A 115,343-nucleotide genomic window follows, 5' to 3' on the forward strand; every position below is an offset into this window, starting at 1 on the left:
AATAGAGAGCATACTGTTTACATTCTAGTTGAACAATATGTAATCGGGGAGTGGCGCAGCCCGGTAGCGCATCTGGTTTGGGACCAGAGGGTCGCAGGTTCGAATCCTGTCTCCCCGACAATAAAAAGAGTCAGAATGTAGATTATCTACCGTCTGACTCTTTTCTGCTTTAAGACGCTCTATAATAACTTATAGCAACCTTAATTTCTAAATCTACAGAATCGTTGCGATTTCGGAAATTATCTCTTCATGCACCGTATCTATAATTCCTTTAATATCTAAGCGGCATTCCCGATACAAATCCGCCGGTTCACCATGTTCAATAATACCATCAGGTATTCCTAATCTTTTAACACGGGCTCTGTAATGATGGTCAGCCATAAACTCGATTACAGCGCTTCCAAATCCTCCTTGTAGGCATCCATCTTCAACTGTGATTACTTTGTCAAATCTGGCGAATATTTCATGCAGCAAAGCTTCATCCAAAGGTTTAACGAATCGCATGTCATACAGTGCAGCATGAATACCTTGTCTTTCCAGGGAATCGCAGGCTTGACTGGCGAAATTACCAATGGGCCCTAAGGTCAAAATAGCAATGTCTGAGCCATCTTTTAGCATTCTGCCACTACCTATGCGAATTTCCTGTAAAGAAGTCCGCCAATTAGGCATAACCCCATTTCCTCGCGGGTATCTTATTGTAAAAGCATTTCCTCCTTTTTGGAATTTTTCTCCCTGTGCAGTAAACATTAGATTACGGAGTTCTTCTTCATTCATGGGCGATGCCACTACCATATTCGGGATACAGCGCATATAAGCTACATCGTAGGCTCCATGGTGCGTAGGTCCGTCAGCTCCTACCAATCCTGCTCTGTCAAGACAGAATATAACCGGAAGGTTCTGAATACACACATCATGAATCACCTGGTCATAGGCTCTCTGCATGAAAGTAGAATAGATATTGCAGAATACAACCTTTCCACGCGTAGCCATACCCGCAGAGAAAGTAACCGCATGCTGTTCAGCAATACCTACATCAAACGCTCTGTCGGGCATCGCTTCCATCATAATATTAAGCGAAGAACCGGAAGGCATAGCAGGAGTAACTCCGATTATGTCTTTATTTGCAGTTGCCAGCTCAACAATCGTATGTCCGAATACATCCTGATATTTGGGTGGCTGCGGGCTATCAAAAACTTTCTTTTCGATAACTCCGGAAATCTTGTCGAAGATCCCGGGAGCGTGCCACTTTGTCTGGTCTTTTTCTGCGGGTCCATAACCTTTACCTTTCACGGTAAGACAGTGAAGAAGCTTCGGACCGGGGATATTTTTAAGATCATTCAATACTTCCGTGAGATGGCCGATATCATTGCCATCTATAGGGCCAAAGTATCTTAGACCTAATGATTCAAAAAGATTACTCTGGCGTAATATAGCAGTTTTCATCACAGTCTCCACTTTGGAAACTACTTCCTGTGCGCTCTTTCCGAAATTGCTCATTTTACCTAACACATTCCAGACTTCGTCCCTGAATTTGTTGTAAGTTTTTGAAGTAGTAATATCAGTCAGATATTCCTTTAAAGCACCTACATTAGGATCAATTGCCATGCAATTGTCATTCAGGATAATCAAAAGATTGGAATCAGTCGCACCTGCATGGTTCATGCCTTCAAAAGCAAGCCCGGCAGTCATAGCACCATCACCTATTACAGCGATATGCTGGCGCTCATAATGCTTATCCAAAGCCGATGCAACAGCCATTCCTAAGGCCGATGAAATGGATGTGGATGAGTGACCTACTCCGAATGCATCGTAAATACTTTCTTTGCGATTAGGGAAACCGGAAAGACCTCCATAAGTACGGTTTGTATGAAATTCGTTTTTTCTTCCCGTAAGAATCTTATGGCCGTAGGCTTGGTGACCTACATCCCATACAAGTTGATCATCGGGCGTATTAAAAACGTAATGAAGCGCAACGCTTAATTCTACAACACCTAAACTAGCTCCGAAATGGCCTCCGTAAACAGATACGTTGTCAATAATGAATTGGCGCAATTCTGCACAAACCTGCGGTAATTGAGAACGATCCAGTTTTCGTAAGTCCTCTGGTGTTTCAATTTTCGCAAGTAGTTTTCCTGGTGTTATAAGCATGTTGAAGGAAATTAGTATCAGATTGGTGAATCAAGATAAACTCAAAACACGCACGAAATTAAACAAATAGGCAATCAATCTCCGTTTTATTTTTGCTGACTCGCTTTGAAAAGCTTCTGCTTTTCTTCCTTCGTAAGACTTTCATAACCGGATTTAGATATTTTGTCCAAAATAGAATCGATCTCTGTTTGATCCGGCATTTCTATTGTACCGGAAGCTGTGGTACTGGTGTAGACGTTGCTACTTCTATAGACCTGCTTTTCTCGATAGGTAACCTGCATAGATGGTTTTTTTCGAAATAGCCCGGACCATAAACTTACTAATGCATAGACAGGTTTTCCCATATCTGTACCGTTCTGTAATAACTTAATAAAAAAGTATCCTACAAAAGCACCTCCTAAGTGAGCCAGGTTACCACCAGCATTAGGGCCTACAGTCTGTGCGAGAGATAAAATGATATAAAACAATGCAATAAACTTGATACGTATCGGGCCTAAAAAAATCAGGTTGAAAGTGTAATTAGGCAAAAGGGTAGATGCGCCCACCGCAACGGCAAAAGCAGCAGCTGAAGCCCCAAGCATTCTGGATTGTTCAAGATGTGGCTGAAAGTAAGGAAGGATGTTATAGATCACCATATAAATCACTCCTCCGAAAATACCACCTAATAAATAAAGTGCAACTACTCTTTTGGCACCCAGGTATTCATCAATAAGACGCCCGAACCAGTAAAGGAACAGCATATTAAAGAGAATATGGAAAATGTCATCGTGTGTGAAAAAATAGGTGATAAGCGTCCAGGGACGGTATAGAAATTCTGTAGTTGATGCTGGCAACTGCAGATTATTCATAATCCCTGCATAAATGCCGGAAGACTGAGATAAGGTAAAAATGATCTTAGAAATCAAAAGAACGAGGAAAACCGCGGTATTGATCAGTATTATTTTAACCAGTGAATTTTCCGACTTGGAAAACTCACGTTTTATATCATCTATAATATTGCCCATCTGTCAATAGAAGTTTGTTTTCTTGGTGCGCCAGTATCTCAACAAAATGTATGCAAATAGCATTCCTCCTATATGGGCGAAATGTGCAACGTTGTCTGACTGAGCATTTTTTATACCTGAATATAACTCAAATAGTCCATAAAATGTTACGAAGTATTTTGCTTTTATTGGAAACGGAACAAACAGCATAAACAGCTCAGTATTCGGGAATAATAGCCCAAATGCCATCAAAATACCAAATACTGCGCCGGATGCTCCCACCATAGGAATATTGATCTCCCGTTGTAGCCATCCTTTTACGAACCCTACACTATCATTAATATATGACGCATTATTTGGGTCAGATTCAAATTTATTCAGAAATCCCAGATTTGATTCGTAAAGAGCTTTCGCATGTTTGCTAAAAAAATCGGCAAGTGCATCCGGACCGGGTTGTTGGAGATACAGCTCTACTGCATTTCGAAGTTGAATATTCTCGTAGTAACTAATTCCTGAAAACAAAAGCCCTGCTCCAATGCCGGTAAAGAAATAAAAGAATAAGAATTTTTTTGAACCCCACATACGTTCCAAAAGTGGCCCAAACATGAATAAACCGAACATGTTACCGAAAAGGTGGCCCAGATTTGCATGCAAGAACATATACGTAACGAATTGATATGGCATGAAAGAGGGTGAAAGTAATGGCATTAGTGCAAATCCATTGGAGATTTTAAGCACGAAGGAGTCAATTACATAAAATAGTATATTCAGAATCAATAAATTTCTTACTGTCGGGGTAATGGCTAACATATTTTATGAGAAATCAGTGAATTGTCATTTACGGTTTTTTGAAGAAAATAATTTCATCAGACTTTAAAAATACTACTGAGCTTATCCATGGTTAGTAGTACTATAATCGCTTCCCCATTCGGTGTTCTATTTGGATCTGTGGAAGCAAATAGCTGGTCAATAAGGGTATGTATTTCCACAAGCGAGAGTTTCACAGCATAGCGAATAGAAAAGCGGCGTGCAAGAGACCTCGAAAGACTTTCGGGTTTATTCAGTTTTAGATCGGAATAACTTTGTTTTAATTGTTCAACCAGTTCTTCAAAAAGATCTTGTTCACTTTCTTCGGGTAAATCAGCCGGAATCCCCCTGATAATCAATTCATTTGGCCCAAATTCATCAAATTCAAAACCGAGGCTGCGTATCTCTTTCCGGGTTTCCTTCACCAGCTGCATGTCGGAATGAGTCAACCTTATCGTTTTGGGAAACAAAAGCTGCTGACAAGCACCATTACGATTCGTAAGCATTTTACGATATCGTTCATAAAGGATACGTTCGTAAGCTGCTTTCTGGTCAATCAGCATAATGCCATCCTTCACCTGTGAAAGTATATAGCGATTGTGTAATTGAAATATTACAGCATCACTTTCCGGAGCTGTTATAGCTTCGGATGCCATTCGGTTTACCTTACTTGCCACAGTCATTGCCGGCTCGGAATAAGGTTTTCGGACAGCAGAGGGTGAGCTCCCTGTTTCAAAAGCTGCAATTTCCCGTGTCCGATCCTCCGTGTTTTGCAAACCTTCAAATAACTTATTCCAGTTAGTCAGATTGGACTTGGACTGACCAGTGTCCACTTTCCTGGATTGCGCTGCCCAGTCGGGCATTACAGTCCGTGGAACCAAATTGTGGTTGGTTTCAGAGGGAGAAGGACTGAGGAAGTTGATATTTTCTTCAAAATCAATAGACTGGGAAAGATTATACACACCCACAGCTTTTTTTACCGCTGCCATAATGATAGCGTATACTGATTTTTCATCATCAAACTTAATCTCGGTTTTAGTAGGATGTATGTTGATGTCTATGTGTGAAGGATCTATTTCAATAAACAAAACATAAAACGGGTGGCTACCCTCAGAAATGCTGCCGTCAAATGCACTGATTACGGCATGGTGCATGTAATTGTGCTTGATAAAACGGTTATTGACGAAGAAAAACTGTTCTCCGCGTGTCTTACGTGCGAATTCTGGCTTGCCAATGTAACCCCGGACACTTATATAGGATGTATCTTCCTGGCAGAACGCAAGTTGTTCACGGTAGCTTTTGCCGTATATGTCGATAATGCGCCTGACGAGTTTACCACCCCCAAGATTAAATACCTCCGTATCATTATGATGCAGACTCAGGGATACTTCCGGGTTAGCAAGCGCGATACGCTGAAACTCATCCAGAACATGCCGCATTTCTACAGCATTCGACTTTAAGAAATTACGGCGGGCAGGTACATTAAAAAAAAGATTCTTGACAGATAGGCTTGTTCCTATGACACAGGCAACTGCTTCATGCGATTTTATTTCGGAAGCTTCTATCTTAATAAGAACACCTGTTTCGTCTTCTTCACGCCTTGTACGTAGCTCAACCTGAGCAACAGCAGCAATGGAAGCCAAAGCTTCTCCCCGAAATCCCATAGTTCTGATGCTGAACAAATCTTCGGATTTTCGGATTTTAGAAGTTGCATGACGTTCAAAGCACATTCTGGCATCCGTTTCTGACATCCCCGAGCCTTTATCAATGATCTGAATAAGGGTTCTGCCTGCCTCTTTTAAGATAACCTGAATCTGTGTCGCTCCAGCATCAATAGCATTTTCCAGCAATTCTTTCACTACCGAAGCTGGCCGTTGCACTACCTCTCCTGCGGCTATCTGATTAGCAATTGAATCTGGCAATAATTGAATGATGTCTGAAGACGCCATATATAAATCTATGTTTTACTACTATATACAAACTTAGCAAATTTTTTGTTTAGGGGGAAGGTGCTTTTATGGGTGAGCAAAAAGAGACGCGCAAGAGTGAAAAATACGATTTGCGAAAAAAATCACATTTTTTATTGAAATTTTCTATTGTGATAGAACTATTTTTCGACAGGATTTCGTTAATATTACAGAATTATAACTATTTCTAACACCCCATAATAGTCACCATTTATTATGAAAGCACCAATTTTCAAAAAATTCAATGCTACGATGGCTTTACAATGGCTGATCTTTTTGCCGGTTATATTACCATTATGTATCGTTTTCGGTGCTTTTCAGGGAGTGGTGGGTATGGTCGAAAAAATGGTTCACAGAATGTGGGTGGATCTGGAGTTATAGCTTTCGATAGAGTGGTAAATAGTTATTAGAATAATATCCAAATAGTATTAAGAATATGTGTTGGAACAATTGAAAGAGCGACCATGATAGTCGCTCTTTTATTTTAAATGGCCGATGGTATAGTGTTTGATAACAACACTGGCAAAATTAAAATCATAGATATCATGGAATCTTCAATTGACTTGATTAAGGAGAAAATAACAGGTGCCGGAACGGCCATCAGTGAAGTTCAAAACGTAAATAATATTGAACGCATCGTTTCTTTACTTGCAGGTGTTGCTGCGACCTATTATGGCTTACAGAAAAAAGAGACACTTTTAGGTAAGGGACTTACTTTTTTTGGCGGACTTCTCATTACGAGAGGAACTACTGGCTACTGTCCGGTTAATAAAGCTCTAGACAGAAGTTAGGTATTTGCTCTTAAAATAAACAAAAGCGCCTGTCAATCAAATCTGATTGACAGGCGCTTTTGTTTATTAAAAATTATTGAGGACTATTACCTCCCGGGCGGCCGGATGTCGGAGTATTTCCTCCTGGTCTTGCAGATGCCGGAGTACTGGTTCCTGGTATCGTTGAAGGCTGGGTTGTGGCTGGTCTTGTAGATGTCGCCGGAACAGTTGAACCCGGTGTTGTCACAGGATTAGCACCTGTTGCCGGAACTGTATTACCCGTTGCCGGAACTGTATTGCCGGAATTTGGAGTTACAGCGCCAGGCAATGTGCCAGGTTGTGTAATGCTACCCGGTACTGTTCCTCCCGGAGTAACTGCACCAGGAGCGGTTGATTGTGGCCTTGTCACGCTCCCGGGAACTGTAGTAGCAGTACCTGGTGGGTTAGTGGAAGGTTGGGTTGTAGTCGGTGTAGTTTGTGGATATGTTCCAACAGGTGCTGTCGTAGGCTGAGTGGTCGCAGGTAACACAGATCCCGGTTGAGTTGTATTTACGTTTCCTGGGGTTGTAGACTGTGAACTACCCGCAGGCGCTGTCGGCCTGGTAGTACTTGTTGGCGATGTAGTGGTTGGCATTACCTGGCCGAATGCAGCAAACGAAGCGAATAATGCTATAGCAGTTATATTTAATGTTACTTTTTTCATGATTTCCAGAAATTTGATGAATGATAAATTTTAATGAATTAGATACTTTGCATAATAGTCAAAAACAATCGTACCACTAACTACTTGATAATGTTACGTATATGATTCAAGAGAACAGGTGTCTTGATGATTTTTATAATTATTTTTCGACGAATATCCAGCTTTTTGAAGTGTCGTAATGATTGTATATGAATCTTTCAATAGGGGGATTTAAATCAATGGCATTACATTTTCTTCATAAAGGGTAAGTGGTTCGAAATAAAGTCGATACCTTCTGTTATGACTTGTTATGAAAATGATAAAAGACTTACCGAATCAGGAATTTAGCCTGGATACAACCCCCATGCTAGCAACACTCATCGATATGCCTTTCGATGATGATGGGTGGGAATATGAAATTAAATGGGATGGATACAGAGCGCTTGCATTTATGAACGATGGGGAGGTTCATCTACGATCACGAAATAAAAAGTCATTCAACGAAAAGTTTTATCCGGTATTTGATGAATTAGCCAAATGGAATATCAATGCAGTTATAGACGGGGAAATAGTAGTGGTAGATAAAGAAGGTATTTCAAAATTTGGCTTGCTGCAAAATTGGCAGGTTGAGCATGACGGACAATTGGTCTTTTATGTTTTCGATATACTTATGCTTACTGGTAAGGACCTGACAATGTTGCCCTTGACGGAAAGGAAAAAAATCTTATCCGAAATATTGCCATCAGAAAATGACGTTATCCGAAGCGGTTACAGTGTAGTGGCTGAAGGGAAAGCATTTTTTGATGCAGCCCAAAAAATGGGGTTGGAGGGGATCATCGCCAAGCGGTCTGACAGTATTTATATGCCTGGCACCCGCTCAAAGGATTGGCTGAAAATCAAAATAAGTAAACGACAGGAAGTAATTATTGCCGGATATACGAAAATAAAGAATTCACCAAAAGTATTCAGTTCCTTACTACTGGGTGTCTATGAAAAAAATAAATTGAAGTATGTTGGGAAAGTGGGTACCGGATTTTCCAATAAGCAGCAAAAGGAAATGTTGGTAGCATTCAAATCACTAATAAGAAAAAAGAGTCCTTTTAAAGATATTCCCGATTATAACAAGCCTAATCGCTTTCGATCCAGTACTTTAGATGTAGAGGTTACCTGGCTCAAACCAAATTTAGTCTGCGAAGTAAATTATGCAGAGATCACACAGGATGGTCTTTTCAGGCATCCATCATTTCAGGGGCTTAGGGTGGATAAAAATCCAAAAGATGTAGTCATGGAGAAGCCTGAGCCACGGAAAGGATAAAATTATTTGATAAGCCTGACAAGCTATTTTAGGGAGTATTTATAGAAACCCGAGCTAAAAAGGGTAATCAGAGGTTAAATACAATTATAAATAGCTGATAAATTTTGACTTACTGAAAATAATAATCTATCTTTGCAAGCCAAAATTAGGGGTAGAAGAGATTTTTATAGCGCAATAATTTGATAATCAGATGAAACGTACCTTTCAACCATCGAATCGCAAGAGGAGAAATAAGCACGGATTCCGTGAAAGAATGTCTACGGCTAACGGACGCAAGGTTGTTGCGGGTCGTCGCAAAAAAGGCCGTTGGAAATTAACTGTTTCTGACGAAAAACGTCATAAGCAATAATTGAGGTTTTAAAGTTTGGTAAGGAAGGAATAGCAGCTTTGTTTGGTATACCTTCTAATCTTTACAGTCTTACACCGTCTGATCCGCTAGAGAAATCTTAAGCAGATCAGACGATTTTGTCTGCAATAAACTTGAAACAAAAATTTGGAAAAAATGAGCGTCTTTGTGATCCTCGTTTAATCGGCAAGCTTTTTAAAAGGGGTAGTTCGGAAGTTCAAACGTTCTACCTCTTTCCTTTTCGTGTGCTTTTTATCCACGACAAGGAGAATGCACAAACGTATCCTCAGGTACTCTTTTCGATACCTAAAAAGCAGTTTAAAAAAGCGGTTGACAGAAATCTTGTCAGACGCAGGTGTCGTGAAGCCTATCGACTTCATAAGCAACTATTCACTGCCGGCTCTGTCGGAGCTCCCCCATCTTACATTGCTTTTTTGTATCTTGCAAAAGAAATAACAACTTACGACGTTATTGAACAGGCCATGAAGCAAACCCTGAAAAAAATGGGTAATACGCCTCCTGCTCCCTGATATTGCAAACTGATAATTCCTACGCAGATGAGAAAGTATTTTCGCTCCAAGTGGCTGGCGGTTCCCGTTGTTGCCGGATTGACGGTTTTTTCCTTTCGCCAAGACGACCGTTTATTTGAAATTGCCCGCAATCTGGATATATATGCTACGCTCTTCAAAGAGCTGAATGCCTATTACGTTGATGAAATCAATCCAAATCAGCTGATTAAAACAAGCATTGATAATATGTTGCGAACGCTGGATCCGTATACGGTTTATTATGCTGAGGATGATATTGAAGATTATATGACAATGACCACCGGTAAATATAATGGTATCGGTGCAATGGTAAGCTCTGCGGAAGGAAAGCATACGGTTATGATGGTGTATGAAGACACACCTGCGCAGAAAGCAGGACTTCAGCTGGGAGATGAGATCATCAAAATCAATGGAGTGGATGTTTCTGCCAGAGAAGATTTTGATACGGGCAAACTACTAAAAGGTCAGACACAGACGAGCGTTACGCTATCAATCAAAAGATATGGAATTGTAAAGCCACTTGAAATCAAACTGAATCGTGACATTGTAAAGGTTACTAATGTACCTTATTATGGCATGATCAGTGAGGACGTAGGTTATATCGATCTGAAAGACTTTACCGCTACTGCTTCACGTGAAGTACGTAATGCATTTCAGGAATTGAAGGGTAAGGGAATGAAGTCTGTGGTGCTGGATTTACGGGACAATCCGGGAGGATTGCTCAATATGGCCATTGAAATCTCTAATATATTTGTTCCTCAGGGTTCCGAAGTGGTTTCTACAAAAGGAAAGGTAACCGAATGGAATAAAACGTATACGGCATACAATCCGGCCATGGATATTGAAATTCCGGTTGTTGTTCTTACCAATAATCGTAGTGCATCTGCAGCCGAGATCGTATCAGGTGTTATTCAAGATTACGATCGTGGCGTTCTGATCGGACAGAGAACATATGGTAAAGGACTGGTCCAAACTACCAGAGACTTATCATACGGCACAAAAATGAAGATAACTACAGCCAAATATTATATTCCCAGCGGCAGGTGTATTCAGGCTATTAATTACAGTCAAAGAAATGATGACGGCAGTGTAGGTAAAATCTCAGACTCTCTGATGACAGCCTTCAAAACCAAAAATGGTAGAGTGGTTTATGATGGAGGAGGTATATTACCGGATATTGTTACTGAAAGAGACACTTATTCGCCGCTGGCTTCTGCGCTGGGGCGTAACAGACTCTTCTTTGAGTATGCAATTAAATATCGTTTCGAGCATCCGACAATTAAACCTGCCAAAGAATTCCATCTCACCGATTCAGAGTACAATACATTTGTAAAATGGCTTTCTGATAAGGAATATGATTACACCACCCAGGTTGAGCGGGATCTGAATGATCTGGAAGCGGCTGCAAAAAAAGAAAAATCCATTGATCTGATCAGTGAACAGCTTAAGGCGCTCCGTTCCAAACTGTCGCACACGAAAGAGAATGATTTACAGATTGGGAAAGCAGAGATAAAAAAGATATTGGAAGAGGAAATAATTAAGCACTATTACCTGGAAAAAGGAATGCGGGAAGCTTCTTTTGCAGAGGATAAAGAAGTGAAAGAAGCTCTTACTTTATTAAAAGATTCAAATCGATATAACGACATTTTGAAAGGGAAGAAGAAGTAGTCTGTTTACAGATCACATCTTTCCTCAATTTTCCTATGCTGATATTAAGTATTGACACCTCAACCCGGGGTTGTTCTGTAGCAGTGCACAATAGTGGAATGTTACTTGCCAGCTATGATTTGTTTGCCGACAAGTCCTCATCTGCTATGCTGACTTCTCTCATCGAAAGTGCCGTGAAGCACGCCGGAGCTACTTTGGCTGACTTGGACGCGGTTGCAGTTGCGAAAGGACCGGGTTCGTATACAGGATTAAGGGTTGGCGTTTCTACAGCAAAAGGCTTGTGCTATGCTTTGGACAAACCATTGCTGGCTATTAATACATTGGAAGCAATGGCATGGCAGGTTATTCCTTTTCATACATCGGAACTGTTATTCTGCCCCATGATTGATGCGCGGAGAATGGAAGTTTATGCTTCTGTATTTGATGCAGCAGGGCAAGTTGTAAATCCTACTGAGGCGATCATTATAGATGAAAATTCATTTCATCAATTTTTGAAAAACCATCACGTTGTATTCTTCGGAGACGGCGCTGCCAAATGCGAAAAGGTTTTGGGGGTAAATAAAAATGCAATATTTCTAAAAGCTGAAATTCGTCCTTCTGCCGCTTCACTGGGGGGCCTGGCAACGGCAGCTTATGCAGCGGAAAACTTTGTTGACGTTGCTCTCTTCGAGCCATATTATCTCAAAGATTTTATGTCTCCTCCTTCCAGGAAGCAGGCTATTCCATCATTGTAAACGCAAGATTTTTATTAACGGAAAACAAATCCGTAGGTTTTGATGTTCTTCATCAGAATAGAAAATACGAAGCATGGAAACTGAAGAAATTGTTAACCGCGTAGCAACAAGTGGCATTATTTCCCTTGATCTGGAAGAATTATACCACCCTGGTGAGCGGGTTTTATATGATATAAAGGATAACCTTTGGCAGGGAATGATCCTGAAGGAAAAGGATTTTCGGGACTTTCTTAAATCTCATGACTGGACTGCCTACTCTGGTAAAAATGTAGCGGTTATTTGTTCAGAGGATGCTATTGTACCCACATGGGCATATATGTTACTGGCGATTCATCTGCAACCATATGCACATCAGATTGTGTTTGGCGATTTTGAGGTATTGGAAGCTAAACTTTTTAGTGAAGCAATAGCCAAAATAAATACAGATGAATACGTGGGTAAAAGGGTAGTTGTAAAAGGGTGTAGTAAATATCCGGTGCCGATATCGGCCTACATGGAAATCACTTCATTGCTTAAACCTGTTGTTCAAAGCCTGATGTTTGGGGAACCTTGTAGTACTGTTCCGTTATATAAGAAGCCAAAAGCCTGAATTAGACCTTTAGTAGTCTGAAGCTCATTCTGTGATAGGAGCAGGTTCCGTGTTCCAAGATAGCCCGGCGGTGGTGAATAGTAGGGTAGCCGACATTACGATCCCATCCGTAATGTGGAAATTGGGCTCCAAGATCTGACATGAGCTGATCCCGGTAATTTTTGGCGAGAACAGAAGCTGCTGCAATAGAAAGATAGTGGGCATCTCCCTTGATGATACAAGTATGCGGGATCATGGGATATGGTGTAAAGCGGTTTCCGTCTACAAGCAGGTGCTCCGGCCGGGTATGCAGTTTATCCACAGCCCGGTGCATGGCCAGAAAGCTGGCTTTCAGAATATTAATCTGGTCAATTTCTACATTATCCACTTCTGCTACCGCCCATGCCACAGACTCCCTGATAATTTCCTTTTCAAGGATATCTCTTTGTAGTTTGGAAAGCTGTTTTGAGTCGTTGAGGAACACATGTGTGTAGTCTTTCGGTAAAATAACCGCCGCTGCAACCACAGGACCTGCCAGGCATCCTCTGCCTACTTCGTCAAGACCAGCTTCTATTGCCTCAAAATTATAATAGGACTTAAGCATTAATCTTCAAGTATGTTAGCCATAAATGTACTTTTTGTTGCTATCGCAACTAATAGCAGGGTTACAGCCCAGTAAAGGTAAATTCTGTAATAATCACTAACGTCACGTGAGGTGACATCTATATATTTTACTTTCTCGATTTGGTTAATTTGTTTGAAAACTTCACCCAATCCTCTGTTATCTGTAGCTCTAAAGTACTTCCCGCTGCCCAATGCCGCAATATTACGGAGTCCGCCTTCGTCGACCAGTGCGTTGGATGAAACAAGAGAATCCCTTTTTACCTGTCTGACGACATTCCCTACAGAAATTGTATATACTTTCACCCCAAAAGCTTTTGCCAGCTGAACAGCTGTTGTAGGATCGAGATTTCCGGATGTATTGTCACCATCACTGATGAGTATTGCTACTTTGCCATCACCTTTTGTTTCACGCATGCGATTCACGGCTACTGCCAGTGCACTGCCAATAGCTGTTCCGGCAGTTGGGATCATATCTGGCTTGATTTCATCCAGATATCCATAGAGCAATTCGTAGTCAGTAGTAAGCGGGCATAGTGATACGGCTTCTCCGGCAAATATGATCAGACCGATGCGATCCTGTAAACGTCCTTTGATAAATTGACGGGCCACTTGCTTTGCAGCTTCCAATCGGTTTGGATTGAGATCTTTTTCAAGCATAGAATCAGATATGTCCATGAGTAACATAATATCTATACCTTCAGAAAAGCGGTCCTTACGCTCGGAAACGACCTGAGGACGTGCCAAAGCAATAAGTAAAAGGCAAAATGCCAATCCGACACATATCGGCTGAACAAATCGCAGCAATGTCAGCCAGTCCTGCCCTTCCTTTTCTGAATGATAAGTAATTACCAGTCTTTGTTTATGCTTCCGGTGAAATGCATTGCGTAGTACGAACAAAAGCGGAACAAAGGGTAATCCGTATAAGAAATAGGGATGGACCCACTCATAAGAACGGAACATGTCATACCCAAACCATTTTAATGAAAACCACTGCTCCATAATTCTTTATTCAGGATACAGGATTATCTAATATCTGACGCCTTTTACTTCGGTATAGTTTGGTCGCACCCGTTTTAAGTACTTCCAGAAAAGTATCCATGTTATTTGACTTCACTTGTCCATAAATAATTCCATCCATTTTTTTTAAAGCCTGAGCGAGTGCATCGTCAGGCATATTGTCAATAATTTCACGTGTTGTGTAAGTGGCAAATGGTTTTTTTTCGAGTCGCTCCAAATAGTTTTTCCAAACGATGATAGCATTCTCAGCGTCTTTGATGTTATTCTTTTCTCTGGCATTACGAAGTAACCTGTTGAAAGAGCGTAGGTATTCCAAATGTCTTCTTTGTAACTTAATGAGTCTCCATTGCTTGTATATATCTTTTCCGAAGACCCAGTAAATAATAATGATTACACCGAGGATAATAGCCAGAGTTCCGAAGAGCCTGGAAAAATTGAAGTTGCTGTTCAGGGGCGCCAGTGCTACAGATGGTTGTAGACTTTCCTTTAGAAGAATTGGATTCAAATTGTTTTTTTTCAGAAATACCGAATCTCTCATACCGAAAACAGGAGTAGAATCGCCTTTTGCAAATATAAAAATGGGTACTTGCAGCGTCTGCACCGGAGAGACGTCGAACGTTACGAGCTGATAGATGGCACTGTCAATGGTGGTTGTACCTGCTGCATTTGTAACGGAAGGAAAGCTCTTTTTAGAAATGATTTCAAATGGAGTGAAGTTATATGTACTATCCGGAAAGAACACTTCCCTGTTGGGAGCGTGTGAATAGCTGAGTACATAGAATAATGGTTTTCCTACTTCTATACTATCTGTCAGGAAAGTACCCTTGGGTTTGTTCTCCTGCCCGAAAGTTGCATTTACCCCCAAAGTTAAAAGCATGCATATACAAGCTCTGATCAAATTTAGTTTGAAATCAGTGATGGTATAATTCAGGTCCGTCCTGTAAATGCTTGCGGTGATAGGAATCATTCTTTAAGATGAGGATTGGGCACTTTTACTATATTGACGTATTTTAAATAAATGAATGAGGCCGGGAACATAGTCTTCCTGTGTGTTGATAGCAATGTAATCAGCCCGGTTTTGTCTGCATATTTTTTCCAACTCAGCACTTCTTTTCTTGAAACGATCAGACATATTCTCCTGGTACTGCCGGGAAGAGGTATTTACCCAAACGATTCGCTGCTTTTCGGCATCAAAAAGAGGTATAATACCCAGGCTTGGTAAACTTGTTTCACGAGCATCGTATAAATGAATCACTATTACATCATGCTTCCGGCATAAGGCTTTCAGATTGTGGTAATAATTTTCATCGATGAAATCGGAAATAAGAAAAACAAGGCTGCGGCGCCGCAGCAAATTGAGAGCAACAAGGATTGCGTCGGCAATATTAGTCTGTATCGATTCGGGGACTAATTTATATAGCTCAGAAACAACGCTATATCCGTGTTTCATTCCGTCGGATGGCCTGATATAGCGTTCCGTTTTATCAGAAAAGCACAGTAGTCCTACACGGGTCGCTTCCTGTATAGCCGAAAGTGTAAGGACGCCACAAATTTCTTTGGCAATGTCAATCTTTAGTTTTTTTACTTCACCTACCTGCTGTGAGGCACTCACATCCAGCATAAAAAATGCCGTTTGTTCTTTATCTTCTTTAAAAATTTTTACAAAAGTACCATGCCCTTTAGCGGACGTATTCCAGTCTATCGCACGAACATCATCCCCATATTGATATAAGCGAAGGTCATCGAATTCCAGACCGGAACCTTTAAACACAGAATGAAAATTACCATGGCGTTCGCTTGTTACGGCTTTTCGCATGCGTATTTCATACTTTCTTAGCTTGCTTAAAAACTGCTGGAACATACGATTTGCAAAAAAAATTACCACCTTTGCACTCAAATGGTGCCAAACAAAGATAGGTATTTGAGGGTTATGGTAGAACGTACAGTGAATTTCTCATTCGTTTCTCTACTTTTCATACTTGGCTTGCTAGCTGCTTCTGGTTGTACGGATAGTAACAAACCACCCAAAGAAGTATTGCCGCAGGATAAAATGGCCGCTATTCTCTCGGATATTCACATTGCAGAGGCAAGAATTACAAAGCTTCAGCTCAGGTCATCAGATTCTTCTCTGATGGTTTTTGATACACTGAAAAAGCAAATCTGGAAGAAACATAAGGTGGATACGCTGGCTTACCGGAATAGTTATGATTACTATATGACTAACCCCAGGCAGATGTCGCAGATTTATGAAAAAGTGAATAAACAAATAGAGGCCCGGGAGAAGAGTAATAATATCAAACCCTGAACGCATAATCTACGTTTTGTCGGATCAGAACTTAACATTTATAAGCTGTGAACAATAGTATTGTTGTTATTCCAACATACAACGAAATCGAAAATATTGAGGCGATCATTCGTAAGGTATTTAGCCTTGGACATCCTTTTGACTTACTGATTATTGATGATGGTTCTCCTGACGGGACTGCCCTGGAAGTGAAAAAATTGATGCAGGAATTTCCATCATCTCTCCATATGGTAGAACGTAAGGGCAAACTGGGCCTGGGAACAGCTTATATTCACGGTTTTAAGTGGGCGCTTGAAAAAGGATATGACTATATCTTTGAAATGGATGCTGACTTTTCACATCCTCCTGAAGATCTTATCCGTTTGCACAATGCCTGTGCGATCGAAAAACATGACGTAGCAGTTGGTTCCAGATATATTACCGGTGTTAATGTCGTGAACTGGCCTATCAACCGCGTACTGATGTCTTATTTTGCCGGTTACTATGTACGAATGATTACAGGAATGACCATCATGGATCCTACAGCGGGTTTCATTTGTTACACCCGCCGCGTTCTAGAAACGATTAATCTGGACAATATACGCTTCATTGGTTACGCATTTCAGATTGAAATGAAATTCAACTCCTGGAAGTACGGTTTCAGCATTACTGAAGTGCCTATCATTTTTACAGACAGAACAAAAGGAGCTTCCAAAATGTCTAGAGGGATATTTAAAGAAGCCATTTTAGGCGTGATCAGCCTGAAAGTAAATAGCTTCTTTAAAAGATATATTCCTAAGAACCAAGTTCAGAAATAGCCAGCCAGCTCATCAAGCCGGTAGAAACTTCCAGTGCTGATTCATCGATGTCAAACGTTGGTGTGTGCACACCAGAAATAATGCCGCGTGCCTCATTCCGTGTTCCAAGACGATAAAAGCAGGAGTCTACCACCTGTGAGTAGAAGGCAAAATCTTCACCGGCCATCCATAGGTCAAGGTCTACTATGTTTTCCTCTCCCATGTATTGGGTAGCAGCGGTACGTGTACGCCGTGTAAGTTCAGGATGATTTTTCAGGAATGGGTAACCTTTCACGACATCAAACTGGCACGAACCACCCATAGACTCTGCAATACCTTCTGCTAGTTTCTTCATTCTTTTGAGACCATCTTCGCGCCATTCTTCGTCCATACATCTCCATGTACCCTGAATGGTCACTTCGTTCGGAATTACGTTGGTAACGCCGTCCGCAATAAACCGTCCGAAAGACAATACGGCTGGGTTTGCCGGGTTTCGGTTACGACTAATAATCTGCTGCAAAGCCACAATGATATGTGATGCCATCAGAACAGGATCCACCAATTGGTGTGGAGCGGCTGCGTGGCCACCTTTTCCTTTCACAGTAAGATATAGTTCATCCGTGCTTGCCATATACATCCCTTCACGAAAACCGATTTTTCCGACAGGTACATTTGGCGCAACGTGCTGACCGATCATACTGGCAGGTCTGGGATTTTCAAGAACGCCTTCTTTAATCATAATGGAAGCTCCGCCTGGCGCTTTTTCTTCGGCAGGTTGAAAAACAAGTTTGATACTTCCGTCAAATTCGTCTTTGAGCTGCTGTAAAATGGCTGCGGTACCCAGTAAGCTGGATGTATGTACATCGTGTCCGCATGCGTGCATCACGCCAGGAACAGTGGATTTATAAGGAACATCATTTGCTTCCAGAATTGGCAATGCATCCATATCTGCACGAAGTCCAACTATTCTTGATTCCGGATTTTTACCCTCAATGAGTGCAACGACTCCTGTTCCGGCAAAGCCTTCCTGAGGATTCAATCCTATTGCCCTTAATTGAGCTGCTACATATTCGGCGGTCTTGAATTCTTCAAATGAGAGTTCGGGATTGCTGTGCAGGTGATGACGATGGGCAATGACCCGGTCGGCCTGTTGACGGGCCAGTTGTTTTATTTTTTCCTGAAGCTGTGACATAAGTACAAAAACGGTGTAACATAGCGGTAGGAACCGACTTTGGCAAAGGTACAAATAATTAAGGTCGGGCAGGGTGCTATGGGTATAACGACTTTGAATTATACCATTTGTGAAGAAGGCACGTTTCTTTGAATGTTCTTCCAAGAAAAAAGGTAATTTTGAATCGATATATCATTAAGACAACACAAAATGGATCATAAGGAGTTTTTACAATCGCTGGTTTGTCCACTTACCGGCGGCACACTAACCATAGCAGAAGATGGCAAAACACTCACCAGCGAAGATGGTGTGGTATATGACGTTAACGAAAATGGAATTGTTAATATGCTCTATCCCAAAGAACTACTTCCGGGAGATGCAAGAGAGCAATACCTTTACGACCAAGCCTTTTTACGCTACGATAAAGGTGTTTCATGGGTTTTTGAAACACTGAATCACTCCGATGAAGCGGCTACAAGGGAGTTTATGATAGATTTGATGGAGTTGAAGCCAGGCATGAAGGCACTTGAAGTAGGAGCCGGAACTGGTAAAGATTCTGCTTTGATCCTGAATAGAGTAAGGCCGGGCGGAACCGCAGTTTTGTCTGATTTGTCTCCTAATATGTTGAAACTGGCTCAGGATAAACTTTCTGCAGAAGACATAAATGTTCATTATTTCCTTGGAAACGGATCTTATCTTCCTTTTGCTGATGATACATTTGATGCTGTATTCCATTTTGGTGGAATCAATACTTTTTCTGAGAGAAAGAGAGCATTCGATGAGTTGACCCGTGTTGTGAAACCTGGTGGAAAGGTTGTTGTTGGAGACGAAAGTGTCGCTCCGTGGTTGAGAAATACACCTACCTATGCCACGCTGTTAAAGGCTAATCCACTCTTCCGTGCTGAGGTGCCTATAGAAGATGTTCCAGCCAATGTGGAGGATTTGAAACTGCACTACATATTTGGTAATGCTTTTTATGTACTTGAATACCGTGTAACAGCAAAGGCTCCTGAAGTAGACATTGATCTGCCGATTCCGGGTAAAGACTTTGTTGATAACTGGAGACTGCGCGCTGAAAAAGCGGTTGACTAGGCTATTGTAAACTCTGATAGCTGTTAAGTACGAAATAAAAAGAAGACTACAATGTGGGTAAAAAAAGGAGTTATATACAAGCCAGACGGAACGCTGCCGCATAGCCTTTCGCATGCACAGGTGCCGTTTGCATACAAGCATAAAGATTTTTTACGAATCTATTTCTCATCCCGTGATGCGAGTGGTCAGTCAAGACCGACGTTTCTGGATGTGGATTATGATGATCCGAAAAAGATAATCAATATACATGATAAGCCAATTTTGGAATTGGGTGGACCCGGTGAGTACGATGAAACGGGGGCAATGCCGTCGTGGTTCGTGGATATGCCCAATGGAGATATCTGGCTTTATTATACGGGTTGGAACAGAACCTGGAATTCTTACAGACTCTCTATGGGTCTTGCAGTAAGTCATGATGGTGGTATCTCCTTCAAAAAGATGTTCACTGGCCCGATTATGGATCGTAGTATTCAAAATCCACTTTGGGCTGCACAACCTTCTGTAATCCGTGAAGATGACGGCACCTGGAGAATGTGGTATATCTCGGGACATAAATGCGAGTATATCCACGATTATCCTGAGCCTTATTACAGAGGTCAGTCAGCTGTTTCAAAAGATGGGATTCATTGGGAAATCAGTGATGTACCAACTCTTGACTTTGACGATTTCCTGCATGCTGTAGGAAGGCCAAGCGTGTTTAAGGAGGATGGTATCTATAAAATGTACTATTCTTACCGTCATACAAGGGATTACCGTACTGATCGTAACCAAAGTTACCGCCTGGGCTATGCTGAGTCCGCGGATGGAACAAATTGGGAGAGAAAAGACCATCTGGTTGGTATATCTAAATCTGATAATCCTGAAGATTTTGATTACCAGATGATTGATTATGCCAATTATTACGAGCATAACGGTAAAAAATATCTCTTGTATAATGGAAATGGTTTCGGAGCAGCTGGCTTTGCTTATGCTGTTTGGGAAGATTAAAATATCACCATACATACTGACTCACGTCATACCATGAACTTTTACCAGATGATAGTTTTGAATGTAAATATCTTGCAAAAAAAATTGATCATAAAATGAGTACACTTCGCGAACAGTTCAATGAAGACGGATATGTCATTCTCAGAAATTTTCTAGAGAAGGATCAGATTAATTCCATTTATACAGAAGCTCGGAAAATATTCGCAGCTCAGATAAAAAGAGTGACCGGAAAGTCGGTTGACATAGATGATAAGGATGTTTTCGAGAATGCCATGTTTGAATTCTTTGAGAAGGATTTCGATGCATTTGTAGGCACAGGAAAAACAGTACAGCACAGTTTTTCCCTTCATCGTCTCGGACTTGATCCTAAAATTGAAAACCTTCTGAAAGAAGTTGGTTTGTCAAATCCTGTGATCGGAGCTCGCGCTGCTATGCAGTTCAACAGCCGTTTTCTTTCAAAAGACGGAAGCAAACATTGGAAGCTGGATGCGCATCAGGACTGGCGTACGGGACAAGGATCTTTGGATAGCGCCGTAATATGGTTTCCGATGGTGGATGCGGGTGCTGAAATCGGGGCTTTACAGGTGATTCCGGGAAGTCATAAATTGGGTCTTCAGGCGTCGAGTTCTTCAGGTTACCAAGGGGGGATTACTTCCTCTCTGAAAGAAGAGGATTTCGTTCAGACAGAATTTAAAGTGGGAGATATGTTGATCTTCTCTTCATTTCTGATACATCAGTCGGGAAATAATGTTACCAATAATATCCGATGGTCGGTGCAGCTGAGATATAATAATCTGGATGAGCCTACTTTCATCGAAAGAGGTTATCCGATGGCCTATATTTACAAACCGGAAACAGAACTTGTCACGCCTGACTTTCCTACCAGGGAGCAACTGATTGAGGTTTATAGTTAGTTAATATGAATTTATATAAGCATCAGTCTTCAACAGACTGGTGCTTTTTCTCTTTTATGAAAGTTTCAGTTTGTGTTCCTGCTTTTAATCATGAAAAGTACATCGGCCGGATGCTGGATGGAGCACTCATGCAGCAAACCAATTTTGATTTTGAAATCGTGATCGGTGATGATGCATCTACTGATAGTACTCAGGATATTATCAGGGAATACATGATAGCAAACCCAGGCCGTATTCGTGCTTTTCTTCATGCTGAAAATCAGGGTCCTTCCGCACCAAGGGAATTTGCTGGCAGGAACAACGTACTGAGTCTTCTGAAGGCCTGTAAAGGAGAATTTGTTGCCATGTGCGAGGGGGATGACTATTGGACAGATCCATTGAAATTGCAGAAGCAGGTGGATTTTCTGGAGGCTCATCCGGATTATATGATATGTCATCATAATGCAGAAGTCATTTACGAAGATGGCTCACCTAGTCACTCTTTCAACAGTTCTGATCAAAAACAGACTTCCACCATTGTTGATATTCTCGAAGACAAATGGTTTATGGCCACGGCAAGCTGGGTGTACAGGAATTATTTTTTAGAAAATGATTTTGCTGATTGGCATGCCAGAGCAGCAGCAGGAGATTGGGCGATCATAATTCAATTAGCAGCTCAGGGTAAAATCGGATATATTCCTGAAACGATGGGAATCTATCGTAAACATAGTGCGGGGCTGAGCAATGTGCATGCAGATACCAACAGAAAGTTTTGGCAAAACAGAAAGGAGATGTTTGAAGAGGTAAATGTATGGCTGAACTATCGGTATCACAAAACCATTGAAAAAACAGTTGCTAATTACAATGCACGCCTTTCAGAGCTTGACAAAATTGGACATTAAGATTAATAATCTTTAATTTGTACTGTTTTTACTGATTAACCTATATGAAGCTAAGCGTTGTAATACCAGCATATAACGAAGAAGAATCTATATCGGACACTTTAAGGTCGCTTTATAATACCTTAAATAAGTACAATATACCTCATGAAATATGTGTCACTAATGATAATTCGAAGGATGGTACATTAAGGGTATTGGATGAGTTGTCTCTTACGATTCCCACGTTGACTTACTACACCAATCCCGGCCCAAACGGATTTGGATATGCTGTGCGTTACGGACTGGAGCGGTTTAAAGGTGACTGTGTTGCTGTTTTTATGGCTGATATGTCCGATGATCCCGAAGATCTGGTGAAATTCTACAACAAAATGCTGGAAGGGAATTATGATTGCATATTTGGGTCACGCTGGGAAAAAGGAGGTAAAGTCATTGATTATCCGGGTTTGAAAAAGGTGATCAACCGTGTTGCCAATATGATTGTGAAAATGGTAATGGGAATCAAATACAATGATACTACCAACGCTTTTAAATTATACAAGCGCGAAACTATTGAAGGGTTAAAACCATTTCTGGCACCACACTTTAACCTTACCTTAGAGCTGCCGCTCAAAGCGATGGTTCGTGGCTATAACTATGCAGTAGTTCCTAATAGCTGGACAAACCGGAAATACGGAGAGTCTAAACTCAAAATTAAAGAAATGGGCAGTCGCTATTTCTTTATCCTGATGTACTGCTTTATTGAAAAGTATTTTTCAAGAGGTGATTTTAAGAAAAAATCAGTAGCACCTGTTAAGGAGGTAAGCAGGTAGTTTTTAATTAAGAATTAAGACTGGCGTCGGTGTGACTAAGAAAGAACTGCTGATTTTATTGAGAATTAATTTTGAAGAAGCTGAGTATGAGCTTATTCTTCATTTTTAACTTTTAATTCTTAACTCCCCAGTCCCACTTCACTTAATCCATGCCTGGATAAACGTCATTTTATGGGCTATATACGAAATTGCTAACCCCCATATTATGGCACTGATCGTCATCCAGATAAATATGGATGAACGGGGCACCCTGAATGCCACAGCCAGCAAAGGCCCGAAAAGAGGGGTGAATAGTGGTGGTGTTAGAAATGCGATCCCTATTATTCCGAATTTTTTCCAGATTTTGATGGCAAGGCGGTTTGTCTTGCTGAACCTTTTGGGAGGAGATTTTCTATACTGGCTTATGAGCGATTGTACTGCTTTTCCTGCATAGGTAAGTACAACTACACTGAACATCATTCCTATAGCAGAAAATAGCGCAGTTTCGAGCCAGGACAATTGTAACAAAACACCGGTGATCGGTCCTCCAAAGAATTTAAGAGTACTTGCCAGTGCTACTGATATGTATTTAAAAATAAGGGATTTCATCAGATTTTCACTTGGATCATTTCTGAAGCATAGCGCCTTGCAGCTTCATTGGTCTGAACATAATCGTCATAACCGGGGTTGGGTATAAAATTAACTTTTTCCAGCGTTTCCAGAATTACATCAGATATTTCGAGAAATCCGACCTGATCATGCAAAAACGCTTCTACGGCGATCTCATTGGCAGCATTGATGATGCATGCAGCATTGCCACCCTTTTCCAGCACATGGTAAGCGATTGCAAGGTTACGAAATGTTTCCATGTCCGGCTTCTCGAACGTAAGTGAAGGGTAATCCATGAAATTAAATCTGGGGAAATCACTTTTTAGCCGTTGCGGATAATATAACGCATACTGAATAGGCAGCTTCATATCAGGCAAGCCAAGTTGTGCTTTAATGCTGCCATCTTCAAATTGAACCAAAGAATGGACGATGCTCTGTGGATGAACAACGACTTCAATCTGACTGGCCGTAAGATCAAAAAGCCATTTTGCTTCAATTACTTCTAAACCTTTATTCATTAAGGTGGCAGAATCAATGGTGATTTTTGCTCCCATCGACCAATTAGGATGTTTCAATGCTTGTTCCTTTGTTACAGAAGCCAGCAGTGAACGATCTTTACCACGGAAGGGGCCTCCTGAAGCGGTCAGAATAATCTTCTCAATCGGATTTTGCGCTTCCCCGGCAAGGCACTGGAATATCGCCGAATGCTCAGAATCCACCGGGTAAATATGTACGTTATGTGCCTTGGCTAATCCCATGATCAGCTCTCCGGCTACGACAAGGGTTTCTTTGTTAGCCAATGCGATATCTTTCCCGGCTTTAATAGCATGTATGGTAGGAAGAAGTCCGGCATAACCCACCATCGCTGTTAATACTATATCAACGGAATCAGACTCAACTACAGAAACAAGTGCTGAATCACCGGTATAAACCTTTATTGGTAAATCAGAGAGTTCGTTTTTAACCTTATCCAGTAAATCTTCATTTCCTATAACAACTTTTTTGGGTTGAAACTTACGTGCCTGTTTAATCAATAAATCAGCACTATTTTGTGCCGTGATGACCTCTACAGAGAAAGTTTCCGGATTTGCCTCAATCACTTCCAGCGCCTGAGTTCCGATTGACCCGGTTGACCCGAGAATCGCTATACTTTTTTTACTCATAATATCTTAAAGATCCGTTAGGAGCGGTTTATTTTAATCAGTTCGTCGGCAATTTTACGATCGTTAGACAGTCGTGGCACTTTGTTCTGGCCCCCAAGTTTACCATTTGCCCGCATATAATCTATGAAAGTATTTTTGCGAAGTGGCACCAACACCAGTTGGCGAAGAATGCTTCCTTTGATAAGATCATCATAATATACGTTAAGTTCTGTAAGTCGACGATCCACATCAGCAATAAAATCCTCCATATTTGATGGTTCTTTGGCAAATTCCACCAACCATTCATGATATGGAAGTCCACCATTGGACGTTGTTACCATGGGAGCTACTGTAAATTCTACCACTTCTACTTCCCGATGGCGCTCCATGCCGTAGCGCAGTGCTTTTTCAATTTCTTCTCCGATTACATGTTCTCCAAATGCAGAAATAAAATGTTTGATACGGCCTGAAACGACGACGCGGTAAGGATTTGTAGAAACAAAACGTACTGTATCTCCGAGTGAATACCCCCACAATCCAGCATTGTTATTAACAATCATGGCGTAATTCTTACCGATTTCCACTTCCCCGATGGAAATTCTTTTTGGGTTTTCATCAAAGAAATTTTCAGCAGGAATGAATTCATAAAAAATACCTGTGTTGAGCAGCAATAATAAACCTTCTTCCTGTTGGGAGTCCTGATAGGCAAAGAATCCCTCTGAGGCAGGATAAAGCTCAATAGAATCAATACGCTTCCCGATAGATTCAAACAATTTGGCGCGATAGGGTTCAAAATTAACTCCGCCATAAATGAACAGGGAAAATTCAGGAAATACATCTTTAATTTTTTTACCGGTTCGCGCTATGATCCGATCAAAGTACATTTGTACCCATGGAGGAATGCCTGAAATGAGAGACATTGGCTGGTCTATGGTTTCATCTATAATTTGATCCAGTTTGGTTTCCCAGTCTTCGATACAGTTAGTTTCATAGCTAGGTAACTGATTGGATCGGAGATAGGCGGGTACATGATGGTTAGAAATTCCCGATAGACGTCCTGTTAGTATACCGCCCGTCTCCGTTAGAACAGGACTTCCTGATAAAAAAATGAGCTTGTTATCAAGGAACTGCGATTTTCCGGTTTCTGCAATGTATGTCAGAATGGCATTTCTGGCAGAGTTGATATGATTGGATATGGAATCCTGTGATATGGGAATATACTTGGTGCCGGAGGTAGTGCCGGACGTTTTGGCAAAATACAGGGGTTTTCCGGGCCATAAGATGTCTTGTTTACCCTCTTTGATCCGGGCAATATAACTTTTAAGATCTTCGTAGTCACTTACAGGCACGGCTTCCTTAAAGTCCGCATAAGAACGAATGTCCCTGAAATGGTGATCTCTTCCGAACTGCGTATCGCGAGCCTTTTTGATCAGCTTACTAAGCCATTCATCCTGTGTTTCTACGCTGCGCGCAATCCATTCATGCTGCTGTGCTACGATATAGTGAGCCAAAGGCGCACTCAAAAGTGATTTGATTCCCATAGTAAAACAAATGTACGCATGATTTGTAAATTCCGTTATAAATCAGGTAGCATGCAAGAGTGCTTTTAACGCGAATTTCCCCATATACGATCATGTATTTGCATACTAGTTCTACAAGCGGCAATGTATTGAAATGCGTGCAATTAGGACAGTTTTTGAAAGATAAAATCCCCCCAATGTGAATTTTAATAAATGACTTTGTTTGTGGGTATTTATCTGTAATTTTGCAACCTTGAAATCAGAGACAAAGAAATTTTAAATATATATATGGGATTGTTTGATTTTTTAACAAGCGACATCGCGATAGATTTGGGTACAGCCAATACCCTTATCATCCATAAGGATACTGTAGTTGTCGACGAGCCGTCTATTATTGCCATGGATAAAACCACTGGTAAGGTACTTGCGATTGGCCATACGGCAATGCAAATGCATGAAAAGACGAATGAGAATATAAAGACAATCCGTCCTCTCAAAGACGGTGTGATCGCAGATTTTACAGCTGCGGAAATGATGATCAGAGGTTTGATCAAGATGATCGATACCGGAAACCGTTTTTTTTCAGCTTCCCACCGAATGGTTGTTTGTATCCCTTCCGGTATTACCGAAGTTGAAAAACGTGCAGTAAAGGATTCATGTGAACATGCTGGAGCCAAAGAAGTATACATGGTTCATGAGCCTATTGCTGCGGCAATTGGTATAGGGATAGACATTACTCAGCCCAACGGTGTAATGATTGTGGATATCGGTGGTGGTACTACCGAAATTGCTGTTATCGCGCTTTCGGGTATTGTTTGTGAGCAGTCTGTACGTATTGCAGGTGATGTATTTACCCGTGATATTGTTGATTATATGCGTCGTGAGCACAATCTGTTGATTGGTGAACGCTCAGCGGAGTTAATTAAAATGGCGATAGGTTCGGCATCACCGGAACTGGAAATTGCATTGGAAGACTATCAGGTACGTGGTCGTGATCTAATGACTGGTATACCAAAAGAAATTAAAGTAACGTATAGTGAAATTGCTTATTCGTTAGATAAATCAATATCAAAAATAGAAGAAGGTGTGATGAAAGCACTTGAGATATCTCCACCTGAACTTTCAGCTGATATTTTCAAGAATGGTATCTGGTTAACAGGTGGCGGTGCACTTATTCACGGACTAGATCGCCGGATTTCTCAGAAGACCAAATTGCCTGTACATATTGCGGAAGATCCATTAAAGGCCGTAGTAAAAGGTACGGGAGAGGTTTTGAAGAACCTGGAACTTTACAAGCCTGTATTGATTTCCTAGTTCGGATCGTCAACGTTTTTTATAGCTCCCATAAATTTGGATATGGGAGCATTTTTTGCCTATGCTCCAGCTCGTTGATTTTGTTATCCGGAATCGTTTCTTCCTGGTGTTTGTTTTGCTGGAAGTTCTTAGTGTATGGCTTATTGTACGCAATAATTCCTATTGGGGTGCTACGTATTTTAATACTTCCAATTATTATGTAGCTAAGACACTTGCATTGTCTAACTCTGCTCAGGAGTATGCTAAACTGGGAGATATCAATGCGGATCTAGCTCATGAAAATGCAAGGCTACATGCTATGCTGGCCGATGTGACGCAACGTAATCCTTCTGATGCTCCTGCAGGCTATATCCCGGATTCGGCATTTGCTTCCCGCTTTTCATATACTGTGGCAAAAGTGGTTGATAACGAAACAACCAAGGCTAACAATGTCATTACCATAGATAAAGGTATGGCGGATGGTATACAGCCAGGTATGGGTGTAATATCAGCTACGGGTGTGGTTGGTAAGGTTCGCTTTTGTTCAGAAAACTACTCGGTAATTACTTCTATACTGCACTCGCAGTTTATGGTATCTTCAAGGCTTGTCAGAAGTAATGAGATTGGCTATGCAAAATGGGCAGGAAAAGATCCCTCTGTCATTGACCTGGTAGATGTGTCAAAATACACTAAGATTTTCAAAGGAGATTCGGCTGTAACATCCAATCAAAATTCTGTTTTTCCACCAGGTATTATGGTCGGCCGGGTAGAGCATGTGGAAGTACATCCGGATCAGACATTTTATAATATTGCTTTAAGGCTGGCTACCGACTTTAGGAACCTATCCTACGTCTATGTGGTGCAAAATCACCAGCTTGGGGAGCAGGAGAAACTTAAATCACGTACACAAGATCAAAAATGAGTCTACGGGAAGCTATTCAATACTCTTTAATGATATTGCTGTATATGATACTGCAGATTTTGTTTCTGCGTAATGTGGTAATGTTTAATTATGCTTTCTGCTTCGTCTACATCGGAGGTGTACTACTTCTACCGGCAGATACCGATCGGTTGTATTTGTTATTGATAGGTTTTGCTACCGGGTTCACCGTTGATGTTTTTTCGAATACTTTTGGTATGCATGCCTTTGCTACGGTTTTGATTGCATACCTCAAACCCTATCTAGTAAATTATCAAATGGAAGCTAAGGGAACGGAACGGATGGAACTCGGCATTCGGTCTCAGGGCCTTGGTTCATTTTTAGCGTACGTAGTTCCTCTTATTTTAATACATCATGCGGTTCTTTTTTTAATGGAGATGAACCACTTTGGCATGATCCTCTATACGCTTATACGAATTTGTGCCAGCGCATTACTGACAACCGTCGTACTGGTTCTTCTGGAACTTTTTTCAAAAAGGTAGTATGACAATTTGTCGTAACTAAATACCCTGGCTCATTATTTGATGTTTATACATATAATAATGAGCCAGGGTATGGTTTCAAATAATGAACCGCCAGTAGCGTTACGCCTTATCTAAAATGTTGAATGAGTTTTCGGTGCTTCAGAAAGCCGTTCATCAAATTTTAATTTGTACCGTTTGGAGCTGTTGTTAATCTTTGTAAATTCAGCATTCCTATGTTAGTCGCCATGTCAGAAACACTCACGAATAATGGATACACGGATGACCTTCGTTATGAGGTTTTTAACCGTGAATTCATGCCTCATATTGATTCCATGTATAACTTCGCCTTTCGTCTTACCATGGATGAAGACGATGCAAATGACCTGGTTCAGGACACATATTTAAAAGCTTTTCGATTTATTTCTTCTTTTGAGCAAGGTACAAATGCAAAAGCCTGGCTTTTCAGAATTTTAAAAAACAGCTTCATTAATGACTACCGCAAGAAGAGCAAAGAGCCTTCCAAAGTAGACTATCAGGAGGTCGAAACTACCTACAATTCGGAAGAGGCTTCTGACACCACCTATACCGTCGATTTGCGCGCTGATGCAGTTCAGGAGCTAATAGGAGATGAAGTGGCCAACGCATTGAATGCCCTGCCGGTCGATTTCCGCACGGTCATTATTCTTTGTGATATAGAAGGATTCACTTATGAAGAAATGGCTAAAATTCTTGATATACCTATCGGAACTGTAAGATCCAGACTGCACCGTGCCCGTAACCTTTTGAAAGAGAAACTGAAAAGTTATGCGAGCTCTATGGGATATGATTCATAACGTTTGAAACTTTTTTTGTAACCTACGTGGTTATAAGGTACAACTGTACATATTCCATAATTCTTTTTATCATTACCCGTAATGAATGCATCTTTGAAGACGCCTTCTGTGACAGAAGAAGCGCAAAAGCAAACCATGAAGCATACCTGCGAGCATCACACTGAATGCATGAAAATCATTCAGGCTATACTTGACGACGAAGCTACCGAGGCAGAAAAGGATCACTTCAGAGAAAATATGGATAAATGCATCCCTTGTATCGAATCTTATCGTCTGGAAAAGTGTATCAAAGATTCTTTAAGTAGTAAGGTTCAGAAGAAGCCTTGTCCTCAGAATATTCTGAATACTATTATTTCTAAAATTAACAGCTAGTAGTATTTGCGTGAAAGGTAAGCTCATCATATTTTCAGCCCCCTCTGGTTCCGGTAAAACAACTATCGTTCGCCATTTATTACAAAAGTATCCGTCTTTACTGGCTTTTTCCGTTTCTGCTGCAACACGTGACCAACGCGAACACGAGGTGAATGGAAAAGACTATTATTTTATTCCCAAGAAAGAATTTCGCCAGAAAATTGCTGATAACGAGTTTGCAGAATGGGAAGAAGTATATGCCGGTAATTATTACGGTACTTTCAAAACAGAGATTGAGCGTCTGTGGTCAGAAGGCAAACATGTCCTGTTCGATGTAGATGTTAAAGGCGGACTCAAGCTAAAGGAAATATACCGTGAAAGTGCATTGGCCGTTTTTGTGAAGGTATCATCAGAAGATGAAATCATTCGCCGGCTGAGCGGAAGAGGAACTGAGTCAGACAAATCTCTGGAAACCAGACTAGGAAAGGTACGATACGAACTTAGTTTTGAGGACAAATTTGACGTCACTCTGGTCAACGATAACTTGTCAGAAGCACTTGAAAAGGCAGAAAATCTCGCGCTGGATTTTATTGGTTCTTAAAATAATCTCAATAAAATTTTATTTGAATGAAAATCGGCCTCTTTTTTGGATCATTTAATCCCATCCATATTGGCCATTTAATCATTGCCAATACCATGGCATCTTCAACTGACCTGGAACAGGTTTGGTTTGTGGTGAGCCCTCAAAATCCTTTCAAGAAAAACAGCAGTCTTTTACACGAGTTCGACCGGTATGACATGGTTCAGCGAGCCATTTTAGATAACCCCCTTTTGAAGGTTACAGATGTTGAATTTCATATGCCCAAGCCAAGCTACACCATTGATACGTTGATCAGGATTCAGGAAAAATTTCCGCAGCATGAATTCCGGCTTATCATGGGTGAAGACAATCTGGCACAATTTCCAAAATGGAAGAACTTTCAGAAGGTTTTGGAGTATACAGGTCTTTACGTATATCCACGACCACAGTCATCTCCTCATCAATTTGCAAATCATTCTGCTGTTCGATTCGTAGAAGCACCTTTACTGGACATTTCTGCCACATACATTCGTTCTTGTCTTAAACATGAAGCATCCATCCGCTACCTGGTGCCCGAAGCCGTAGAGCAGATGATAAAGATGAAGAAATTTTATGTTTGAGTTTCAAGCAGGTTAAAATTCATTACAAAATATTTGCTGACATCTATTGGCACTTCATTCACAATGGCCGCTCCTGATAAGTAATCTCCGACAGCAAACCAATTGCATTGAATTTCAGAATCACCTTATTGGATTTTGAAGGAGCTTTGATGTCATCGCAATGGGTGCCTTTTTCAAGGAAGTATACGTAAAACTTCTGATTGCGTTCTCCCAATTGATGGATGTCGGGTCTTCCAAGGATTTCTCCCACTTCATCGGCATACTTACCCATCAGTTGCTTTTGTTCTGCTTTGAAGTCTTTCACAAGCGTGGTGCGTACGGCATTGCAGCTACCTCTGTCGCTGCGCCATTTTTTCAGGTCCAGTGTACCCAGCTTTTCGGGCTTGGAAGAACAGGACAACATGCCTGTCAAAAGTATAGCTGTTATAATATGTCTGATCATCTGGTACGCCATTTCAACAAAGTACGAAACTAGTCATATAATCATTTGTTTCGAAACCTTTTGCATAATTTGAGTGCAATAATCGATCTGTAAGTCATGAGAAAGCTACTATTACTTTTATTACTTGATGGTATATCTATAGCAGGCCAGGCTCAGTCCGCTCAGCCTATGGATGCCAATGATTGTGCACGAATATTTTTTAAAGCCTTACAGGATAAGGATGGAGCGACACTTCAATCCATTATGTCTCCCGATTTTTCGATCATAAGTTTTGATGGACAGCCTTTGGAAAGGGGGGTTATGTTGCAGGCAATAGAAGAGGGGCTTTTGTCCGTGGATAGCGGAATGCTTTCGCAAATGCGTACCAAAAACTATGGAGATGTCAGCATTGTTCAGGGAAGCTGGAGTGCACGCGGGCAAGTTCAAAACACCACTTTTAACTATGACCTGGCTTATATGCTTGTGGCTGTAAGAGGAGGGGGGAGCTGGAAGGTTACTGCATTACAGTTTACACCATTGAAGTAATCAAAAAGAAAGAGTGAGTCATATTGCATAACTCACTCCCATTTTATTTTGGTATAGATCAGCTCTCTAAACGTTCATCAAAGATTCACGACGACGCATTTTACCAGCAGGAATACCAAACATCATTTTAAAACGACGGCAGAAGTAAGCAGTATCTTTGTAGCCAACATCGGAACCGATAGCGCGGATGCTTTTCTTAGAAGTACGTAGCAGATCAACCGCTTTTTCCATTCTCTGGTATTCTATATAATCCTGTGGATTGATACCTGTCAGCATTTTGAAGTACTGACCTACGTAATCTTCAGAAACGTTTGCTACGTTAGCCAACACTTTGTTTGATAGGTCACCACCCAAATTATCCTTGATATAAGCGAAAATGTCGATCAAACGAGGATCCTTGAAATAGGTACTGTTTGTAACCAATTGTTCTACAAACAATTTATTTTTAAGGATGTAACGGATAATCTCAATAACAACCTCTTCGGTTTTGATTTTGATGATACGACCTTTACCTGGAGTATCCAGCATATCTTCTGTCAAAATCTGGTTGATCGTTGCCGCAATCTGATCATCACGTTTGATCAGGAATGGAGGAACATCCAGAGAAGTGAAGAAGTTAACGGTATCGAAAACTTTTGCTTCGAAAGAAATAAGACCGAATGAGTTAGGCAATTTTCCGATTAATGCCGGATCGTGACCTGCTTCGATGTAATTGTCACGGTTGGTCATGAATTCCTCATTGGAGACTGTTTTGGCAGAAGTTGCACTGCCGTAGGTAACAGTCGCGTGCTTGCCACCCGGGATGAAGAGCATATCGCCTTCTTCAACTTTCTGAGACTCCTCGCCTCCGAAAGAAACCTCTCCATCGTACAGAATTGTTAACGAATTTTGTACATCGTAAAAGTTTTTGATCGTGATCGGCTGCAAAATCCGTATATGACGAGCCTTTACGAACTTTACCCCCAATGACTCAATAATCTTATTATAGTCTTCCATGCTTGTATATATTTATGGGCTGAAGTGCCGTACTTTCTTATTTTGTACAAATCTAATAAATTGTACAAAACTAATACAAGTGTTTTTAGACAAAAAAATGAAAAAAAGTGATATTTTGGTATGAATTTAATCCAACATTTAGAATAAAATAGTCGTAAGGCCTTATTTGGAGTTATTTTAAAAGTTCACGTGCGATTACGAGTTTTTGGATTTCAGAGGTACCTTCGTAAATCTGCGTAATTTTAGCGTCTCTCATGAGCCGTTCTACATGATATTCTTTTACATAGCCGTAACCACCGTGAACCTGAACAGCTTCTGTTGTAACCCACATGGCAACATCGGACGCATATAATTTGGCCATGGCGGCTGCTTTTATATAATCTTTGCCTTGGTCTTTGAGTCGCGCAGCTTTGTAAACGAGTAGTCTTGCCGCTTCGATTCGTGTAGCCATTTCGGAAAGTTTGAATTGAATGGCCTGATGTTCGCTGATCGGCTTGCCAAACGTCTTTCTTTCCTGAGCATATTTCAGCGAGAGCTCAAATGCCCCGGAGGCAATTCCCAATGCCTGCGCTGCAATACCGATCCGGCCGCCGTTCAGGGTACTCATGGCAAATTTAAACCCGAACCCATCTTCTCCAATCCTGTTTTCTTTGGGTACTTTCACGTCAGTAAACATCAGTGTATGGGTATCCGAAGCCCTTATGCCCATTTTATCCTCTTTTTTACCTACCGAAAATCCTTCCCACCCTTTTTCTACAATAAAAACATTGATTCCCTTATGCCCTTTTTCGCGATGCGTATGTGCAATCACAAGGCAAACAGAGGATGAGTTTCCATTGGTGATCCAGTTTTTAGTGCCATTCAATAGGTAATAGTCATCTTCTTCTTTTGCAGTAGTATGTTGCGATGTGGCATCTGAGCCGGCTTCAGGCTCCGAAAGGCAAAAAGCGCCGATGTATTTGCCGGCAGCTAATTGCGTAAGGTATTTTTCTTTCTGAGCCTCCGTTCCGTAGGTTTCCATCCCCCAGCAAACCAATGAGTTATTCACCGACATGATTACGGATGCGGATGCATCGACTTTGGATAGTTCTTCCATCGCAATCACGTAGGAGAGCGTATCCATACCGCCACCGCCATACTCAGGTGAAACCATCATGCCTAAAAACCCCAACTCACCCATTTTTCGGAGAAGTACGGGGTCAAATTTTTGTTCATTATCCCTTTCAATCACACCAGGGAGTAGTTCATTTTGAGCGAAATCTCTTGCAGCTTCCTGTACGGCAAGGTGTTCCTCGCTCAGCTCAAAATCCATACAGTTTATCTCATTAGTATGTGCCATGGGCTATTTGATGTTTGGGAATGAAGTAATCAAAAATAAGACTTCGGACAATAGTATGCAAGCATACGAATTTCTAACGTGTTAAAACTTTGTGTATTGCTGCCTGTTTTGAAAAAAAGAAGTCTTAAGTTTGCGGTCTGAACGGAACATACGCACGCTTCAAGAATCTTTCATTACTGCTATTTATTCACATGCCTATTCTTACAGTCTTTTATTTAAAGCTGATCATCAATCTGGGTTTGACACTGGGAATCATCTGGACTATAAGCCGCTCAGAACTTTTCGCCAAATGGCAGCTGGAAAAAGATAAACAGATATTTTTACTGGCCTTTGTAATCTTTCGCTTAATTCCCTGGATCGGAATTTTCCTTGTCATCAATGAAGATCCGAGAGGAGATATTCCATTCTTTTTTTATAAAGCTGAGGCTGCAAAAAAAGGAGGGTTTGTGTACCGGGATTTCTGGTCCTATCACGCGCCGTTGTATGCTTATATTATCAGCTTGCCAGTATGGATATGGCACAATGCACGTGCTATTGTCCTTTTTATGGTGTTGATGGAAACCGGCATTTTATGGCTTACCTATCAAACGTACAAAGAGAGAAGCGCGAAATCATTGCAACTTGCAGTCATTTACCTCATGCTTCCGGCTGCATTTATGTATATCCTTGTTGACGGGCAGGAAGAAGTTTGGTTTTGGGGAGCTGCTTTACTGATTTGGAGATATACACTGAAAAATAAGGAAAATTACGAAGTAGGAATTGGGCTGCTCTATGCGCTTACGTTGCTTACAATCAAGGTTACATTTATATTTCTGTTGCCGGCATTGCTTGTGGTTGTAAAGCGACCTGTCAAAATGTTACTGGTGATGGCGGCTGTAGGTATTCCTGCTGTCGGGTTTCTCTATTGGCAGATCGGGGATTTGTTCCTGATGCCGATTCAGCATACGGAGCAATTGATGACGCCTAATTTGTTTTCGGTGACACGTCCCTGGGTAGAGCTGGTACTACATATCAATGAGAAAAAGTCGACCATGATCAATTGGTTCGGACTTTTATTCACTGTTTTTGTGCCGGTATATATGGCCTATAAAGCTCGCCACAAACATATCAATGAAGTTTTACCAGGAATATTTATTGCCTGCTTCGTATGTATGATGATTTTTCAGGCCAGTGCCATGGGGGCGTATGTGATTGCTTATCTGATGGCGGCTTTGTTCGAAATTATAGATATCAGGAAAACCGGGCACATTGCAGTGCTCATTGCTCTTAACTGGCTTACTGTGGTTCAGCCATTTGTATGGGTGTATATTGGGCAACCTGCCTACACCTCACCGGCGATGTTTGCAAATCCATTGTTTTTATTCGAGTATTTGCTGCAAATCATGAATGTGCTTTGCTTCTTCTGGATTCTGCGTGAAACATACAGGAAAGTGGTTTTATCACCTAAACTTTCCGTAGCATGAGTATCGTTTGGGCGAAGCTGGGAATCAGTGTTATCAGTGTATTATTACTGATCCTGATGCTTTTTAGAAAAAGCGTATTGACTAAATGGCTGGAAAATCAGGGAGTGCGTGTAACGCTTTTGTCCGGCTGGGTGCTCTTTCGCTTGTTGCCTTTCATAGCGATTTATCTGATAGCCGGTCTTGCTACGACGTCAGATGTAAACGGTTTTTGGGATGAAGGTAGTAAGGCTTCTCAGGGAATGATCGTGTACCGTGATTTCTGGTCTCCTTATTCTCCCTTGTACGCATATTTTCTCGGTATATGGCTGAAAATCTGGTACGACCCTAAAATGATTGTGCTTACCATGGCGGTCATGGATGGTATTGCCTTGTTTATATCATGGCATTTTTACAGACCATTTCAGTCCAAAGGTATTTTTTTATTTAACGCTTTGGTCTATTACATTTTGCCGGGAGCGCTGATATTATGTATTGTAGGAGCACAGGAGGATGTTTGGATGTGGCTTTTTGTAGCGCTTGCGTATCTGGCCAGGGAACGAAAGGTGAGTGTGGCGTGGTATTCGTTCATTCTGGCTATTGGTTTACTGATGACCAAAGCCATTTTTGTATTGATTCTGATTCCACTTTTTCTGATTGAGAAAGAGAAAATCAGGTTTATGATACCGATGATTATTGTAGGTATTATATCTCTGGGGATTTTGTACCCGCTCGTAGGCTGGGAATTCACGCAACCTATGGACGAAGCACAAACGCTTAGGGCTCCTAATATTCCCGCTATTCTGAACCCCTGGTTTAATAATCATATAGGTGTAGGGGAGAAGTTCTGGAACTGGATCGGGTTGGTAGCCTCAGTTGGGCTGGGTTGTCTGGCGGCCTGGAGATTACGAAAGGCTGATTTTCGCATCATGCTATCCCGAGTTTGGGTTGTACTTTATGCCACCATGATGGTGGTACAGCAAAGTGCATACAGCAATTATATCTTTCTTTTTCTGATTCCGCTGGTGTTTTATGTGATCAATTGGAAAAGCCCTGTTCAGGTCATTTTGCTACTGATTTTTAACATTCTCTGCGTCGTGCATCCGTCGTATTGGTGGAGATTGGGAATGCCATGTTATATGTCTCCCCAGGACATGGTCTCTTCTACGGAGCTGCTTACGGATTATCTGATGCAAGTGGCTATTGTGTTGATGACCGGATATTTTGTCTGGCTTGCATTCCCTAAAAAAAGTCAGCGGATATAGCCCATCAGCTTCATATCTTTTACCGGATCTTTCAGAAGAATACACCGGCCAACGGGTGCGAGCAAATACACAGCGTCACTCAGATTTGTTACATATTGATGCATATGGTCCGACACCAAAATTCCCTTGTTCTGCTTTTCAAGGTGAATGATCTTTACTAACGTTTCTATGCTACGCGGAGATAAATGTGTAAATGGCTCATCCAGCAACACGAACTTCACAGGGGAGAATAGTATAAGCAGCGTTTCTATCAGTCTTTTGTAGCCACCTGAGATCTTTGCGGCAGAAGTATAACGAGATGTCTGCAATTCAGGAAAAAAGTCGATCATACGATCATATTCAACCTGATACATCCGGCATATCTGATTAATCCTCATGTTTGGCGGTATAAAATTAAACTGAGGAAGGTACCGTACCAGGCCCGGCTCCTGATATGGATGAGCTATATAATCTCCGTTCCACCTGACAGATTGACTCTGGCCTCGCAAACTTCCGAATATCATCCTCAGCAGACTTGATTTCCCTGTTCCATTTCTCCCCAGCAGACCTGTGACTTTTCCGGTCTCTAACTGGATATAAATGTTCTGCAGGATTTTTCGATTGTTATATTCCAGCCACATGCTGTCCGCTTCGAGTTTGTGCGTAATCATAGCTGAGTATACATTTTAACTACCGCCACCAACAAAAAGAAGATCAGTATATCTAGTCCAAATGCGGTCAGATATAACCTTGTTTCTGATATACCAAGATTGTGATATAAATAGCGCTGAGAAGCCATCCGGTATTTTCTCATATAGCGCAATATGATGTAGTCAGTAATAAGCTTGATGATCAGATATCTTGGGAGGAACACATGAAAATTCTTGTCTAAAGGAAGATCTGCCAATGCCCATAATGCAAGCGAGATTATGCCTGTAAAAAGACCAATGGAGCGGTAGAAGTATAGGATTGCTGTCATTCATTTATCTGTTTCAATTTTTGAGGCAATGTAGAGAAATGGCTTTGAGTTAATATGGGCATTAAGCTTTTTTAACAGGCAAATCATCACAAGGAAATAGCCCTTTAACTTATTTTAACATAGGAGGATAGGTGGCGGAAGTATCTTTGAGGGTATCACATATATTCTATGCTACCAGTTGGATTACATACTTTATACGAACTTCAGATTATCTCGGAAAAAGTACATGAGGAGTCGATTCTCTCTTTTTTTGACAGGACCGTTTCTTACGGTGGAAGGGATTTGCTGAAAAAGATGATCCGGGAACCGAAGGAGTCGGTGGAGGATATCATTGAAGAGCAAGAGTTGCTGAGATCTGTTATTACCAATTACTCCTGGTGGGAAGTGAATGTTTCCCATGCTTATATCGCTGCGACCGAGCATTACTATGAAAGTAATATAGGGCATACGATGGCTCAGGATATTGTTCAGCACTGGTTTCAGACGATGATGTTTGCCTATAAAAATGAGGCGGAATTTTATCTGATTCAGAGCGGGGTTACAGCAACGATCAGGGTTTTCAGAGCTTTGAAAAGAACAGTTTGGCAGCTCTCTTATATGGATGTGCCGGATTCCTTTAAAAAGGATTTTGAGTTTATAGTGGCTTTCCTCGACTCGCTGATGTTACGTCCCTATATGCAGGAAGAGGATAGGGGTATAAGTAAAATGAGTGTTTTTCATCTGGATTACTTCTTGCGAAAGCAATGTAAAGATGAGTTCAGACGGATGCTTGATATACTGTACAAGCTGGATGCCATGTTGTCTATTGCTATGACGGCCCGTGATCATGCGTTGTATTTTCCGGAATTTGTCTCTGATGACGGAGTTCTTGAAGTATCTGATTTGTGGCATCCCTTGCTTCAGAATCCCGTCAAAAATGGTTGTACACTCACAAGAGAGTCAGGTATTTGTATACTTACAGGAGCCAATACCAGCGGAAAAACGACCTTTTTAAAAGCGTTGGGCATTTCTGTTTATCTGGCACATCTGGGCTGGCCGGTTCCGGCGGCTAAGCTGCAACTTTCTTTTTCGGATCGGCTGTTTACTTCCATACATCTCTCTGATGATCTTACCCTCGGATACAGTCATTTTTACAATGAAATCATGAGAATTAAAGAAATTGCTCAGGCGCTGGCCAATGGAAAAAGGTGTTTGGTGTTGATAGATGAGCTGTTCAGAGGTACAAATCAGGAAGATGCGCTGCACTGTTCGGGTACCGTTGTGAATGGCTTTCTCAATTATTCAACGTCAGTTTTTGTGATCTCTACACACCTCATGGAGCTTTTGAAGAATTACGAAAAGAACCCTTACATCAGGTTCAATTGTTTCAAGACGATGATTACCCGGGATGGATTTGAAAATACTTACAAGCTGCAAGATGGCGTAGCAACCGAAAAGGTAGGTAAACTGATCATGGAAAATGTTGGGATTCCTGAGTTGCTGGAAGGTAATAAAAGCATAAAGCCCTCACAAAGGTGAAGGCTTTACATAAGTTTTTGACGCGGATTCGATTACTCGATCACATCAAAACCGCAATAAGGAACCAATACAGCCGGCACACGGATGGTACCATCTTCCTGCTGATTATTCTCCAAAAGAGCTGCAACAATACGCGGAAGTGCAAGTGCTGAGCCATTCAGGGTATGAAGAAGCTGCGTTTTCTTATCCGCATTTTTGTAACGCAATTTAAGGCGGTTTGCCTGGTAGGTTTCAAAGTTGGATACAGAGCTACATTCAAGCCAGCGTTCCTGTCCGGCAGACCATACCTCAAAATCATACGTTAACGCAGAGGTAAAGCCCATATCTCCACCGCACAAACGGAGTATGCGATAAGGTAATTCCAGCTTTTCAAGAAGGCTTTTTACATGCTCAACCATCTCGTCCAGTGCTTTGTACGATTCTTCAGGTTTGTTGATCTGTACAATCTCAATTTTGTCGAACTGATGCAGACGGTTCAACCCTCTCACGTGCGCTCCCCAACTTCCTGCTTCACGACGGAAGCACGGTGTATACGCAGCATGTTTAACCGGAAGCTCAGATTCCGGTACGATTACATCGCGGTATAAGTTGGTAACAGGTACTTCAGCTGTAGGGATTAAATAAAGATCATCCTGTGCATCGTGGTACATTTGTCCCTCTTTATCAGGGAGTTGCCCTGTTCCGAAGCCTGAATCAGCATTTACTAAAATAGGAGTCTGTACTTCTATGTAGCCTGCTTTTGTTGCTTCGTCCAGGAAGAAAGAAATCATCGCACGTTGTAAACGCGCCGCTTTGCCTTTGTATACAGGAAATCCTGCACCGGTAATTTTATTACCCAATTCAAAGTCAATGATCGGAGCCTGCGATTTTCCCAACTTGCGGATCAATTCCCAGTGGGGCAGCGCACCGGCGTGTAAAGCAGGTTTTTCGCCCTTTTCAAGCACGTTTACATTGTCTTCCGCAGTTCGGCCTTCCGGAACGCTTTCATGCGGCAGGTTAGGAAGTTTTACAAGTTCCTCCAGTAAAGCCTGTTCTATCTCCTTGTGTTTGTCGTCAAGCGTTTTGGAGCGTTCCTTAAGAACGGCAGTCTCTGCTTTGGCAGCCTCTGCAGCTTCTTTTTGCCCTGATTTCATCAAAGCACCGATCTCTTTCGCTTTGTTGTTGGATTCGGCCAGAACGGTATCCAGTTCCTGCTGCACCTCCCGGCGACTCTGGTCAAGTGTATTGATCTGATCTACGGCCTTCTCAGCATCCTTAAAATGCTTTTTCTGTAATCCTGCGATTGTCAGTTCTCTGTTTTCGCGGATGAAAATGGGTTGTAACATATGGCTGTCAGCTGTCGGCGTTGAGCAGGCAGCTTTTTAAAGTTTTAATCAATTTTCCCGAATCTCTTACTGAGCCGAGAATATATTTTTCATAGCATCTTCATAATAGAAAAGACGCTCGTTTAGCACGTTCAACGCTTCTGACTTGTATTTCGAATGAATCAGAAGAGAAAGGTTATGCTCGGATGCACCATAAGAAATCATTCTGATAGGAATGTTCTTCATCGCATCCAGTACTTTAAGGGCAATTCCTTCTTTGTCCGCACTGAAGTTGCCGACAATACAGATGATGTTCTGATCGCGGTCGTGCTCTTCCAGGTCTGCGAATTCTCTTAACTCGGCCGTAATCGCTTCCAGGTGTTCCGAGTTATCAATCGTTACCGACACAGATACTTCCGAAGTAGTAATCATGTCGACAGGCGTTTTATATTTTTCAAAAATCTCAAATACTCTACGCAGGAATCCGTAAGCATTCAGCATACGGGTTGAATGGATATAGATTGCCGTGATGTTATCCTTCGCTGCAATGGCTTTAATTTCACGGTCTGAACTCTGGTTTGCGATCAGCGTACCAGGTGCTTCCGGTTGCATCGTATTTTTCAGACGAACAGGCACTCCTCTTAGTTTGGCGGGCGTGATCGTACTTGGATGCAGAATTTTTGCACCGAAATAGGCCAACTCTGCAGCTTCTTCAAATGTAAGTTCTCTGATCGGGAATGTTCTTTTTACGATGCGGGGATCGTTGTTGTGCATTCCGTCAATATCTGTCCAGATCTGAATTTCGTCTGCACGAATCGCTCCACCAATCAGTGACGCTGTATAGTCTGATCCGCCACGTTTCAGGTTATCCACTTCCTCACGTGGGTTACGGCAGATGAAACCTTGTGTTACTACAATTTTAGCATCTGTATGCTGGTTCAGTATACCAACAAGCTTCTCTTCAATTGTTGCCATTTCCGGCTCGCCATCTGCGTCTATACGCATAAAATCAAGCGCTGACAAAAGCACCGCGCTGTCACCTTTTTCTTCCAGATAAGCCTGGAACATTTTAGTGCTTAAAATCTCTCCTTCCGCAACCAGCTCTTTATCCTGCTTAATGGTGAAAGGTTTGATGCCTACCAGAGATCTGATAAAACCAAATTCACTTTCAATAATTTCTTTGCCTTTTGCGAGCCCTTCTTCCGTAGTATACAGTTCGGTAATAAACTGATCGTAATGCGCTTTTAATTCGTCTGTTTTTGCAATGGCTTGCTCTTCGTCGTAGGCTTTTGCCGACTCTCCAATGGAAAGAAGAGCGTTTGTCGTGCCGGACAAAGCTGAAAGAACCACAATTTTACGATTGGAATCATTTTCAAGAAGTTCGCGGATCGAATGCATACGCTCGGGTTTCCCTACCGACGTGCCACCAAATTTCCAGACTTGCATAAATTTATAGTGATTGATTTTTGATTACTTATTTTTTGAACTGCCACTTATGGTCATTGATTGTCAAGGATAGTCAGGAAATGGTCATTGATGGCCACTTATGGTCAGGAAGTTGTCATTGATTGTCAGAGATTGCTAATGCCGACCCTTGACTATCCTTGACCACTCTTGACAATGAACGACCATCTCTTGACTACAAATGACCACCCTTGACTACAAATGACTGCCCTTGTCAATACCTGACAATTGTTTACCTGACGAATATTTTGTCTTTAAGCCCTACCATTTTGATGGCCGTCATCGCTGCTTCATCGCCCTTATTACCATGAACGCCACCTGCTCTGTCGATGGCCTGTTCCATGTTATTGGGAGTCAATACACCAAATATCACAGGCTTGTTATTTTGAATACTGATATTGGTAATGCCCTGAGCTACTGCATGATTGATGTAGTCGTTATGCTTTGTTTCTCCCTGTATCACCACCCCGATGGCGATGACAGCATCGATATCTTCACGCTGAGCATACCAGTGTGCACCAAGCGTCAGTTCAAAGCTCCCCGGTACATTTCCTCTTTCAATATGTTGCGCCAATGCACCGTATTGTAATAAGGTTTGATAAGCACCTTCAAAAAGCTTTTCAGTTATTTCATCATTCCACTCTGCAACAACAATTGCAAATTTCTTCTTGCTGATATCAGGAAGATCATTGGTCGTAAACACACTTAAATTTTTATCAGCGCTGGACATAGCTTATCAACTGGTTTGTAAATTTTATAATCAACAGAACCTGAATTGGATCAGGTAATCACTTAAATAAATAAGGGGCCGGAACAAAAAAAGGATAAAACCGTTGTCGGCTTTATCCTTTTAAGAACAGTAATAATGATCCATTATTTGCCGACCTGTCCTTCCAGTAATCCCATGTACTTCTTAGCATTCACAACTTCCGAGGAAAGTGGGAACTCGTCAATAACACGTTTATACGTAGAAACAGCATCAGTAGCCTGATTTCCCTTCTCTTGTGCAAGAGCAAGCTTCATCAGATAAACGGGTGTAAAAAATTCATTTTTTTCATATTCAGAAGCTTTCTTATAATAAGAAATTGCTTCGGCAGCTTGATTTTTTTCAAGATAAGCATCTCCGATCAGAGATTGAGCACGCGCATGAAGCAACAGATCAGAAGAACTGAACGCCTGAAGACGGTTGATCGCTTCGTCAAACTTTCCTTCTTTCAATAAAGCAACACCTGCATAGAAACTTGCAAGATTGCTGGCGTCTGTACCTTTGTAACTATCTGCGATAGACAAAAGACCTTCATTCCCGCCGCTACCATTCAAAGCTTTCTGTAAAGAATCAGCTTCAAAATCGTAAACAACATTCGCAAGTGCAGTCTGTGCAGTTCCTTCCTGGCTATCGATATAGAAACGATAACCTGCAAAAGCTACAACAGCGAGCAAAATAGCGCCGCCGATACCATAAACTACATTACGGTTTTTCAGGAAGAAAATTTCTGCTTTACTGATTTGTCCGGCCAAAGCCTCAGGTGTTTCAATAATTTCAAAACCGGACTCATCCGTGTTTTTCTTGCTCATATCAATTTAGAATTCAATTTTGGAGTGCAAAGTTATGAAAACTTTATTAAGTCAAAACATCTTAGCACACAATTCTTTAAGTTCTTAATATTAGGATACTATTCGGTATTCGACTTCCCTCATTTGTGTCATATATTTTGATAAAAAGAGTGGGATGTCTAAAAAGATTTATGGACAATAAAAAACGAACGGCATAGTAAACAATTACTGAATACTATGCCGTTCGTTTTTTATATCAATTCGGTATTAGCTGTATAAAGGAAAATCTTTCATCCATGTATTAACCTCCTGTTTCACAGTAGCTATTTTAGCATCATTGTCATGATTAACCAATACGGTATCAATCATATCAACAATACGTTCCATGTCGGATTCCAAAAGTCCGCGGGTTGTCATAGCAGCAGTTCCAACGCGCATACCAGAAGTTACCATCGGCGATTTTTCGTCGAAAGGAACCATGTTTTTGTTGATGGTAATATCCGCTTTGATCAATGTATTTTCGGCTAGTTTACCAGTCATTACAGTTTCAACTCCATTTTTAGAGCGAAGGTCGATCAGCATTAAGTGGTTGTCTGTGCCGCCCGATATAATTCTGTAACCTTTTTCAGTAAATGCTTTGGCCATTGCCTGAGCATTTTTGGCAACCTGTGTAGCATAGTTGTAATATCCTTCGCCCAATGCTTCGCCAAAAGCAATTGCTTTTGCAGCAATAATGTGCTCTAATGGTCCGCCTTGTGTTCCCGGGAATACACCAGAGTCCAACAAAGATGACATGGTGCGAAGTTGTCCTTTTTGTGTTTTGATACCGAATGGATTCTCAAAATCATTACGCATCATAATAACACCACCACGAGGGCCACGAAGTGTTTTGTGTGTTGTAGTAGTTACAACATGACAATGGTCGAATGGATCCTTAAGCAATCCCTTAGCGATAAGACCAGCCGGGTGAGCGATGTCAGCCATCAATAATGCACCAACCTGGTCAGCGATTGCACGCAAACGCTCATAATCCCAGTCGCGGCTGTATGCAGAAGCACCGCAGATCAATAATTTCGGTTTTTCCTTTACGGCAGTTTCTTCAACTTTATCCCAGTTGATAAGACCTGTTTCTGCTTCTACGCCGTAAAATACGGGTTGGAAATATTTACCTGAAATGTTAACTGGGGAACCATGAGAAAGATGTCCGCCATGTGCCAGGTTAAAACCCATAATTTTGTCGCCAGGATTCAGGCAGGCCAAAAATACTGCTGTATTTGCCTGTGCACCTGAGTGTGGCTGCACATTAGCCCATGTAGCTCCGAAAAGCTCTTTCAGTCTGTCAATTGCAATTTGCTCGATTTCATCTACAACCTCACATCCTCCGTAGTATCTTTTTCCAGGAAGTCCTTCGGCGTATTTATTAGTTAGCACACTTCCGGCAGCTTCCATTACCTGTTTTGAGGTAAAGTTTTCGGAAGCAATCAGTTCGATGCCCTCTTCCTGACGATTTTTTTCTTTATTAATCAGGTCAAAAATGGCAGTGTCACGTACAACGCTTGTGAGTGTAGACATGGGATTTAACAGAAAATGATGTTGAATGTAGATTAAGCCGCAAAAATACAAGCAATTATCGTGGAAAGAAAAAATACATGATACTTTCTGTTTTTTTGTAAAACAGCGGTAAATCGGGAAAATATGGATAATGGCCTTTTGGTGTTTCCAGACAGTATATTTAATAGACAGTTATTTTTTAAATTTTTTTAATAATATTGATTTTCGAATTGTATTTTTGTAATTGATGCCGTAAGCAGGACTTCGAAACCTGCTTACTTCCTATTCTTAAAATCCCGTCAAACAACCACAAATGGACATTAAGACTGTGAATCCGGAAACCATGCTGATGCAGACAGCCGATAACACCGCTACCAACGGAACAATTGGCCAGCCGATTACCTACGAAAAAATTGCAACCCAGATTTTTGCTGATTCCAAAGAAGCTTCTACTGCTGTTGCGGTAGAAATTGCGGAGCTGATCCGTAAGAAGCAAAAAGAAGGCAAAATGTGTGTATTAGGATTGGCAACAGGTTCTTCGCCTAAAACCGTATATGCAAAGCTTGTGAAAATGCATAGGGAGGAGGGGCTTAGCTTTAAAAACGTAATTTCATTTAATCTGGATGAGTACTATCAAATGGAGCCGGACTCCATTTACAGCTATCACAGGTTTATGAAAGAACAGTTGTTCAATCATGTAGACATTTTGAAGGAGAATTATTTTATTCCGGATGGTACAATTCCTCCTGCTATGTTAAGGGAATATTGTATTTCTTATGAAAATAAAATAAATGCGGTTGGCGGTCTGGATTTTCAATTACTTGGAATTGGAGGTAACGGTCACGTTGGTTTCAATGAACCAGGTTCGCTGATTAATTCCCACACAAGACTTATTACACTTGACCATTCGACGAGAGCAGCGGCTGCGATGGAATTTGGAGGACTTCATAAAGTACCCCGCAAAGCTATCACGCTTGGTGTTGCCCCCATATTAAATGCACGTCGCATTGTATTGCTGGCTTGGGGGGAAAGAAAGGCTTCTGTAATCCGTGGAGCTGTAGAAGGTCCGGTAACAGAGCGTAATCCTGCTTCATATCTGCAGGCACATACCAATGTATCGTTTGTTGTGGATGAAAGCGCTGCAACCGAACTGACTCGTGTGAAGACTCCCTGGGCAGTAGACTCTGTTGTATGGGATAATAAAATGATTAAAAAGGCTGTGACGTATTTATCGCAAAGCCTGGCCAAGCCAATTCTGAAACTGACTGACAAAGATTATAACGACAATGGTATGAGCGATTTGCTTGCTCAATATGGAGCAGGTTATGAAATTAATATCAACGTCTTCAATCAGTTACAACATACCATTACAGGTTGGCCGGGAGGCAAGCCTAATGCGGATGATACCAATCGTCCGGAACGCGCTCAACCCGCTAAAAAACGTGTGCTGATTTTCAGCCCGCATCCTGACGACGATATCATTTCGATGGGAGGTACTTTCCAGCGTTTGGTAGATCAGGGGCATGAGGTGCATGTGGCGTATCAAACATCCGGTAATATAGCAGTCGCGGATGACGAGGCGTTGAGGTTTATCGATTTTGTAGTTGACTTTAACAGAGGCTTCGGAATTGATAGTCCAAAAGCCAATAAGTTGTTCCTGGATGCTAAGGAATTTTTGAAACATACCAAAGACAGTGAGATTGATACGCCAGAAATACGTCAGGTGAAAGGTTTATTGAGACAGGGAGAGGCGAAAGCAACGTGCCGGTTTGTTGGTATTCCTACGACCCAGGCTCACTTTCTGAATATGCCTTTCTACGAAACAGGGACAGTTCAGAAAAACCCGATTGGAGAAGAGGATATTAAAATCATCGAAAACCTGATTGAAGAAGTAAAGCCACATCAAATTTATGCAGCGGGTGACTTTGCAGATCCGCACGGAACACATAAAGTTTGCTGGGATGCTATAGAGGCGGCATTGGAGCGTTGTAAGCATAAAAATTACATGAAAGATTGCTGGGTGTGGTTGTATCGTGGCGCATGGGCTGAGTGGGATATCCACGAAATTGAAATGGCAGTACCTATGAGCCCGGATCAGGTATTGAGAAAGCGTCGTGGTATTTTTAAACACCAGTCTCAAAAAGATGGCGTTGTGTTCCAGGGGGAGGATGCAAGGGAATTCTGGCAGCGGGCGGAGGAAAGAAACAGTGCAACAGCAGTGCTATACGATGAGCTCGGACTTGCGGAATACGAAGCCATGGAGGCTTTTGTAAGATGGAGATTTTAGAATGTCAGATATAGCTTAAAATGCAAATAACCAGCCAGGACTTATCATCCAGCTGGTTATTTGCATTTTAAACAATAGGTATAACAAAAATGCCACCCCTGAAAACAGGAGCGGCGTTTTGTGCCGAAAGCGGGACTCGAACCCGCATGGGGCAACCCCCACACGCCTCTGAAACGTGCGTGTCTACCAGTTTCACCACTTCGGCATTGGGTGTGCAAAAGTAGTAAGAGTTGGCAGGTTTCCAAATACGGCCGAAAAAAATCTTAACTAAATTTCTATGTTTTCGTACAAGGCAGGAATATGTATGTTTTTGTAGCCCTCAGCTTCTAATTTTAGTTTAAATGCAATTTGGGTCTCGTACTCGCCATGTACAAGAAATACTTTCCCAACGCGCTCTGCGGTTTGACAGGATAAAAAATCGATCATTTCGTTATAGTCTCCATGTCCGGAGAAAGAATCCATGGTTGCCACCCTGCATTTTACGTCAAGTGTTTCACCAAATATATTCACCTGTTTATCGCCACGTTTCAATGCACCCGCCAGTGTATTTGCCGATGCATAGCCGACCAGCAATATGGTGCAATTCTCTTTTTCTATATTGTTTCTGATGTGATGTTTAATCCTGCCTGCTTCAGCCATACCGGAAGAAGATATGATAATACAAGGCTCTTTGCGATCATTAATTGCTTTCGAATCATCTACACCTGATACATAATGCAAGTAAGGAAATGCAAAAGCATCACCATCTTTTTCTATATAGTCCAAAATTTCGGGATTGAAAAAGTCCTCATGTTGTTTCATGATTTTTGTAGCGTTGATAGCAAGCGGACTGTCAATGTAAACGGGTATTTGAGGTAATTTCCCAGAACTTGACAGCTGATCCAGTGCGTATATCAACTCTTGTGTACGGTCGATGGCGAATGCCGGGATAATAAGTTTACCCTGGTTTTGAACACAGGTTTCATGAACAATTTTGAGCAGGTAGCCGTGCATATCAATTTCTTTCTCATGGAGCCTGTCGCCGTAGGTCGATTCACAAATAATGACGTCAGCCTGAGGAAAAACATCTGGTTTACGAAGTATTCTGTCTTCCGGCCGGCCTATGTCACCGGTAAAAGTGATTTGTTTGAAGGTACCTTTATCAGGTATGCTCAAATGTACCGCAGCGCTTCCAAGCAGGTGAGCTGCGTCTGTCAGAAATGCAGTTACTTCGTCGTTCGGGCCCAGATGGAAAGTTTGTCCGTATTTCACTGTTTTGAAAAGACTCAATGCCTTCTGGGCATCTTCTGCATCGTAGAGTTCTTCCAATAAGGGCCTGCCTTGCTTTTTTCTGCGCTCATTGATTCTCTCCAGATCTTTCTCCTGAATATGTGCGCTGTCCATCAGCATAATTTTACACAGATCCGCCGTTGGTGCTGTACAATAAATAGGTCCGGAAAAACCTTGCCGAACCAGTCGGGGAATCAAACCTGAATGATCTATATGTGCATGTGAAAGGATCAGGTAGTCAATATCAGAAGCTTTAAACCCCAGGTTGCGGTTAAATTCGTCTGTTTGAATACCCTGGAACAACCCACAGTCCAGTAATATTTTTGTGCCCTGTTCAGTCGTAATGAGATGTTTACTTCCGGTAACGGTCCTTGCGGCTCCAAAAAACTGTATGTGCATGTTGATGTGGCTTTAAGAGAATGAATTAAATCAGGCAATTACGTATAAGGCATCCAGATTTCGGCCTAGTCCGTTGTAGTCCAGGCCATAACCTACTACAAATCTATTAGCAATTTCAAAGCCGATGTAACGCATTGCAACAGGTGTTTTCAATGCATCAGGCTTGTGGAGCAAGGTAGCAATTTCCACAGAGGCAGGATTAAATGCTGATATCCGTTCAATCAAATAGCTCATCGTCAGGCCTGTATCTACGATGTCTTCAATCACCACCACATCCCGGTCCTTTATGCTCTCTTCCAGACCGATAATTTGTCTTACCTGTCCGGTTGAACCTGTATTTTCGTAGGATGCAAGTTTTACAAAAGTGATTTCGCAATTGACTGGGATTCTTTTTAAAAGCTCGGTAGCAAACAAAAAAGCACCATTAAGCACTACAATAAACAACGGACAGCGATCTTTGTAGTCTGCACTCATTTGAGATGCCAGATCAGAAATTCGCTTTTCGAGTGTTTGCTGGTCTATGAATGGAACAAAGGTTTTGTCTAATATGGTTATCATAAGGAAGTTAATATCTAAAAATTATCCTTGCAGGATCCTATAATTGGTTCAGTTTATCAATATTAACTCTTTTTTTAAAAACGCACCGCCCTGCAAACGTAAAATAACATTCTGTCGTTAATAGGTACAGATTTTCCCTGATATGAAACGAATACAATTTATTATAACATATTGCCTCCTGGCGCTGCTTTCCCTTACCAACGTTTTTGCTCAACTATATTCTTCAGCGGATCTGGATAAAAATTATGACATGATCCTGAAGAATCCGAGTGTACAGATTGAATCTACCGAGGCGATCAATATGCTTTATAACTACAAGTTTGCTGAGGCGGATGCAGAGTTTCGTTGGCTGAAATATCGTTATCCCAAGCACCCAATGCCACATTTTCTGATGGGACTTGCGGAATGGTGGAAGATCGTACCCAATACGGATAACGAAGATTATGATAAAGCATTTCTTGCCCAGATGGATTCTACCATTTCGTTAGCAGAAAAACTCTATGACGATGAAAAAAATAAAGTAGAGCCGGCTTTTTTTCTGGCCGCCGCTTATGCATTTAAAGGAAGGCTTTTTGCAGAAAGAGAAAGCTGGACCAAAGCTGCCTTTGCCGGAAGGAAGTCACTCAAGTATTTTGAGATTTGTAAGGGAAACGGTGACCTTTCTCCTGAGCTGCTGTTTGGGGATGGTTTGTATAACTATTATGCAGAATGGGTTCCTAGGGAATATCCATTACTAAAACCAATACTTGCATTATTTCCGAAGGGTAACAAGAAACTAGGGCAGCAACAATTGGAGAAGGTGGGGAATAATGCATTTTACACACGTGTCGAAGCCAGATATTTTCTTCTGCAGATATACAGCATGGAAAATGAATATGGCAAGGCCTATGAACTGGCCAAGTATATGTGGCAGACTTATCCGAACAATCCTTATTTTGAGCGCTATTTCTGCCGGACAGCTTTTGTCACCGGAAGAGCTGCAGAAGCGGAAAAGGCAGCTGAAAGTATTCTTACGAAGATCGATCAGTTTATGCCTGGGTATGAAGGCGTGAGTGGGCGGAATGCGGCCTATGTATTGGCCTATTATAACATGCAGTATCACCGCAACTATGAGTTGGCAGCCAAATATTACCAACGAGCCATCGACTTTTCAGTGCAGACCAAATCGCTGAACGCCGGGTACTATGTATCCTCGTTGTTGGGGCTTGGGAAAATAGCAGAGATGAAGAAGAATTATGATGAAGCACTTCGCTATTACAAACTGGCCGATGACAAGGCGGATAAAAAATCCAGTCAGGATAAGGAAGCGAAGAAGGCCATTGAAAATCTCAAAAAACTGAAACGGGAAGAAAGAAGAAGGAGGTAGGTGCGAATCAGTGGATAAATTGAAAGGGTTAAAACTGAACATGATCTTCAGTTTTAACCCTTTTTTATTACTTTTTCAACCTTGCATAATGCTTGAAGAAAAGCGGAATAGTCTCTATTCCTTTGTAGTAATTGAAAAGTCCGTAGCTCTCGTTAGGAGAATGCAGTGCGTCGATATCCAGTCCAAAGCCCATCAGGATACTTTTCTGACCCAGTTCCTGCTCGAATAATGCTACAATAGGAATACTTCCTCCACCACGTGTTGGGATCGGTTTTTTCCCGAAAGATTCTTCCATGGCAAGTGAAGCTGCCTCGTATTCAACAGAATCTGTTGGGGTAACGTATGGCAATCCACCATGGTGCGGTGTCACTTTTACTTTCACTGATGTCGGCGCGATGGATTCAAAATGTTTGGTGAATAAAGCACATATTTCTTGGTCCGTCTGATTAGGCACAAGGCGCATGGAAATTTTAGCATTTGCTTTGGACGGCAAAACAGTTTTTGCTCCTTCACCTATATAACCACCCCAAATTCCGTTAACATCGAGCGTTGGACGGATGGATGTTCTTTCAATGGTTGTATATCCTTTTTCTCCGGCTACATCATCAATAATAAGGTCTTTTTTGTATTCTTCCAGATCAAAAGGAGCGGCGTTCAACGCGTCTCTTTCATCCTGGCTAAGGTCTTGTACCTGATCATAGAATCCGGGAATGGTAATATGCCCGTTTTCATCTTTAAGCGAAGCGATCATTTCACATAACACGTTGATTGGATTCGCTACGCCGCCGCCATATACACCAGAATGCAAATCACGGTTAGCTCCCACCACTTCTACTTCCACATACGTAAGTCCGCGTAAGCCGGTTTCAATGGAAGGTACATCGTTGGCGATGATACTTGTATCCGAGATAAGAATAGTATCACATTTCAGTAAATCGCGGTGTTCCTTTACAAAAGTTTCTAAATGAGAAGAACCGATTTCTTCTTCTCCTTCAATCATCATTTTGATGTTACAGGTTAGCGAATCCGTCGCAAGCATCGTTTCCAACGCCTTAATGTGCATGTAGAACTGCCCTTTATCATCGCATGCTCCACGGGCATAAATGCGTTCATTTTTGATTACCGGCTCAAATGGCGGAGAATTCCAAAGCTCGTAGGGATCTGCAGGCTGAACATCATAGTGGCCATATACCAATACCGTCGGAAGTGCCGGATCTATTATTTTTTCTCCATATACTACCGGATGTCCCGGTGTTTCAAATATTTCAACACGGTCTGCACCGGCTTCGCTGATTCGATCCCGAACATACTCAGCGGCTTTAATCATATCAGGTTTGAACTTTGAATCGGCACTTACGGATGGGATTCGAAGCAGATCAAGAAGTTCATTCAGAAACCTGTCGCGGTTTTTATCAATGTAATCAGTCATAATATCTGGTTTGTGCATTTGTTTCGCTGCCAAAGCAGCATTTTAAAAGATCGGCTAATTTAAAAAAAATAACCCCTAAGGTTTTGTCCTTAGGGGTGCTTAAGCAGATATATTTCTTGTTATGGGCGTACCGCCTTGGATTTACCGAAGATTTTGACCCTGTTCTCATTACCATTCATCAGTCTGACAATGTTCTTTTGATGGGTTAATACCACCAATACAAACATAACGAAACCAAATACGATCAACAGGGGCTCGGGATGACCAAACAAACCAACCCATGAAAGTACAGGAAAGGAAAGTGTAGCCAGTATTGAGCTTAATGATACATACTGAGAAGTCAGTAGTGTAAGGATAAATATAGTGATGCTAAGCAAGGCAAGTTCCGGGTGGATGGCCAATACCATACCTAATAGCGTCGCAATTCCTTTTCCTCCTTTAAACTTTACGAACACGGGGAAGATATGCCCAACGATTGCTACGATTCCAAAAAGGATTTTGAACATCAGGAGTTCTGTTTCTCCAATAGTGCCCATATAAAAGAGCATTGATGCGATGCAGGTTGCAGTCCATCCTTTAATAACATCGATAAGCATGACGATGGTGCCAGCCCGTTTTCCCAGTATCCTAAAAGTATTGGTAGCACCAGCATTGCCGCTACCATGTTTTCTGACATCAATTCCAAAATAACCGATTCCATACCATACTGAACTAGGAATTGAGCCCAAAAGGTAAGCAACTAAAATCGTAACTATAAATAAGACAACACTCATTTTGTATTATTCCTTGTTTATTTTGAATTAGATTGTGTTTGGGTCAAAAATACGACAGAAGTAGGTTTAATGCAAATAATCTGTGATATCGAAAACAATCTTTTTGTCATCCTGGTTCAAATAAATTCTACAGTGAGCAAATCAGAAACCTTCCGCCTGTTCTTCTTTCTTTTTCTTTTCGACTGCAGGGTTTACCTTTTTCTTCACAGTTGCTTTCATTTGCTTCGCTTTTTTAACTGCAGGCTGGTAGAAGTCATCAAAACGGTTCACAAACATGTCCTTTTCTTCTGTACCTAAGGAGATCAGGGTCATTTTGGATTTTACGTTTTTAGATTTTGCCGTTAGCTGATCATTGAAATCAAGCTGAGATGAAACTACCCCTAATTCATTTTGACGATAATCAAAATAGTACCAGATATCCGGTGATGCCTGAAGAAATAAACTGAATTCATCTCCATCAGCAGTTCTCCTGATTTCAAGTACGCCTTCCATTTGGGCGTTGATATTGTTTTTGCCAAAGTGTGACACACCAATCGGTCCTTGAGAATAGTAGGCTCCATGCACCGCCGACCAGTTCAGGTTCACATTGGATAGAGCAATAGGGGCATCCATGATGGGTGAAGCTTCGAATAAGGGTTTGTAAGCAGCAGCAGATAACTTCACAAAAGCATCTGTTTGTTTTGCCCCTATCATGGCTGCAAGTTTTCTGTTCTGCTGCTCGAAATCATCATCTGCAGCGGTGCTATTCTGTTCTTCCAGGTTAGTCTCCACTATTTTTGCTGCAATAGGCTGCAGTACTGGCTCAAGGGCTGCCATTCTGAGTAACAACATGGTATTAAAGCTGAACCGTGAACTGTCAACCTGTGCTTCCACTATACCTGAAGCCTGCATCCAATCTGCAGAGGTTAGTTTTAACGGACCTGAAAAATTAGCAATTCCGGTTTTGTCATCAAACTTCAAAACATTGGATTCGTCTACCAGTCCGTCGGCTCCTGCCGGGGGTGTCACTTTAAAAGCTTTATTGTCTTCATCGTAATTCATGGCTCCTTGTGCCAGGTATATATCTTCATCGCCGTCAGAGTCTTTCGCGGACAGAAAGCTCATATATAACCCTCTGGCTTCATTAAAGTGAAGTCCCACAGACAATGGTAGCTCATGTTCGTTCTTCAGGTTTTTATCAATTTTAATAGAAATGCTTTCTCCCGGAGCCTCATTGTATACAATCCATGAGCTCTGGAAATCTTTCCTGAATTTGATCATCGGCTTCACAAATCCCTCCAGTTTCAATGAAGGTTCATAAGCTACCAGATTGATGGCGCCTTTGTACTGAATCCTTGGAGAGAGAATCAGGTTATCGGCCTCTTTGATATCCGCATGTGCGGTAGTATAATATTTCAAAGCCTGATTTGTAGCAGCACTACCCTTTTTTTGCTTTCCTTCAATCTCTGAACCCAGTTCACGAAGTTCGAAATTCTGCATTTTGATATTAAATGTATCTTTCCTGGCTGTAATATATTGGTAGGTCGCAGAACCTTCGAAATGGTTTCGTGAGTTGATCTTGATATCGGCATCCCTTAATCTGTGAGAAGTATTGAGCGTATCAATCTCAATTCTGGCTTTTTTCAAAGGATTAATTCTTCCCTTGGAATCAATACTAAGCAGACCTCCATCGGGAATAATCTTTACATCGGCAGTTTGTACATAGGGTACACCCTTTACATTCAGCGTTACTTTTCCAACATCATAAATTGCCTCGGATCCCTCAAATGTCAGTCCTTCCTGTTCGGGATTCGTAGAGGTATAGGATGAGGTTTCTCCAAAACCTTTCATGACAATAGTCTTCTTATTCATATCCCATTTGGCGGAACCTATCAAAGTTTGATAAGAAGCGGTAGGAATCTGCATTCCTGACGAATCTGATCCGAAACCGGTTTCATCTGTCAGGAAGGTAGCAATACCTGTTTTGAAGTTGAAATCAATATTTACATTGTTTCCGGTAAGCAGTTTTTGGGTTGTTTTATCCTGACCACTATTGATGGAGAAGACAGATTTATTAGAAAGAAATCCTTCCTTATTGAATTTGATATCAGCAGAAGTAATCTCAGAATCAGCCCGTTTCAATTTTCCATTTCCATAAAGCCCGCTGGACCTGAGCAAAAGTCCTCCTTCCAGATTGGTGGTTCCCTGATGGAAAGTAAATGATTTTCCGCCGGTATTGATAAACATGCTGTCGGCATGAGGATACCAACGTAATGTATAGTCTTTCAAATCCACAGCCGGGAAATAACCTTTTCCAATGGATGCTTCCTTAATGCTTGCTACATCACCTGAAGCCATCAGAGAGTCGGAAGCAAGCAATACCTCTTTGGCTGTCATCGAAGCTGACAAATATTTGATTATAGCTTTCGAGTGCAGACCTGAATTATCCATCACCAATGTATCCGTGAATTTGGCCAGTGCCTTTCCTCCATAAATTTTCATATCGGTTACAGGAGGCTTGTATTCGAATCCGAGTGAGTTATCGGGCATACTTTTCAGGATGGTTTTGATATCCGGAATGATCCCATTACCGTAGAAGGTCCCGTCAAAAATGACATCCCGCTGATCCAGACCGTCCATATCTATCTTCGGTATTTTAAAATATACCTCTCTTGGATAGAGAACCGGCTCACGTTCCGGCTGATCAAAGTAAACCATCATGCCGTCAGGTACAACGAGCCGGGGTGATTTTTTACCCTTTTGTATTCCCGATTTGTTAGAGGGGTCGCTAAGATAAAATGTACCTCCTTTTTCATACTTTACGTGTCCGCCAACTTCTCCTTTTTGTCCCTTGGCGAACTTTTCTTTAGGAGTGAAGGTGATAGAATCGCTGGGACTTACATTGACAAAAAACTGCTTGTAGTCGAATTTCAGGTTTTGTCCTCTGAACTGATAGTTGGATGCAACCAGTTGTCCGTTCATACCGAAATTACGGTTGCGTCCGATGACGATTTTCTTATCACCAGGTACGCCATAAATCTTTAGAGAATCACTTACAACAAACCTGGAAACTCCGAGAACTGTAAGTAGTGTATCTCCCAAGGTTATGGTTGCATTCGCTGTTTCATCATTGGCAGAGAACTGAGATACAACCTGGAAATTGTCATAATCAGCTTTATCCAGATTTGCCAGTACGTACAAAATTCCTTTTTTACTTAACGCATATTCGTCAGTCGGTTGGTTATAAATAAAATAACCGTCCAGGGCAAGTCGCTCTAAGGTACGACGTAATATTTTAGGGTTTTGTTTAAAGTGCCGGGCCAGATCATCGGCAAGAAAGCTGGTTTTTTTCTGTGTTTGAGTATAATTCGTAGCCAACAATAATGGTTGAAATCCAAATTCCTGACTGATTCCACGGAACCGCTCCTTTTTAAAATAATCAAACGATTCGAGTTTCACAGGTACAACCGATTTTCCATCTATCCTGAGGAATTCTACTTTGTCATTAGGGAATTTCCACCGCATGGCTTGCGCCCAAATGTTCATTTTATGATAAGAATCCTGATAGGGTAGTGGAGCATAATCTGTTTTTTCTGCACGACCGAGTTTTACAAGCCCTTCGTCATCATTATAGGAAAATGTAACGCCGGGGTGGTATAGAGAATCAGTACCGATCGGCATCGAAAAGGTAGCAAACGGAGCAGAAATGACGGAATCTTTTAAAGCAAATTTGTTGCTTTGTGCCTTAAAAGCTGTTTTATCCTTATAGGTAACCTTAACTGTGGAAGGCTGCTCGCTGAGAGATGTGCTATACATGGTGGTTCCAATAAGTGCGTATCCCCCTTTATAATCGATATTTTTTCTGGAAGGTTTTAATCGGGCGTCTATCCCATTTGATACAAAGCGTGGATATGGTACAGGCTGGCCCTTTATTTTCTTGGTTCCTCTGTATTCCATTGTGCCTTTCACCGGGCTGGCCAGGAGCCTTTCATCGTGAATAGTGGCGTTTTCAGCTACAATTTTCGGTTGAGAGATATTAAAGGAATAGGTATCCAAATCAGCGTAAATGGAAGAATCTCCCGCTGCCGCCCAGTTAAAGCGCCCGTTTTTCCCTACAAAAATACCATCCTGTAAAGAAATAACTCCGTTTGTTGGGCCGAACACTACTGAGTCGCCCGCAGCTACCATTCCGAACATGGCATTTTGCACTTCAAGCAACGCACCTGAAACAACAGGCAATGGATTGGATTTCGGAACAATCACAAAATTGGAATCTACGGGCGTATCCCAGCTGTCATTTGCCGCTGCCGCCGCCGCCTCTTTATTGGCTGAAACGGCATTTGTTGTATCAAACTTCAGGCGATATGTTCCTTCAAGCAAATACAGGGAGTTGTAATTAGTAACATACAGTTTATTCGTTTCGGTAACGGTTCTTATCGTCTCCAGTACTTTTTGAAACGCCTTCGCATCATACTTTGCACCTGCCTGATTGGCCACATCTAAAAAACCATCCAGATCAGATGGCGACTGCTTTGCAAATGTATGCGTGTTTCGGATGAGCAGAAACATGACAGGACCAGCCTTTTGCCCTTTGGAAAGCTGAGTCTTTACTGCCTGCATAAATTTTGCCTGTTGGGTGCTGCCCAACGAAGAAGCCCAGATACTGTCAAGCTGTGAGGTAGCTCGGATGAACTGTGGGTTGCGACTCCCGTCCATCATTTTTTTGAGCTGAACCATGAACTGGCCTGGTTCTTCCGCGATTTTTATATTTTGAGCCAGGACGACCGTTGATATCGCAAAAGACAGGCAGAGAAGAAAACCGTATCTAAAAATTTTCATGAGTATATGCTGCTATTCGATAGAAAATCTTCTCTTATCATCACGATGGGAGAGGGCTTTTCTCAGATCTTTTGGAATACAACGGTGGCCCACTGGTTACGCGTATTTGACCTGACTTTTTTTAGTCCGTTTTCTTCAGCACAACGTTCAATATCAGCCTGATCACTTTCATAGAATCCACTTGTAACGAGCCATCCGCCTGGCTTCAAATGGGCATTGTATTTTGGAATCTCTGCCAGTAGAATATTACGGTTTATATTGGCTAAAATTCCTCCGAACATGAATTTAGTAGCCACACCGTCGATAGTTCCCTGAAATACACTTGCTTGCTCAGGCAAACCGTTCATCGCAAAGTTTTCCAAGGTATTTTCCACGGCCCATTCGTCAATATCAAATCCCAGGATATCAGTAGCACCTAGTTTATAGGCCAGAATAGCCAATATACCAGTGCCACATCCTACATCCATAATGGATAAGCCCTCATGTGGTAAGCTTAACTGCTCGTTCATCACAAGCCAGGTAGTTTCATGATGGCCTGTTCCAAAAGACATTTTTGGCTGTATAAGCAGGTCGTACTTAAAATCAGGGTTTGGTTCATGGAATGTAGCCCTTACTCTCACCTGGTTATTTACTTCGATCGGATCATAGCTTTTTTCCCATTCCTCATTCCAGTTTTTCCTTTCCAGGGATCTCCAGGAAGATACAATGGATGTAATCTGCTGATATCGGCTTATAATTTCAACAATTTTGGTTTCTTCAAAGTCAGTTTCAGGAATGTAAGCGAGCAATCCTTCGTCGGTCTCAACAAAAGATTCGAATCCGGCTTCTCCTAACTCAGCCATCAGTATTTCAGAAAAATCCGGGTTAGTCTGTAAGTCTAATTCTATGTAATTCATGTGAAGTTGTTTGTAAAATAAATCTGCGTGAAGGTGTTGAAAATTTTTAGTAAAACAAGGCATTTAACAATGCAAACGCCCACAAATCCCGATTGCCGGCAATTTGTGGGCGTGAAATATCTGCTTACTGCTGATCAGGGCTTTCTTCTTTTGGCAGCCAGGTCATGTGCTGTATCGTAATAAGACCGTAAGTTCATCCAGTCGAACACGTCAGAAATATTTTCCACACGGTTTCGTTGCATGATACGGTCGCGACGTTGCATCTTCACAAATTTGAAGAGGATGTCAGCCATCTGGTCTGCAGCCTGATTATAGTTCTGCGACTTGCGGTTGATGACATAAATGCCCCGGTTTTCATAATCACGCATAATCTGCATAATATAATCTCCAAATCCGGATAGATCGCTGGTAACTGTCGGGACACCTCGAACTACACATTCTAATGGCGTATAGCCCCATGGCTCATAGTAGCTTGGAAATACCCCAAGATGGCATCCACGTACAAATTGGCCGTAGTCAAGGCCGAAAAGCGGATTTGTAGATGATATAAAGTCAGGGTGATAAACAATTTTGACACGATCCCGCTCATTGTTCACCAGATTTGCTTTGCGGCAAAATTCGGTAATACCATCTTCCTGTTTCAAATCATGTGTCACGAATGCCGGCAAATTCTCCGTTTTCCAGGTTTGGATTGTTCTCCGAAGTCGAAGTCTCCAGTATTCGTCTACAAAATTGTTGAGATCCGGCATTTTATGATCCGTTCCCGATGCTGCTGCAAGGAAAAGCTTTTCTCCAACCTCTTTCTCTATGGCTGTACATGTTTCCTGTAACTCATTCAGAACGGCTCTGGATTGCAGGACGTCCGGATTAATAGAATGATAGGGCTGCTTGGTAACAATAAACATAACCACAGTCGTATCCATGTTAGCCTGAACCATTTTCCAGTTGAGTCTGGCTAGTGCCTCCAGAGTAAGATCATATCCTTTGTTACTGAATTCGTATCTGCCTGATGTAAAGAAATAGAGTGTTTTATCAAGATCGAAAGAATAGCTTGGGAAAAAGTGTCCTAGTACAAAATCATGAATACGCTCTTTGTATTTTAAGTGCAGGTTCTGAAACTCGTGCACTGCCTGGAAACGTACAACGTTCAAGCCATTTGGTGTTACCAGATCAGGCATCCTGCCGAGAAAGACCTCGCATTCACGTGCTGTTACATCACTGACTGTGGTAAGAACGTGTGCACTCTGAGCTGCATAACGTTCTACGGCACACTGAGCAACAATGCCATAGTTTTTCGCTTCCTGTTCCCAATCAAAAAAGGGTAGTTTGCTATAGAATCCATCCACATTTTGAGCTAAATAGCGTCCCAGCATGGTAGCATGCGTAGTGAATGTGGTGGCAATTTTAACATTTTCTCTCTTGAGCTCCGGTAACCCGCTGCTGGCCATCCATTCGTGAAACTGTGCATATATTTCTTCACGTTTGGCATTGTCTTCCGCATATTCCTTAAGAAAAATACGAACCATTTCGCCAAAGCAAAGCGTTTGATTCACCAGATGTTCGACATTAATAGTCGGAATTCTGTTATACTCCCATAGTTGAAATTTGATGGTATCTAATTGATGGACAATACTTTCAATGTCGAATAAGACAACACGTGGCTTACCCGTGACAAGCCAGTAGCCGTAGTGAATTACATAACCCATCTCCCGCAAACGCTTTACAGTACGTCCGGCAGGGGAACTATCCAGATCGGTAATTTCTTCAAATTCAGAAGATGCTTTTTTCTCAAAGTATGGCCCCAGCAAAAAGTAGTTTTCATCCCACTTTTCGACCATTGCAGGCACCTTAGTCCTTATTACAGTATATATCCCTCCTACCTGATTACAAACCTCCCATGCAACTTCAAAGAGGACGTTATTCTTAGTGGTTTTGACAAATGGTTCCAATATAGGATGTAGTTTTTAGTGTTATGCGGTGAATTATATCATTACGGAGCTTTTGTTTTGTCACAAAAAATCTTTGTAATTACACAATAAATATCAAAAAAAAATATTCATAATAACAACATTTGAGTCTACGTTTATTTTCGATCTGGCACTTCGTCCTTGACGAATTATTCAGGAAATATAATTAAGTCAAGAATGCGACTTATTGTATGTTTACAGTTACATAGAACTAATCCCTGAACATATAGATGAATTTAAAGTAGTTCTCGGTTAACTTTGCTCCAAATTACGTTACTTTGGTCAGAATAACATTTTGCATACGTTTTATAGTGAAGAAAATTAGGGTAATAACACTTTTCCTACTGCTTGACTTCTTTTTGCTGACGGGGTGTGTTGCTCAAAGCACTGAAACGGAAATTCCCTTGCCACCAAAAAGAGAGTTCAGAGCTGTTTGGATAGCTACTGTTGATAACATTGATTGGCCTAGTAGTAAAACTATGCCACCATCTGAACAACGTTCTGAATTTTCAAGTCTTCTTGATTTTCATAAAAGGGTTGGAATGAATGCTGTTTTTGTACAGGTCCGGGCAGCAGGTGACGCTTTTTATGCCAAAAGTTCAGAGCCTTGGTCCGAATGGCTTACAGGAAAGCAGGGACGACGGCCGGAGCCATTCTGGGATCCGCTAGACTTTATGATCCAGGAGGCCCATCAACGCGGTTTGGAATTTCATGCATGGCTTAATCTGAATCGCCTGGTACATAAATCTTCTACAAGTGTTTCCACCGATAACCTCAGCTATACGCACCCGGAGTGGATCATTAGCTATGACGGATACAAATTATTTGATTTCGGAATCCCTGAGGTACGTGATTTCATTACGCAGGTAACCGTCAATGTTGCGAAGAATTATGATGTGGATGGGATTCACTTTGATGACTATTTTTATCCTTATGTAGTTCCCGGGCAAGTCGTGCAGGATGATGCTACATTCAGGAAATATGGCAGAGGATTTACAAACAAAGCAGATTGGAGAAGGAATAATATCAATCTACTTGTGGAGCAGATTCACACAGCATTACAGGAGGTTAACCCCAGGTTGAAATTTGGGATTAGCCCCTGCGGTGTTTGGAGAAATAAGGGTACAGATCCCGAAGGTTCTAAAACATACGGAGCTCTGGCTTCGTATGACGATCTTTTTGCAGATAGCCGTAAGTGGATCAAGGAGGGATGGATTGACTACATCGCTCCTCAGGTTTATTTTTCATCAGGATTTGGCAGAGTTCCTTATAAAAATCTGGTTGACTGGTGGACTGATAATAGTTTTGGCCGTCATTTTTATGTTGGAATGGGGGCTTATCGCGTAGGTTATAAGGAGAGGGATACCAATTGGGCCAACCCCAAGGAGATTCCCGACCAGGTGAGATATTTCAGAGGGAATGAAACGGATGGTGCTATTTTCTTCAGCTCGCGCTCTCTTAAAAATAACAGTTTGGGCTTTGTTGATTCATTGCGTCAGGATTTGTTCAGATATCCGGCACTGGTACCAACAATGCCCTGGAAGGATAGTGTTCCTCCACTTTCTCCGAAAAGTTTGAAAGCTACTTTGCTATTCAACAATGCTTTGGAGTTGTTTTGGGAAAAACCGGATCCGGCTTCGGACGGAGACAGTGCTACCTACTATGTCATTTACCGATTTGAACCGGATGAAAAGGCTTCCGCATACGATCCGCGTCGCATTATAGGAATGTGTTACGAAGGAGAGAAATTTGTAGATAAGACTGTGCAGCCCGGGCAGCGTTATGTTTATTACATTACGTCTGTGGATCGGCTTCATAATGAAAGCCGGCCCATAGGCCCATTACGTGTGGAGGTCCAGGAGCAAAAGCTTGTCAGATTTTAAATTACCCGTCTCAGATTACCACCAGTTATGAGCAACGCCATTCAATACGAGTATAAAAAGGAATATTTTGCTATTTCTGCTCCAACAAAATATAATGCCGAAAATCTTCGTACAGAAGAAATGGTGCTCAATATGGGTCCTCAGCACCCCTCTACCCATGGTGTGTTAAGGCTGGAAGTTGTAACAGACGGAGAGGTGGTTGTGGATGTGGTACCGCATTTGGGATATTTGCACAGGTGTTTTGAGAAGCATGCACAGTCCCTGCCTTTTAATCAGATTATACCATATGTAGACAGGCTTGATTATGTGGCAGCGATGAACTCAGAACATGCCTATGTAATGGGGGTCGAACGGATGCTGGGTATAGAGAATGACATTCCAAAGCGTGTGGAATATATACGGGTGTTGGTAGCAGAGCTCAATCGTCTTGCCTCTCATTTTGTCGCTATTGGTACATATGCGATGGATATCGGTGCTTATACACCATTTCTTTGGATGATGAGAGATCGGGAGCAGATACTGAAACTGCTGGAATGGGTGTGTGGGGCAAGGATGCTGTATAACTATATCTGGATCGGTGGGCTTTTTTATGATCTTCCTGTAGGTTTTGAAGAACGCTGTGCTGAATTTATCAAGTATCTGAAACCCAAATTGGTTGAACTTCAGCAATTGGTTGTTGATAACAAAATATTTGTTGAGCGAACTATCAATGTGGGAGTACTTCCACTTCCGGTTGCTATTAATTACGGATGTACAGGGCCTATGCTCAGGGCATCAGGTTTACGGTATGATCTGAGGAGAGTAGATGGCTATTCGGTATATCCGGAACTGGACTTCGACATACCGATCGGAGAAGGAAAGCTGGGGACAGTAGGTGACTGTTGGGATCGAACCTGGGTTCGTGTTGCTGAATGCCAGGAATCTATACGTATTATTGAACAGTGTCTTGAAATGCTTAATAAGGAGCATAAGAGAACGACAGATTTTGATCCGCAGGCAATAGTTCCCAAAAAAATAAGACCGAAAGCAATGGATTTTTACGTGCGGGCTGAAAATCCGAAAGGCGAACTAGGCTTTTTCTTCAGAACGGATGGGCGATCGGATATACCTGTTCGTTGCAAAGCCAGGGCGTGTTCGTTCAATAATCTTTCTGTGATTGGAGAAATGTCGAAAGGTGCGTTACTTGCTGACCTTGTAGCGATTATAGGATCTATTGATGTGGTAATGGGTGAGGTGGACAGGTAGAGGGCTTTGGGCAAAGGGCAGAGGGGAAGTTCCGGTCTGAACAACGCAGTTGGTCTGAAGGGTTTAGGGCAAAGGGGAAGTTCCGGTCTCAATGACGCAGTCAGTCTGAACGGTTGTATGAATTAGGTACATTGGGAGGAGATACAGAAGAAAATAATGTAAAGCATACAAAAAGAGCTTCCTTTTGAGAAGCTCTTTTCGTTATTCAAATATGAAATTATACTTGCGAGTAGCTTAAACTAGCTCATTTTTCAATAGGAATTCAGCAATCTGTACTGTGTTGGTTGCTGCACCTTTACGCAGGTTATCAGCAACAATCCAAAGGTTTAGCGTATTAGGCTGAGATTCGTCACGACGGATACGGCCAACAAACGTTTCATCTTTACCATGTGCTGTCAATGGCATCGGATAAACAGCATTTTTAGGATCATCCTGGAGAATGACGCCATCCGCCGCGCTAAGAATAGCTCTCACTTCATCCAGATCGAAATCGTTTTCAAACTCGATATTGACCGCCTCTGAGTGCCCACCAATGGTTGGAATACGAACAGTAGTTGCTGTTACGGCAATACTGTCATCCCCCATGATCTTTTTGGTTTCATTGGTCATCTTCATTTCTTCCTTTGTATAGCCATTGTCAAGGAATACATCAATATGTGGCAATACATTCAGGTCGATCTGATGTGGATAGACTTTACCTTTGCTATGATCGCCGGCTCTTTCAGAAAACAACTGATCTACGGCAGCTTTTCCGGTGCCAGTAACAGACTGGTAGGTCGATACCACTACGCGTTTGATTTTATATTTTTCATGCAAAGGATTCAAAACCACCACCATCTGGATGGTTGAGCAGTTCGGATTTGCGATAATTTTATCTTCTTTAGTCAATTCTTTAGCATTGATCTCAGGAACTACGAGTTTTTTCGTAGGGTCCATTCTCCATGCAGAAGAGTTGTCAATAACAGTAATGCCTGCTTCCGCAAAACGTGGAGCGAGTTCAAGTGATGTACCACCACCTGCAGAAAAAATCGCTATTTCAGGTTTGGCTACAATGGCATCTTCGAACCCGATCACCTTTATCTGTTTACCCTTGAATGTAATTTCCTTACCAACAGATCTTTCTGAAGCAACCGCCAATAATTCAGTTACAGGGAAATTACGCTCTTCGAGCACTTTAAGGATTTCGCCGCCTACCAAGCCGGTAGCGCCTACCACTGCGATTTTCATTCTTGCATTAAGATTAAATGAATTATTAAATAAAATTTGATTTTTCTCTTTCTCAGAGCTCTGTGAAAAGAGCCGCAAATTTACGGGGAAATTTAGAAAAAATGGTGTTTTGTTTCGATTTGTCAAAATACGAATACTTATTAAGTGCATCGTATTCAATTATTTCAAAGCAAATATGAGCAATTATGCAAGCACAGCCGTAAACTCTATTTCCACCAGATAGTCCGGCGAGACAAGTGCGCTGATTTCATATATACCTGTTGTAGGCTTTATATCTCCGAAAAATGCGCCATGTGCACGTGCAATCTCATCGAAATGACTGATCTTGGTAGTGAAGATGCGCGTGCGAACTACATCAGATAAACCGGCTCCTGCTTCTTCCAAAACTTTGGCAATCCTTTCGATTATATTGTGAGTTTGAGCGTAAGCATCATCGGCTTTCACTTTATCGCCGTCAATGATAGCAACAGTACCTGCCACTTCTATGATATTTCCAATGCGTACTGCACGGCAGTAGCCCATTTTGTCTTCCCACGGAGATCCGGAAAGGATATTTTGTCTTGACATTTTTAAATTGAGCGTTAAAGTTTTTGTAAAGATATTGACGCTTTTTTGAAAATTCTACCTGACAACTGTTTATTTATTGGAAAAATGGCATTACTGATTTCTTGCTCAGGTTGTGTATTCTTCCTCCCATATCGCCAACGCCAGCTTGATCTGGCCATAGTCATATTGTTCATTCAGTAATTCAAAAAGAGGCTTTAAAGCACTGTCTTTACGAATACTCATTTCTTGCGCAGCTTTCACTATAGTTTGGTAGCTGTGCTCATCAATCAATGCCCGGAGATTTATATCGTGGCCATCTTCTCTAAGTTTGACCAAATGAGACAAAATAGTGACCGGGTTGAGATTTCTTTTTTCACCCATCACTTTTACAGAATAGCCCGCTTTGTACAATTCCAGCGTTTCGATATAGGTGATGCCTTTTGCAATTCGAGTTCCCGGTTCTGCATTTTCCTTGGCAAAAGTCACAATTTCATGAATGAACGTTTGTCCGAAACGCCGGTACTTTTCTGCTCCGATCCCTGATATAGCTTTCATCTGGGCTTCGGAAATCGGTCTTTTTTGTGCCATTTCCGATAATGTGGCATCAGTGAAAACTACATAAGGAGGAAGACCAAGTGCATCTGCCAATTGTTTTCTGAGCAAACGTAGTCTTTCAAACAGAGCATCACGAATAATTTCCTGTTTAGGTTTTTGAACTTCGGCAACTTCTTCCTCTTTTGCTTTACGTTCTGCTAATGGAATAAACTTAACCAATTCCACCTGGCGCTCTCCTCTAAGTATCTGTTTGCTGAAGGGATTCAGTTTGAAAGCGTGCCCTTCATCATACGCAATATCCATGGCCCCCGAGTTAAGAAGCTGTCCGATATATTCCGCCCATTCGTCGGTGCGCAGGTCGCGACCCACCCCGAAAGTGGGAAGTCTGTCATAACCATGCTGTAATATGCTTCGGTTTTGGCTTCCTCTTAAAATATCGATCAGCATACCCATGGCAATTTTCTCATTGGTACGGGTTATGGCTGAGAGGGCTTTTTGTGCGATAATAGTTGCGTCAAACCGTGTTCTCGGATTTTGGCAAACATCACAGTTTCCGCAATCATGTTCTACCGCTTCATTGAAGTAACTCAAAAGAATGCGTCTGCGACAAATATCTGCTTCGGCATATTGTTTCATGCGGTTGAGTTTGGCATGTAACAGCTCTTTTTGCTCGTCTGATTGCTCCGAATTGTTAATCATCTCCTGTCTTGTGATGATGTCCATATAGCTATAGAAAAGGACCGTGTCCGAAGGTGTGCCATCACGTCCTGCACGCCCTATTTCCTGGTAGAAGCTTTCGACATTGGAAGGTAAATTGTAATGAATCACCCAACGGACATTGGATTTGTCAATTCCCATTCCGAATGCTACTGTGGCAACAATGATTTGAATGTCATCACGCAAAAATTCTTCCTGGACCCGGGAGCGGACATCGGCTGCAAGCCCTGCATGATAATGCGATGCCGAGAATCCAGCTTTGTTAAGACTATTGGCTACTGTCTCAGTGTTTTTTCTGCTCAGGCAATATATAATTCCCGACTGTCCTTCACGCTTTTTTATAAAACGCTGAATTTGAGGAAGTCGTTGACGTCCGGGAAGTACGCTTAGACTAAGATTGGGGCGGTTGAAACTTGCAACAAAAGTCTCGGCATGCTCTACTCCAAGTTGCTTCAATATATCCCGGCGCGTTACTCGATCGGCAGTGGCCGTTAATGCTATGACAGGAATTTTCGGAAAGCGCTGCTTAAGAGAACTTAGCTGTCGGTATTCGGGCCGGAAATCGTGTCCCCATGAGGAAATACAATGAGATTCATCGATTGCAAACAGATTTACATTCCATTCTCTAAGGAAGTCAAAAGTGTTTCCTGAGAAAAGTCTTTCCGGTGCGATGTAAAGTAATTTAAGCTCTCCTGTTTTAGCTCTCCACATGATTTGATCCTGTTCGGAAGAAGATAGAGTAGAATTAAGATAGGCGGCATCTACTCCATTTCCCCTTAATGTCTCTACCTGATCTTTCATCAGGGCAATGAGTGGAGAAATAACGATGGTAAGACCGGGTCGGAGGAGGGCGGGGATCTGAAAGCAAACCGATTTTCCTCCGCCTGTGGGCATTAGTACCAGACAGTCTTCATTCCGCATTACCGTATCAATAATCTCAGCTTGCTGCGGGCGGAATGAATCGTAACCAAAATATTTCTTTAATATGTCTTCTTTTGTAATACTCATGAAGGAAAATTTTAGCAAAAATACGGATTCAAAACTGGTACATCACCTGCATTTTCAATTCGCTTCTTTTATTCCCGCTGATCTCATTGAGTCCGGAGCTGATTTTTTCCAAATCCCTATACCTTGTTTGTGCCCACCTCAACCATATTTTCATATGTTTAGTGGGCGCAAAACGAGTCATAAAATAATGTCTGGTCCCGCTGTCATAATAAGCCGGAAGAGAGAATGCATATAGCATATCTTTTTCATACACATATTGGCGGCTATCATAATTATCCGTAGAAAAATAGGCCATTCTGGCACTGAATTCGAATCTTTTGTATTTCCATGTGATGTCTTGTGCAATGGCTAATCCCTTCGAAGGCTGATCGCCTTTGTATTGGAATTCGCCTCCTTGTATTCTGGTCCTTATAGAAAATCGAAGAGGTACATCATATTCAATATTCGCAACAGCACTTTTTCTTACCGATTCTACTACAGGATATATCTGTTGTTTCCCTGTTGTAAGATTATGAGGTTTGTTTTTTTCATGAAAAAGCGCATAAGCATTAAAGCGTTTATTGGGTTTCCATAAAACATGGAAATATAGATCATAACCTGATGACGGAGCATTAATCTGATACTTCAGCCATGGAAAACGAAATCTATCATAATAGGTGCTGAATTGCCAGCGGCGGTTAGGTGAATACCGTAACCCCCAATAGATACCTGATTCGTTAATGGGTCTGGTAGATTCACTTACGGCATTTCCATAAAAAGTATGAAAGTCCTTATCATAGTGTCGGGTGAGCAGGGTGAAGTCAATTGCTTTACTCAGACCGGCAATCAATCCGGCAATACCGCCTAACCCGCCACTTTTAGATCTCGCACCCTCTCCAAAAAAATGAAAATTTTGCCAACGATAATCTGCATGTAAACCAGCGACGAGATTATGATTTCCTTGAAATTCAAATTTGTTATATGGCACATCCTTTTTCAACAAGTAAGCGCCATAATTTGTATTTAGCAATGTAATTCCAATCTGGCCACGTTGTAAGGGTAGCTTAAAAAGACCGTGCAGACCGATATTCCGTTCAGAAATGATGTTGTGTTTATCTCGCTCGGCTGGAGTGCGGTGATATCCGGAAATCAAAAGAGAGGAGATAGTCTGGACATTTCCTCCCATGGCTGTTTCGTCCGGACTTGCGTCTCTTCTGCTGCCTGAATAAAAACCAGTGAGTAGTATACTAGAGGAAATGGAATATGTAGCAGCAATGCCTCGAAAAAAATTAGCTTCCAGGACAGACGTGTAGGGCCTTAATCCAAGGGTGCTCCGGTAAGTAGTCCTTATCACTTCCGCGCCCTTTCCCAATGAAAATCCTGCCGCCATGACCAATCCTTGTCCTGCTTGCATTTGAAAATCTCCAACAATCAGATTTTTTAATTTCCCACGATTCTGGATCTGAGCATGAAAAGATGTGAAATCCGGTCCGAATATTTGTCTGCGGGGTTGCCAGTTCCACCATTGCTCACCGGCATCTTTTTCCATACTTAATCCAAAACTATACACACCGGTTCTGGCATTGCGATACCGTAAATAGCCATTGAATGGTTTTCCTTCGTAGCGTGTGGACGAAGAAGAACTACTGTCGGTACCTGAAAAGCCTTTTTGAGTTTCAAGAATTCTACCTGATCTGAACATCAAAAAATGTTGTGTCGGATTTTTCAGACTTTCTTTTAGTGTCATTTGAAAAGGCTCAACAGTGACAAATGGGAGTAGCCGATAAATGGTTGGCAAGTCCATATCTGGTACTGATTGCAACTGGTACAAAGAAATAAACGAACCCATTTGTCGTCGGTAGGATAGCAAGGATTCAATTTGTTTGTTTGAAAGGATGAACATGGAGGCAAGTTCATCTTGAGTGACCCGGTTCAGATCAGCAGGATTAGTGTATAACTGAAACAAAGATTCATACAGATCTTCGTAATCAGAGTCTTCGGTGGGTATCGGAAAAAGATCCTGAATAAACTGACTGACGTCAATTTCCATTCGGGGCGGATTTTGAGCAGATAGCCGATAAACGACAAAAGACGCCATCAACGTAAGTTTCAGGCATCTTTTCCAAAGGTTGGCTCCGTATGCCGCTTGATATTTTGTCAGCATACGTTATCCCATTTTTATAAGGTCAAAAGGCTTTTAAACTTAAATCCAGACTCCTTGCCTGGTGGGTAAGTGCACCGCTCGATATACCATTGACACCAGTTTCGGCTACCGCGCGTAGTGTTTTTTCTGTAATGTTGCCTGATGCTTCAGTTTCAAACCGGCCATTAATCAGCTTCACAGCTTCTCTCATATTTTCGAGAGAAAAATTATCCAGCATGATAATGTCAACCTGTCCGACACGCAGCACTTCTTTTACTTCTTCGAGATTACGCGTCTCTATTTCTATTTTTAATTTTTTTCCGGTTTTCTTTAGATAGCTGTTGGCGCTTTCGATGGCTTTAGTAATTCCGCCCGCATAGTCGACATGGTTGTCTTTTAGCATGATCATATCATAAAGACCCATTCTATGGTTGACTGCCCCTCCGATGGTTACAGCCATTTTTTCGAAAATTCGGAAATTGGGTGTCGTTTTTCTTGTGTCAAGTAATTTAACAGGCAGATCGCTGATCAGGTCTGTCATCAGTTTTGCATAAGTAGCAATACCACTCATTCTTTGCATGATATTCAATACAAGCCTTTCTGACTTCAGTATGAGTCGGGCATTACCTTCGACGTTCAGAACGATATCGCCCTTTTTGACTGCACTTCCATCATTAAGTAACACTTCTATATCTAAAAGCGGATCTCCGTAAAACAGAGCAGTTTCTTTAAATATCATAAGTGCTACATCTACGCCTGCCAGTACACCATCCTGTTTAACAAGGAGGTGTGCACGTTTTACAGCATCAGCCGGAACTGCAGACAATGAAGAATGATCTCCGTCTCCAATATCTTCAAGCAGAGCCAGATGTATTAAATCCCGAAGTTGGTGTGGATCTGTTTCCATATGATATCAAGGGGGTATTAAAATAATTTTAATTATCGCGAATATATGATGATCAGAACGCTTGCTGGCGGTAAGCCATATTATAGCGTACAGCAATAGTAAAAATATTAGATTTCTGAGCAAATGTCTGATTTTCGGATTTCATGTTACGGATGAGGTAGCGTCCATCCAGGAATAGATTGTGTGCCAGTGAGTAGCTGAGTCGAAGATCTGTAGAAACGTTTTGAGTGAAAACGCCCTGAGCAATTCTGTGTCCGAAGCCTGGCTCATAGCCGGATATATTTGTTCTGGTTTCGTAACTTTTTTCAATGTCTCCCCCAAAGTTGGCATTGGATGGGTCTTTGCCTTTATCTGCTACCATGAATGTGCCATAAACAGACAGGCGGGAAGTAGGTTTGTAGCGAACAATACCGATAAATTCTTTAAAATTTGCTCCAAGCGGATGTGCCAGCGATTGTCCATAATGAGCGTAATTCCGACCCCCATCTTTGTGTGAATACGTATAGGGACGAACAAGGTTGTATTCAGCCTGTAAATCAAGATCTTTAATACCAAAGGCATCGACATATTTACCGCCGAGCTGAAAGCTATATTTATTGGTCCAGGATTTTCCTCCGCTAAAAAGGTACTTTGTGAGAAATTCATCCAATACAAACTGACTATAAATGGATGCCTTTTTCCCGACCAGCCATCTGAAGTCAAAACCCAGCAGCGCGTTGTCTTCACTACCGATATAGGATTCCACGTATCTGTAAAAAATAATGGGATTCAGATAATTAAGGTCATAACCTCCACCCACAGAATCCCTGCTGAATACCTCTGCTTCAAACACTCCAACATTGATTTTTTCAGTCAGGTTGACACTCAAATGGTGTATAGCTGCAAATTTTTTGCCCCGCAGGCCGTTTGTCCATGCGTGTTGGTCGTTGTTGAGCATGCTTGTCCATAGATTCGTATAGTTGAATCTCCCTATCTTGGTATCAAGTCTTAGAAAAAGATAAGGGCTACTGTTGTCGGAGAGAATCAGAGAACGGAAGCCACTTCCGAAAACATTATGATCATGGCCAAATTTGACGTTTATAGCTTTGATCGGCTTAAATGTGATATATCCTCTGGCCGTAAGAAAGTCGACTGTCCCTTTACTGGCACTTATCTTTGCCAGACCTTCTCCCGGAAATGTGAATTCCGGAGCAAATTCCATGGCGTACCTCGGGAAAAGTCCTTGATTATCTGCCACATATGTGTAGAATCCAAGCTTTTCTCCGATCATTCCCCTTAACTCAACACCTCTGCCGGTATACCACAACGCAGCATCAGACTGGCTGTCTTTTCCGAAAAAATTAGTTGTAACAAAGTTAAAATGGAGGTCAAATTCTTTATTGTGGATACTGAAAAGGTCTGCCGGGTGCTTCCAGAATCTTTTGTTTCTATTAATCTGTGATGCTTTGAACCAGCCAAGTCTTGCCAGGTTATTATAATGTGCTGAGTCAGTGGCGGCCATTTGAGGTGCCCATTCCCAGCTATCCTCCCGTAAATAATCAATGGTTTCCCAATCACGGTTGGTAAGTAAAACGTTACCCTCTTTCAGAATAGAATCGGTGAGTGCTACGACAGTCTTACGTTCAAATGGCTTTACAGCGCTATGAAAGCCTTCGGATAGCTTTCCTCTCTTGATTTCGAGGCGATCTATCAGGTGGTAGTAATCATCATTAAGCGGAATAAATGGGCTCTGTGCCTGTGCGTATGATACTGATATAAGAAGAATAAATAGGAATCTGTATAATCCGATAAATGGTTGATTCATAATGGCTAAAATTCTTTTATTCGCATAGCACGGGATGTTGATGACAAGTTTTTGAAACTCAGGTTCAAATTACGTCAATGAATTTGTATTATCTTGCATCAACCAGTCTAAAAAACTATCAAAGTTATGTTTTTACTCTCTCAAAAGCCTTCTATTGCCGATCATTATCTGGCTGAACTTCGCGACATTGATATCCAAAAAGACAGGATGAAATTCCGGCGAAATATAGAGCGGGTAGGCGAATTATTGGCTTATGAGATATCTAAGACGCTTACTTACAAGACAAGTAACGTTGAGACACCATTGGGAAAAGCACCTTCCAGATCTTTGCTGCAACCGGTTGTACTGGCAACAATTTTACGAGCAGGGCTTCCCCTTCACCAGGGCTTTCTGAACATTTTTGATCAGGCAGACAATGCATTCATAGGTGCTTACCGCGGGCACAATATTGGAGGAGATGAGGAGTTCGAAGTGGAAATGGATTATATAACAAGTCCGGATCTAACTGGTAAAACGCTGATTATCATAGACCCGATGCTGGCAACGGGGAGTTCGCTGGAAAAGAGCTATCATGCACTGTTACGCTTTGGAATACCAGCGCAAACACATATTGCTGCCGTAATCGGGTGTCCTGAAGGCGTCAATTTTTTACAGAAACGAATACCGCAATGCCGACTCTGGCTTGGCGCTATTGATCAGAAATTAAACGAACAATTCTATATTGTTCCAGGTTTAGGCGATGCAGGAGACCTTGCCTACGGTCCTAAATAAACAGTTTTAAAAATATGAAAAGCCGGTAGTTGCTACAACTGCCGGCTTTTCATATTTAATCAGTTCAGCAATTCATCAAAAGTGATGGATACATAATAAGTAGAACCAATCCTGGGACTACCATAAGCCTGGATATATGATTTTCCTAATATGTTGGTACCGCCCAACTTTATGATTGATTTTATAGCAGGAACTTTCATGCTGACCTGCGCATCCAAGTTGCTAATAGCAGGGACAGTAGTGTCTGTAAATAGGTCTACGTTGTTGCTGCTTGGTATAATGAAGCTGGATTCCCATAAAAATGCTTGCTGATAGCGATATGCGAGATTGAATCCGAAAGTGCTTGTGCTGGTGATCCGCTTCCCAAAACTGAGATTGTAACGATATTTAGGTGTGTTGAACTGTGTGTATTGTACTTCCGGAGATTTGGTAAAATCTGTAAGTTCGTTATTGGCCACATTACCTCCAATGTTGTAACCTTTTGTCAATGCATAATTAAGACCAAGAGCAAATCCTCTTACACTGATTGTTTCCTCAGTATTTACTGTTCTGGAATACCCATCAAAATTACCTACTCCAATACCTGACTCGATGGGCAGACCTGGTCCTGCCGGAGCATTAGGTACAACGATTGTTGTTCCTCCAATCAGATTTTTATACTGACTTACATAATAGTACGCATCAATAAAAAGCTTTTTAGCAATCATTGATTTATAGCCGATTTCATAGGTAGCGATTCTTTCCGGTTTCAACTTTTTAGGTTCATATTTTGGTAAACTTGCCAATGCAAAGGCGGGTGCGAGTTGAGCAATGACACCAGGTAGTTGCGCCTGTAGTGTTCCTGGAAGTGCCCCCTGAACGCCTGAAGTGATTGCCGCCTGTATAGCAGCCGGAACATTTGGAATCTGGCCTGCCGCTACAGCTGCATTTACCTGTTGTGTAACAGCTGCCGTTACAGCTTGTGTTATGGCAGCAGTACCATATGCCTGAGCACGTTGTAAAATGGACGGATTTGCAGCAATGGTAGCCTGTATATTTTCTGTGGACAGGTTTTGTCTCAGAATACCATTAGACAAGCCGTAGCGCGATTCGAATTCAGCAAGTCCGCCTATCAGTGTTCCTGATGGTGTTCTCAGATCAATATATTGATTTTGTGTAGTAGGGATGCGGAAACCGGTTTGATAGGAAAGACGGATATTATGCTCACCGAAAGTTGTTACTGCGGAAACTCTTGGTGTGAACTGGCCCTCAAAGTTTTGATTTTTATCGTAGCGGATAGAGCCGGATAGTTTCAAATGATTGTTAAGCAGATTTTTTCCGGCCTGAACAAAAGCACCAAATTCATTAATATTAATCGTGCCGGTACGTCCATCTTTTGTATCGGCAAATAAAGTTCCTGCTGACCTAAGTTCATACATACGATAATTGGCTCCTGCCAAAAGCTCGACGAATTTAATCTGGTTCTTGAAATTATAGAATCCTTCGATGTGATAAAGGTTGGTTTTATCTGTGAATCCACCTCCACCTTCAACAATAGGCATATTCCGGTACTTATCCAGTAATGTCCTGTAGCTATCGGTACCAGGAACCGGCATCCCTCTGTCCGCTACACCTCTGGCTGCCAGGTGAGCATTTTCCTCATTCGCTCCCTGTGAACGGGCTTGGACAAACGCTCCTGTATACTCTCCAAACCACGTTGCGTGTGGTTTGAAATCGTTGAGCATCGATACTGCTGCCAGCCCTGCAAGGTAAGACTGTCCGGAACGCTCCTGCGTTGTATATGCACGAACCGTGAAGTTGTCTCCTCTTAATTCCAGTTTACCTTGAGTCAGATTAAAATTTCTCAGAGAATAGCGTCCGGTTGCGGTGTAAGCCGTGGTGCCATAGCCGTAATTGATTTGAGCAATGGCTTCAACCTTCTCGCTCAAGCGATAATGTACAGCTGCGTTAGCCTTTAAACTTTTGGTATTGTAATCTATAAGATCTTTCTCCATATACCCTGTCCTGCTAACAAAGCTACTGGGAACGAGCCCGACAGCCTGCGCCGGAATAAGACCATTCGCCGCGAGTGTCTGTGCTACTGAATTAATGTTTGTTTGCACTTCGTCACCATAACTATTCACGCCATCGTAATCCGGTCTTGTTCCTGCACCGCGAAGTGGATCCGCATTTCCTCCCAGGTTGAGGTTACTGTAGTTGTTTGCTTCCCAGTCCTTTGCAGTGATGTAAGATAAATTGACTTTAAAGGCTATTTTATTATTGAAAGCCTTTGCATAACGAATAGTACCGTCAACAAATGGTGTTGTTGCCTTAGAGCGACTTGATTCGTGCATAACACCCGTTTTCACATTTGCACTTAAACCCTGATAAAGGAAAGGGCTTTTGCTGTTCATCAGGATAAGACCATTTATGGCATTAGGCCCATACAGTGCAGAAGCGGCTCCGGGGAGAATCTCAACACTTTCAACATCCAGTTCGGACATACCAATGATGTTATCCAACGGGAAATTGAGACCAGGTGCCTGGTTGTCCATTCCGTCAATCATCTGTACAGTGCGCGGATTTCCGGTGCTGCCAAATCCACGCATGTTAATGGATTTAAAAAGAACACCCTGGGTGGCCATATCAATACCTTTCAGATTTGCCAGGGCATCATAAAAGTTAGTGGATGGAGATTCACGTATACCACGAATATCCATTTTTTCAACTGCAACCGGTGATTTTAACACACTCTCTTCTATCCTTGAAGCGGAAACGACAATTTCATTTCCCAGAACTACCTGCTCTGATAGCTGAATGTCATAATGAGATTTTCCTCCTATCACCTCAAATTCCTGGGTTAGAAAGCCTACAGAAGATACTACAATTGTAAAAGGGGGTTGTCCATTGACGCTGAGATTGAAAATTCCCTTGGCATCTGTAATGGTACCTACAACTTTGCCTTTCACCTGAACGCTTACTCCGATGAGAGGTTCTTTGCTTGTGGATTCAGTAATTATGCCATCAATTTTAGTTTGTGCAAATGTCAGGTTTGCGAATAGGAGTACAAGCAGTATACCGCCTGGTACTGAGCGTAGAAGTGAGTTCATGGTTTCGATTTACTGATGATTACTGTTGTGGCAAATTAAAAAAATAAACCGCTATAAATAATATGATTATTATATTTTTTCTTTAAATACTTAAATATCTATATTTTTGAAGTAAGTAATATTTCCAAAATCCAATTTTTGTAAAGTATAGGGAAATCTGGTTATAACCGTATAGCCTTCAGGAAGTAGATTGCAGCTCTTATAATGTTATGACTTTATTAAAGGCATAATTATTAGCTTTGCCGGAGTTTATAGCTTTTCAGTAATCTGCATATAAATAATGAATGAAACACATGTGATTATCATGGCGGGTGGCGTAGGGACAAGATTCTGGCCTTTCAGCCGAACAGACTTCCCAAAGCAGTTTCACGATGTCTTAGGGACAGGAAAGACGCTCTTACAGCAAACAGTCGACAGATTTGAGGGCGTTTGCCCAATTGAAAATATTTATATTGTTACCAGTCAGGAATACAAAGAGCTGGTCAGGGAACAGATTCCTGAACTTAAAGATGAGCAGATATTGCTCGAACCAAATCGCCGCAATACAGCTCCTTGCATTGCATATGCATGTTACAAGATAGCATCGAAATATCCTGATGCAAATGTAGTGGTGGCACCTGCAGACCATATTATACTGAATGAAGATGTTTTCAGAGATACGGTACGTATTGCATTAGGGGCAGCCAGAACGGATGACATTCTGGTTACGCTTGGTATTCAGCCGACTCGACCAGATACAGGATATGGCTATATTCAGTACATTCCTGATAAAATGACTGTTAAAAAAGTAAAATCTTTCACTGAGAAGCCTCAACTGGAACTTGCTTTGCAATTTCTTGATAGTGGCGATTTTCTTTGGAATGCAGGTATTTTTATTTGGAACATTAAGTCTTTTAAAAAGGCTTTGGAAAAATATCAACCTGAAATTGCAGAGATTTTCGAAGCGGGTAATCCTCACTATTATCAGGTTTCAGAAGCATCATTCATTGAAAGAGCTTATCAACATTGTGGAAGTATCTCTGTTGATAATGGTATCATGGAAAAGGCAGATAACGTCCATGTCGTGTTGAGCAGTTTTGGCTGGTCGGATCTCGGAACGTGGAAATCGCTTTATGAAGTATCAGAAAAGGATGAAAATCAGAATGTGACAGAAGGAAATTTGATTCTGCACAATACAACAAATTCTATCATCAAGACACCTTCTGAAAAACTGGTGGTGGTGAATGGCCTGGATGGCTTCATCGTTGCGGAGTATGATGGTGTATTGATGATCTGTAAAAAGGAAGATGAGCAGAAGGTGAAAGAATTTGTTGCTCAGGCTAAGGAGCTGGATTCCAAATATGTATAGTAATTAATAAGATTGGGCGCAGAGTTTGCGAGAAATATTCTAATTCAACAAACTCTGCGTTTAAATCATCTTCTCAATTTCAAAAAACCGCACATCTGCTTTTACTTTCTCAAGTATCTTTGCGGATCGTTCCGGGCGTGCATCGGTGATGAAAATTTGTCCCAAAAATCCGGTATCTATCAGTTCAATAAGCTTGTTTATACGCTTATCATCCAGTTTGTCAAAAATATCGTCAAGTAGTAGAATTGGCGTTTTACCTTTTTCAGCTTTTAGCAAATCAAACTGAGCGAGTTTCAGTGCAATAACAAATGATTTCTGCTGCCCTTGTGAGCCAAATTTTTTGAGAGAAAGACCATCAATTTCAAAAACAAAGTCATCTTTGTGAATCCCTTTGCTTGTGCGTTGCGCATGAAGATCCCGAAGTCTGTGCGCATAGAATTCTTCAGAAAAGCCGGATTCTGATACTTCGCTGTCATATCGTACTTCTACGTTCTCTTTCTCACTGCTGATGAATGCGTAGTGCTTTTTGAAAAGTGGAACGAACTGATCCATGAAAGTGGTCCTTTTCCGGAATATCTGAACTGCCAGCGCTGTCAGAGGCTCATCGTAAGTGTCCAGCAAATCATTATCAACATTATTTCTTTCAGCAAACAGCTTTAGAAGACTGTTTCGCTGCACCAAAAGTTTGTTGTATTGTAACAGGTCCTGCAAATAGTCGGGGACAGCCTGTGCAAGCACACCGTCAAAAAAGCGCCGGCGCTCTTCACTTCCGTCACGGATCAGATCTGTATCATTCGGAGCAATCAGAACGAGAGGAAAACGACCAATATGTTCACTGAGGCGTTCATAGTTTTTTTTGTCTGCCATAAAAACCTTCCGCTGGCCGCGCTGAAAGCTGCAGGTAATCTGAATGTTCTGCTCAGGTTCTTTAAAAATTCCGTCAATTACAAAAAAATCATTTTCGTGACGGATTGCAAGGACATCCTGACTTTGGAATGCACTTTTGGTAAGTGTTAGAAAATAAATAGCATCCAGAAGGTTTGTTTTGCCACTTCCATTCTCTCCAACCAGACAATTTACATGTGTTCCAAACACAAAAGCTCGCTCCTCATGATTCTTAAAGTAGGTAAGGTGGAGCTTTTCTAGCCACATGAACTTCTTTGTTATATAGTTTATGCTTATTTTCGCAGATCATTGCGTGAGTTCGGCAAACAGACTCTGTTCAAACCACTAACTTAAAGACAAAGTTCTGTCTTTATATAAACGTGAACCAAATTTATGGCCACCGTTACTGAAAAAAAGAAAGCATCAGCTCCAAAAAAATTACAGCATCCTAAGGATCGCTACATGTTCTGGTTCGAGAATATGCTATTGCAGCGCCGGTTTGAAGAAAAAGCGGGGCAGCTTTACGGTCAGCAGAAAATACGTGGATTTTGCCACCTTTACATAGGTCAGGAAGCTTGCTCAACAGGAGCTGCAACGGCACTGACTAAAGGTGACAAATATATCACGGCTTATCGTGATCATGGAATTCCTTTGGCTTTAGGTACCAGCCCTAATGCAATCATGGCCGAGCTGTACGGTAAAAAAACAGGAACAACCAAAGGTAAAGGTGGTTCTATGCACATTTTTGATAAAGAAGTTGGCTTTATCGGTGGACATGGAATTGTCGGTGCTCAAATCCCATTGGGAGCGGGTATCGCTTTTGCTGAGAAGTATAATAAAACCGGAAAGCTTTGTATCTGTTACTTCGGTGACGGTGCAATTCGTCAGGGCGCATTTCACGAAGCGCTTAACATGGCAATGACCTGGAAACTGCCGGTTATTTTTGTTGTTGAAAACAACGGATATGCTATGGGTACTTCTGTAGCACGTACTTCCAATGTTACTGAACTGTATACTTTGGGTGAAGCCTACGATATTCCATCGGAACCAGTTGATGGTATGAGTGTGGAGGCAATTCATGAAGCAGTTTCCCGTGCTGCCGAGCGTGCGCGCAAAGGAGAGGGACCTACTTTCCTTGAATTCCGTACTTATCGCTACCGTGGGCACTCTATGTCTGATCCTCAGAAATACAGATCTAAGGACGAGGTTGAAGATTACAAACAGCGTGATCCTATCGAACAAATCCGTGCAATTATTCTTGAAAATAACCTGGCTACGGAAGAAGAGCTGGATGCAATTGACAAGAAAGTAAAAGAAACCGTTGCAGAGTCAGTTCAGTTTGCAGAAGAATCAGAGTTTCCTGATGCAAGTGAAGCTTACACGGATGTGTATGTGGAAAATGACTATCCTTTTGTAATGGACTAACTTGACCATTATAACAACATTAAAAAAACCCGTCGAGTAAATCCGGCGGGTTTTTTTAAGTAATTTCAGCTTTTAATCCTGAAAATGATCTTATCTGATTGTTTTCTCGTATAAAGCTTAATACGTTTCGATAATAGTTCGGTCCGTTAATTCCGGCCGGATCTACATGTGAATTATTTACATTTTTAAAAATATGCCCTTAGACCAGGAATTAGATAACCAGGAAGATGATTCAGGTGGAGAGATGTCGTTTATCGGACATTTAGAAGAATTGAGATGGCACGTAATCCGCGCAGTGGGTTCCATTCTGGTATTTGCAATTATTGCCTTTATTTACATTCAGGAAATTTATCAATATGTAATAATAGCTCCTTCTAAACCAGATTTTTGGACGTATAGAATGCTATGTAAACTTTCGGTAATAGTTGGCTATGATGATCTTTGCGTAAAGGCTCTCAATTTTCAGCTGCAGGCCATTGGTATGGGGGATAACTTTACCATGAGTATGACATCTTCTGTAATTGCAGGTTTGATATTTGCATTTCCTTATGCTTTCTGGGAGCTGTGGAGATTTATAAAACCAGGATTGCGCCCATCTGAGCGTCGTTCAGCAAGGGGAGCAGTATTCTACGTTACTTTCCTATTTCTCTCCGGAGTATTTTTTGGCTATTATGTAGTCACGCCTTTGGCTATCAACTTTTTAGCAAGTTATACGCTAGATCCGTCTATCATTAATCAGTTTAGTATTACTTCTTATATCTCTCTTGTTGCGACGCTTACATTAGCTTGTGGTGTTGCATTTCAGCTTCCTGTTGTAGTATTCGTATTGTCTAAAATTGGGATTCTTACCCCGGTTTTCATGCGTGAATACAGAAGACATTCTATGATCGTCATTCTGATCATAGCAGCAGTGATTACGCCTTCTCCGGATATTTACAGCCAGATTCTGGTTGCTATTCCTTTATTTCTTCTGTATGAAATCAGTATACTTGTTTCGTCGAAAGTGGAAAAGGAAAAACTCCGTGACGAGCAGGCTTTAGCTGCAACCGGTGGGAATGCAGATGATTACTAAGATATGAATTTCGTTTGAAAGTCTACCAAGACCTCGGCCAGTTGGTCGAGGTCTTCTTTTTGGTGTAATGCTGATACGGCAATTCTGGTTACCGGCTCATCTGTAGCAGAAGGATACGGGAATTTGGAAGCAAGTATGTGATTCGACAAAAGGTAATCAAATAGTTGGGGATGCCGGCTGCATAATACCGGATAGCTGGAAATCTGTGTAATGTAGGTGTAATCAGTAATCCGGTTTTGCAGATATAAAATAGTAGCCATCAATCGATGGTACGGCGCTTCGTAACCTTTTGCCTCGAGAATCACTTTCAAAGCATACATGTAGGCGGGTAGGGCAGGGGATGCTGAAGAGAACCATTGAGAAGCGTTTAAATGCTGCACTATCCCTTTTTCGGCGAAAATGGCTCCTGCCTGAATACCCATTCCTTTGTTGAGTGATGCAGTAACAATGATTTGGTGAGAGACACATTTTTTTAATGTCTGATAAATCCCTTGCCCGTCTTTTCCTGTAATGCCAAGGCCGTGAGAATCATCGATAACAAGCCATACATTTGGATGTTTCAGGGCTTCAAACAAGGAAAAGTCAAATTGCTCTACCCATGGAGATCCGATAGAATCGCTGATGATGATATGAACAGTTGAGTCAATGCTTTTATTTATATCACTCACCGTTTTGAGAGCCCACTCATGCCATGTAATGGCGGTAGCAATGTACTGATGTCCGCGAATTGCCGTATGTGTACCGGGAGCGTAATGATAGCGACAATCACTGGTTCCGGACTTTTGTGCTATTGTTTCAATTTCTCGCATCACCAATTGCCCTGCCCACATGCCTGAGGAAAGTGTGAGTGATGCCGGTGCCATGGCAAAATCCGCTAATTGCTTTTCTGCCTCACCATATATGCTGAGTTGCAAACTATTATTACGGGAACTTCCATAATGCGTACCATATACAGTTAAACCAGAGACGATATGGCTACGAAGTGCTTCGTTGTGTCCCATGCCCAGATAGTCAGTTCCGCTGAACCACAGAAATTCTTTTCCATCCTGAAGGGTAACGGTTCTACCTGGGAGAGTGTCCGTGATGAAGGTTTTCATATGATAGCAAAAGCTGCACGGATAGTTATTTACTTTGCAAAAGCGCAGCTCCGGTACCCATTCCCGAGCTGTAAATAATTTTTCCAAAATCAAAATGGACACCCGATGCAGGATCATTGCTGATCAAAAGAGATCCATCCATATCTACATAATCCAATAACGGGAGTACATGTGCAATAGCAGAAATACCCACACTGGATTCGGTCATACATCCAACCATTGTTTTCATACCCAAGGATTTTGCTTCCTGAATCATTCTGAGCGCAGGTGTAAGTCCACCACATTTCGTTAGTTTAATGTTCACGCCGTGAAAAAGTCCTTTACATTGAGATACATCACTTTCTGTTATACAGCTTTCATCTGCAATTACCGGAAGTATACTTTGATGGTATACCAGCTTCATTCCTGCAGTGTCATCGGCAGGTAGCGGTTGCTCAATGAATTCAACTCCAAGACTTTTTAATATAGGTGCATTGCGGATGGTTTCTGAGGCGGTCCACGCACAATTAGCATCTACGCGAAAAATGGCGTCTGTATGTTTTCTTAGTTCCTGAACTATACGAAGATCTTCGTGTGTACCTAGTTTTATTTTGTAAACCGGCCATGGGAGCTCTTTCATTTTAGATACCATCTTTTCAACTGTATCAATACCAATCGTGAAATTGGTCAATGGATTTTGATCAACTGAAAGATTCAGGTACTCATATAATTTTTGATTTTTCTTCTTTGAAAAAAGATCATTTGCCGCTTCATCCAGTGCACACAGGGCAAAAGAATTGTTCGAAAGGTAAGTGTGTGTTATTTCCCAAAGTTGTTCCGCGCTGTTGTATCCGGCAGCTTCAACTACAGTACGCACGATTTCCAGAGATGCAGACATATTATCTACGGTGACTCCGTAATAAGGATTTGATGTCGCTTCTCCGAAGCCGGATAAGTTTCCATCCCTTAACTCTACAATGAGTGTTGGCTGTACATCACGCGAATCGTGTGCGATTGTGAAGGTATGTTTAAGCTTTAGATCGAATGGATGCAGTATGAGTTTCATATTATTAAGTGTGTGTAATTATAGGTGTTAATTTCGCATATCGAGTCCCCAGGAAAGCTTGCTACGTAAGGTATTGAGAAAGCTATCGTCCAGCATTTTAATAAGTTTTGCTCTGAAATGAGCTTTTCGTATCGTTAGCTGTGTGTTTTCGTCTACTATGCGCGACCGGGCATCCAGCGATATCAGGAAGTTATTACTTCTGCTTTTTACTTCCAGTCTTAATACAGCAGTGTCTTCCACGACAAGAGGCCTTACATTTAAGTTGTGAGGGCTGATGGGGGTAACAATAAAGTTCTGTGAGTGTGGTACCAGTACAGGCCCGCCGCAACTGAGTGAATAACCGGTAGAGCCAGTCGGTGTCGAGATAATTAATCCATCGGCCCAATACGAATTCAAAAATTCATCATTGAGATACGTATGAACGGTAATCATCGATGACGTATCCGTTTTAGTGATCGTAAAATCATTTAAACCGAAATTGACTCCGTCAAACAGATCCGCATTATCAATTGCAACGAGCGTTCTTTCGTCAATACGATATTGGCCGTTATCCAATGCGGTGATCATATCAGAAATGCGTTCGGGAGGTACAGTTGCCAGAAATCCTAATCGGCCTACATTAATGCCAATAGCTGGTATTTCTTTTTCACCCACATGAGAGATGGTTTCCAGCAGCGTCCCGTCACCTCCCATACTCACAACCAGTTTGGTTCCGTCGAGATCTTCCGGTTTATCGTAAACCAAAGATGTGTGATGTGCAACGCCCTGTTGGTCGAGAAATGTACGGAATGTCGGAGATAAGCTTACATCTATTTCACGTTTTGCCAGTTCATTGAACATGTTTTCAATGAAAGGGCGAGCGGACTCATTAAAATTACGTCCGTGAATGGCTATCTTCATGGAAGAAAAAGTGGATCATGGTTTTACTCGAAAGATACATGACAATTACACGGATTCAAATACACGGTAATATTTAGTCGTACCTACTTACGTAGCGAGATAACGAAGAAGCATGTCTAATCTCTCCTGATCCAGTGTTTCAATAGGATCGTTGGCATGTGCTTCGAGTATATCATAACCAAACCGTTCGAGTGTGGCTATGATGGGAGTGATGTGAGTCCGATTCAGTTTGAGTGTAAGCCTGGATTCCTGCAGTGGATGCGATGACTCTGATGAAGAATAATAGCTACTTAGGATTTTGGTGCCGTTGGACTCTATCAAACGGCTAATTTCAGAAAGAGAATAATCCCGTTCCGCTACCTTTAATACCAAAACAGCTCCCTTTTCCTGTACACCCAGTTCATTGACAAATTGTTCCACAAGATCATTCAGCAAAATGCTGCCTGTGAACGCCTTCCCATCCTGAACAACAGGTATGATCGTTAGGCCGAACTCGTTCACCAGTCGTAGAAGTTCATAAGGATGCTGATCTTCCAGGGCATATATATCCTCGTGCTGGATAATGACGCGTGAAAGCTTTTCACCGGTATCATGTATATCAAAAAGAATATCCTGGGAAACAATTCCCTTGTAGATTCCGGAATCTGCAACTACAAGCTGACTGGTCCGGAATTCGTCCATCCAATCCAAAGCCGTGCTCACCTGGTCGGTAAGCTTCAGGGCGGGGATCATAGGATTTATCAGCGTAGTAGCCAGCATATAAATATTGTAGTTTTCCGAATGTATCAAAAAAAGCTGTAGGTGTCAAATTTGCAAAAACTTTTAAAATAAAAAAGAGCCGATTTAAGGCTCTTTAAAATTATGCTATCGCAACAGACACATGTTTTTCTAAAAAGCTCTCTAATATAACGTTAAATTCCTGAGGACGTTCCATCATAGGAGCATGACAGCACTTATCGATAAAATGCAGCTCTGAATCTGAGATCAGTCTATTGAACTCATAACCTACATGAGGTGGTGTAATCGTATCATTAAGTCCCCATACGAGTAGTGTAGGAACAGTAATCTGATGAAGATCTTTAGCCAGGTTGTGTCGTTGAGCTGATTTGGCAATGCCAACAATACTCATACATTTTGGAATGCTGGAAGTAGTTTCAAAAACTTCGTCTATCAAATCCTTAGTAGCAACCGCAGGGTCATAAAATGTATAAGCAACGCGTTCACGGATATAGTCATAGCTTCCCCGCTTTGGAAATGAGCCGCCCATCGAGTTCTCAAATAGTCCGGAACTACCTGTGAGAACAAGCTTGTGGACATTATGCTGATTCTTTAAAGTGTAAAGTAAACCTATATGTCCACCAAGCGAATTACCTATAGCTGTGACATTGGTAAGGTTTTTAAAAGCAACGAATTCTTCCAAAAATGCAAGCAGGGCTTCCAGGCCAGCTTCCCGCGGAGGTAATTCATAGATTGGAAGAAGCGGGATAATAACCCTGTAACGGTCGGAAAAATAATCAATTATCCCGTCCCAGTTACTTAATGCACCGAAAAGGCCATGCAAAAGCAACAGAGTTTCGCCTTTTCCTTCATCGATAAATTGAAACTTGCCTTCGGCATGTACTGAATATTTCATTCTCGTGGTATTGGGTTTATTATAACTTGTAAATTAAAACTGCGAAGTTTTACTATAACGCATCAAAGAAACTACTGCATGATTTTGTCATTACACAAAACTAATTATTTTTTTCGATTGAAAAACCGGAATCAAACATCTTTACAAGTTTTATTTCTTGTAAATATTATATATTAATTAGTTTAATCGGTCAAATAACATAGAATGTTTCAATTTTGGTTCAGCGTATGTAGAATTTGTCGGTGTAATGCCTGCAGAGACATTGTAAACAGATCGGATTATACTGAAAGCCTATTTGCTCACTATTTATAGGAGAATTTTCATTCAAAACGAGATCAAGAAAGGTAATTAATCAGCAATTCAATGCATATCTTCCATTAGAATTCTATTAGAATAAATAAGGTTATGCCTACACTGTTTATAAAAGTTTCTTTAGTGCCAGTGTGAGCTCAAGGTTAGTTGAAGTCCTGATTAATTGGTGGAGATTGTCAATTCCCTTTCTGATACATAGATTGGGTCGGTATTCGGAAGTAATAATTCTTATGTTATTCTGATGAATATTAATTGTTTTTTCGTGTGCATGCTGTAGCTCCTCATGCATTTTCTCGCCGGGTTGCAGACCTGTAAATATAACTTCGATATTTTGGCCAGGCTTTTGATACATGTCAATTGTACGGGAAGCAAGATCCTTAATCAGAATGGGTTTACCCATTTCAAGAATTAATATCTGTTCCGACATACCAATAGCAGCAGCTTCCAGAACCAACTGTACCGCTTCTGAAATTACAATAAAGTAACGCGATACCTCTGGATGTGTGACATGCAGAGGTAAATTGCGGGATATCCTGTCTTTGAAAATCATGAAGACAGAGCCTGCGGATCCTAATACATTGCCGAATCGCGTAATGATAAAGTCGGTTTTGGTTTTTAGAGAAAGAAGGTAAAGCTCAGAGAGCCTTTTGGAAATTCCCATAACATTGATAGGATTCACGGCCTTGTCAGTTGAAATAAATACAAATTTTTCAGCATCAAACTGAATGGACAGATCTGCAAGAACTTCAGTGCCGAAAATGTTATTTTTGATGGCGATGACAGAATCGGTTTCGAGTACATTGACGTGTTTATATGCAGCTGTATGAAAAATAACCTGTGGCTTGAACTCACTAAATATGCGTCTCATGTCTTCCTGGTCGGTAATGTTTCTAAGCTTTATGCATACATTTTTTTGAGTAGCATAAATTCTCTTTAGCATAGAAATGCCATTTTCAGACTGATCAACGGCAACTACCAGCTGAGGGTGAAACTGAATAACTTGTTTTAATAGTTCGCTGCCAATAGATCCAGCAGCACCGGTAATCATAATTCTTTTCCCTGAAATGCAGCGTTCAATATTACTTGAATCCCAGGTAATGCTTCGACGTAGAAGTAGCTGTTCCATGATGTTGTATTGGTGTGTTTCAGATTGAAGAGGGCGAGGGCCTGTTCAATCTTTATACGGAACAACCATGATAAGTAACAAAAAAGGGGACTGCACACGGTGCAGTCCCCTTTTACAGTCTTTTATGCGTCTTATATAATTCCTTCCAAAAGACCTGGTGCAATCCCGAATAGAAGTGTAAAGAAGGTAGCGATTACGAGTATTACCTGATAAAATGGTGCAACCCTGATCTGACCTATATGACCTTCTTTAAGATATGCAGCAATGATAACACGGAAATAGTAGTATATACCAACTGTTGACATCAGAACTGCAACTACAGTGATCCAGATGATACCTCTGTCTGCCGCGCTGGTGAAGATAAAAAACTTACCCCAAAAACCAGCTGTCAGCGGGATTCCAGCCAGAGACAACATAGATACTGTCAGAACAAATGCAAGGAAAGGGTTACTTTTTGCAAGACCGTTAAATGCATCATAACGTTCGTCAGGTTGACCATCGATGGTTTTTTCTTTTGATACCAGCATAAGCACAGCAAATGCACAAATCGTTGATAAGGAATAAGCCATGGAATAAAAAACGATCGCGTTCTCTGTAGGCTCAGATAAAGCTGTAACTGCAATAAGCAAATACCCTGCATGAGAAATCCCTGAATATGCCAGCATTCTTTTGAAGCTGTTTTGGCTGGTTGCTCCAATGTTTCCCACCATCAATGTCAGTACAGCAATTGCGGCAACCACAATCCACCAGAAACTGTAGATATTTGTAAAAGAATGATCAAGCAATCTGAAGATAGCAGCAAATCCTGCCGTTTTCACGATTGTAGACATGAACGCCGTAAAGATTGTTGGAGCTCCTTCGTATACATCCGGTGTCCAGAAATGGAAAGGTGCTGCAGACACCTTAAACAGCATGCCTATCAGTAACAGTAGCAAGCCTGCGTAAAGTATGTATGATGGCATTGCAGCGTGACCTACACTTACAAATGATTGTATTCCTGTAAGGCTAAATGATCCGGTTGCTCCGTAAAGCAGTGCTATTCCAAATAACATAAAGCCTGAAGCGAAGGCTCCCATCAAAAAGTATTTCAAGGCAGCCTCGTTGGAGCGAAGATTCCTTTTATTGCTACCCGTAAGTACGTACATAGCGATTGAAAGGATTTCTACCCCGATAAACAGCATAATCAGGTGTTCAAAACCAATAAGCATGATGGCGCCAACGAGAGACAATAACATCAATGCATAGTATTCTGCAGGTTCAGAATCAGGATTATCCTGAAAACCACCGGAAATAGCGACGATCATAAATGCCGATATAAGTACGATGCCATTGAACGCCAGTGTGAGGTTATTCACACGTAGCATATCATAGAAGTATAGTAATGGGCCTTGATTCCAGTCTATGAAGTTTGAAGCTAACGCAATAGCCAGGAACAGTAAGACGGATGGCAAAAGTATATTTTTAGATTTCGAGAACCCTAAAAAGAGTGTGACGATTCCAAAAACTGACAACAATACAATGGGATACATATATTACTTATTATCGTTTGTCACTAGGATTGAGCTAATGGCTGTTTACCGAATGTTCCTTAGCTGGTTATTAACTATTCTGTCAGCGTATGATTAGCTGGCAATTATTTTCAATATCTGTGCAATAGCAGGCTCTGAAATCTTCAAAAATGTATTTGGGAAAATACCGATCCAGAACACCATGGCGGCAAGCGGCAGGAGTACGGCACGCTCACCTAGTGTCAGATCTTTAAATCCTTCCACCCAATTTGATTTAGGACCAAACATCGACTTTTGATAAAGACGAAGCATATATACAGATCCAAGGATGATTGTAAGTCCGGCAATAGCACCAAGCCATGCGTTGTATCCGAATATTCCTGAAAGCAACAGGAATTCACCGGGGAAACCATTGGTCAGTGGAAGTGCAACACTTCCCAGCAATAGAATCATAAAGTAGATACTGAACTGAGGCGACGTTTGAGAAATACCTCCCAACTGATCCAGATATCTTGTTTTGGTACGGGTCTGGATCAGATCCACTATATAAAACATACCTACTACATTGATTCCGTGAGCAAGCATTTGTACCATTGCACCTTGTAATCCATTTGCAGATAGCGAGAATACGCCTGCGGACATCAGACCAACGTGTGCAAACGATGAGTAGGCAACAAGTCGCTTCATATCCCTTTGTTGTATGGCGATGATCGATCCGTAGATAATACCAATTACTGATAGTATTACCGCGAGAAGACCCCAGGTCGCTACGCCGGATGGTACGATAGGGAGGAGTAATCGGATCAGACCGTAAACACCCATTTTTAACATAATCCCCGAAAGCAGCATGGTGGCCTGCGTAGGAGATTCAGTGTAGGTATCGGGCTGCCAGGTATGGAAAGGAAATAAAGGCATTTTGATAGCAAAAGCAATAAAGAATGCCCAGAAGATAAACCCTTGTGCCTGAGGACTTAATTGCAGATTGTAAAATGCTGCCAGTTCCGAAGTATGATTGTCTGGTGTTTGATAATACAGAAATACCAACGCCACCAGCATAAACAAACTACCGAACATGGTATAAATGAAGAACTTGAAAGTAATTTTCGCTCTGTTTTCTCCACCCCAAACAGCAGCAAGGAAGTATACCGGAATCAGTGCTGCTTCGAAGAAAAGATAAAAGAGAAAAGCATCGGTTGCTGTGAAAACGCCGATCAGTGCAGCTTCCATGAACAGAATCAGAGAATAAAAGCTCGCCTGATTTTTATAATCATGACCGAAAGCTGAAAGTATAATAAATGGTGTCAGAAATGTAGTAAGTAAAACCAGAACCATACTGATTCCGTCGATACCCGCCGCAAATGATATCCCTGCGGACTGTAACCAGTGGTATTTGAAAGCAAACTGGCTGCCTCCTGCCGGATCAAACTGAGACCAGACAAAAATTGCCAGGCCTAATTCGGCTAAGCCCCCGACTAACGCGACCTGCTTGGCAAGGCGTGAACCGGTAGCCAGTGTAAGTACAGCGGCTGCAATGGGTAACAATATTAAAAGAAGAGTAAGCATATTTTCAAGTCAACGGTCAGCAACAGATGGTGAACGGTATAATATCAAAGTAACAGCTTCCAGAACAAGATTACGACAATCCCTAAAACCATGGCAAATACATAGTCTCCTGTAGAGCCGGTTTGTGTTTTTCTCAACAAAGAGGCAAGAAAACGAATCAGACGTGCAGCTCCGTTAACAAACAGATCGACGAAGAATTCTCCGAAACTGTAGAACGTATTAGACAACGTCTTGGTAGATTTTACAAAAACAGTGTCATAAAGCTCATCCACATAATATTTGTTATAGATCAGATTTTGTAGCGCAGATCTCTCCTCCGAATCTGGAGCAGGCACGGCAGACTTTTGCACATACATTACATAAGCCACAATGCCTGAAATAGCCGCTGCAGCAACAGAAATTCCCATCAGCAGGTATTCCTCGGAATGAGATAATGCGGTTGGTAAAAAAGCTTCCGGATTTACCTGGCGTGCAGCATCAAAAAGAGGATTCATAAAGGCTGCCAGCTGATGAGAGCCATGCAGTGCTTCGGGTATACCTATCGCGCCCCCAACTGCTGAGAGGACAGCAAGGATAATCAGGGGTATCGTCATGCTCGCAGGCGATTCATGCAGATGATGTTCCTGCTCATGTGTACCTCTGAAACTTCCAAAAAAAGTAAGGAACAGGAGGCGGAACATATAAAAAGATGTCATGACAGATCCCAGAACACCAATTACCCAAAGGATTTTATTGTGTTCAAATACATGCGCAAGGATTTCATCTTTGGAGAAGAAGCCGGAGAACGGAGGTAAACCGGAAATCGCCCATGTTGCAATGAAAAACGTAATGAAAGTGACCGGTAATTTTTTCCTCAAGCCACCCATGGAACGGATATCCTGCTCATCGGACATAGCATGAATTACGCTACCAGCTCCAAGGAAAAGCAGTGCCTTAAAGAATGCATGCGTGATCACATGGAACATGGATGCAGAATAAGCCATTGCTCCCAAACCCATAAACATATATCCAAGCTGACTTACCGTTGAATATGCCAGTACTTTTTTGATGTCGTTTTGCAGAAGGCCTATAGATGCGGCAAACAATGCAGTGGCAGCACCAATGATGCCTACAATTTCCAGTGTGGATGGCGCAAGTGAATAGAGCACATTGGAGCGAATCACCATGTATATACCAGCTGTTACCATGGTCGCAGCGTGAATCAGGGCAGATACAGGTGTTGGTCCGGCCATCGCATCAGGAAGCCAGGTAAACAACGGAATCTGCGCTGATTTACCCATCGCACCGATAAACAGGAACGCTGTAATGGCAATAATTACAGGATCTCCCAATGAAAATGAGGTAGCTTTTTCAAAAACTTCCAAATATTCTACTGTTCCGAATGTAGCGATGATCGTAAAGATACCAAGCAGGAAGCCGAGATCACCCACACGATTCATTATGAATGCTTTACGTGCGGCATTGTTGTAGTTTGTGTTTTTGTTCCAGAACCCAATCAATAGGTACGAGCAAAGTCCTACACCTTCCCATCCAATAAACATGATTACATAGTTGGATCCTAATACCAACAGCAACATGAAAAACAGGAAGAGGTTTAGATAGGCAAAGAATTTACCAAAACCTGAGTCATGGTGCATGTAGCCCATGGAATAAATGTGGATCAGAGAGCCTACACCCGTAACTATCAGGAGCATCAGCAATGATAGCTGGTCTACCTGAAATGAGAATGGAATATTGAGGCTGCCTACGGTGATCCAATCGAAGAGCGGGACGATCACAGGTTGGCTACCAGCTGCAAGAAATGCATTAAATGTGAGCAGGGACAGAATGAAACTTCCCAACACAGCCAGTGTTCCGATAATCCCCGCCAGACTTTTAGGAATGTGAGGAAAACCGAGCCCGTTGATAAGGAACCCGACCAAAGGCAATAAAGGAATTAGTACCAGTAATGATGGAGACATGTCTTTATTTGAACTGTTGTTATTCTTTAATCATAGTGAACTTACCGTCGATCAGCAACCGGATCACCATTTAAGTTTATTAAGAAAGCCGATATCGGTATTTCTTGTATTTCTGTATATCATTACAATAATTGCCAGTCCTACAGCTACTTCCGCCGCTGCCACTGCCATGATAAAAAATACGAAAACCTGTCCTGCAGGGTCAGAGCGATATGATGAAAATGCGATAAGTAACAGGTTCGCCGCATTCAGCATCAATTCTACAGACATAAAAATTACAATTGCATTCCGGCGGGTAAGTACGCCTATAATACCAATCACAAATAGAAGTGTGCTAAGTATAAGGTAATGCAGTAATGGAATATGCTGAATAACCTCAGGTATATTGGCGTTAGGTAACATTGGGCTTGGAAACATAGCAGATAACCTTTATGGATATTCGGATTTTTAATTTCTCAATAATGATGAATATTCAGCGTTAAATATCGTCTGGCTGATACAATCTTTGATTTTGGCAAAAATAGTTATAAATAGTTCTTCCTGCCAATGTAAATATGCATGCGTTACCGTTGGGTCAGCGCACGCAATTTTATTTCTGTAAGTCTGCGTTTGGTATCCAGAGGAAATTCGGCTTTCATCATCCAGTCGTAGAAAGAGGGTTCATTTTTGAGGATGTCCGCCACTTTTTTCCCGTTGTGTTTCCCGAAATTGAATACCTCTTCTCCTTTGTCATTGAAAACCATACGACCCGCAAAATCAATGATCTTGGAAGCGGTGAGCTCATGAAGTGCCGCTATATCATTTTTCACAGGTTCGTATTCAACTCCTTTCGGATCCAATACTTTAACGCCTTCGTACCGGGCTATCTGGCCTTGTAATACTTCAAATGTCGCCAGTGTATCAGCTTCTGCTCCGTGAGCACCTACCAATGTTTTACCACAATAGAACTTGTATGCAGCAGAGAGATTCCGTGGCTCCATCATGTGGAAAATGCGTTGCGTATCAATGCACTTCCTGTTTTTCACATCGAATTCAACACCTACGCGTAAAAATTCTTCCACCAGCATCGGAATATCAAACCGGTTACTGTTAAATCCTGCCAGATCGCAACCTTCAAGAAAAACAGCCAGATTTTTAGCAATGCTCTTAAACGTCGGCGAGTCTTTTACATCCTCATCATAAATGCCGTGTATAAGACTACTTTCCAATGGGATGGGCATTTCCGGGTTTACTCGTCTGGTACGCACTTCGGTCTCACCATTTGGTAAAGCCTTAACCACGGACAACTCCACGATGCGGTCGCGGGCAACGTTTACTCCGGTGGTTTCAAGATCAAAAAAAGCAAGCGGCTTTTTCAGATGAAGGGTATGCATACGGTACTCCTGTTTAATTAAGTGGCGAAGTTACGGTTTACAAGGTTACAGCCCAAAATCTGAGGTCAGTTTCAATTTTATGCTTTCTTTTTTATATTCATTCTAAATTCGAAAAGGTAAATGTTGCTTCACAGGATGGTCTGGATCGTTTACTCCATCCATGCATAGGATTTCGTAACCGCTTTCTGCCAGCCTTTGTAAAGTTGATTTCTTTTGTCGGTCGGCATATCCGGATTCCAGGTATGTGCCACCGCCCAGTTTTGCCGTAATTCATCCATGCTTTTCCAATAACCCACCGCCAGGCCCGCTGCGTAAGCGGCACCCAGTGCAGTCGTTTCTGCTACTGCCGGAGATACCACCTGTGTGTTGAGGATATCAGCCTGAAACTGCATCAGCAACTGATTCAGTACCATACCTCCATCCACTCTGAGTGAAGAAAGCTTGATTCCGGAATCCTTTTCCATTGCATTGACGACATCAAGCGTCTGGTATGCTGTGGCTTCAAGTACTGCACGTGCGATATGCCCTTTGTTGACATACCGGGTAAGTCCTGCTATAACACCGCGCGCATCATTGCGCCAGTATGGGGCATATAATCCGGAAAATGCAGGGACGAAATAGGCACCTCCATTGTCTTCCACAGTTCTTGCCAGTTTTTCGATATCTGAACTGTTTTTGATCAGACCCAGATTGTCGCGCACCCATTGTACCAGTGCACCGGTAACGGCTACACTTCCTTCCAGCGCATACTGTACCGGATTATTGCCAAACTGATAGGCTACTGTTGTGAGCAAACCACTTTCAGATGTTTTGATCTCACTGCCGGTATTCATAACCAGAAAACATCCCGTACCATACGTATTTTTTGCCATGCCGGGTTCAAAACAGGTTTGGCCAACCAAGGCAGCATGCTGGTCGCCCAAATCCCCGGCAACAGGTACACCCGGCAGCACCTCGTTGGTGACGGTACCATAGATTTCACTGCTGCTTTTAATGACAGGAAGCATTATGGAAGGAATGTTGTAAGCCTCTAACATCTCCTGGTCCCATTGTAGCGTGTGGAGGTTCATGAGCTGTGTGCGGCTGGCATTGGTGACATCTGTCACATGAATTCCGCCCTGCACTCCGCCGGTAAGATGCCATATGAGAAATGTGTCTATATTGCCGAAAAGCGCTTCTCCTTTTTCAGCATCGGCGCGCAGACCTTCTACGTTTTCCAGGAGCCATTGCAATTTAAGGCCACTGAAATAGGTAGATACGGGCAAACCTGTAATGTGCCGGAATTGATTAAGGCCACCTTCTTTTTCATACCTGGCCACCAGGTCTGTCGTACGTGTATCCTGCCAAACCAGTGCGTTGTAATAGGGCTTTCCTGTTCTTTTGTTCCAGACAACAGTAGTTTCCCGCTGATTGGTGATGCCTATGGCTGCAATGTCCGACGAAGTTGCTGAGACCTGAATACGGGCAATAGCGATCACTTCCAGTGTGTTTTTCCATATCTCATCAGGATTATGCTCAACCCAGCCCGGTTGTGGATAAATCTGTTTATGCTCCTTTTGTCCTACGGAAACAATATTTCCCTGATGGTTAAACAATATACAGCGCGTGCTGGTCGTCCCCTGGTCAATGGCGGCAATGTATTTCGACATAATGGTATTATGGTTGGCTTATTTTGCAATAAAGGAAGTAAATAGGGAAATTTAATCGTGATGCGCAAATCTCCCGGTCTGCATGCGTTAGCAGGCTGAACGATAATTACCGTTCTTATTCCAGCTTTTTTCAAAAGATGTACTAATGCCGTTCAGACCACTCACGCGCTCAGACTGGAGTCACATATTCCTATATTTACACTGCTAAAAATTTCCCCTTGAAACACATCAGTAAAAAATCATTCAAAAAGCCAACCATCCTGCTAGGGTGCATCGTGTTGATTTTTCTGCTGATGGATCTTTTTTTTCCATTCCGACCAAACATCCGTTATGCGACACAGGTAACAGCAGAGGACGGTGTGGTACTGAGTGCCTTTTTGAGCCCGGATGACAAGTGGAGGATGTACACGGATGAAAACGAGATAACACCCATCCTGATCAAAACGCTTATTCACAAAGAAGATCAGTATTTCTATTACCATCCCGGTGTTAATCCGTTTGCAATAGTAAGAGCAACCATAGGCAATGTTTCCTCTGGAAAGCGATCATCAGGAGCTTCTACCATTACGATGCAGGTGGTCAGACTGTTACGACCCAATCCACGTACTTACCTGAATAAAGTAATTGAAATATTCAGGGCTATTCAGCTGGAACTTCACTTTTCTAAATCGGAAATTCTACAGTTTTATTTCAATCTGGTGCCGTATGGAGGAAATATCGAAGGAATAAAAGCCGCTTCGTTACTTTACTTTGGGAAACCGCCACAGTTGTTAAGTCTTGCTGAAATAACAACCTTAACCATAGTTCCCAATCGACCGTCGAGTTTGAGGCCAGGTGTTCAAAATACAGCTTTGGCCGAAGCCCGCAATACATGGCTACGTCGGTTTCTGACAGACGGACTGTTTGATGATCAGATCATTCATGACGCATTAGCAGAACCACTCTACATCAAAAGAAGAGCCGTTCCTCGTCTTGCGCCGCATTTATCGGTTCGGCTTCAGAAAGAATTTTCCGGACAGCCGGTGATCCGGACGAACCTGAAATTACAGCAACAGCGGCAAACTGAGCAGCAGGTGCACAATTACATGAATCTTCTCCGTGGCCAAAACATCCATAATGCTGCTGTACTGGTGATCAATAATGAAACTATGGCAGTGGAGGCTTATGTGGGTTCTGCGGATTTTGACAATCCTTACGATGGCGGACAGGTGGATGGAATCAGAGCAGTTCGTTCACCCGGAAGTACGCTTAAACCTTTGCTATATGCGACTGCTTTTGATAAGGGAATTATTATTCCAAAAACAGTTTTGAATGATGTACCAGGTAATTTTTCAGGTTATGAGCCTGAAAACTTTGACCGGCATTTTAACGGACCTGTCACTACTGAATTTGCTCTGGCCAATTCATTGAATATTCCTGCCGTAAGAATTCTGAAAGAAATGGGTACATCTTCCCTGATTAATCAATTGAAAAAATCAGGATTTCAAACCGTGAAAAAACAGGAAAAGGAACTGGGATTGTCCATGATATTGGGTGGCTGCGGGGTTACGCTGGAAGAAATTACCCGAATGTTTGCATCTTTTGCCAATGAAGGCAATTATCAATCTTTGATTTATTTAAGAGATCAGAAAAAGACTGATAAAACGGCTCATATCGTTTCGGAAGATGCTGCATTCCTGATTACCGATATATTAACACAGATTACCAGACCAGATCTGCCTGCGAACTTTGATAATACCTATCATTTACCAAAAATTGCCTGGAAAACAGGGACATCTTACGGAAAACGGGATGCCTGGAGTATTGGTTATAACAAGCGGTATACAGTCGGTGTATGGGTAGGGAATTTTTCAGGAGAAGGTGTGCCGGAGCTAAGTGGGGCGAATACTGCTACCCCTTTACTTTTTTCGATATTTAATTCGCTGGACTACAACTCACCCAAAGGATGGTACAGCGCCCCGGCTAATGTGCAGTTACGGAAAGTATGTGCAGTAAGTGGTGATATTCCTTCTGGTTTTTGCGATCATCAGATTACCGCGCAATATATCATGGGTGTGTCGGTATATAGGAAGTGCTCGCATATGAGATACGTATTCACAGATGGGAAAATTTCTTATTGTACATATTGTTTACCGGATGGCAATGTTTCCAAAATAGCATTTGCCAATCTCGCCCCTGAACTGATTGCCTATTATGAACAACAGAAAATCCCATATCCGAAGCTCCCACCACATAATCCTTTGTGTGAGCGGGTTTTCCATGACGGTGCGCCCATTATTGTAAGTCCGAACGAGGGAAGTGAATATTTTATCAGAAAGGAAGATCCACAACAAATTCAGCTGGCTTGTCAGGCAGCGAATGATGTTGAGGTGGTTTACTGGTACGTAAATGATAAACTTTTTAGAAAATCCAGCCCTAATGAACCAGTTTTCCTAAGCCCACCTTTGGGCAGAGTGAAAATATCATGTAGTGACGATAAGGGAAGGAACTCAGATTTGTGGATCAAAGTGGGTGTTTTTTAGTCATGTGTGGTCAGGAAATAGTTATGTAGGGTCATGAATAGTCACGTTTGGTCATTTATACCTGACCATTCCTCACTACAAATTACCACCCTTGACAATAAATGACAATTGCCTCATCATAAAACCCCTACATAGTCTCCGGCTGAGCTTCCTGAAATAGAACCTGCATCAGTGTTTGCCCTACAGCTTTTAGCGTTTTCGGGTCAATATTTTCCATGGTATCATGAGTGGTATGCCAATCCTCAAAGAATGTGTTGGCAATATTGTCAGCGTTTGTATGGATAATGTCGATCATTGGGATTTTCGCCGTTTCGTTTACAGGCACATGATCATCCGTAATTGCTGAGCCTCTTCTGTCAATAAAATAATTGCTATATCCCAGCTGAGCCGCCAAGTCCCATACGGTCTTCACCACGTCGTCAGCCAATTCTACCGAATAGCCTTCTTTGAGGAATGTTGCATTTTTTGCTCCTACCATATCCAGCAGTATTCCGAAATATGCTGTATAGTTAGGTATGTGTTTGTTTGCTGCCCAATATTGTGAACCCAGGCAGTATCCGCTGAATTTATCCTTTGCTTCTCCATTTGAACTACCCCAATCTTCAGCATCAAAAAATATAATATCAACACCTACATCCGGTTTGTTTTGGATTGAAGAAAGTGTTCGGGCAATCTCAAGTAAAACACCTACACCACTGGCACCATCATTAGCGGCGAGAACAGGTTTGTTTTTGTTGACAGAATCCTGGTCAGAATAGGGGCGGGAATCCCAATGTGATGCAAGAAGAATACGCTTTGAAGCAGACGGATTGAAACTACCGATGATATTGCGGGCTTTCAACTTATGATTGTCATAGGTTGTAGCTGTGAAATTCTGTTCTGTTACTTCAAATCCTAATCTTTTGAGCGTTCCCACCAGGTAGTCGCCGCATTGTACGTGAGCAGCACTATTGGGTACCCGGGGACCAAAATCTACCTGTTTCTGAATAAATGAATAGGCCGAATCCTGATTAAAGGCAGGTGCCGTTACCAACTGAATGGTTTGTTCTGCAGTCTGCTCCGAACTTGTTTCGGTTTTACAGCTATTGAAAATTATAATTGCAGAAAGCATCAACAGAGCTTTCTGCAATTGATTTCTAAAATGAAATGACATCACCAGGTTTTATATCGTTACGATCACTGAATCCGGCATTTACCTCTACTACATATTGCGCTATGCCATTAGAAGGAAGGCTCTCTTCGGAAAAAGGTTTCGTATGTTTTTGAATAGAAATGATTTTTTTATTGGTATCTACATACATAATATCCAGCGGAATCTGTGTGTTCTTCATCCAAAAGCCAAGTTCTTTTGGTTCTGGAAAGATGAATAGCATGCCGGTAGAGTCAGGAATGTAGGGGCGGTACATGAGCCCTTTGTTCCGTTCAGTATCATTTTCCGCAATTTCTACGTCAATCTTGACAATTTTTCTGCCATTGCGGAGAAATACTAATTCTCCTTCTTTAGTAATCGCTTCATGAGCACTGGTTTCCGGTATGCTAACCTGCCTTACCGGGGGTGTTTTTTCAGTGAGGAAAGGTGCCAGCATATATGCTACACCGCCCAGCAGGAAAACTGCCAGCAGGGTGTAAGCAAATATGGACTGCCGGTTTTTCATACCTTACTCTTCGTAGGCCCAATCTATTCTAATCTTAGTATCATGAATAGCAAGGCCTTGCTTTTTAAAATACGAACGAATTTCGTCTACTTTTTCGTAATTTCTGGTTTGCTTGTATTCTCTGTACAGATTCAGCATTCCATCCAATACAGCGCTTCCTTCAGTTAATTCCTCTTTCAATCCCAATACATCTTCGAAAAAAGAAATGAATTTAGTTTTCAATTCATTGAAAACATCTTCTCCAAGCGCCTCTGGTTTTAACTGTCCGAGATTAAGCATATTCACATACTTGACCATATTGAACAGGTTTGCAAAAGCAACGGCAGTATTCAGATCATCGTTCATAGCTGTATAGAAGCCGTCAATCGATTTTTTGATGTCTGCAATTTTCTTTTCGTCTGTATCTGTTTCTCCGTCAGTCGAAAATGACATCCTTTTGATAATCCGAATGGCATTCGCCAGTTTCTTATATCCTTTCTGAGCTGCTTTTAGCGCATCATTTGAAAAATCAAGCGTACTTCTGTATTGGCTCTGGAGCATAAAGAAGCGAACCGTCATCGGGCTGTATGCCTGTTCGAGTAGCTCATGGTTGCCTGAAAACAATTGAGCAGGAAGAAACGAATTGTTGAGCGATTTTGACATTTTCTGTCCGTTTACTGTCAGCATATTCGTATGCATCCAGTATCTGACAGGCTCAATGTTGGTAAGTGCTTTTCCCTGTGCTATTTCGCATTCGTGGTGTGGGAATTTGAGATCCATTCCGCCTCCGTGAATATCGAATTGCTTACCCAGATATTTAGCACTCATACAAGTACATTCCAGGTGCCATCCCGGAAATCCCATGCCCCAGGGAGAATCCCATTGCATAATATGCTCCGGACTGGCTTTCTTCCATAGTGCAAAATCCAGGGGATTCAGTTTTTCTGCTTGTCCGTCGAGCTCCCGGGTTTCGTTGAGCAGGTCTTCAATAATTCTCCCAGACAGCCGGCCATAATTGTTACCGCTGGCCTGGTACTTATTGATATCGAAATAAACTGATCCATTCGATTCATATGCCATTCCCTTATCGATCAGTGCCTGGACAGCTTCAATTTGCTCTATAAGGTGTCCCGTTGCCGTAGGTTCTATACTTGGTGGCAATAGATTAAATGTGGCTGATACATCGTGGAAATCATTCGTATAGCGCTGCACAATCTCCATCGGCTCCAGTTTCTGGAGTTTTGCCATTTTCCCGATTTTGTCTTCTCCTTCGTCTCCGTCTCCTACCAAGTGGCCCACGTCGGTGATATTTCTGACGTATCTGACCTTGTAACCTATATGGGTAAGATACCGGAATAGTATATCGAAAGATAAAAAAGTACGGATATTGCCTAAATGAACATTGTTGTATACGGTCGGACCACACACATACATACCCACATAAGGAGCAGCGAGAGGTTCGAACAGGTCTTTATTTCGAGTGAGTGTATTAAAAATTCTTAGCGGCTGGTATGTGATCTCGGCCATGTATTTAAGTGCTTTCTTTGAATGAATGTTTTCGGATAATTACTAATTCACTTGCCCCGAACAACAACTTTTGGTTTTCATTTGCATGTGGAGTTAATCTGTTTCAACCCAACTGGTATGTTAATATTGCCTTAGGTAAATACTACCGGAACCCGAAAAATAACGTTCCTGGTCATTTGTTTTATTCTGAGTTAACCCCTCATTCGCAAAAATAACAAATAACCCATGATAGATTGCACCTGTTTCTCATTATAGGCAATAGGTCGATAAGCTATTCGCCTGTTTTCTTTATCTTCGCACCGTTTTCGGACAAAAAAATTATTTGAAACATACTTAAAATCAATACAATACTACTTTATGAGTTTATTAACAGTTGGATCTGTTGCGTTCGACGCTCTGGAAACCCCTTTTGGCAAAACGGATAAAATAATTGGCGGTGCTGCTACATATATTACGTTGTCTGCCTCCTATTTTACTAAGGAGAACAATCTGGTTGCAGTTGTAGGTGGCGATTTTCCTGATAGCATGGTAAGTCTTTTGCAAGATCACGGCGTAAATACAGAGGGTTTGAAGGTCATTCCGGATGGCAAAACTTTCTTCTGGTCGGGTAAATATCACGAAGATATGAACACACGGGACACGCTGGAGACTCAGCTGAATGTAATGGAAGACTTCGATCCGATCATTCCTGAAGCTTATCAGTCGACACAATTCTTGATGTTAGGAAATACAGTTCCTGCTACACAAAAGTTGGTTATTGAACGTATTGCTGCGCGTCCGAAGCTGATCATGCTGGATACAATGAACTTATGGATGAACATCGCACTGGAAGACCTGAAAGAGGTGATCAGTATGGTGGACGTCGTAACCATCAACGACGAAGAAGCCCGTCAGCTTTCAGGAGAGTATTCTTTGCGTAAGGCTGCTGCTAAGATTATGGGAATGGGCCCCAAAACACTGGTCATAAAAAAAGGAGAGCACGGTGCTCTGTTGTTCCAGGGAGAGCGCATTTTCTACGCACCTGCATTGCCATTGGAAGAAGTTTTTGACCCGACCGGAGCTGGTGATACATTCGCTGGCGGATTTATCGGTTACCTGGCAAGCACAGGAGATATATCCTTTGAAAATATGAAGCGCGCTATCATATATGGATCTGCGATGGCATCTTTCTGTGTAGAGAAGTTTGGAACAGAGAGATTGGTAAATCTTACACAGGATGAGATTAACGAGCGTGTACAACAGTTCGTGAACCTTTCGAGCTTCGAAATCGCTTAAAAACAGATAAATTGTATGGAAATGCATAATCGTGTTTCCATACATTTTCGCAAATGCCACCACTTTGGTGACTACCTGACTGCAATAGTCCTTCTTTCTTACCTCCTAGTATACATGCTGACGTTTGTCTCAAACCATGCATAAGAATGTATACTTCTCTTAATAACAAATACTATTTAGCACTGCTGCTTTGGCTTGTATTGAATACGGTCGTATTCTCACAGGCCCAATTACCCATATCAAAAAATAAACTTGTCGTCATTGCGCACAGAGGGAATCATGTCAATGTTCCGGAAAATACGATTGCTTCGTTCCAAGAAGCCATCGAGGCTGGTGCAGATTATGTAGAGGTAGACCTGCGCACCAGTAAGGACGGGCATCTGGTAGTGGTGCACGACGGAACTGTCGATCGTACAACAGACGGTAAAGGGCAGGTTGCAGATATGACTTTAGCAGCATTACGAGGGCTGAAAGTAGTAAACGGAACAAAAAAACCACATCAGATTCCCGAATTCAGAGAGGTGTTGAAAACCTGTAAAGGAAAGATCAATATTTATCTGGATTTCAAAGAAGCGGATGTAAAACAGACCTGGGAGCAGATCCGCGAGGCTGGAATGGAAAAACAAGTAGTGGTATTTATCAATAAAATACCACATTATAAGCAATGGCGCACTGAGGCTCCTCAGATGCCTTTAATGACGAGCCTGATTGACGAGGTGAAAACCAGTGCACAACTAGATATGTTTCTCGGGCAGGTAAAAATGGAGGTTCTTGATAACATTGCTGATCCTGAAATGGTACGGACAGCAGCTGAAAAGGGCGTATCAGTATGGCTCGACGTTCAGAACCCTTCGGAAGGACCGGATTCCTGGGAAGTGGCATTACATAAAGGTGTACACGGATTGCAGACCGACAAGCCATATGAATTGATTGCATTCCTGAAAAAGAAAGGCTGGAGAAATGGTGTTCCTGTCACGGCAGCGCTTCAAACCTCAAAAAAGAAATCAGGCTACATCACATTGAAAGATGTAAAATATGGTGATGCACCGGGTAATGAGAATTTACTGGATGCTTATGTGTCTCGAGCCCGTACGGATTCTACGAAGGTAATTGTATATATACATGGTGGTTCCTGGAGTGGGGGAGACAAAAGCGAATTTCCTGATGCTTTCATAGATGAGCTCGCAGGTAAAAGAGGATATGCGGTAGTGTCGATGAATTACAGATTGGTGAAGGATGGGAAGGATATTTTTCCTGCGCAGATTCAGGATGTTGAAAGAGCGCTGAAATTCTTATCCGATAAATCAGGAAAGTATCAGTATGACGGGAGTGAATTTCTGCTGATAGGCGGAAGTGCAGGTGCTCATTTAGCTATGCTATATGCTTACGGACATAATACGGAGAAAAAAGTAAAAGGTGTGATTGATCTTTGGGGACCGACAGATTTGACCGATAAGCTGGTGCGTGCGGATGGTAGTGATGCAGATAACACGGTGATCAGGTTTTTGGGAGAGAAAGACCCGAAAGCGCAAATTGCAAAAGATGCCAGTCCGTCCTATCATCTCACCAAAGAGACTGGCGTGCCAACAATTCTGTTCCATGGCGGACAGGATCCGCTTGTACATGTGAGTCAGGCTGAAAACCTTTATAAAAAATTATTGAGCCTGGACATTCCTGCGCAGTACGAACTTTATCCTGATGACAAACACGGAATGAGCGCAGGTTCTATGATTGATGTGATGGAGAAAATGCTGACATGGCTTGAACAAGCGTATCCCGCCAAATAGGTGGGATACGCTTGTTATTATGAGTTTAAATGAGATTGGATTTTTTTGTAAACCGGGCAGTCAGGAGTATGTGCTCCCGGCAGATAGCCCGTACTCATCAAAAATTCATTGACTATCTCGCCTCCGGTAAATTTGAAAGTTTTTTTAAACAACTTAGTCCAGGCGGCTTTATCGAGAGATTGGTGAGCATCCAGCCACGCCTTAAAAGATCCGAACTCTTGCTGAAGCTCTACTATTTTCTGAGCGTTGACAATGGCTGCGTTTATTTTAAGTCTATTGCGGATGATGCCTGAATCCTGCATCAATCGGTCGCGGTCGTTTTCATCGTAAGCAGCAATTTTTTCAATACAGAATTGGTCGTATGCGGTTCTGAAACTATTCTGTTTGCGAAGCATGAGCGTCCAACTTAGTCCCGCCTGATTGATTTCAAGTATAAATCTGCCAAAAAGCTCATCATCATCTTCAATTGAAAATCCATATTGATGATCATGATAGTGCTTATTCAGTAGGTAATCAGGGTGCTCGGAAATCTGATTATTGATATAATGGCAGTAAGACATGGTTAATACATTTATATAAGTCCGACCTGAACCTCAGTTATATTTCTTTCCGGATTCTCAAAATCCATATTGATGTAAATTTCTCTGTTTTCTCCACTCATAGCGGGCTCCTTTACCAGAATTTCTGAAATGATTCCGCCATACGTTTCACCAAGGCTGGACCATTCGCCATTGTGCGTGCAGGACATGCATCGGAAAGCCGGTAATATTCTCAGATCAAATTCACAATTGCTGATGTCGGTATCTTGTGGAGATACGGGAAGTGCAATAGTAAGAGCAAATGGGGTATCAGGATTGCCGTCAGCCCCTTTGTAAATCCAGTAAACCGGACCTGTTATTTCGAGATCACGCAGAACAGCGTCTTTATAAAGTTGACGAGCTACTACACGAACATAATTGGGAAGTTCCCGTAAGGTCGTTACAGTGTCGAAACAAAAAATGTGGAGCGGGGCTATTGTCTTAAGTTGCATAGATTGAAATGTTTTGAAATTGCAACAAATTAAGCCCGAGACAATGACAACAGTATGTCAGCAGCTTTTGAAAGAATAAGTAAAGAAGATGAAAGCAGCATCAGTGTTTTATACGTCGTACTGTCCTTTGCATCCATGGATAGCTGATATAAAGTGCTTTCGTAGCACCAATACCTACCCCTGCACCCATGAGTACATCAGCCAGCCAGTGTTTGTTGTTCAAAACGCGCATTGTTCCCACCGCTGTAGCTGTGCCATATCCACCTATACTGTATAGGGCACTTCTATGTCCATATTCCTCATGGAGAAGAGTCGCATTCGTAAAAGCAGTCGTGGTATGGCCTGACGGAAAAGAATGGTTGTCTTCCCCGTTTGGTCTGGGATAAGCAATAATGCGTTTCATACTCTGTGTCACACCCTGTGCGATCATGTTTGAAAGCAGAGCGAGTATCAATTGATCACCCAGCTTGTGCTTTCCCTTTACACCCGAAGCAGCCAAACTGAGACTTACTACACCGGGAGCGTAAGGAAGGTAATCGTCGACACGGGTCCTGAAACCAGGATAGCTGCTAACGACTTCCCTTTGTAGATGCCTGCTTATTTTTCCCTGCGTTATTAATCCTGCCAATGCAAGCGAAACAGGCGGAATCACATCCATAGGTTTCACCACCCACAATTGTGTGGAGTCGGTTGACTGCGCATTTACCTCCGATGCACCAAAAGGAGCAAGGCACCAGAGCATAAGTAACATACAATAACCGGATCTCAATCTGTGCAGAGATCCGGTTAATTGCGTCAAATATTGACTGGCACAAATAGACGCAGGATGGCAAATCATAAAATCGCCTGTTTTACTCGTACTAATCTCTCCAGTAATCCTTCAAGCTGATCCAGAGGAAGCATATTTGCACCATCCGATTTTGCTTCGGCTGGATTGAAATGCGTTTCGATAAACAGACCATCCGCTCCGACGGCGATGGCCGCTTTGGCAATGGTTTCGATCAGTTTAGGTTTCCCTCCTGTCACACCAGAACTCTGGTTAGGCTGTTGAAGGGAATGAGTACAATCCATAATTACAGGTACGCCAAAGGATTGCATTTCCGGAAGATTGCGGTAATCCACGATCAGATCCCCATAGCCAAAACTGTTACCTCTGTCGGTAAGTAACACCTGGCATTCCGGATTCACTTCATGTATTTTTTCGGCTGCGAATTTCATCGAGGCACCAGAAAGGAACTGGCCTTTTTTGACATTTACCGCTTTTCCCGTACGTGCTGCTGCAGCCAGTAGTTCGGTTTGACGACAAAGGAAAGCGGGTATTTGCAACACATCTACATATTCTGCAGCAAATGCGGCCTCATGTGATTCATGAATATCTGTAACGGTAGGTATACCAAACGTCTCACTCACTTCACGCAAAATTTTGAGCGCCTTCTCATCACCTATACCTGTGAAGGAATCAATTTTTGTACGATTGGCTTTTCTGTAAGAACCTTTGAAAATATAAGGAATTTTGAGTCGGTCGGTTACTGTAACGATATGTTCTGCAATCCGTAATGCCATATCACGTCCTTCAATGGCACATGGGCCGGCCATCAGAAAGAACATAGGAGAATCTGTATTTTTTAATTGAGGTATGCTTATCATGTCGTGGTAAATCTGATATAATCAAAAGTTTTGCGAATGTACAGTTATCCCTAATGTTCTCTATGAGATTGATACTTTTATTGAAACGTATAAGCACAATCAACTGATTTTCTGTTTTTTTAAAATTCAGGCATCAGAGAGCAATAAATTTAAACGTCTAAAAAAATTTTGACAAAGTGAACTGAAATATCTTTCTTTGTTGCGATTTTAACCAAAAAGTGTTTATAAAATGTCAGCAATTGCAGAAAGAGTTAAGCAAATTATCGTCGAAAAACTCGGCGTAGAAGAGTCGGAGGTTACGCCAGAAGCAAACTTCCAGAACGACTTGGGAGCAGACTCTCTAGATACCGTTGAATTGATCATGGAATTTGAGAAAGAGTTCAACCTTTCTATTCCTGACGATCAAGCAGAAAACATTGGTACAGTTGGTCAGGCTGTTGCATACCTTGAAGAAAACGTGAAGTAATTCAAGTTTCTTTTACAGTATCATCTTCTTTCTGTCCTTTATTTTATGAGTTTTAAGCGAGTTGTAATCACGGGAATGGGCGCATTAACGCCTGTTGGTAATGATGTTCCTACTTTTTGGAAAAATTTGGTTGCTGGTGTCAGCGGTGCTGCTCCTATTACCAGATTTGATGCAGAGAAGTTTCGTACCCGATTTGCCTGTGAGGTAAAGGGACTGGATATCAATGATTACATACCTCGGCAGGAAGCCCGTAAAATGGATCCATTTACCCAGTATGCCGTCATTGCTTCTGACGAAGCGATGAAGGACGCCGGCTTTGACACAGATAAGCTTGATCTTGACAAAGCCGGTGTAATTTGGGGATCCGGAATAGGTGGATTGAAGACATTTGAAGATGAAGTTTTAAACTTTTCTGAAGGCGGCAGAAACCCACGTTTCAATCCATTCTTTATTCCTAAGATGATTGCGGATAGTGCGTCGGGTGTTATTTCAATCCGTTACGGATTCAGAGGGCCTACTTTCATTACAGTTTCTGCTTGTGCTTCTGCTACGAATGCTTTGATAGATGCTTTCAATTATATCCGTTTGGGTATGATGAATGTGTGTATATCGGGTGGTTCTGAAGCTGCTGTCACTAACGCAGGTATGGGTGGATTTAATGCGCTCAAAGCCTTGTCAGAGCGCAATGATTCTCCGGAAACAGCATCCCGTCCTTATGATAAGGATCGTGATGGTTTTGTTTTGGGAGAAGGTGGTGCTGCTTTGATACTCGAAGAATACGAACACGCAAAAGCACGTGGGGCAAAAATTTATGCTGAAATGATCGGTGGTGGTATGTCATCGGATGCATATCATATCACTGCACCTCATCCGGAAGGAAGAGGCGCTTATATGGTGATGAAAAACACTGTTGAAAACGCAGGTATTAATCCTGAGGACATTGACTATATCAATACCCACGGAACATCAACTCCGATTGGTGATCCACAGGAAATTAAAGCGATTGAGAAGTTCTTTGGAGAGCATGCATATAAAATGAATATCAGCTCTACAAAATCTATGACGGGTCATTTGCTGGGAGGTGCCGGAGCTATTGAAGCTGCTGCATGTATCCTTGCAATCCGTGATCAGATTATTCCTCCTACAATCAACCATTTTACAGACGATCCTGAAATTAATCCACGTCTGAATCTTACCTTCAATAAAGCGCAGAAACGCGAGGTTAACATAGCCTTAAGTAATACTTTCGGTTTTGGCGGACATAACGCGTCAGTCATTTTCAAAAAGTACGACGGAGATTAAAAAATAGAACTTGGCAAAGCGAATTCTTATACCGATACTCTCTCTTTTCAGAACCGGAAGTGCTGAGGATAAAAAATTTAAAGAATCGATTGCGCATGTGATTGGTGACCGCCCTTCTAATCTGGGTGTGTATCAACTCGCTTTCAGGCATACCTCTGCTTCCAGAGAAACAGCCATCAAAGGTTTTCGGGAGTCCAACGAGAGACTTGAATATCTGGGTGATGCAGTTTTGGGAATGGTTGTAGCTGAGTTCCTTTTTACCAAATATCCTTATAAAGACGAAGGTTTTCTTACCGAGATCCGGTCAAGGATTGTTAACCGTGAATCACTGAACCAGATTTCCCGCAAGCTTGGACTGGATCATCTCATTGAGTATGATGGAAACCGCCGCGGCATGTCGCCACGCTCATCTATGTATGGCGATGCGCTCGAAGCTTTTGTGGGTGCTATTTATCTGGATAAAGGTTTTCGTTTCACCCGTACTTTCATTATCAGTAAGCTCATCACGCATTATGATCTGGATAGCATTATTCAGAATAATGTCAACTTTAAGAGTCTTATCATTGAGTGGGCTCAGCGCGAGGGCAAAGAAATTCGTTTTGAAATTCTGGAGGAAAGGGGGACCCGTCACCATAGGGAATTTATCTCTCAAATTCTGGTTAACGAAGAGCCCTTTGCGGTTGGAAACGGTTTCACGAAAAAGAAAGCGGAGCAATCTGCTTCTGAACAGGCCTGTGCACTACTGGAGCTGAGATAAGATCCTGTTATAATCATCCACCTTGCTACCTCTGCCTTGAATGGTTGAGGTTTTACTTTTTGTAACTGTTCTTGCCTGATATAAGGTTGTTTATTAAAACAGATATTGGGTAAGTATAGGTTAAATTGTCGGCTTTTAAAGGCTATATTTGCGCCATTTTGTCATTATTTTCAATTGTTTTGAAATAAGTGCGACATTATGTCGCTTAATTTCTTGTTATTTTATGTAGGAATGGAAGTTGATATGTTGAATACGTATCCGAACGATACCAAGATTCAAAATCAAACAACATAAAAACATAGCAACAATGAGCACATTAGTAAAAACACAATTCGCACCTAAACACTTCAACGGTTTATTTGGAAAAGACTTATTTAATGAACTGTACAATCCTGTGTTCTCAGGAAGCGTCCCTGCAGTAAATGTTTTGGAAGGTGTAGAAGGATTCAAGATTGAAGTAGCGGCACCAGGTCTTAGTAAAGGTGATTTCAAATTGAATCTGGAAAAAAACCAGCTGACGATTTCTGCTTCCAAAGAACAGGTAAATGCTGAAAACGAAACTGAAAAGTATACACGCAGAGAGTTTAAATATGCTTCTTTCCAACGTACCTTCACACTTCCTAACACAGTAGATGGTGAAAAAATAGGTGCTGCTTATGCGGATGGGATCCTGACAGTAACCTTACCGAAACGTGAGGAAGCCAAAGATAAGCCTGCAAGAGAGATTGAGATTGCATAAAAAATTCTAAATTTGAAAGGGCGTTATTTTTATCAGATAGCGCCCTTTTATATTTTTGTCAGTTTCTGAGCTTTTATCATCAGTGGTGATTCTAACAGAAGAACCAACTGTTTTAAAAAGGTTTATGCTTTGTTAAATTATGTTAAAAGCTTTTCAGACGGGAATAGATTATGCCTTGCTTTGCGTTATCAGATCATAATATAAAACCCCAACATAGTATATGAAAACAAATTGGAAAAGCTTAGTGTTGGTTGGGTTGATTTCCAGTGCGTCAACCCTTGCCGGCTTTAAGCTGTTAGGAACAAATAATGGTACAGATGTAATTATTAAAGAGGCGCCTGGAGAATCTTTGGCTCGCTTTACTTCAGCCGGAGCCCCTGCCGGTGCTCCAGGTGATTTTGTGTATGCTGCAGAGGCAACGACTCCAACTGTAGTGCACATAAAGTCAACAGTTACGCAATCAGCACGAGGAGGCGGTCGTCGTGGAGGTGGTGATATGGAAGAAATGTTCAGAGATTTTTTTGGTGGTGGCATGGGTGGTGACTTTGGCGGCGGAGGAAGATCTCAGCCGCAGGAAGCTTCAGGCTCAGGCGTAATCATTTCTTCTGATGGTTATATTGTAACGAATAACCACGTAGTAGAAGGGGCACAGGAGGTTGAAGTTACCTTACATAACAAAGGTAAGTTTCGTGCAAAAATAATCGGGACAGATCCTTCCACTGATATTGCGGTGATCAAGATCGAATCAAAAAACCTTCCTGCAATTACTTTGGGAAGTTCGGATGCTGTAAAAGTTGGGGAGTGGGTGGTTGCAGTAGGTAACCCTTTTAATCTTGAATCGACCGTAACCGCCGGTATCATCAGCGCGAAAGGACGTGGATTAGGTATTATTGGTCAGCAGAGCCGTCGTAACGGTGTTACACCAGCTGCAGCTATGGCAGGAGATTCTCCACTCGAATCTTTTATCCAGACAGATGCTGTTGTGAATCCAGGAAATAGTGGTGGGGCATTGGTGAACCTGAAAGGCGAACTGATTGGTATCAATACAGCCATTGCGAGTCCAACCGGTAGTTTTGCAGGATATGCATTTGCAGTTCCATCGAGTATCGTGAAAAAAGTATCTGGAGATATCATCAAGTTTGGTAATGTACAGAGAGGTTACCTGGGTATTTTCCTTGACGAACTTGATAGCAGAAAAGCGGAAGAATATGGTGTGAAGGTAAACGATGGTGTTTACGTTCGTGACTTTACTGAAAACAGTGCTGGTCAGGCAGGTGGTGCACAAAAGGGTGACGTAATTGTGAAAGTAGATGGAGTTGATATTCATTCTGTTCCTCAGTTGCAGCAGGCGATTGGTTTACGTAAGCCTGGTGACAAGGTAAATCTTACTGTAAACCGTGACGGTAAAGAGAAAGACCTGGCTGTAACATTGCGAAACCGTACAGGTGGCTCCGATATTATCAAGAAAGATGAAAGTGCTTCTGTCATGGCAGCTTTGGGAGCTCAGTTTGGTAATCTCAACGATCAGGAAAAATCCAGATTAGCAAGGTACAAAGTGGAAGGCGGCGTAAAAGTACTTTCTGTAGAAGGAGGTAAATTCGGCCGTTCTCGCGTGGAAGAAGGATTTATCATTACAAAAGTAAACGGTAAGCCTGTAAAATCAGTGAAAGAATTTGAAGCAGCTATGGCTGGTAAAGAAGAGTCAATGGTGCAGTTTGAAGGTTTGTATCCTGATGCTCCCTATGATGTATTCTCATTCGGATTCCGGTTGTAAGCAATAGTAAATACAAAAAAGAGAGCGCCGGTTAGAAATTCTGATCGGCGCTCTCTTTTTTATAACCGATGAAATTTACATCATGTATTTAAGCCTCACTACCTCTTTCTCTGCAAGAAACCTCCATTTTCCACGAGGGAGATCTTTTTTGTCTAATCCGGCAAAAACAGTACGGTCCAGTTTCTGAACGGTATAGCCCAGGTGTTCGAACATACGGCGTACAATGCGATTGCGGCCACTGTGAATTTCAAGTCCTACAACCATAGCATCTGGTGTAACCAAGCCTGCTTCGTCGGGTTTGATAAAACCATCTTCAAGATTCAGTCCTTCCTGAAGTTTTTCAAAGTCCTCCGTAGTAATTGGTTTGTCCAGCTCAGCCTGGTATATTTTCCTGATTTCACTGGATGGGTGAGTAAGTTTCTTCGCAAGTTCACCATCGTTGGTCATCAGTAACAGGCCTGTTGTATTTCTGTCAAGTCGTCCTACAGGATATACACGCTCAAAACACGCACCTTTGATCAGATCGAGCACTGTTTTTCTTTCTTCCGGATCATCAGTTGTTGTAATGTAATCCTTCGGTTTGTTAATCAATATGTATACGAACTTTTCAGGGTTTAACTTTTTCTTGCCAAACTTCACCACATCATCGTTGGAAACCTTATAGCCCATTTCGGTAATGATTTTACCATTTACCGAAATTTGGCCAGACGATATAAGTTCATCCGCTTCACGTCGCGAGCAGATTCCTGCATTGGCAATGTACCTGTTGAGGCGTCTTTCACCTGATTCTTCTACTTTCTTTTTTGTACCGCTTTTCTTGTCGAATTGCTCTAAGCGATAATTAGGTGCGGTTTCAAATTTACCCACCCGGCGATTGGCAGCTTCTTCAGCAGCCTCCTTTTCAGAAATTACCGGCTCATCTTTTTTTTTAAAAGATGGCTTTTCACTCCTGCCTGTAGTTGTTCTTTCACTTCTGCTGGTAGCGCTGCGATCAGTGTCTTTTTTGAAGCTACGGAATTCACTATCGCGCTCATTGAAACCTGGTTTGAAAGAGCGTCCGGATGGTGACTCTGTCCTTGGCCTGGATTCCCGCTCCGGTCTTTCTGAAAAACGTGGTTTTTCAGTGCGCCTTTCTCCAAAAGAGGGTTTATCAGTATTGTCGCGCTTGAAGTCACGGCCTTCTGAAAAGCGCGGTTTCTCTGTTCCCGGTTTTGTAAATCTCGGACGTTCTGATCTTGGTTTGTCGAAGCCAGACTTGCTGTTTTGATTTTGGAAGTCACTAAATCCGTCACCTTTTTCGAAAGCACGTGGCCTGAACGATTTGGGTTTGTCATTGGCTGGAGCAGAGCTTGCAGCCCTCAGACTGGATTTTTTGATAGACGGCTTGCTGAAGCGGCTTTCTGCTTCAGGCTTATTAGAAGCACGGCGGAATGAATTGTTACCACCGGAGTTAGAAGCCGAAGACTTCGATCTCGAATTGTTGTTGTTGTTATTTCTGTTTCTCATCAGGAATGCAGTATCACTACTGGATTAGGTCTCCTCTTTACAAATGTTGTGCGTTATTGATCAGTGCTTTCTGCAACCGTTGTTGCCAGGATAAGTGCTGAAACGCTTTAACGGACGTGTCTGACTATCAGAGTACTAGTTAATAAATTATTTTGGCTGCAAAGATACGACAAAAATTTTTCAGTAAATATTTGTTGTTAATATTATGTCAAATCAGCCGTGCCAACGTTTATAGATACGATCAGAGACAGAGGTAACCCTACACTGATTAAAATGATATTAGTCAGCAAATTTGGATGAATGCTGATGTTATGAACCTACACCTTCAACAATAGAATATGTCATCAGAAATACAAACCGCTCCGCTCTGGAAGCCGGGTAAGGCTCTCTTGGAGCAGTCGAACCTGAAAAGATATATAGATTGGCTTTTTGTGAAAAAGGGACTTTACTTTCGCTCCTATAAAGAACTGTGGGAGTGGTCTGTAACAGATCTAGAAGACTTTTGGGAAAGTCTCTGGCATTTCTTTCACATCAAATCACATGAAATTTACCTTGAAGTAGTTCAAAAACCAAAATCTGGCATGATCGGCACCCGCTGGTTTACGCGTTCAAAACTAAACTATGCAGAACATATTTTCAGGAATAAAACGAAGGATAGACCAGCTTTGCTTTTTCAATCGGAACAAAATGAGCTCACTGCCATTTCCTGGGAAACATTAGAAAAAGAAGTTGCGGCAGTTTCAACCTGGTTAAGACAAAGAGGAGTCAGGCCCGGCGATCGTGTAGCCGGCATTCTCCCGAATATTCCTCAGGCCATTGTTGCTTTTTTGGCAGCTAATGCGGTAGGAGCAGTCTGGTCGTCATGTTCTCCGGACTTTGGAAAATCAGCAATTGTGGATCGCTTCCTTCAGATAGAACCCAAGGTGCTTTTTGTTGCGGATGGATATTCATACAATGGAAAAATCCATGACAGTAGTCCACTGATAGAGTCATTATCATCATCTTTCCCGTCTTTAAAGGACATTGTCCTGATAGAGAATGTGCAG

Annotated in this window: 101 protein-coding genes and 2 tRNA genes (1 of these 103 running past the window's edge); 44 read left to right on the plus strand and 59 right to left on the minus strand. The window is 41.9% G+C overall.

Annotation, left to right across the window (positions count from 1 at the left end; translation table 11 throughout):
* Nucleotides 1–44: 44 nt before the first annotated feature.
* Nucleotides 45–118: transfer RNA gene (locus tag AC1XUE_RS21210), tRNA-Pro, on the plus strand.
* Nucleotides 119–213: 95 nt separating this feature from the next.
* On the opposite strand, the gene dxs is transcribed toward AC1XUE_RS21210, so the two are convergent.
* The 4 genes from dxs to mutL all read right to left on the minus strand — a co-directional run bounded on the left by dxs (nucleotide 214) and on the right by mutL (nucleotide 5,887).
* The gene (dxs, locus tag AC1XUE_RS21215) at nucleotides 214–2,148 is read right to left on the minus strand and encodes a 1-deoxy-D-xylulose-5-phosphate synthase (RefSeq protein WP_483358023.1); all 1,935 of its coding nucleotides are present in this window, start codon (nucleotides 2,146–2,148) and stop codon (nucleotides 214–216) included.
* An 86-nt stretch (nucleotides 2,149–2,234) separates the two neighbouring features.
* On the minus strand, nucleotides 2,235–3,152 hold the full coding sequence (locus AC1XUE_RS21220; protein ID WP_483358024.1) for a rhomboid family intramembrane serine protease: 918 nt from the start codon (nucleotides 3,150–3,152) through the stop codon (nucleotides 2,235–2,237).
* A gap of 3 nt (nucleotides 3,153–3,155) precedes the next feature.
* Entirely contained in the window at nucleotides 3,156–3,941 is a 786-nt protein-coding gene (locus tag AC1XUE_RS21225) for a rhomboid family intramembrane serine protease (protein ID WP_483358025.1), read from the minus strand.
* Between the two features lie 56 nt (nucleotides 3,942–3,997).
* Nucleotides 3,998–5,887 carry a DNA mismatch repair endonuclease MutL gene (mutL, locus tag AC1XUE_RS21230; protein WP_483358026.1) on the minus strand — a complete coding sequence of 630 codons (1,890 nt, stop codon included), beginning with the start codon at nucleotides 5,885–5,887 and terminating at the stop codon, nucleotides 3,998–4,000.
* 234 nt (nucleotides 5,888–6,121) lie between these two features.
* On the opposite strand from mutL, the gene AC1XUE_RS21235 reads away from it, so the two are divergent.
* Nucleotides 6,122–6,286, plus strand: coding sequence for a hypothetical protein (locus tag AC1XUE_RS21235; RefSeq protein WP_483358027.1), 165 nt, complete (start codon nucleotides 6,122–6,124; stop codon nucleotides 6,284–6,286).
* 164 nt (nucleotides 6,287–6,450) lie between these two features.
* The gene (locus AC1XUE_RS21240) at nucleotides 6,451–6,696 is read left to right on the plus strand and encodes a YgaP family membrane protein (RefSeq protein WP_483358028.1); all 246 of its coding nucleotides are present in this window, start codon (nucleotides 6,451–6,453) and stop codon (nucleotides 6,694–6,696) included.
* A 73-nt stretch (nucleotides 6,697–6,769) separates the two neighbouring features.
* Here AC1XUE_RS21240 and AC1XUE_RS21245 read toward each other — a convergent pair whose 3' ends face one another.
* Nucleotides 6,770–7,378 (minus strand): hypothetical protein, encoded by a 609-nt coding sequence (locus tag AC1XUE_RS21245; protein WP_483358029.1) that lies wholly within the window; start codon nucleotides 7,376–7,378, stop codon nucleotides 6,770–6,772.
* Between the two features lie 295 nt (nucleotides 7,379–7,673).
* On the opposite strand from AC1XUE_RS21245, the gene ligD reads away from it, so the two are divergent.
* The 6 genes from ligD to AC1XUE_RS21275 all read left to right on the plus strand — a co-directional run bounded on the left by ligD (nucleotide 7,674) and on the right by AC1XUE_RS21275 (nucleotide 12,557).
* Nucleotides 7,674–8,672: a non-homologous end-joining DNA ligase gene (gene ligD / locus AC1XUE_RS21250; RefSeq protein ID WP_483358030.1), complete on the plus strand. Its 999-nt coding sequence runs from the start codon at nucleotides 7,674–7,676 to the stop codon at nucleotides 8,670–8,672.
* 190 nt (nucleotides 8,673–8,862) lie between these two features.
* A complete protein-coding gene (rpmH, locus tag AC1XUE_RS21255) occupies nucleotides 8,863–9,021 on the plus strand; it encodes a 50S ribosomal protein L34 (RefSeq protein WP_015813300.1) in 159 nt (52 codons plus the stop codon).
* A 131-nt stretch (nucleotides 9,022–9,152) separates the two neighbouring features.
* Nucleotides 9,153–9,548: a ribonuclease P protein component gene (gene rnpA, locus AC1XUE_RS21260; RefSeq protein ID WP_483358031.1), complete on the plus strand. Its 396-nt coding sequence runs from the start codon at nucleotides 9,153–9,155 to the stop codon at nucleotides 9,546–9,548.
* Between the two features lie 27 nt (nucleotides 9,549–9,575).
* On the plus strand, nucleotides 9,576–11,234 hold the full coding sequence (locus AC1XUE_RS21265; protein ID WP_483358032.1) for a S41 family peptidase: 1,659 nt from the start codon (nucleotides 9,576–9,578) through the stop codon (nucleotides 11,232–11,234).
* Between the two features lie 35 nt (nucleotides 11,235–11,269).
* Nucleotides 11,270–11,968: a tRNA (adenosine(37)-N6)-threonylcarbamoyltransferase complex dimerization subunit type 1 TsaB gene (tsaB, locus tag AC1XUE_RS21270; protein WP_483358033.1), complete on the plus strand. Its 699-nt coding sequence runs from the start codon at nucleotides 11,270–11,272 to the stop codon at nucleotides 11,966–11,968.
* 73 nt (nucleotides 11,969–12,041) lie between these two features.
* The gene (locus AC1XUE_RS21275) at nucleotides 12,042–12,557 is read left to right on the plus strand and encodes a DUF2480 family protein (RefSeq protein ID WP_483358034.1); all 516 of its coding nucleotides are present in this window, start codon (nucleotides 12,042–12,044) and stop codon (nucleotides 12,555–12,557) included.
* 1 nt (nucleotide 12,558) lies between these two features.
* Here the strand turns inward: AC1XUE_RS21275 and AC1XUE_RS21280 are convergent, their stop codons facing one another.
* From AC1XUE_RS21280 to AC1XUE_RS21295, 4 genes are read right to left on the minus strand one after another with little or no spacing between them, the layout of a single operon-like run.
* Nucleotides 12,559–13,140: a ribonuclease HII gene (locus tag AC1XUE_RS21280; RefSeq protein ID WP_483358035.1), complete on the minus strand. Its 582-nt coding sequence runs from the start codon at nucleotides 13,138–13,140 to the stop codon at nucleotides 12,559–12,561.
* Nucleotides 13,140–14,159, minus strand: a complete 1,020-nt coding sequence (locus AC1XUE_RS21285) for a VWA domain-containing protein (RefSeq protein ID WP_483358036.1) — start codon at nucleotides 14,157–14,159, stop codon at nucleotides 13,140–13,142. The genes AC1XUE_RS21280 and AC1XUE_RS21285 overlap by 1 nt, the downstream gene beginning before the upstream one ends.
* Nucleotides 14,160–14,169: 10 nt before the next feature.
* Nucleotides 14,170–15,144, minus strand: coding sequence for a hypothetical protein (locus AC1XUE_RS21290; protein ID WP_483358037.1), 975 nt, complete (start codon nucleotides 15,142–15,144; stop codon nucleotides 14,170–14,172).
* 3 nt (nucleotides 15,145–15,147) lie between these two features.
* On the minus strand, nucleotides 15,148–16,038 hold the full coding sequence (locus tag AC1XUE_RS21295) for a DUF58 domain-containing protein (protein WP_483358038.1): 891 nt from the start codon (nucleotides 16,036–16,038) through the stop codon (nucleotides 15,148–15,150).
* Between the two features lie 69 nt (nucleotides 16,039–16,107).
* Here AC1XUE_RS21295 and AC1XUE_RS21300 point away from each other — a divergent pair, with 69 nt between their 5' ends.
* Entirely contained in the window at nucleotides 16,108–16,482 is a 375-nt protein-coding gene (locus AC1XUE_RS21300) for a DUF4296 domain-containing protein (RefSeq protein ID WP_483358039.1), read from the plus strand.
* A 47-nt stretch (nucleotides 16,483–16,529) separates the two neighbouring features.
* Entirely contained in the window at nucleotides 16,530–17,279 is a 750-nt protein-coding gene (locus AC1XUE_RS21305; protein WP_483358040.1) for a polyprenol monophosphomannose synthase, read from the plus strand.
* Here the strand turns inward: AC1XUE_RS21305 and AC1XUE_RS21310 are convergent.
* Complete coding sequence (locus AC1XUE_RS21310) at nucleotides 17,257–18,450, minus strand: M20 metallopeptidase family protein (RefSeq protein WP_483358041.1); 1,194 nt, start codon at nucleotides 18,448–18,450, stop codon at nucleotides 17,257–17,259. The two genes, AC1XUE_RS21305 and AC1XUE_RS21310, sit on opposite strands and share 23 nt — an antisense overlap.
* A gap of 189 nt (nucleotides 18,451–18,639) precedes the next feature.
* Here AC1XUE_RS21310 and AC1XUE_RS21315 point away from each other — a divergent pair, with 189 nt between their 5' ends.
* The 5 genes from AC1XUE_RS21315 (at nucleotide 18,640) to AC1XUE_RS21335 (ending at nucleotide 23,112) form a co-directional block, all read left to right on the plus strand.
* Complete coding sequence (locus tag AC1XUE_RS21315; RefSeq protein WP_483358042.1) at nucleotides 18,640–19,521, plus strand: class I SAM-dependent methyltransferase; 882 nt, start codon at nucleotides 18,640–18,642, stop codon at nucleotides 19,519–19,521.
* 51 nt (nucleotides 19,522–19,572) lie between these two features.
* A complete protein-coding gene (locus AC1XUE_RS21320; protein ID WP_483358043.1) occupies nucleotides 19,573–20,508 on the plus strand; it encodes a glycoside hydrolase family protein in 936 nt (311 codons plus the stop codon).
* A gap of 95 nt (nucleotides 20,509–20,603) precedes the next feature.
* Nucleotides 20,604–21,422, plus strand: coding sequence for a phytanoyl-CoA dioxygenase family protein (locus tag AC1XUE_RS21325; RefSeq protein ID WP_483358044.1), 819 nt, complete (start codon nucleotides 20,604–20,606; stop codon nucleotides 21,420–21,422).
* A 5-nt stretch (nucleotides 21,423–21,427) separates the two neighbouring features.
* A complete protein-coding gene (locus tag AC1XUE_RS21330) occupies nucleotides 21,428–22,303 on the plus strand; it encodes a glycosyltransferase family 2 protein (protein ID WP_483358045.1) in 876 nt (291 codons plus the stop codon).
* Nucleotides 22,304–22,347: 44 nt separating this feature from the next.
* Entirely contained in the window at nucleotides 22,348–23,112 is a 765-nt protein-coding gene (locus AC1XUE_RS21335; protein WP_483358046.1) for a glycosyltransferase family 2 protein, read from the plus strand.
* Nucleotides 23,113–23,250: 138 nt separating this feature from the next.
* Here the strand turns inward: AC1XUE_RS21335 and AC1XUE_RS21340 are convergent, their stop codons facing one another.
* From AC1XUE_RS21340 to AC1XUE_RS21350, 3 genes are read right to left on the minus strand one after another with little or no spacing between them, the layout of a single operon-like run.
* Nucleotides 23,251–23,700, minus strand: a complete 450-nt coding sequence (locus tag AC1XUE_RS21340) for a hypothetical protein (RefSeq protein WP_483358047.1) — start codon at nucleotides 23,698–23,700, stop codon at nucleotides 23,251–23,253.
* Entirely contained in the window at nucleotides 23,700–24,863 is a 1,164-nt protein-coding gene (locus AC1XUE_RS21345; RefSeq protein ID WP_483358048.1) for a 1-deoxy-D-xylulose-5-phosphate reductoisomerase, read from the minus strand. The genes AC1XUE_RS21340 and AC1XUE_RS21345 overlap by 1 nt, the downstream gene beginning before the upstream one ends.
* A gap of 17 nt (nucleotides 24,864–24,880) precedes the next feature.
* Entirely contained in the window at nucleotides 24,881–26,383 is a 1,503-nt protein-coding gene (locus AC1XUE_RS21350) for a GH3 auxin-responsive promoter family protein (protein ID WP_483358049.1), read from the minus strand.
* 267 nt (nucleotides 26,384–26,650) lie between these two features.
* Between AC1XUE_RS21350 and AC1XUE_RS21355 the strand changes: the two genes are divergently transcribed.
* The 7 genes from AC1XUE_RS21355 (at nucleotide 26,651) to nadD (ending at nucleotide 31,443) form a co-directional block, all read left to right on the plus strand.
* On the plus strand, nucleotides 26,651–27,676 hold the full coding sequence (locus AC1XUE_RS21355) for a rod shape-determining protein (RefSeq protein WP_115833542.1): 1,026 nt from the start codon (nucleotides 26,651–26,653) through the stop codon (nucleotides 27,674–27,676).
* 61 nt (nucleotides 27,677–27,737) lie between these two features.
* Complete coding sequence (gene mreC, locus AC1XUE_RS21360) at nucleotides 27,738–28,577, plus strand: rod shape-determining protein MreC (RefSeq protein WP_483358050.1); 840 nt, start codon at nucleotides 27,738–27,740, stop codon at nucleotides 28,575–28,577.
* A 44-nt stretch (nucleotides 28,578–28,621) separates the two neighbouring features.
* On the plus strand, nucleotides 28,622–29,077 hold the full coding sequence (locus tag AC1XUE_RS21365) for a hypothetical protein (protein WP_483358051.1): 456 nt from the start codon (nucleotides 28,622–28,624) through the stop codon (nucleotides 29,075–29,077).
* Nucleotides 29,078–29,304: 227 nt separating this feature from the next.
* Nucleotides 29,305–29,892 (plus strand): sigma-70 family RNA polymerase sigma factor, encoded by a 588-nt coding sequence (locus AC1XUE_RS21370; RefSeq protein ID WP_229213821.1) that lies wholly within the window; start codon nucleotides 29,305–29,307, stop codon nucleotides 29,890–29,892.
* Between the two features lie 81 nt (nucleotides 29,893–29,973).
* The gene (locus AC1XUE_RS21375; protein ID WP_483358052.1) at nucleotides 29,974–30,264 is read left to right on the plus strand and encodes a phosphohydrolase; all 291 of its coding nucleotides are present in this window, start codon (nucleotides 29,974–29,976) and stop codon (nucleotides 30,262–30,264) included.
* A gap of 10 nt (nucleotides 30,265–30,274) precedes the next feature.
* Nucleotides 30,275–30,844: a guanylate kinase gene (gene gmk / locus AC1XUE_RS21380; protein ID WP_483358053.1), complete on the plus strand. Its 570-nt coding sequence runs from the start codon at nucleotides 30,275–30,277 to the stop codon at nucleotides 30,842–30,844.
* Between the two features lie 26 nt (nucleotides 30,845–30,870).
* Nucleotides 30,871–31,443 (plus strand): nicotinate (nicotinamide) nucleotide adenylyltransferase, encoded by a 573-nt coding sequence (nadD, locus tag AC1XUE_RS21385; RefSeq protein WP_483358054.1) that lies wholly within the window; start codon nucleotides 30,871–30,873, stop codon nucleotides 31,441–31,443.
* Between the two features lie 58 nt (nucleotides 31,444–31,501).
* Here the strand turns inward: nadD and AC1XUE_RS21390 are convergent, their stop codons facing one another.
* Nucleotides 31,502–31,885, minus strand: a complete 384-nt coding sequence (locus AC1XUE_RS21390; RefSeq protein WP_483358055.1) for a hypothetical protein — start codon at nucleotides 31,883–31,885, stop codon at nucleotides 31,502–31,504.
* A 96-nt stretch (nucleotides 31,886–31,981) separates the two neighbouring features.
* Between AC1XUE_RS21390 and AC1XUE_RS21395 the strand changes: the two genes are divergently transcribed.
* Nucleotides 31,982–32,410: a nuclear transport factor 2 family protein gene (locus tag AC1XUE_RS21395; protein WP_483358056.1), complete on the plus strand. Its 429-nt coding sequence runs from the start codon at nucleotides 31,982–31,984 to the stop codon at nucleotides 32,408–32,410.
* Between the two features lie 66 nt (nucleotides 32,411–32,476).
* Here the strand turns inward: AC1XUE_RS21395 and AC1XUE_RS21400 are convergent, their stop codons facing one another.
* Complete coding sequence (locus AC1XUE_RS21400; RefSeq protein WP_115833550.1) at nucleotides 32,477–33,406, minus strand: helix-turn-helix domain-containing protein; 930 nt, start codon at nucleotides 33,404–33,406, stop codon at nucleotides 32,477–32,479.
* Nucleotides 33,407–33,578: 172 nt separating this feature from the next.
* A complete protein-coding gene (locus AC1XUE_RS21405) occupies nucleotides 33,579–34,718 on the minus strand; it encodes an acyl-CoA dehydrogenase (protein ID WP_483358419.1) in 1,140 nt (379 codons plus the stop codon).
* 218 nt (nucleotides 34,719–34,936) lie between these two features.
* Here AC1XUE_RS21405 and AC1XUE_RS21410 point away from each other — a divergent pair, with 218 nt between their 5' ends.
* A complete protein-coding gene (locus AC1XUE_RS21410) occupies nucleotides 34,937–36,208 on the plus strand; it encodes a hypothetical protein (protein WP_483358057.1) in 1,272 nt (423 codons plus the stop codon).
* On the plus strand, nucleotides 36,205–37,449 hold the full coding sequence (locus AC1XUE_RS21415) for a hypothetical protein (RefSeq protein ID WP_483358058.1): 1,245 nt from the start codon (nucleotides 36,205–36,207) through the stop codon (nucleotides 37,447–37,449). Before AC1XUE_RS21410 ends, AC1XUE_RS21415 begins: the two co-directional genes overlap by 4 nt.
* On the opposite strand, the gene AC1XUE_RS21420 is transcribed toward AC1XUE_RS21415, so the two are convergent.
* Together AC1XUE_RS21420 and AC1XUE_RS21425 are read right to left on the minus strand one after the other, a co-directional pair.
* Nucleotides 37,437–38,099, minus strand: a complete 663-nt coding sequence (locus tag AC1XUE_RS21420) for an ATP-binding cassette domain-containing protein (protein ID WP_483358059.1) — start codon at nucleotides 38,097–38,099, stop codon at nucleotides 37,437–37,439. The genes AC1XUE_RS21415 and AC1XUE_RS21420 overlap by 13 nt on opposite strands.
* On the minus strand, nucleotides 38,096–38,407 hold the full coding sequence (locus AC1XUE_RS21425; protein ID WP_483358060.1) for a hypothetical protein: 312 nt from the start codon (nucleotides 38,405–38,407) through the stop codon (nucleotides 38,096–38,098). Before AC1XUE_RS21425 ends, AC1XUE_RS21420 begins: the two co-directional genes overlap by 4 nt.
* 168 nt (nucleotides 38,408–38,575) lie before the next feature.
* On the opposite strand from AC1XUE_RS21425, the gene AC1XUE_RS21430 reads away from it, so the two are divergent.
* On the plus strand, nucleotides 38,576–39,925 hold the full coding sequence (locus AC1XUE_RS21430; RefSeq protein WP_483358061.1) for a MutS-related protein: 1,350 nt from the start codon (nucleotides 38,576–38,578) through the stop codon (nucleotides 39,923–39,925).
* 32 nt (nucleotides 39,926–39,957) lie between these two features.
* Here AC1XUE_RS21430 and serS read toward each other — a convergent pair whose 3' ends face one another.
* The 5 genes from serS to glyA all read right to left on the minus strand — a co-directional run bounded on the left by serS (nucleotide 39,958) and on the right by glyA (nucleotide 45,819).
* Complete coding sequence (gene serS, locus AC1XUE_RS21435; RefSeq protein WP_483358062.1) at nucleotides 39,958–41,250, minus strand: serine--tRNA ligase; 1,293 nt, start codon at nucleotides 41,248–41,250, stop codon at nucleotides 39,958–39,960.
* A 66-nt stretch (nucleotides 41,251–41,316) separates the two neighbouring features.
* Nucleotides 41,317–42,675, minus strand: a complete 1,359-nt coding sequence (locus AC1XUE_RS21440; protein WP_483358063.1) for an aspartate kinase — start codon at nucleotides 42,673–42,675, stop codon at nucleotides 41,317–41,319.
* 250 nt (nucleotides 42,676–42,925) lie between these two features.
* Nucleotides 42,926–43,423, minus strand: a complete 498-nt coding sequence (gene ribH / locus AC1XUE_RS21445; protein ID WP_483358064.1) for a 6,7-dimethyl-8-ribityllumazine synthase — start codon at nucleotides 43,421–43,423, stop codon at nucleotides 42,926–42,928.
* A 143-nt stretch (nucleotides 43,424–43,566) separates the two neighbouring features.
* Complete coding sequence (locus AC1XUE_RS21450; RefSeq protein WP_483358065.1) at nucleotides 43,567–44,268, minus strand: tetratricopeptide repeat protein; 702 nt, start codon at nucleotides 44,266–44,268, stop codon at nucleotides 43,567–43,569.
* Between the two features lie 246 nt (nucleotides 44,269–44,514).
* Nucleotides 44,515–45,819 (minus strand): serine hydroxymethyltransferase, encoded by a 1,305-nt coding sequence (gene glyA, locus AC1XUE_RS21455; RefSeq protein ID WP_483358066.1) that lies wholly within the window; start codon nucleotides 45,817–45,819, stop codon nucleotides 44,515–44,517.
* Between the two features lie 328 nt (nucleotides 45,820–46,147).
* On the opposite strand from glyA, the gene nagB reads away from it, so the two are divergent.
* Nucleotides 46,148–48,085: a glucosamine-6-phosphate deaminase gene (gene nagB, locus AC1XUE_RS21460; protein WP_483358420.1), complete on the plus strand. Its 1,938-nt coding sequence runs from the start codon at nucleotides 46,148–46,150 to the stop codon at nucleotides 48,083–48,085.
* 121 nt (nucleotides 48,086–48,206) lie between these two features.
* Here the strand turns inward: nagB and AC1XUE_RS21465 are convergent.
* The 3 genes from AC1XUE_RS21465 to hpt all read right to left on the minus strand — a co-directional run bounded on the left by AC1XUE_RS21465 (nucleotide 48,207) and on the right by hpt (nucleotide 50,311).
* Nucleotides 48,207–48,290: transfer RNA gene (locus AC1XUE_RS21465), tRNA-Leu, on the minus strand.
* Between the two features lie 62 nt (nucleotides 48,291–48,352).
* A complete protein-coding gene (locus AC1XUE_RS21470; protein WP_483358067.1) occupies nucleotides 48,353–49,753 on the minus strand; it encodes an MBL fold metallo-hydrolase RNA specificity domain-containing protein in 1,401 nt (466 codons plus the stop codon).
* 30 nt (nucleotides 49,754–49,783) lie between these two features.
* Nucleotides 49,784–50,311 carry a hypoxanthine phosphoribosyltransferase gene (hpt, locus tag AC1XUE_RS21475; RefSeq protein ID WP_483358068.1) on the minus strand — a complete coding sequence of 176 codons (528 nt, stop codon included), beginning with the start codon at nucleotides 50,309–50,311 and terminating at the stop codon, nucleotides 49,784–49,786.
* Between the two features lie 142 nt (nucleotides 50,312–50,453).
* On the opposite strand from hpt, the gene AC1XUE_RS21480 reads away from it, so the two are divergent.
* Entirely contained in the window at nucleotides 50,454–51,677 is a 1,224-nt protein-coding gene (locus AC1XUE_RS21480) for a tetratricopeptide repeat protein (protein WP_483358069.1), read from the plus strand.
* Between the two features lie 67 nt (nucleotides 51,678–51,744).
* On the opposite strand, the gene AC1XUE_RS21485 is transcribed toward AC1XUE_RS21480, so the two are convergent.
* From AC1XUE_RS21485 to AC1XUE_RS21505, 5 genes are all read right to left on the minus strand, one after another.
* Nucleotides 51,745–53,106 carry a dipeptidase gene (locus AC1XUE_RS21485; RefSeq protein ID WP_483358070.1) on the minus strand — a complete coding sequence of 454 codons (1,362 nt, stop codon included), beginning with the start codon at nucleotides 53,104–53,106 and terminating at the stop codon, nucleotides 51,745–51,747.
* Between the two features lie 119 nt (nucleotides 53,107–53,225).
* A complete protein-coding gene (gene plsY / locus AC1XUE_RS21490; protein WP_483358071.1) occupies nucleotides 53,226–53,879 on the minus strand; it encodes a glycerol-3-phosphate 1-O-acyltransferase PlsY in 654 nt (217 codons plus the stop codon).
* Between the two features lie 141 nt (nucleotides 53,880–54,020).
* Entirely contained in the window at nucleotides 54,021–58,697 is a 4,677-nt protein-coding gene (locus AC1XUE_RS21495; protein WP_483358072.1) for a hypothetical protein, read from the minus strand.
* A 62-nt stretch (nucleotides 58,698–58,759) separates the two neighbouring features.
* On the minus strand, nucleotides 58,760–59,593 hold the full coding sequence (gene prmA, locus AC1XUE_RS21500; RefSeq protein WP_483358073.1) for a 50S ribosomal protein L11 methyltransferase: 834 nt from the start codon (nucleotides 59,591–59,593) through the stop codon (nucleotides 58,760–58,762).
* Between the two features lie 134 nt (nucleotides 59,594–59,727).
* Nucleotides 59,728–61,542 (minus strand): glycosyltransferase family protein, encoded by a 1,815-nt coding sequence (locus AC1XUE_RS21505; RefSeq protein ID WP_483358074.1) that lies wholly within the window; start codon nucleotides 61,540–61,542, stop codon nucleotides 59,728–59,730.
* A 329-nt stretch (nucleotides 61,543–61,871) separates the two neighbouring features.
* On the opposite strand from AC1XUE_RS21505, the gene AC1XUE_RS21510 reads away from it, so the two are divergent.
* Nucleotides 61,872–63,443 carry a glycoside hydrolase family 10-like protein gene (locus tag AC1XUE_RS21510; RefSeq protein WP_483358075.1) on the plus strand — a complete coding sequence of 524 codons (1,572 nt, stop codon included), beginning with the start codon at nucleotides 61,872–61,874 and terminating at the stop codon, nucleotides 63,441–63,443.
* A 27-nt stretch (nucleotides 63,444–63,470) separates the two neighbouring features.
* Nucleotides 63,471–64,688 (plus strand): NADH-quinone oxidoreductase subunit D, encoded by a 1,218-nt coding sequence (locus tag AC1XUE_RS21515; RefSeq protein ID WP_483358076.1) that lies wholly within the window; start codon nucleotides 63,471–63,473, stop codon nucleotides 64,686–64,688.
* 234 nt (nucleotides 64,689–64,922) lie between these two features.
* Here AC1XUE_RS21515 and AC1XUE_RS21520 read toward each other — a convergent pair whose 3' ends face one another.
* The 6 genes from AC1XUE_RS21520 to AC1XUE_RS21545 form a co-directional block, all read right to left on the minus strand.
* Nucleotides 64,923–65,915 carry an aspartate-semialdehyde dehydrogenase gene (locus AC1XUE_RS21520; RefSeq protein WP_483358077.1) on the minus strand — a complete coding sequence of 331 codons (993 nt, stop codon included), beginning with the start codon at nucleotides 65,913–65,915 and terminating at the stop codon, nucleotides 64,923–64,925.
* 183 nt (nucleotides 65,916–66,098) lie between these two features.
* Nucleotides 66,099–66,482, minus strand: a complete 384-nt coding sequence (locus AC1XUE_RS21525; protein WP_483358078.1) for a RidA family protein — start codon at nucleotides 66,480–66,482, stop codon at nucleotides 66,099–66,101.
* A 105-nt stretch (nucleotides 66,483–66,587) separates the two neighbouring features.
* Entirely contained in the window at nucleotides 66,588–68,741 is a 2,154-nt protein-coding gene (gene recQ, locus AC1XUE_RS21530; RefSeq protein ID WP_483358079.1) for a DNA helicase RecQ, read from the minus strand.
* Nucleotides 68,742–68,769: 28 nt separating this feature from the next.
* Nucleotides 68,770–70,884, minus strand: coding sequence for a ComEA family DNA-binding protein (locus AC1XUE_RS21535; protein WP_483358080.1), 2,115 nt, complete (start codon nucleotides 70,882–70,884; stop codon nucleotides 68,770–68,772).
* Nucleotides 70,885–70,906: 22 nt separating this feature from the next.
* The gene (nadC, locus tag AC1XUE_RS21540; RefSeq protein ID WP_483358081.1) at nucleotides 70,907–71,770 is read right to left on the minus strand and encodes a carboxylating nicotinate-nucleotide diphosphorylase; all 864 of its coding nucleotides are present in this window, start codon (nucleotides 71,768–71,770) and stop codon (nucleotides 70,907–70,909) included.
* 52 nt (nucleotides 71,771–71,822) lie between these two features.
* Complete coding sequence (locus tag AC1XUE_RS21545; protein WP_483358082.1) at nucleotides 71,823–73,574, minus strand: hypothetical protein; 1,752 nt, start codon at nucleotides 73,572–73,574, stop codon at nucleotides 71,823–71,825.
* Between the two features lie 126 nt (nucleotides 73,575–73,700).
* On the opposite strand from AC1XUE_RS21545, the gene upp reads away from it, so the two are divergent.
* Nucleotides 73,701–74,345: a uracil phosphoribosyltransferase gene (gene upp, locus AC1XUE_RS21550; protein WP_483358083.1), complete on the plus strand. Its 645-nt coding sequence runs from the start codon at nucleotides 73,701–73,703 to the stop codon at nucleotides 74,343–74,345.
* Between the two features lie 59 nt (nucleotides 74,346–74,404).
* On the opposite strand, the gene AC1XUE_RS21555 is transcribed toward upp, so the two are convergent.
* On the minus strand, nucleotides 74,405–77,434 hold the full coding sequence (locus tag AC1XUE_RS21555; protein ID WP_483358084.1) for a TonB-dependent receptor: 3,030 nt from the start codon (nucleotides 77,432–77,434) through the stop codon (nucleotides 74,405–74,407).
* A 280-nt stretch (nucleotides 77,435–77,714) separates the two neighbouring features.
* Between AC1XUE_RS21555 and AC1XUE_RS21560 the strand changes: the two genes are divergently transcribed.
* Nucleotides 77,715–78,782: a mannose-1-phosphate guanylyltransferase gene (locus tag AC1XUE_RS21560; protein ID WP_483358085.1), complete on the plus strand. Its 1,068-nt coding sequence runs from the start codon at nucleotides 77,715–77,717 to the stop codon at nucleotides 78,780–78,782.
* 60 nt (nucleotides 78,783–78,842) lie between these two features.
* Here AC1XUE_RS21560 and recF read toward each other — a convergent pair whose 3' ends face one another.
* Complete coding sequence (recF, locus tag AC1XUE_RS21565; RefSeq protein ID WP_483358086.1) at nucleotides 78,843–79,934, minus strand: DNA replication/repair protein RecF; 1,092 nt, start codon at nucleotides 79,932–79,934, stop codon at nucleotides 78,843–78,845.
* A gap of 126 nt (nucleotides 79,935–80,060) precedes the next feature.
* Here recF and pdhA point away from each other — a divergent pair, with 126 nt between their 5' ends.
* Nucleotides 80,061–81,092, plus strand: coding sequence for a pyruvate dehydrogenase (acetyl-transferring) E1 component subunit alpha (gene pdhA / locus AC1XUE_RS21570; RefSeq protein ID WP_483358087.1), 1,032 nt, complete (start codon nucleotides 80,061–80,063; stop codon nucleotides 81,090–81,092).
* 193 nt (nucleotides 81,093–81,285) lie between these two features.
* Nucleotides 81,286–82,164, plus strand: coding sequence for a twin-arginine translocase subunit TatC (gene tatC, locus AC1XUE_RS21575; protein ID WP_483358088.1), 879 nt, complete (start codon nucleotides 81,286–81,288; stop codon nucleotides 82,162–82,164).
* Here tatC and AC1XUE_RS21580 read toward each other — a convergent pair.
* From AC1XUE_RS21580 to glpK, 12 genes are all read right to left on the minus strand, one after another.
* Nucleotides 82,161–83,261, minus strand: coding sequence for an aminotransferase class I/II-fold pyridoxal phosphate-dependent enzyme (locus AC1XUE_RS21580; protein ID WP_483358089.1), 1,101 nt, complete (start codon nucleotides 83,259–83,261; stop codon nucleotides 82,161–82,163). The genes tatC and AC1XUE_RS21580 overlap by 4 nt on opposite strands.
* A gap of 25 nt (nucleotides 83,262–83,286) precedes the next feature.
* Nucleotides 83,287–84,306 (minus strand): dipeptide epimerase, encoded by a 1,020-nt coding sequence (locus AC1XUE_RS21585; protein WP_483358090.1) that lies wholly within the window; start codon nucleotides 84,304–84,306, stop codon nucleotides 83,287–83,289.
* 27 nt (nucleotides 84,307–84,333) lie between these two features.
* Nucleotides 84,334–85,206, minus strand: coding sequence for an NAD kinase (locus AC1XUE_RS21590; RefSeq protein ID WP_483358091.1), 873 nt, complete (start codon nucleotides 85,204–85,206; stop codon nucleotides 84,334–84,336).
* Nucleotides 85,207–85,293: 87 nt separating this feature from the next.
* Nucleotides 85,294–85,995, minus strand: a complete 702-nt coding sequence (locus AC1XUE_RS21595) for a CBS domain-containing protein (protein ID WP_483358092.1) — start codon at nucleotides 85,993–85,995, stop codon at nucleotides 85,294–85,296.
* 70 nt (nucleotides 85,996–86,065) lie between these two features.
* Nucleotides 86,066–86,839 carry an alpha/beta fold hydrolase gene (locus AC1XUE_RS21600; protein WP_483358093.1) on the minus strand — a complete coding sequence of 258 codons (774 nt, stop codon included), beginning with the start codon at nucleotides 86,837–86,839 and terminating at the stop codon, nucleotides 86,066–86,068.
* A 418-nt stretch (nucleotides 86,840–87,257) separates the two neighbouring features.
* Nucleotides 87,258–88,277 carry a polysaccharide biosynthesis protein gene (locus tag AC1XUE_RS21605; RefSeq protein ID WP_483358094.1) on the minus strand — a complete coding sequence of 340 codons (1,020 nt, stop codon included), beginning with the start codon at nucleotides 88,275–88,277 and terminating at the stop codon, nucleotides 87,258–87,260.
* 131 nt (nucleotides 88,278–88,408) lie between these two features.
* Entirely contained in the window at nucleotides 88,409–89,806 is a 1,398-nt protein-coding gene (locus AC1XUE_RS21610) for an NADH-quinone oxidoreductase subunit N (protein WP_483358095.1), read from the minus strand.
* 93 nt (nucleotides 89,807–89,899) lie between these two features.
* Nucleotides 89,900–91,348 (minus strand): complex I subunit 4 family protein, encoded by a 1,449-nt coding sequence (locus AC1XUE_RS21615; protein ID WP_483358096.1) that lies wholly within the window; start codon nucleotides 91,346–91,348, stop codon nucleotides 89,900–89,902.
* A 44-nt stretch (nucleotides 91,349–91,392) separates the two neighbouring features.
* A complete protein-coding gene (gene nuoL / locus AC1XUE_RS21620) occupies nucleotides 91,393–93,309 on the minus strand; it encodes an NADH-quinone oxidoreductase subunit L (protein ID WP_483358097.1) in 1,917 nt (638 codons plus the stop codon).
* 63 nt (nucleotides 93,310–93,372) lie between these two features.
* Nucleotides 93,373–93,726 (minus strand): NADH-quinone oxidoreductase subunit NuoK, encoded by a 354-nt coding sequence (nuoK, locus tag AC1XUE_RS21625; RefSeq protein ID WP_483358098.1) that lies wholly within the window; start codon nucleotides 93,724–93,726, stop codon nucleotides 93,373–93,375.
* 146 nt (nucleotides 93,727–93,872) lie between these two features.
* A complete protein-coding gene (locus AC1XUE_RS21630; RefSeq protein WP_483358099.1) occupies nucleotides 93,873–94,682 on the minus strand; it encodes an exonuclease domain-containing protein in 810 nt (269 codons plus the stop codon).
* Between the two features lie 149 nt (nucleotides 94,683–94,831).
* The gene (gene glpK, locus AC1XUE_RS21635; RefSeq protein ID WP_483358100.1) at nucleotides 94,832–96,331 is read right to left on the minus strand and encodes a glycerol kinase GlpK; all 1,500 of its coding nucleotides are present in this window, start codon (nucleotides 96,329–96,331) and stop codon (nucleotides 94,832–94,834) included.
* Between the two features lie 293 nt (nucleotides 96,332–96,624).
* On the opposite strand from glpK, the gene pbpC reads away from it, so the two are divergent.
* Nucleotides 96,625–98,853, plus strand: coding sequence for a penicillin-binding protein 1C (gene pbpC, locus AC1XUE_RS21640; protein ID WP_483358421.1), 2,229 nt, complete (start codon nucleotides 96,625–96,627; stop codon nucleotides 98,851–98,853).
* Nucleotides 98,854–98,980: 127 nt separating this feature from the next.
* On the opposite strand, the gene AC1XUE_RS21645 is transcribed toward pbpC, so the two are convergent.
* The 3 genes from AC1XUE_RS21645 to cysS are packed head-to-tail and all read right to left on the minus strand — an operon-like array spanning nucleotide 98,981 to nucleotide 102,014.
* Nucleotides 98,981–100,006: a M28 family peptidase gene (locus AC1XUE_RS21645; protein ID WP_483358101.1), complete on the minus strand. Its 1,026-nt coding sequence runs from the start codon at nucleotides 100,004–100,006 to the stop codon at nucleotides 98,981–98,983.
* The gene (locus tag AC1XUE_RS21650; protein ID WP_483358102.1) at nucleotides 99,990–100,508 is read right to left on the minus strand and encodes a DUF192 domain-containing protein; all 519 of its coding nucleotides are present in this window, start codon (nucleotides 100,506–100,508) and stop codon (nucleotides 99,990–99,992) included. Before AC1XUE_RS21650 ends, AC1XUE_RS21645 begins: the two co-directional genes overlap by 17 nt.
* Nucleotides 100,509–100,511: 3 nt before the next feature.
* Nucleotides 100,512–102,014 carry a cysteine--tRNA ligase gene (gene cysS / locus AC1XUE_RS21655; protein WP_483358103.1) on the minus strand — a complete coding sequence of 501 codons (1,503 nt, stop codon included), beginning with the start codon at nucleotides 102,012–102,014 and terminating at the stop codon, nucleotides 100,512–100,514.
* A 357-nt stretch (nucleotides 102,015–102,371) separates the two neighbouring features.
* On the opposite strand from cysS, the gene AC1XUE_RS21660 reads away from it, so the two are divergent.
* A complete protein-coding gene (locus AC1XUE_RS21660; protein WP_483358104.1) occupies nucleotides 102,372–103,289 on the plus strand; it encodes a PfkB family carbohydrate kinase in 918 nt (305 codons plus the stop codon).
* 146 nt (nucleotides 103,290–103,435) lie between these two features.
* Entirely contained in the window at nucleotides 103,436–105,076 is a 1,641-nt protein-coding gene (locus tag AC1XUE_RS21665; RefSeq protein ID WP_483358105.1) for a glycerophosphodiester phosphodiesterase family protein, read from the plus strand.
* Between the two features lie 17 nt (nucleotides 105,077–105,093).
* On the opposite strand, the gene AC1XUE_RS21670 is transcribed toward AC1XUE_RS21665, so the two are convergent.
* The 4 genes from AC1XUE_RS21670 to kdsA form a co-directional block, all read right to left on the minus strand.
* Nucleotides 105,094–105,636 (minus strand): DNA-3-methyladenine glycosylase I, encoded by a 543-nt coding sequence (locus AC1XUE_RS21670; RefSeq protein ID WP_483358106.1) that lies wholly within the window; start codon nucleotides 105,634–105,636, stop codon nucleotides 105,094–105,096.
* Nucleotides 105,637–105,647: 11 nt separating this feature from the next.
* On the minus strand, nucleotides 105,648–106,106 hold the full coding sequence (locus AC1XUE_RS21675; RefSeq protein WP_483358107.1) for a GyrI-like domain-containing protein: 459 nt from the start codon (nucleotides 106,104–106,106) through the stop codon (nucleotides 105,648–105,650).
* A gap of 100 nt (nucleotides 106,107–106,206) precedes the next feature.
* Nucleotides 106,207–106,857, minus strand: a complete 651-nt coding sequence (locus AC1XUE_RS21680; RefSeq protein ID WP_483358108.1) for a phosphatase PAP2 family protein — start codon at nucleotides 106,855–106,857, stop codon at nucleotides 106,207–106,209.
* 83 nt (nucleotides 106,858–106,940) lie between these two features.
* On the minus strand, nucleotides 106,941–107,753 hold the full coding sequence (kdsA, locus tag AC1XUE_RS21685) for a 3-deoxy-8-phosphooctulonate synthase (RefSeq protein ID WP_483358109.1): 813 nt from the start codon (nucleotides 107,751–107,753) through the stop codon (nucleotides 106,941–106,943).
* A 229-nt stretch (nucleotides 107,754–107,982) separates the two neighbouring features.
* Here kdsA and AC1XUE_RS21690 point away from each other — a divergent pair, with 229 nt between their 5' ends.
* The 5 genes from AC1XUE_RS21690 to AC1XUE_RS21710 all read left to right on the plus strand — a co-directional run bounded on the left by AC1XUE_RS21690 (nucleotide 107,983) and on the right by AC1XUE_RS21710 (nucleotide 112,791).
* The gene (locus AC1XUE_RS21690; protein WP_015813362.1) at nucleotides 107,983–108,219 is read left to right on the plus strand and encodes an acyl carrier protein; all 237 of its coding nucleotides are present in this window, start codon (nucleotides 107,983–107,985) and stop codon (nucleotides 108,217–108,219) included.
* Between the two features lie 45 nt (nucleotides 108,220–108,264).
* A complete protein-coding gene (fabF, locus tag AC1XUE_RS21695) occupies nucleotides 108,265–109,521 on the plus strand; it encodes a beta-ketoacyl-ACP synthase II (protein ID WP_483358110.1) in 1,257 nt (418 codons plus the stop codon).
* A gap of 10 nt (nucleotides 109,522–109,531) precedes the next feature.
* The gene (gene rnc / locus AC1XUE_RS21700) at nucleotides 109,532–110,278 is read left to right on the plus strand and encodes a ribonuclease III (protein ID WP_483358111.1); all 747 of its coding nucleotides are present in this window, start codon (nucleotides 109,532–109,534) and stop codon (nucleotides 110,276–110,278) included.
* Between the two features lie 307 nt (nucleotides 110,279–110,585).
* The gene (locus AC1XUE_RS21705) at nucleotides 110,586–111,017 is read left to right on the plus strand and encodes an Hsp20/alpha crystallin family protein (RefSeq protein ID WP_483358112.1); all 432 of its coding nucleotides are present in this window, start codon (nucleotides 110,586–110,588) and stop codon (nucleotides 111,015–111,017) included.
* A gap of 220 nt (nucleotides 111,018–111,237) precedes the next feature.
* Complete coding sequence (locus AC1XUE_RS21710) at nucleotides 111,238–112,791, plus strand: Do family serine endopeptidase (RefSeq protein ID WP_483358113.1); 1,554 nt, start codon at nucleotides 111,238–111,240, stop codon at nucleotides 112,789–112,791.
* A gap of 75 nt (nucleotides 112,792–112,866) precedes the next feature.
* Here AC1XUE_RS21710 and AC1XUE_RS21715 read toward each other — a convergent pair whose 3' ends face one another.
* Nucleotides 112,867–114,297, minus strand: coding sequence for a pseudouridine synthase (locus AC1XUE_RS21715; RefSeq protein WP_483358114.1), 1,431 nt, complete (start codon nucleotides 114,295–114,297; stop codon nucleotides 112,867–112,869).
* 338 nt (nucleotides 114,298–114,635) lie between these two features.
* Between AC1XUE_RS21715 and AC1XUE_RS21720 the strand changes: the two genes are divergently transcribed.
* On the plus strand, nucleotides 114,636–115,343 hold the start of the coding sequence (locus AC1XUE_RS21720) for an acetoacetate--CoA ligase (RefSeq protein ID WP_483358115.1). It continues 1,242 nt past the right edge of the window; 708 of the gene's 1,950 nt are visible here — the first part of the coding sequence; it begins with the start codon at nucleotides 114,636–114,638; its stop codon lies off the right edge, out of view.

This window comes from Dyadobacter sp. HNCC25DJ187 (assembly GCF_056895255.1).

Coding starts and splice junctions, on each gene's coding strand:
- nuoK (WP_483358098.1), bottom strand. CDS start 93,726: ATGTTTCCAAGCCCAATGTTACCTAACGCCAATATACCTGAGGTTATT.
- dxs (WP_483358023.1), bottom strand. CDS start 2,148: ATGCTTATAACACCAGGAAAACTACTTGCGAAAATTGAAACACCAGAG.
- AC1XUE_RS21365 (WP_483358051.1), top strand. CDS start 28,622: ATGATACTGCAGATTTTGTTTCTGCGTAATGTGGTAATGTTTAATTAT.
- AC1XUE_RS21470 (WP_483358067.1), bottom strand. CDS start 49,753: ATGCACATACAGTTTTTTGGAGCCGCAAGGACCGTTACCGGAAGTAAA.
- AC1XUE_RS21440 (WP_483358063.1), bottom strand. CDS start 42,675: ATGCAAGTCTGGAAATTTGGTGGCACGTCGGTAGGGAAACCCGAGCGT.
- tatC (WP_483358088.1), top strand. CDS start 81,286: ATGCCCTTAGACCAGGAATTAGATAACCAGGAAGATGATTCAGGTGGA.
- AC1XUE_RS21395 (WP_483358056.1), top strand. CDS start 31,982: ATGAGAAAGCTACTATTACTTTTATTACTTGATGGTATATCTATAGCA.
- AC1XUE_RS21545 (WP_483358082.1), bottom strand. CDS start 73,574: ATGAATCAACCATTTATCGGATTATACAGATTCCTATTTATTCTTCTT.
- ligD (WP_483358030.1), top strand. CDS start 7,674: ATGATAAAAGACTTACCGAATCAGGAATTTAGCCTGGATACAACCCCC.
- upp (WP_483358083.1), top strand. CDS start 73,701: ATGTTTTTACTCTCTCAAAAGCCTTCTATTGCCGATCATTATCTGGCT.
- AC1XUE_RS21345 (WP_483358048.1), bottom strand. CDS start 24,863: ATGAGTAAAAAAAGTATAGCGATTCTCGGGTCAACCGGGTCAATCGGA.
- cysS (WP_483358103.1), bottom strand. CDS start 102,014: ATGGCCGAGATCACATACCAGCCGCTAAGAATTTTTAATACACTCACT.
- AC1XUE_RS21580 (WP_483358089.1), bottom strand. CDS start 83,261: ATGAAAACCTTCATCACGGACACTCTCCCAGGTAGAACCGTTACCCTT.
- recQ (WP_483358079.1), bottom strand. CDS start 68,741: ATGAGTATTACAAAAGAAGACATATTAAAGAAATATTTTGGTTACGAT.
- AC1XUE_RS21280 (WP_483358035.1), bottom strand. CDS start 13,140: ATGCTTAAGTCCTATTATAATTTTGAGGCAATAGAAGCTGGTCTTGAC.
- ribH (WP_483358064.1), bottom strand. CDS start 43,423: ATGTCCAGCGCTGATAAAAATTTAAGTGTGTTTACGACCAATGATCTT.
- tsaB (WP_483358033.1), top strand. CDS start 11,270: ATGCTGATATTAAGTATTGACACCTCAACCCGGGGTTGTTCTGTAGCA.
- AC1XUE_RS21485 (WP_483358070.1), bottom strand. CDS start 53,106: ATGACTGATTACATTGATAAAAACCGCGACAGGTTTCTGAATGAACTT.
- AC1XUE_RS21630 (WP_483358099.1), bottom strand. CDS start 94,682: ATGCATACCCTTCATCTGAAAAAGCCGCTTGCTTTTTTTGATCTTGAA.
- fabF (WP_483358110.1), top strand. CDS start 108,265: ATGAGTTTTAAGCGAGTTGTAATCACGGGAATGGGCGCATTAACGCCT.
- AC1XUE_RS21600 (WP_483358093.1), bottom strand. CDS start 86,839: ATGAAATATTCAGTACATGCCGAAGGCAAGTTTCAATTTATCGATGAA.
- pbpC (WP_483358421.1), top strand. CDS start 96,625: ATGGATCTTTTTTTTCCATTCCGACCAAACATCCGTTATGCGACACAG.
- AC1XUE_RS21400 (WP_115833550.1), bottom strand. CDS start 33,406: ATGGAAGACTATAATAAGATTATTGAGTCATTGGGGGTAAAGTTCGTA.
- AC1XUE_RS21610 (WP_483358095.1), bottom strand. CDS start 89,806: ATGTATCCCATTGTATTGTTGTCAGTTTTTGGAATCGTCACACTCTTT.
- AC1XUE_RS21690 (WP_015813362.1), top strand. CDS start 107,983: ATGTCAGCAATTGCAGAAAGAGTTAAGCAAATTATCGTCGAAAAACTC.
- AC1XUE_RS21320 (WP_483358043.1), top strand. CDS start 19,573: ATGTGGGTAAAAAAAGGAGTTATATACAAGCCAGACGGAACGCTGCCG.
- AC1XUE_RS21710 (WP_483358113.1), top strand. CDS start 111,238: ATGAAAACAAATTGGAAAAGCTTAGTGTTGGTTGGGTTGATTTCCAGT.
- AC1XUE_RS21340 (WP_483358047.1), bottom strand. CDS start 23,700: ATGAAATCCCTTATTTTTAAATACATATCAGTAGCACTGGCAAGTACT.
- AC1XUE_RS21295 (WP_483358038.1), bottom strand. CDS start 16,038: ATGTTCCAGCAGTTTTTAAGCAAGCTAAGAAAGTATGAAATACGCATG.
- AC1XUE_RS21375 (WP_483358052.1), top strand. CDS start 29,974: ATGAATGCATCTTTGAAGACGCCTTCTGTGACAGAAGAAGCGCAAAAG.
- hpt (WP_483358068.1), bottom strand. CDS start 50,311: ATGATAACCATATTAGACAAAACCTTTGTTCCATTCATAGACCAGCAA.
- AC1XUE_RS21415 (WP_483358058.1), top strand. CDS start 36,205: ATGAGTATCGTTTGGGCGAAGCTGGGAATCAGTGTTATCAGTGTATTA.
- AC1XUE_RS21675 (WP_483358107.1), bottom strand. CDS start 106,106: ATGCAACTTAAGACAATAGCCCCGCTCCACATTTTTTGTTTCGACACT.
- AC1XUE_RS21430 (WP_483358061.1), top strand. CDS start 38,576: ATGCTACCAGTTGGATTACATACTTTATACGAACTTCAGATTATCTCG.
- nadD (WP_483358054.1), top strand. CDS start 30,871: ATGAAAATCGGCCTCTTTTTTGGATCATTTAATCCCATCCATATTGGC.
- mutL (WP_483358026.1), bottom strand. CDS start 5,887: ATGGCGTCTTCAGACATCATTCAATTATTGCCAGATTCAATTGCTAAT.
- AC1XUE_RS21265 (WP_483358032.1), top strand. CDS start 9,576: ATGAGAAAGTATTTTCGCTCCAAGTGGCTGGCGGTTCCCGTTGTTGCC.
- AC1XUE_RS21585 (WP_483358090.1), bottom strand. CDS start 84,306: ATGAAACTCATACTGCATCCATTCGATCTAAAGCTTAAACATACCTTC.
- glpK (WP_483358100.1), bottom strand. CDS start 96,331: ATGTCGAAATACATTGCCGCCATTGACCAGGGGACGACCAGCACGCGC.
- AC1XUE_RS21715 (WP_483358114.1), bottom strand. CDS start 114,297: ATGAGAAACAGAAATAACAACAACAACAATTCGAGATCGAAGTCTTCG.
- AC1XUE_RS21420 (WP_483358059.1), bottom strand. CDS start 38,099: ATGATTACGCACAAACTCGAAGCGGACAGCATGTGGCTGGAATATAAC.
- AC1XUE_RS21245 (WP_483358029.1), bottom strand. CDS start 7,378: ATGAAAAAAGTAACATTAAATATAACTGCTATAGCATTATTCGCTTCG.
- AC1XUE_RS21300 (WP_483358039.1), top strand. CDS start 16,108: ATGGTAGAACGTACAGTGAATTTCTCATTCGTTTCTCTACTTTTCATA.
- AC1XUE_RS21290 (WP_483358037.1), bottom strand. CDS start 15,144: ATGATTCCTATCACCGCAAGCATTTACAGGACGGACCTGAATTATACC.
- AC1XUE_RS21645 (WP_483358101.1), bottom strand. CDS start 100,006: ATGTCATTTCATTTTAGAAATCAATTGCAGAAAGCTCTGTTGATGCTT.
- AC1XUE_RS21235 (WP_483358027.1), top strand. CDS start 6,122: ATGAAAGCACCAATTTTCAAAAAATTCAATGCTACGATGGCTTTACAA.
- AC1XUE_RS21350 (WP_483358049.1), bottom strand. CDS start 26,383: ATGGGAATCAAATCACTTTTGAGTGCGCCTTTGGCTCACTATATCGTA.
- AC1XUE_RS21535 (WP_483358080.1), bottom strand. CDS start 70,884: ATGCTGACAAAATATCAAGCGGCATACGGAGCCAACCTTTGGAAAAGA.
- pdhA (WP_483358087.1), top strand. CDS start 80,061: ATGGCCACCGTTACTGAAAAAAAGAAAGCATCAGCTCCAAAAAAATTA.
- nagB (WP_483358420.1), top strand. CDS start 46,148: ATGCAGACAGCCGATAACACCGCTACCAACGGAACAATTGGCCAGCCG.
- rpmH (WP_015813300.1), top strand. CDS start 8,863: ATGAAACGTACCTTTCAACCATCGAATCGCAAGAGGAGAAATAAGCAC.
- plsY (WP_483358071.1), bottom strand. CDS start 53,879: ATGAGTGTTGTCTTATTTATAGTTACGATTTTAGTTGCTTACCTTTTG.
- AC1XUE_RS21480 (WP_483358069.1), top strand. CDS start 50,454: ATGAAACGAATACAATTTATTATAACATATTGCCTCCTGGCGCTGCTT.
- AC1XUE_RS21240 (WP_483358028.1), top strand. CDS start 6,451: ATGGAATCTTCAATTGACTTGATTAAGGAGAAAATAACAGGTGCCGGA.
- AC1XUE_RS21405 (WP_483358419.1), bottom strand. CDS start 34,718: ATGGATTTTGAGCTGAGCGAGGAACACCTTGCCGTACAGGAAGCTGCA.
- AC1XUE_RS21390 (WP_483358055.1), bottom strand. CDS start 31,885: ATGATCAGACATATTATAACAGCTATACTTTTGACAGGCATGTTGTCC.
- AC1XUE_RS21650 (WP_483358102.1), bottom strand. CDS start 100,508: ATGAAAAACCGGCAGTCCATATTTGCTTACACCCTGCTGGCAGTTTTC.
- nuoL (WP_483358097.1), bottom strand. CDS start 93,309: ATGTCTCCATCATTACTGGTACTAATTCCTTTATTGCCTTTGGTCGGG.
- AC1XUE_RS21310 (WP_483358041.1), bottom strand. CDS start 18,450: ATGTCACAGCTTCAGGAAAAAATAAAACAACTGGCCCGTCAACAGGCC.
- AC1XUE_RS21665 (WP_483358105.1), top strand. CDS start 103,436: ATGTATACTTCTCTTAATAACAAATACTATTTAGCACTGCTGCTTTGG.
- AC1XUE_RS21275 (WP_483358034.1), top strand. CDS start 12,042: ATGGAAACTGAAGAAATTGTTAACCGCGTAGCAACAAGTGGCATTATT.
- kdsA (WP_483358109.1), bottom strand. CDS start 107,753: ATGATAAGCATACCTCAATTAAAAAATACAGATTCTCCTATGTTCTTT.
- glyA (WP_483358066.1), bottom strand. CDS start 45,819: ATGTCTACACTCACAAGCGTTGTACGTGACACTGCCATTTTTGACCTG.
- AC1XUE_RS21590 (WP_483358091.1), bottom strand. CDS start 85,206: ATGAAGATAGCCATTCACGGACGTAATTTTAATGAGTCCGCTCGCCCT.
- AC1XUE_RS21525 (WP_483358078.1), bottom strand. CDS start 66,482: ATGTCAAGACAAAATATCCTTTCCGGATCTCCGTGGGAAGACAAAATG.
- AC1XUE_RS21410 (WP_483358057.1), top strand. CDS start 34,937: ATGCCTATTCTTACAGTCTTTTATTTAAAGCTGATCATCAATCTGGGT.
- AC1XUE_RS21660 (WP_483358104.1), top strand. CDS start 102,372: ATGAGTTTATTAACAGTTGGATCTGTTGCGTTCGACGCTCTGGAAACC.
- AC1XUE_RS21285 (WP_483358036.1), bottom strand. CDS start 14,159: ATGGAGCAGTGGTTTTCATTAAAATGGTTTGGGTATGACATGTTCCGT.
- AC1XUE_RS21315 (WP_483358042.1), top strand. CDS start 18,640: ATGGATCATAAGGAGTTTTTACAATCGCTGGTTTGTCCACTTACCGGC.
- AC1XUE_RS21325 (WP_483358044.1), top strand. CDS start 20,604: ATGAGTACACTTCGCGAACAGTTCAATGAAGACGGATATGTCATTCTC.
- AC1XUE_RS21355 (WP_115833542.1), top strand. CDS start 26,651: ATGGGATTGTTTGATTTTTTAACAAGCGACATCGCGATAGATTTGGGT.
- AC1XUE_RS21370 (WP_229213821.1), top strand. CDS start 29,305: ATGTCAGAAACACTCACGAATAATGGATACACGGATGACCTTCGTTAT.
- AC1XUE_RS21220 (WP_483358024.1), bottom strand. CDS start 3,152: ATGGGCAATATTATAGATGATATAAAACGTGAGTTTTCCAAGTCGGAA.
- AC1XUE_RS21495 (WP_483358072.1), bottom strand. CDS start 58,697: ATGAAAATTTTTAGATACGGTTTTCTTCTCTGCCTGTCTTTTGCGATA.
- AC1XUE_RS21515 (WP_483358076.1), top strand. CDS start 63,471: ATGAGCAACGCCATTCAATACGAGTATAAAAAGGAATATTTTGCTATT.
- AC1XUE_RS21680 (WP_483358108.1), bottom strand. CDS start 106,857: ATGTTACTTATGCTCTGGTGCCTTGCTCCTTTTGGTGCATCGGAGGTA.
- AC1XUE_RS21520 (WP_483358077.1), bottom strand. CDS start 65,915: ATGAAAATCGCAGTGGTAGGCGCTACCGGCTTGGTAGGCGGCGAAATC.
- AC1XUE_RS21705 (WP_483358112.1), top strand. CDS start 110,586: ATGAGCACATTAGTAAAAACACAATTCGCACCTAAACACTTCAACGGT.
- AC1XUE_RS21615 (WP_483358096.1), bottom strand. CDS start 91,348: ATGCTTACTCTTCTTTTAATATTGTTACCCATTGCAGCCGCTGTACTT.
- AC1XUE_RS21670 (WP_483358106.1), bottom strand. CDS start 105,636: ATGTCTTACTGCCATTATATCAATAATCAGATTTCCGAGCACCCTGAT.
- recF (WP_483358086.1), bottom strand. CDS start 79,934: ATGTGGCTAGAAAAGCTCCACCTTACCTACTTTAAGAATCATGAGGAG.
- nadC (WP_483358081.1), bottom strand. CDS start 71,770: ATGGAAACAGATCCACACCAACTTCGGGATTTAATACATCTGGCTCTG.
- AC1XUE_RS21605 (WP_483358094.1), bottom strand. CDS start 88,277: ATGGAACAGCTACTTCTACGTCGAAGCATTACCTGGGATTCAAGTAAT.
- serS (WP_483358062.1), bottom strand. CDS start 41,250: ATGTTACAACCCATTTTCATCCGCGAAAACAGAGAACTGACAATCGCA.
- AC1XUE_RS21335 (WP_483358046.1), top strand. CDS start 22,348: ATGAAGCTAAGCGTTGTAATACCAGCATATAACGAAGAAGAATCTATA.
- AC1XUE_RS21425 (WP_483358060.1), bottom strand. CDS start 38,407: ATGACAGCAATCCTATACTTCTACCGCTCCATTGGTCTTTTTACAGGC.
- AC1XUE_RS21560 (WP_483358085.1), top strand. CDS start 77,715: ATGAATGAAACACATGTGATTATCATGGCGGGTGGCGTAGGGACAAGA.
- AC1XUE_RS21555 (WP_483358084.1), bottom strand. CDS start 77,434: ATGAACTCACTTCTACGCTCAGTACCAGGCGGTATACTGCTTGTACTC.
- prmA (WP_483358073.1), bottom strand. CDS start 59,593: ATGAATTACATAGAATTAGACTTACAGACTAACCCGGATTTTTCTGAA.
- AC1XUE_RS21225 (WP_483358025.1), bottom strand. CDS start 3,941: ATGTTAGCCATTACCCCGACAGTAAGAAATTTATTGATTCTGAATATA.
- AC1XUE_RS21330 (WP_483358045.1), top strand. CDS start 21,428: ATGAATTTATATAAGCATCAGTCTTCAACAGACTGGTGCTTTTTCTCT.
- mreC (WP_483358050.1), top strand. CDS start 27,738: ATGCTCCAGCTCGTTGATTTTGTTATCCGGAATCGTTTCTTCCTGGTG.
- AC1XUE_RS21450 (WP_483358065.1), bottom strand. CDS start 44,268: ATGAGCAAGAAAAACACGGATGAGTCCGGTTTTGAAATTATTGAAACA.